Origin of the sequence: Salmonella sp. SAL04213 (assembly GCF_046550535.1) — a bacterium.
GTDB classification, from domain to species: domain Bacteria; phylum Pseudomonadota; class Gammaproteobacteria; order Enterobacterales; family Enterobacteriaceae; genus Salmonella; species Salmonella enterica.
Map to the genome: position 1 here is coordinate 1 of NZ_JBGDXS010000003.1, position 112,046 is coordinate 112,046.

114 protein-coding genes, 2 tRNA genes and 1 pseudogene (1 of these 117 running past the window's edge) are annotated in these 112,046 nt (G+C 53.2%); 69 read left to right on the forward strand and 48 right to left on the reverse strand.

The window, feature by feature from the left end:
* The first annotated feature begins 111 nt into the window (after positions 1-111).
* Positions 112-187: transfer RNA gene (locus ACLJPQ_RS09440), tRNA-Gly, on the forward strand.
* Positions 188-456: 269 nt separating this feature from the next.
* Here the strand turns inward: ACLJPQ_RS09440 and queG are convergent.
* Positions 457-1,596 (reverse strand): tRNA epoxyqueuosine(34) reductase QueG, encoded by a 1,140-nt coding sequence (gene queG / locus ACLJPQ_RS09445; RefSeq protein WP_001670426.1) that lies wholly within the window; start codon positions 1,594-1,596, stop codon positions 457-459.
* Here queG and nnr point away from each other — a divergent pair.
* The 22 genes and pseudogenes from nnr to ACLJPQ_RS09555 all read left to right on the forward strand — a co-directional run bounded on the left by nnr (position 1,595) and on the right by ACLJPQ_RS09555 (position 23,657).
* Entirely contained in the window at positions 1,595-3,142 is a 1,548-nt protein-coding gene (gene nnr / locus ACLJPQ_RS09450; protein WP_076736124.1) for a bifunctional ADP-dependent NAD(P)H-hydrate dehydratase/NAD(P)H-hydrate epimerase, read from the forward strand. The genes queG and nnr overlap by 2 nt on opposite strands.
* Entirely contained in the window at positions 3,114-3,575 is a 462-nt protein-coding gene (tsaE, locus tag ACLJPQ_RS09455) for a tRNA (adenosine(37)-N6)-threonylcarbamoyltransferase complex ATPase subunit type 1 TsaE (RefSeq protein WP_000981984.1), read from the forward strand. Before nnr ends, tsaE begins: the two co-directional genes overlap by 29 nt.
* Before the next feature lie 16 nt (positions 3,576-3,591).
* The gene (amiB, locus tag ACLJPQ_RS09460; protein WP_000640348.1) at positions 3,592-4,911 is read left to right on the forward strand and encodes an N-acetylmuramoyl-L-alanine amidase AmiB; all 1,320 of its coding nucleotides are present in this window, start codon (positions 3,592-3,594) and stop codon (positions 4,909-4,911) included.
* A gap of 9 nt (positions 4,912-4,920) precedes the next feature.
* A complete protein-coding gene (gene mutL / locus ACLJPQ_RS09465) occupies positions 4,921-6,777 on the forward strand; it encodes a DNA mismatch repair endonuclease MutL (protein WP_052894884.1) in 1,857 nt (618 codons plus the stop codon).
* Positions 6,770-7,720 carry a tRNA (adenosine(37)-N6)-dimethylallyltransferase MiaA gene (miaA, locus tag ACLJPQ_RS09470; RefSeq protein WP_001000734.1) on the forward strand — a complete coding sequence of 317 codons (951 nt, stop codon included), beginning with the start codon at positions 6,770-6,772 and terminating at the stop codon, positions 7,718-7,720. The genes mutL and miaA overlap by 8 nt, the downstream gene beginning before the upstream one ends.
* An 82-nt stretch (positions 7,721-7,802) precedes the next feature.
* Positions 7,803-8,111 carry an RNA chaperone Hfq gene (gene hfq / locus ACLJPQ_RS09475; RefSeq protein ID WP_001051875.1) on the forward strand — a complete coding sequence of 103 codons (309 nt, stop codon included), beginning with the start codon at positions 7,803-7,805 and terminating at the stop codon, positions 8,109-8,111.
* A 71-nt stretch (positions 8,112-8,182) separates the two neighbouring features.
* Positions 8,183-9,463 carry a ribosome rescue GTPase HflX gene (hflX, locus tag ACLJPQ_RS09480; RefSeq protein WP_000460338.1) on the forward strand — a complete coding sequence of 427 codons (1,281 nt, stop codon included), beginning with the start codon at positions 8,183-8,185 and terminating at the stop codon, positions 9,461-9,463.
* Positions 9,464-9,677: 214 nt separating this feature from the next.
* Positions 9,678-10,937 (forward strand): FtsH protease activity modulator HflK, encoded by a 1,260-nt coding sequence (gene hflK, locus ACLJPQ_RS09485; protein ID WP_000312505.1) that lies wholly within the window; start codon positions 9,678-9,680, stop codon positions 10,935-10,937.
* Between the two features lie 2 nt (positions 10,938-10,939).
* Entirely contained in the window at positions 10,940-11,944 is a 1,005-nt protein-coding gene (gene hflC, locus ACLJPQ_RS09490) for a protease modulator HflC (RefSeq protein ID WP_001232417.1), read from the forward strand.
* A gap of 78 nt (positions 11,945-12,022) precedes the next feature.
* Positions 12,023-12,220 (forward strand): DUF2065 domain-containing protein, encoded by a 198-nt coding sequence (locus ACLJPQ_RS09495; RefSeq protein WP_001089290.1) that lies wholly within the window; start codon positions 12,023-12,025, stop codon positions 12,218-12,220.
* A gap of 102 nt (positions 12,221-12,322) precedes the next feature.
* Positions 12,323-13,621 carry an adenylosuccinate synthase gene (gene purA / locus ACLJPQ_RS09500; RefSeq protein WP_000527972.1) on the forward strand — a complete coding sequence of 433 codons (1,299 nt, stop codon included), beginning with the start codon at positions 12,323-12,325 and terminating at the stop codon, positions 13,619-13,621.
* A gap of 219 nt (positions 13,622-13,840) precedes the next feature.
* Positions 13,841-14,266 (forward strand): nitric oxide-sensing transcriptional repressor NsrR, encoded by a 426-nt coding sequence (gene nsrR / locus ACLJPQ_RS09505; RefSeq protein WP_001177632.1) that lies wholly within the window; start codon positions 13,841-13,843, stop codon positions 14,264-14,266.
* A 37-nt stretch (positions 14,267-14,303) separates the two neighbouring features.
* A complete protein-coding gene (gene rnr, locus ACLJPQ_RS09510; RefSeq protein ID WP_000076357.1) occupies positions 14,304-16,742 on the forward strand; it encodes a ribonuclease R in 2,439 nt (812 codons plus the stop codon).
* 90 nt (positions 16,743-16,832) lie between these two features.
* The gene (gene rlmB, locus ACLJPQ_RS09515) at positions 16,833-17,564 is read left to right on the forward strand and encodes a 23S rRNA (guanosine(2251)-2'-O)-methyltransferase RlmB (RefSeq protein WP_001293277.1); all 732 of its coding nucleotides are present in this window, start codon (positions 16,833-16,835) and stop codon (positions 17,562-17,564) included.
* 131 nt (positions 17,565-17,695) lie between these two features.
* Positions 17,696-18,100 carry a YjfI family protein gene (locus tag ACLJPQ_RS09520; RefSeq protein ID WP_000312613.1) on the forward strand — a complete coding sequence of 135 codons (405 nt, stop codon included), beginning with the start codon at positions 17,696-17,698 and terminating at the stop codon, positions 18,098-18,100.
* A gap of 14 nt (positions 18,101-18,114) precedes the next feature.
* The gene (locus tag ACLJPQ_RS09525; protein ID WP_000511974.1) at positions 18,115-18,813 is read left to right on the forward strand and encodes a PspA/IM30 family protein; all 699 of its coding nucleotides are present in this window, start codon (positions 18,115-18,117) and stop codon (positions 18,811-18,813) included.
* Positions 18,813-18,914, forward strand: a pseudogene (locus ACLJPQ_RS09530) (hypothetical protein); the annotation flags it as partial. The gene ACLJPQ_RS09525 and the pseudogene ACLJPQ_RS09530, both read left to right, overlap by 1 nt.
* 122 nt (positions 18,915-19,036) lie before the next feature.
* Complete coding sequence (locus ACLJPQ_RS09535) at positions 19,037-19,720, forward strand: YjfK family protein (RefSeq protein ID WP_076736128.1); 684 nt, start codon at positions 19,037-19,039, stop codon at positions 19,718-19,720.
* Between the two features lie 17 nt (positions 19,721-19,737).
* The gene (locus tag ACLJPQ_RS09540) at positions 19,738-20,136 is read left to right on the forward strand and encodes a DUF350 domain-containing protein (protein ID WP_000547738.1); all 399 of its coding nucleotides are present in this window, start codon (positions 19,738-19,740) and stop codon (positions 20,134-20,136) included.
* Between the two features lie 9 nt (positions 20,137-20,145).
* On the forward strand, positions 20,146-20,784 hold the full coding sequence (locus tag ACLJPQ_RS09545; RefSeq protein WP_080184874.1) for a DUF1190 domain-containing protein: 639 nt from the start codon (positions 20,146-20,148) through the stop codon (positions 20,782-20,784).
* 2 nt (positions 20,785-20,786) lie between these two features.
* Positions 20,787-21,950 carry a glutathionylspermidine synthase family protein gene (locus tag ACLJPQ_RS09550; RefSeq protein ID WP_000943942.1) on the forward strand — a complete coding sequence of 388 codons (1,164 nt, stop codon included), beginning with the start codon at positions 20,787-20,789 and terminating at the stop codon, positions 21,948-21,950.
* 84 nt (positions 21,951-22,034) lie between these two features.
* The gene (locus ACLJPQ_RS09555) at positions 22,035-23,657 is read left to right on the forward strand and encodes an isovaleryl-CoA dehydrogenase (protein ID WP_000118964.1); all 1,623 of its coding nucleotides are present in this window, start codon (positions 22,035-22,037) and stop codon (positions 23,655-23,657) included.
* Between the two features lie 44 nt (positions 23,658-23,701).
* Here the strand turns inward: ACLJPQ_RS09555 and yjfN are convergent, their stop codons facing one another.
* Together yjfN and bsmA are read right to left on the reverse strand one after the other, a co-directional pair.
* A complete protein-coding gene (yjfN, locus tag ACLJPQ_RS09560; protein WP_001518964.1) occupies positions 23,702-23,977 on the reverse strand; it encodes a DUF1471 family protease activator YjfN in 276 nt (91 codons plus the stop codon).
* Positions 23,978-24,107: 130 nt separating this feature from the next.
* Positions 24,108-24,437, reverse strand: coding sequence for a biofilm peroxide resistance protein BsmA (gene bsmA / locus ACLJPQ_RS09565; RefSeq protein WP_000586836.1), 330 nt, complete (start codon positions 24,435-24,437; stop codon positions 24,108-24,110).
* Between the two features lie 183 nt (positions 24,438-24,620).
* On the opposite strand from bsmA, the gene yjfP reads away from it, so the two are divergent.
* Positions 24,621-25,370 (forward strand): esterase, encoded by a 750-nt coding sequence (gene yjfP / locus ACLJPQ_RS09570; RefSeq protein WP_080184875.1) that lies wholly within the window; start codon positions 24,621-24,623, stop codon positions 25,368-25,370.
* Here yjfP and ulaR read toward each other — a convergent pair.
* Positions 25,367-26,122 (reverse strand): HTH-type transcriptional regulator UlaR, encoded by a 756-nt coding sequence (gene ulaR, locus ACLJPQ_RS09575; RefSeq protein WP_000133618.1) that lies wholly within the window; start codon positions 26,120-26,122, stop codon positions 25,367-25,369. The two genes, yjfP and ulaR, sit on opposite strands and share 4 nt — an antisense overlap.
* Positions 26,123-26,226: 104 nt before the next feature.
* On the reverse strand, positions 26,227-27,291 hold the full coding sequence (gene ulaG / locus ACLJPQ_RS09580; RefSeq protein WP_000049161.1) for an L-ascorbate 6-phosphate lactonase: 1,065 nt from the start codon (positions 27,289-27,291) through the stop codon (positions 26,227-26,229).
* A gap of 361 nt (positions 27,292-27,652) precedes the next feature.
* Here ulaG and ulaA point away from each other — a divergent pair, with 361 nt between their 5' ends.
* From ulaA to ACLJPQ_RS09610, 6 genes are read left to right on the forward strand one after another with little or no spacing between them, the layout of a single operon-like run.
* On the forward strand, positions 27,653-29,050 hold the full coding sequence (ulaA, locus tag ACLJPQ_RS09585) for a PTS ascorbate transporter subunit IIC (protein ID WP_000404873.1): 1,398 nt from the start codon (positions 27,653-27,655) through the stop codon (positions 29,048-29,050).
* 15 nt (positions 29,051-29,065) lie between these two features.
* Positions 29,066-29,371, forward strand: a complete 306-nt coding sequence (gene ulaB, locus ACLJPQ_RS09590) for a PTS ascorbate transporter subunit IIB (protein ID WP_000218358.1) — start codon at positions 29,066-29,068, stop codon at positions 29,369-29,371.
* Positions 29,372-29,380: 9 nt separating this feature from the next.
* Complete coding sequence (gene ulaC, locus ACLJPQ_RS09595) at positions 29,381-29,845, forward strand: PTS ascorbate transporter subunit IIA (RefSeq protein WP_000776533.1); 465 nt, start codon at positions 29,381-29,383, stop codon at positions 29,843-29,845.
* A gap of 13 nt (positions 29,846-29,858) precedes the next feature.
* A complete protein-coding gene (ulaD, locus tag ACLJPQ_RS09600) occupies positions 29,859-30,509 on the forward strand; it encodes a 3-keto-L-gulonate-6-phosphate decarboxylase UlaD (RefSeq protein ID WP_000056761.1) in 651 nt (216 codons plus the stop codon).
* Between the two features lie 9 nt (positions 30,510-30,518).
* Positions 30,519-31,373 carry an L-ribulose-5-phosphate 3-epimerase UlaE gene (ulaE, locus tag ACLJPQ_RS09605; RefSeq protein ID WP_000949530.1) on the forward strand — a complete coding sequence of 285 codons (855 nt, stop codon included), beginning with the start codon at positions 30,519-30,521 and terminating at the stop codon, positions 31,371-31,373.
* On the forward strand, positions 31,373-32,059 hold the full coding sequence (locus ACLJPQ_RS09610; protein ID WP_080151374.1) for an L-ribulose-5-phosphate 4-epimerase: 687 nt from the start codon (positions 31,373-31,375) through the stop codon (positions 32,057-32,059). Before ulaE ends, ACLJPQ_RS09610 begins: the two co-directional genes overlap by 1 nt.
* Positions 32,060-32,187: 128 nt before the next feature.
* Here ACLJPQ_RS09610 and yjfY read toward each other — a convergent pair whose 3' ends face one another.
* Positions 32,188-32,463 (reverse strand): DUF1471 family protein YjfY, encoded by a 276-nt coding sequence (yjfY, locus tag ACLJPQ_RS09615; protein WP_080184876.1) that lies wholly within the window; start codon positions 32,461-32,463, stop codon positions 32,188-32,190.
* A 193-nt stretch (positions 32,464-32,656) separates the two neighbouring features.
* On the opposite strand from yjfY, the gene ACLJPQ_RS09620 reads away from it, so the two are divergent.
* The 6 genes from ACLJPQ_RS09620 to ACLJPQ_RS09645 all read left to right on the forward strand — a co-directional run bounded on the left by ACLJPQ_RS09620 (position 32,657) and on the right by ACLJPQ_RS09645 (position 35,447).
* On the forward strand, positions 32,657-32,863 hold the full coding sequence (locus ACLJPQ_RS09620) for a hypothetical protein (RefSeq protein ID WP_023888446.1): 207 nt from the start codon (positions 32,657-32,659) through the stop codon (positions 32,861-32,863).
* A 70-nt stretch (positions 32,864-32,933) separates the two neighbouring features.
* Positions 32,934-33,329, forward strand: a complete 396-nt coding sequence (rpsF, locus tag ACLJPQ_RS09625; RefSeq protein WP_001216673.1) for a 30S ribosomal protein S6 — start codon at positions 32,934-32,936, stop codon at positions 33,327-33,329.
* 6 nt (positions 33,330-33,335) lie between these two features.
* The gene (gene priB, locus ACLJPQ_RS09630) at positions 33,336-33,650 is read left to right on the forward strand and encodes a primosomal replication protein N (RefSeq protein WP_001519453.1); all 315 of its coding nucleotides are present in this window, start codon (positions 33,336-33,338) and stop codon (positions 33,648-33,650) included.
* Between the two features lie 4 nt (positions 33,651-33,654).
* Positions 33,655-33,882 carry a 30S ribosomal protein S18 gene (gene rpsR / locus ACLJPQ_RS09635; RefSeq protein ID WP_000135199.1) on the forward strand — a complete coding sequence of 76 codons (228 nt, stop codon included), beginning with the start codon at positions 33,655-33,657 and terminating at the stop codon, positions 33,880-33,882.
* A gap of 41 nt (positions 33,883-33,923) precedes the next feature.
* A complete protein-coding gene (rplI, locus tag ACLJPQ_RS09640) occupies positions 33,924-34,373 on the forward strand; it encodes a 50S ribosomal protein L9 (protein ID WP_001196059.1) in 450 nt (149 codons plus the stop codon).
* A gap of 147 nt (positions 34,374-34,520) precedes the next feature.
* The gene (locus ACLJPQ_RS09645) at positions 34,521-35,447 is read left to right on the forward strand and encodes a DMT family transporter (protein WP_000381075.1); all 927 of its coding nucleotides are present in this window, start codon (positions 34,521-34,523) and stop codon (positions 35,445-35,447) included.
* A gap of 49 nt (positions 35,448-35,496) precedes the next feature.
* Here the strand turns inward: ACLJPQ_RS09645 and ACLJPQ_RS09650 are convergent, their stop codons facing one another.
* Positions 35,497-36,132, reverse strand: coding sequence for an OapA family protein (locus ACLJPQ_RS09650; RefSeq protein ID WP_001119448.1), 636 nt, complete (start codon positions 36,130-36,132; stop codon positions 35,497-35,499).
* 219 nt (positions 36,133-36,351) lie between these two features.
* Here ACLJPQ_RS09650 and fklB point away from each other — a divergent pair, with 219 nt between their 5' ends.
* Together fklB and cycA are read left to right on the forward strand one after the other, a co-directional pair.
* Positions 36,352-36,972, forward strand: coding sequence for an FKBP-type peptidyl-prolyl cis-trans isomerase (fklB, locus tag ACLJPQ_RS09655; RefSeq protein WP_000235161.1), 621 nt, complete (start codon positions 36,352-36,354; stop codon positions 36,970-36,972).
* 295 nt (positions 36,973-37,267) lie between these two features.
* A complete protein-coding gene (gene cycA / locus ACLJPQ_RS09660) occupies positions 37,268-38,677 on the forward strand; it encodes a D-serine/D-alanine/glycine transporter (protein ID WP_000228322.1) in 1,410 nt (469 codons plus the stop codon).
* A 111-nt stretch (positions 38,678-38,788) separates the two neighbouring features.
* Here the strand turns inward: cycA and ytfE are convergent, their stop codons facing one another.
* The 3 genes from ytfE to ACLJPQ_RS09675 all read right to left on the reverse strand — a co-directional run bounded on the left by ytfE (position 38,789) and on the right by ACLJPQ_RS09675 (position 41,448).
* Positions 38,789-39,451, reverse strand: coding sequence for an iron-sulfur cluster repair protein YtfE (ytfE, locus tag ACLJPQ_RS09665; RefSeq protein WP_000331471.1), 663 nt, complete (start codon positions 39,449-39,451; stop codon positions 38,789-38,791).
* A 102-nt stretch (positions 39,452-39,553) separates the two neighbouring features.
* Complete coding sequence (locus tag ACLJPQ_RS09670) at positions 39,554-40,519, reverse strand: DMT family transporter (protein WP_000623290.1); 966 nt, start codon at positions 40,517-40,519, stop codon at positions 39,554-39,556.
* An 80-nt stretch (positions 40,520-40,599) separates the two neighbouring features.
* A complete protein-coding gene (locus ACLJPQ_RS09675) occupies positions 40,600-41,448 on the reverse strand; it encodes an SDR family oxidoreductase (protein WP_023208870.1) in 849 nt (282 codons plus the stop codon).
* Positions 41,449-41,535: 87 nt separating this feature from the next.
* Here ACLJPQ_RS09675 and ACLJPQ_RS09680 point away from each other — a divergent pair, with 87 nt between their 5' ends.
* Positions 41,536-41,922, forward strand: coding sequence for a winged helix-turn-helix transcriptional regulator (locus ACLJPQ_RS09680; RefSeq protein ID WP_001201297.1), 387 nt, complete (start codon positions 41,536-41,538; stop codon positions 41,920-41,922).
* A gap of 57 nt (positions 41,923-41,979) precedes the next feature.
* On the opposite strand, the gene ACLJPQ_RS09685 is transcribed toward ACLJPQ_RS09680, so the two are convergent.
* On the reverse strand, positions 41,980-43,923 hold the full coding sequence (locus ACLJPQ_RS09685) for a bifunctional 2',3'-cyclic-nucleotide 2'-phosphodiesterase/3'-nucleotidase (protein ID WP_061423935.1): 1,944 nt from the start codon (positions 43,921-43,923) through the stop codon (positions 41,980-41,982).
* A 267-nt stretch (positions 43,924-44,190) separates the two neighbouring features.
* On the opposite strand from ACLJPQ_RS09685, the gene cysQ reads away from it, so the two are divergent.
* Complete coding sequence (cysQ, locus tag ACLJPQ_RS09690; RefSeq protein WP_000893398.1) at positions 44,191-44,931, forward strand: 3'(2'),5'-bisphosphate nucleotidase CysQ; 741 nt, start codon at positions 44,191-44,193, stop codon at positions 44,929-44,931.
* Here cysQ and ACLJPQ_RS09695 read toward each other — a convergent pair.
* Positions 44,921-45,478 (reverse strand): YtfJ family protein, encoded by a 558-nt coding sequence (locus tag ACLJPQ_RS09695; RefSeq protein WP_000175298.1) that lies wholly within the window; start codon positions 45,476-45,478, stop codon positions 44,921-44,923. The genes cysQ and ACLJPQ_RS09695 overlap by 11 nt on opposite strands.
* 326 nt (positions 45,479-45,804) lie before the next feature.
* Here ACLJPQ_RS09695 and ACLJPQ_RS09700 point away from each other — a divergent pair, with 326 nt between their 5' ends.
* The gene (locus ACLJPQ_RS09700) at positions 45,805-46,011 is read left to right on the forward strand and encodes a DUF1107 domain-containing protein (RefSeq protein ID WP_000689229.1); all 207 of its coding nucleotides are present in this window, start codon (positions 45,805-45,807) and stop codon (positions 46,009-46,011) included.
* A gap of 83 nt (positions 46,012-46,094) precedes the next feature.
* Here the strand turns inward: ACLJPQ_RS09700 and ACLJPQ_RS09705 are convergent, their stop codons facing one another.
* Together ACLJPQ_RS09705 and msrA are read right to left on the reverse strand one after the other, a co-directional pair.
* Positions 46,095-47,438, reverse strand: a complete 1,344-nt coding sequence (locus ACLJPQ_RS09705) for a hemolysin family protein (protein WP_000934972.1) — start codon at positions 47,436-47,438, stop codon at positions 46,095-46,097.
* A gap of 182 nt (positions 47,439-47,620) precedes the next feature.
* Positions 47,621-48,259 carry a peptide-methionine (S)-S-oxide reductase MsrA gene (gene msrA, locus ACLJPQ_RS09710; RefSeq protein ID WP_000051467.1) on the reverse strand — a complete coding sequence of 213 codons (639 nt, stop codon included), beginning with the start codon at positions 48,257-48,259 and terminating at the stop codon, positions 47,621-47,623.
* A 212-nt stretch (positions 48,260-48,471) separates the two neighbouring features.
* On the opposite strand from msrA, the gene tamA reads away from it, so the two are divergent.
* From tamA to ACLJPQ_RS09725, 3 genes are read left to right on the forward strand one after another with little or no spacing between them, the layout of a single operon-like run.
* Entirely contained in the window at positions 48,472-50,205 is a 1,734-nt protein-coding gene (gene tamA / locus ACLJPQ_RS09715; protein ID WP_080184878.1) for an autotransporter assembly complex protein TamA, read from the forward strand.
* Entirely contained in the window at positions 50,202-53,981 is a 3,780-nt protein-coding gene (tamB, locus tag ACLJPQ_RS09720) for an autotransporter assembly complex protein TamB (protein ID WP_000060822.1), read from the forward strand. The genes tamA and tamB overlap by 4 nt, the downstream gene beginning before the upstream one ends.
* A gap of 2 nt (positions 53,982-53,983) precedes the next feature.
* The gene (locus ACLJPQ_RS09725) at positions 53,984-54,328 is read left to right on the forward strand and encodes a gamma-glutamylcyclotransferase (RefSeq protein WP_001219167.1); all 345 of its coding nucleotides are present in this window, start codon (positions 53,984-53,986) and stop codon (positions 54,326-54,328) included.
* A gap of 53 nt (positions 54,329-54,381) precedes the next feature.
* On the opposite strand, the gene ACLJPQ_RS09730 is transcribed toward ACLJPQ_RS09725, so the two are convergent.
* The 4 genes from ACLJPQ_RS09730 to fbp form a co-directional block, all read right to left on the reverse strand.
* Positions 54,382-55,590, reverse strand: coding sequence for an MFS transporter (locus tag ACLJPQ_RS09730; protein ID WP_000203132.1), 1,209 nt, complete (start codon positions 55,588-55,590; stop codon positions 54,382-54,384).
* A complete protein-coding gene (locus ACLJPQ_RS09735; RefSeq protein ID WP_080184879.1) occupies positions 55,587-56,750 on the reverse strand; it encodes a metallo-dependent hydrolase in 1,164 nt (387 codons plus the stop codon). Before ACLJPQ_RS09735 ends, ACLJPQ_RS09730 begins: the two co-directional genes overlap by 4 nt.
* 409 nt (positions 56,751-57,159) lie before the next feature.
* Entirely contained in the window at positions 57,160-57,690 is a 531-nt protein-coding gene (ppa, locus tag ACLJPQ_RS09740; protein ID WP_000055079.1) for an inorganic diphosphatase, read from the reverse strand.
* A 226-nt stretch (positions 57,691-57,916) separates the two neighbouring features.
* Entirely contained in the window at positions 57,917-58,915 is a 999-nt protein-coding gene (fbp, locus tag ACLJPQ_RS09745) for a class 1 fructose-bisphosphatase (protein ID WP_000853764.1), read from the reverse strand.
* Between the two features lie 174 nt (positions 58,916-59,089).
* Between fbp and mpl the strand changes: the two genes are divergently transcribed.
* Positions 59,090-60,463 carry a UDP-N-acetylmuramate:L-alanyl-gamma-D-glutamyl-meso-diaminopimelate ligase gene (gene mpl / locus ACLJPQ_RS09750; RefSeq protein WP_001219832.1) on the forward strand — a complete coding sequence of 458 codons (1,374 nt, stop codon included), beginning with the start codon at positions 59,090-59,092 and terminating at the stop codon, positions 60,461-60,463.
* Positions 60,464-60,569: 106 nt separating this feature from the next.
* On the opposite strand, the gene yjgA is transcribed toward mpl, so the two are convergent.
* Positions 60,570-61,121 carry a ribosome biogenesis factor YjgA gene (gene yjgA / locus ACLJPQ_RS09755; protein WP_080184880.1) on the reverse strand — a complete coding sequence of 184 codons (552 nt, stop codon included), beginning with the start codon at positions 61,119-61,121 and terminating at the stop codon, positions 60,570-60,572.
* A 95-nt stretch (positions 61,122-61,216) separates the two neighbouring features.
* On the opposite strand from yjgA, the gene pmbA reads away from it, so the two are divergent.
* From pmbA to ACLJPQ_RS09810, 11 genes are all read left to right on the forward strand, one after another.
* Positions 61,217-62,569, forward strand: a complete 1,353-nt coding sequence (gene pmbA / locus ACLJPQ_RS09760; RefSeq protein WP_000852994.1) for a metalloprotease PmbA — start codon at positions 61,217-61,219, stop codon at positions 62,567-62,569.
* Between the two features lie 98 nt (positions 62,570-62,667).
* Positions 62,668-63,054 (forward strand): cytochrome b562, encoded by a 387-nt coding sequence (gene cybC / locus ACLJPQ_RS09765; protein WP_001232231.1) that lies wholly within the window; start codon positions 62,668-62,670, stop codon positions 63,052-63,054.
* Positions 63,055-63,331: 277 nt separating this feature from the next.
* Positions 63,332-63,670, forward strand: a complete 339-nt coding sequence (locus ACLJPQ_RS09770; protein WP_001255104.1) for a glycine dehydrogenase — start codon at positions 63,332-63,334, stop codon at positions 63,668-63,670.
* A 10-nt stretch (positions 63,671-63,680) separates the two neighbouring features.
* Complete coding sequence (locus tag ACLJPQ_RS09775) at positions 63,681-64,043, forward strand: SFCGS family glycine-rich protein (RefSeq protein WP_000435389.1); 363 nt, start codon at positions 63,681-63,683, stop codon at positions 64,041-64,043.
* Complete coding sequence (locus tag ACLJPQ_RS09780; RefSeq protein WP_000975187.1) at positions 64,043-64,345, forward strand: DUF4312 family protein; 303 nt, start codon at positions 64,043-64,045, stop codon at positions 64,343-64,345. The genes ACLJPQ_RS09775 and ACLJPQ_RS09780 overlap by 1 nt, the downstream gene beginning before the upstream one ends.
* 22 nt (positions 64,346-64,367) lie before the next feature.
* Positions 64,368-65,144: a DUF4311 domain-containing protein gene (locus ACLJPQ_RS09785; protein ID WP_000478578.1), complete on the forward strand. Its 777-nt coding sequence runs from the start codon at positions 64,368-64,370 to the stop codon at positions 65,142-65,144.
* 11 nt (positions 65,145-65,155) lie between these two features.
* On the forward strand, positions 65,156-65,800 hold the full coding sequence (locus tag ACLJPQ_RS09790; protein ID WP_000392127.1) for a DUF4310 family protein: 645 nt from the start codon (positions 65,156-65,158) through the stop codon (positions 65,798-65,800).
* 58 nt (positions 65,801-65,858) lie between these two features.
* Positions 65,859-66,992 carry an amidohydrolase/deacetylase family metallohydrolase gene (locus ACLJPQ_RS09795; RefSeq protein WP_080184881.1) on the forward strand — a complete coding sequence of 378 codons (1,134 nt, stop codon included), beginning with the start codon at positions 65,859-65,861 and terminating at the stop codon, positions 66,990-66,992.
* Positions 66,976-68,094: a DgaE family pyridoxal phosphate-dependent ammonia lyase gene (locus ACLJPQ_RS09800; protein ID WP_001139177.1), complete on the forward strand. Its 1,119-nt coding sequence runs from the start codon at positions 66,976-66,978 to the stop codon at positions 68,092-68,094. The genes ACLJPQ_RS09795 and ACLJPQ_RS09800 overlap by 17 nt, the downstream gene beginning before the upstream one ends.
* Positions 68,091-68,831 carry a 2-dehydro-3-deoxy-phosphogluconate aldolase gene (dagF, locus tag ACLJPQ_RS09805; protein ID WP_080184882.1) on the forward strand — a complete coding sequence of 247 codons (741 nt, stop codon included), beginning with the start codon at positions 68,091-68,093 and terminating at the stop codon, positions 68,829-68,831. Before ACLJPQ_RS09800 ends, dagF begins: the two co-directional genes overlap by 4 nt.
* Positions 68,832-68,847: 16 nt before the next feature.
* Positions 68,848-70,761: a BglG family transcription antiterminator gene (locus ACLJPQ_RS09810; protein ID WP_064013343.1), complete on the forward strand. Its 1,914-nt coding sequence runs from the start codon at positions 68,848-68,850 to the stop codon at positions 70,759-70,761.
* Between the two features lie 60 nt (positions 70,762-70,821).
* Here ACLJPQ_RS09810 and ACLJPQ_RS09815 read toward each other — a convergent pair whose 3' ends face one another.
* From ACLJPQ_RS09815 to treR, 7 genes are all read right to left on the reverse strand, one after another.
* Complete coding sequence (locus ACLJPQ_RS09815) at positions 70,822-71,238, reverse strand: type II toxin-antitoxin system VapC family toxin (RefSeq protein WP_000048134.1); 417 nt, start codon at positions 71,236-71,238, stop codon at positions 70,822-70,824.
* Positions 71,235-71,465 carry a type II toxin-antitoxin system VapB family antitoxin gene (gene vapB, locus ACLJPQ_RS09820; protein ID WP_001261294.1) on the reverse strand — a complete coding sequence of 77 codons (231 nt, stop codon included), beginning with the start codon at positions 71,463-71,465 and terminating at the stop codon, positions 71,235-71,237. The genes ACLJPQ_RS09815 and vapB overlap by 4 nt, the downstream gene beginning before the upstream one ends.
* A gap of 166 nt (positions 71,466-71,631) precedes the next feature.
* Positions 71,632-72,096, reverse strand: a complete 465-nt coding sequence (gene nrdG, locus ACLJPQ_RS09825; RefSeq protein WP_023232257.1) for an anaerobic ribonucleoside-triphosphate reductase-activating protein — start codon at positions 72,094-72,096, stop codon at positions 71,632-71,634.
* A gap of 120 nt (positions 72,097-72,216) precedes the next feature.
* Positions 72,217-74,355, reverse strand: a complete 2,139-nt coding sequence (nrdD, locus tag ACLJPQ_RS09830; protein WP_023181353.1) for an anaerobic ribonucleoside-triphosphate reductase — start codon at positions 74,353-74,355, stop codon at positions 72,217-72,219.
* Between the two features lie 408 nt (positions 74,356-74,763).
* A complete protein-coding gene (gene treC, locus ACLJPQ_RS09835; RefSeq protein ID WP_023233270.1) occupies positions 74,764-76,416 on the reverse strand; it encodes an alpha,alpha-phosphotrehalase in 1,653 nt (550 codons plus the stop codon).
* Positions 76,417-76,465: 49 nt separating this feature from the next.
* Complete coding sequence (treB, locus tag ACLJPQ_RS09840) at positions 76,466-77,884, reverse strand: PTS trehalose transporter subunit IIBC (protein ID WP_080184883.1); 1,419 nt, start codon at positions 77,882-77,884, stop codon at positions 76,466-76,468.
* 137 nt (positions 77,885-78,021) lie between these two features.
* The gene (gene treR, locus ACLJPQ_RS09845; protein ID WP_001181297.1) at positions 78,022-78,969 is read right to left on the reverse strand and encodes a trehalose operon repressor TreR; all 948 of its coding nucleotides are present in this window, start codon (positions 78,967-78,969) and stop codon (positions 78,022-78,024) included.
* A 189-nt stretch (positions 78,970-79,158) separates the two neighbouring features.
* On the opposite strand from treR, the gene mgtL reads away from it, so the two are divergent.
* Entirely contained in the window at positions 79,159-79,212 is a 54-nt protein-coding gene (gene mgtL, locus ACLJPQ_RS09850; RefSeq protein WP_099374030.1) for a mgtA regulatory leader peptide MgtL, read from the forward strand.
* Between the two features lie 140 nt (positions 79,213-79,352).
* A complete protein-coding gene (gene mgtA / locus ACLJPQ_RS09855) occupies positions 79,353-82,061 on the forward strand; it encodes a magnesium-translocating P-type ATPase (RefSeq protein ID WP_080184884.1) in 2,709 nt (902 codons plus the stop codon).
* Between the two features lie 115 nt (positions 82,062-82,176).
* Here the strand turns inward: mgtA and ACLJPQ_RS09860 are convergent, their stop codons facing one another.
* The 5 genes from ACLJPQ_RS09860 to pyrL all read right to left on the reverse strand — a co-directional run bounded on the left by ACLJPQ_RS09860 (position 82,177) and on the right by pyrL (position 84,707).
* A complete protein-coding gene (locus tag ACLJPQ_RS09860; protein ID WP_080184885.1) occupies positions 82,177-82,623 on the reverse strand; it encodes a transposase in 447 nt (148 codons plus the stop codon).
* A gap of 74 nt (positions 82,624-82,697) precedes the next feature.
* A complete protein-coding gene (gene ridA / locus ACLJPQ_RS09865; RefSeq protein ID WP_000047544.1) occupies positions 82,698-83,084 on the reverse strand; it encodes a 2-iminobutanoate/2-iminopropanoate deaminase in 387 nt (128 codons plus the stop codon).
* A 76-nt stretch (positions 83,085-83,160) separates the two neighbouring features.
* Positions 83,161-83,622 (reverse strand): aspartate carbamoyltransferase regulatory subunit, encoded by a 462-nt coding sequence (gene pyrI / locus ACLJPQ_RS09870; protein ID WP_000148567.1) that lies wholly within the window; start codon positions 83,620-83,622, stop codon positions 83,161-83,163.
* 12 nt (positions 83,623-83,634) lie between these two features.
* On the reverse strand, positions 83,635-84,570 hold the full coding sequence (pyrB, locus tag ACLJPQ_RS09875) for an aspartate carbamoyltransferase (RefSeq protein WP_000013055.1): 936 nt from the start codon (positions 84,568-84,570) through the stop codon (positions 83,635-83,637).
* 35 nt (positions 84,571-84,605) lie between these two features.
* Positions 84,606-84,707, reverse strand: a complete 102-nt coding sequence (gene pyrL, locus ACLJPQ_RS09880; protein WP_000249504.1) for a pyr operon leader peptide — start codon at positions 84,705-84,707, stop codon at positions 84,606-84,608.
* Here pyrL and ACLJPQ_RS09885 point away from each other — a divergent pair.
* Positions 84,687-84,827, forward strand: a complete 141-nt coding sequence (locus ACLJPQ_RS09885; RefSeq protein ID WP_001518160.1) for a hypothetical protein — start codon at positions 84,687-84,689, stop codon at positions 84,825-84,827. The two genes, pyrL and ACLJPQ_RS09885, sit on opposite strands and share 21 nt — an antisense overlap.
* Here ACLJPQ_RS09885 and ACLJPQ_RS09890 read toward each other — a convergent pair.
* The 5 genes from ACLJPQ_RS09890 to arcA form a co-directional block, all read right to left on the reverse strand.
* Positions 84,797-85,285, reverse strand: a complete 489-nt coding sequence (locus ACLJPQ_RS09890; protein WP_000666051.1) for an arginine repressor — start codon at positions 85,283-85,285, stop codon at positions 84,797-84,799. The two genes, ACLJPQ_RS09885 and ACLJPQ_RS09890, sit on opposite strands and share 31 nt — an antisense overlap.
* A gap of 186 nt (positions 85,286-85,471) precedes the next feature.
* On the reverse strand, positions 85,472-86,875 hold the full coding sequence (locus ACLJPQ_RS09895; RefSeq protein WP_000514435.1) for a YfcC family protein: 1,404 nt from the start codon (positions 86,873-86,875) through the stop codon (positions 85,472-85,474).
* A 55-nt stretch (positions 86,876-86,930) separates the two neighbouring features.
* Positions 86,931-87,935, reverse strand: coding sequence for an ornithine carbamoyltransferase (gene argF, locus ACLJPQ_RS09900; RefSeq protein WP_000237035.1), 1,005 nt, complete (start codon positions 87,933-87,935; stop codon positions 86,931-86,933).
* A 111-nt stretch (positions 87,936-88,046) separates the two neighbouring features.
* Entirely contained in the window at positions 88,047-88,979 is a 933-nt protein-coding gene (gene arcC / locus ACLJPQ_RS09905; RefSeq protein ID WP_080184886.1) for a carbamate kinase, read from the reverse strand.
* A gap of 10 nt (positions 88,980-88,989) precedes the next feature.
* Entirely contained in the window at positions 88,990-90,210 is a 1,221-nt protein-coding gene (gene arcA, locus ACLJPQ_RS09910) for an arginine deiminase (RefSeq protein WP_000410846.1), read from the reverse strand.
* Between the two features lie 675 nt (positions 90,211-90,885).
* Here arcA and ACLJPQ_RS09915 point away from each other — a divergent pair.
* Complete coding sequence (locus tag ACLJPQ_RS09915; protein WP_000635207.1) at positions 90,886-91,338, forward strand: YhcH/YjgK/YiaL family protein; 453 nt, start codon at positions 90,886-90,888, stop codon at positions 91,336-91,338.
* Between the two features lie 73 nt (positions 91,339-91,411).
* Here ACLJPQ_RS09915 and argF (ACLJPQ_RS09920) read toward each other — a convergent pair whose 3' ends face one another.
* Positions 91,412-92,416 (reverse strand): ornithine carbamoyltransferase, encoded by a 1,005-nt coding sequence (gene argF / locus ACLJPQ_RS09920; RefSeq protein ID WP_000103041.1) that lies wholly within the window; start codon positions 92,414-92,416, stop codon positions 91,412-91,414.
* Entirely contained in the window at positions 92,386-92,565 is a 180-nt protein-coding gene (argL, locus tag ACLJPQ_RS09925) for a putative translational regulatory protein ArgL (protein WP_371045364.1), read from the reverse strand. Before argL ends, argF (ACLJPQ_RS09920) begins: the two co-directional genes overlap by 31 nt.
* Positions 92,566-92,581: 16 nt before the next feature.
* Here argL and rraB point away from each other — a divergent pair, with 16 nt between their 5' ends.
* Together rraB and miaE are read left to right on the forward strand one after the other, a co-directional pair.
* Positions 92,582-92,998 (forward strand): ribonuclease E inhibitor RraB, encoded by a 417-nt coding sequence (rraB, locus tag ACLJPQ_RS09930; protein ID WP_000002940.1) that lies wholly within the window; start codon positions 92,582-92,584, stop codon positions 92,996-92,998.
* Positions 92,999-93,009: 11 nt separating this feature from the next.
* Positions 93,010-93,822 (forward strand): tRNA isopentenyl-2-thiomethyl-A-37 hydroxylase MiaE, encoded by an 813-nt coding sequence (gene miaE, locus ACLJPQ_RS09935; protein WP_000218459.1) that lies wholly within the window; start codon positions 93,010-93,012, stop codon positions 93,820-93,822.
* Positions 93,823-94,055: 233 nt separating this feature from the next.
* On the opposite strand, the gene ACLJPQ_RS09940 is transcribed toward miaE, so the two are convergent.
* Positions 94,056-94,544, reverse strand: a complete 489-nt coding sequence (locus ACLJPQ_RS09940; RefSeq protein ID WP_000826193.1) for a DUF3617 domain-containing protein — start codon at positions 94,542-94,544, stop codon at positions 94,056-94,058.
* 106 nt (positions 94,545-94,650) lie between these two features.
* A complete protein-coding gene (locus ACLJPQ_RS09945) occupies positions 94,651-95,154 on the reverse strand; it encodes a GNAT family N-acetyltransferase (protein WP_001519079.1) in 504 nt (167 codons plus the stop codon).
* A 194-nt stretch (positions 95,155-95,348) separates the two neighbouring features.
* Between ACLJPQ_RS09945 and ACLJPQ_RS09950 the strand changes: the two genes are divergently transcribed.
* Positions 95,349-96,536 (forward strand): YjgN family protein, encoded by a 1,188-nt coding sequence (locus tag ACLJPQ_RS09950; protein WP_001066975.1) that lies wholly within the window; start codon positions 95,349-95,351, stop codon positions 96,534-96,536.
* A gap of 141 nt (positions 96,537-96,677) precedes the next feature.
* On the opposite strand, the gene ACLJPQ_RS09955 is transcribed toward ACLJPQ_RS09950, so the two are convergent.
* The 3 genes from ACLJPQ_RS09955 to pepA form a co-directional block, all read right to left on the reverse strand.
* Positions 96,678-99,533, reverse strand: coding sequence for a valine--tRNA ligase (locus ACLJPQ_RS09955; RefSeq protein WP_080184887.1), 2,856 nt, complete (start codon positions 99,531-99,533; stop codon positions 96,678-96,680).
* Positions 99,533-99,976, reverse strand: coding sequence for a DNA polymerase III subunit chi (holC, locus tag ACLJPQ_RS09960; RefSeq protein WP_001523689.1), 444 nt, complete (start codon positions 99,974-99,976; stop codon positions 99,533-99,535). The genes ACLJPQ_RS09955 and holC overlap by 1 nt, the downstream gene beginning before the upstream one ends.
* 136 nt (positions 99,977-100,112) lie before the next feature.
* Positions 100,113-101,624 carry a leucyl aminopeptidase gene (pepA, locus tag ACLJPQ_RS09965; RefSeq protein ID WP_000397158.1) on the reverse strand — a complete coding sequence of 504 codons (1,512 nt, stop codon included), beginning with the start codon at positions 101,622-101,624 and terminating at the stop codon, positions 100,113-100,115.
* Positions 101,625-101,904: 280 nt separating this feature from the next.
* Between pepA and ACLJPQ_RS09970 the strand changes: the two genes are divergently transcribed.
* From ACLJPQ_RS09970 to lptG, 3 genes are all read left to right on the forward strand, one after another.
* Positions 101,905-101,955, forward strand: coding sequence for a hypothetical protein (locus ACLJPQ_RS09970; RefSeq protein ID WP_212724070.1), 51 nt, complete (start codon positions 101,905-101,907; stop codon positions 101,953-101,955).
* A gap of 63 nt (positions 101,956-102,018) precedes the next feature.
* The gene (gene lptF, locus ACLJPQ_RS09975) at positions 102,019-103,119 is read left to right on the forward strand and encodes an LPS export ABC transporter permease LptF (RefSeq protein WP_000584132.1); all 1,101 of its coding nucleotides are present in this window, start codon (positions 102,019-102,021) and stop codon (positions 103,117-103,119) included.
* Positions 103,119-104,201, forward strand: a complete 1,083-nt coding sequence (gene lptG, locus ACLJPQ_RS09980; RefSeq protein ID WP_001182242.1) for an LPS export ABC transporter permease LptG — start codon at positions 103,119-103,121, stop codon at positions 104,199-104,201. The genes lptF and lptG overlap by 1 nt, the downstream gene beginning before the upstream one ends.
* 216 nt (positions 104,202-104,417) lie before the next feature.
* Here lptG and ACLJPQ_RS09985 read toward each other — a convergent pair whose 3' ends face one another.
* The 4 genes from ACLJPQ_RS09985 to idnD form a co-directional block, all read right to left on the reverse strand.
* Positions 104,418-105,416: a LacI family DNA-binding transcriptional regulator gene (locus ACLJPQ_RS09985; RefSeq protein WP_001244065.1), complete on the reverse strand. Its 999-nt coding sequence runs from the start codon at positions 105,414-105,416 to the stop codon at positions 104,418-104,420.
* Positions 105,417-105,479: 63 nt separating this feature from the next.
* Positions 105,480-106,799, reverse strand: a complete 1,320-nt coding sequence (gene idnT / locus ACLJPQ_RS09990) for a gnt-II system L-idonate transporter (RefSeq protein WP_001128356.1) — start codon at positions 106,797-106,799, stop codon at positions 105,480-105,482.
* 61 nt (positions 106,800-106,860) lie between these two features.
* Entirely contained in the window at positions 106,861-107,625 is a 765-nt protein-coding gene (gene idnO / locus ACLJPQ_RS09995) for a gluconate 5-dehydrogenase (RefSeq protein WP_000998688.1), read from the reverse strand.
* 24 nt (positions 107,626-107,649) lie between these two features.
* The gene (idnD, locus tag ACLJPQ_RS10000) at positions 107,650-108,681 is read right to left on the reverse strand and encodes an L-idonate 5-dehydrogenase (protein WP_080184888.1); all 1,032 of its coding nucleotides are present in this window, start codon (positions 108,679-108,681) and stop codon (positions 107,650-107,652) included.
* A gap of 216 nt (positions 108,682-108,897) precedes the next feature.
* Between idnD and idnK the strand changes: the two genes are divergently transcribed.
* The gene (idnK, locus tag ACLJPQ_RS10005) at positions 108,898-109,428 is read left to right on the forward strand and encodes a gluconokinase (protein ID WP_000896756.1); all 531 of its coding nucleotides are present in this window, start codon (positions 108,898-108,900) and stop codon (positions 109,426-109,428) included.
* A gap of 27 nt (positions 109,429-109,455) precedes the next feature.
* Here the strand turns inward: idnK and ACLJPQ_RS10010 are convergent, their stop codons facing one another.
* Positions 109,456-110,475: an NAD(P)-dependent alcohol dehydrogenase gene (locus ACLJPQ_RS10010; RefSeq protein ID WP_000152568.1), complete on the reverse strand. Its 1,020-nt coding sequence runs from the start codon at positions 110,473-110,475 to the stop codon at positions 109,456-109,458.
* A 222-nt stretch (positions 110,476-110,697) separates the two neighbouring features.
* On the opposite strand from ACLJPQ_RS10010, the gene ACLJPQ_RS10015 reads away from it, so the two are divergent.
* Positions 110,698-110,782 (forward strand) — tRNA-Leu (locus ACLJPQ_RS10015).
* A gap of 163 nt (positions 110,783-110,945) precedes the next feature.
* Positions 110,946-112,046, forward strand: partial view of a tyrosine-type recombinase/integrase gene (locus ACLJPQ_RS10020; RefSeq protein WP_000772675.1) — the 5' portion only. 150 nt of this gene lie beyond the right edge of the window; 1,101 of the gene's 1,251 nt are visible here — the first part of the coding sequence; the start codon lies at positions 110,946-110,948; its stop codon lies beyond the right edge, outside the window.

Consider the following 112,046-nt stretch of genomic DNA (forward strand, 5'->3'; position numbering starts at 1 on the left):
CGGGAATAGCTCAGTTGGTAGAGCACGACCTTGCCAAGGTCGGGGTCGCGAGTTCGAGTCTCGTTTCCCGCTCCAAATTTGAAAGTGCTTGTTAAGCACAGACGCACCCAAGCGGGAATAGCTCAGTTGGTAGAGCACGACCTTGCCAAGGTCGGGGTCGCGAGTTCGAGTCTCGTTTCCCGCTCCAATTCTTATCTACAGTAAAATTATCCACAACGAATATCGCGTTGGGTCACGTTTTGTTCCGCTTTCGTCAGATCCTTGTAAACAGACTTATCCACAGGTTGGCCCATTACTCCTGGAATGCAAAAAATCATACCTGACGCGTAGAATTTCTATAATTTACTGAAAAATATAGAAAAAATAAGATTTCAAAACGTTAGCGTTATTGACTATTCCTTTTTTCCCTCTTGAATCGCAATGTGTTTTTATTTTTATACACAGCCTGTGAATAATTCAGGCATCGCGCACCAGCCCTTTTTCAATCACCCTGACCAGACGCTGTTTTTTCGGTAGCTGCACTTCAATGATGCAGGCGTTGCGCTTTTCAATTTGTTGCGCAATCGCCCATTCGATATGCTCATCGAGAAGTGGATGCTCACCCTTGCGGCTTTCCAGCGCCGTAATGACGGCATTACTCCACGGCGCATTCCCCAGCGCGACGGCAACATTGCGCAGCCAGCGTAAATGGCCAATGCGCCGAATCGCAGAACCTTCAGTGACTTTCAGAAACTGCGCTTCGCTCCAGCTAAACAACTCAAGCAAATCTGGGTTATGCAGCGCCTTGCGTGGGCTAAAATCTGCTTCGTCGGTCAACTGAGAGTAACGATTCCATGGACAGATAAGCTGGCAGTCATCGCAGCCGTAAATACGGTTGCCTATCAGTGGGCGAAATGCTTCCGGAATAGCGCCTTCCAGCTCAATGGTGAGATAAGAAATACAGCGCCGCGCGTCCACCGTATACGGTTCGACAATCGCCCCGGTCGGGCAAATGGTCATACAGGCGACGCATTTGCCGCAACCTTCCTCGACCGGCTGGTCGACCGGCAGCGGTAAATCAATCAGCAGTTCCCCCAGGAAAAAGAATGAGCCTGCCTCCCGATTAAGGATAAGTGAGTGCTTACCCGTCCAGCCAAGTCCGGCTTTTTCCGCTAATGGGCGTTCAAGAATAGGCGCAGAGTCGACAAACGGTCTAAAATTCAGCGAACCGCAGTACTGCTGGATCTGCTCGCCCAGTTTTTTAAGGCGGCTGCGTAATAGCTTGTGATAATCACGCCCCAGCGCATATCGGCTAACGTAGCCCAGCGTGGGATCCTTCAACGTACTGGCAAACGCGGCGTTGGCGGGCAAATAGTTCATGCGCACGCTGATGACACGTAGCGTACCGGGTAAGAGCTCATGAGGCCGGGCGCGCATCATACCGTGGCGCGCCATCCATGCCATCTCGCCGTGGTATTGTTTGTCCAGCCACGCCTGCAGCGCAGGTTCGGATGCGCGCAGATCGGTATCAGTAATACCGACCTGCTGAAAGCCCAGCTCCAGCCCCCACTGCTTAATATTTTGCGCTAACTGATTGAGATCGAGGGGCTTTGACATGATGGACCATAACATGAAGAAAAACCCTGTAAGTATACCACACTCCATTTGGCCCGCCGATGACATCAAACGGCTGGAACGCGATGCGGCGGATGCCTTCGGACTCACACTCTATGAATTGATGCTGCGCGCTGGCGACGCGGCATTTCGGGTAGCCCGTGACAGTTATCCTGACACCCGACACTGGCTGGTGTTGTGTGGTCATGGCAACAACGGCGGCGATGGTTACGTCGTGGCGCGACTAGCGCAAGCGGCGGGCATTAGCGTAACGTTGCTGGCGCAGGAGAGCGACAAACCGTTGCCTGAAGAAGCGGCGCAGGCGCGCGATGCCTGGCTGAATGCCGGCGGCATTATCCATGCTGCCGATATTATCTGGCCGGAAGCGACGGATCTGATTATCGACGCGCTGCTTGGCACCGGCATAGCCCAGGCACCGCGCGACCCGGTAGCCGGTCTGATTGAACAGGCGAACGCCCATCCTGCGCCGGTTGTCGCCGTCGATATCCCGTCAGGCCTGCTGGCGCAAACGGGCGCCACGCCTGGCGCGGTGATAAGCGCCGCGCATACGGTCACGTTTATCGCCCTGAAACCAGGCCTGCTGACCGGCAAAGCACGTGACGTTACCGGCATATTGCATTATGACGCGTTGGGACTGGAAGGCTGGCTGGCGAGCCAGACGCCGCCGCTCCGGCGTTTTGACGCGACGCAGTTGGGGCAATGGCTAACGCCGCGTCGACCGACCTCGCATAAGGGCGATCATGGTCGTCTGGCGATTATTGGCGGCGACCAGGGAACAGCGGGCGCAATTCGGATGGCTGGCGAGGCGGCGCTGCGTACGGGGGCTGGGTTGGTCAGAGTTCTGACTCGCGGTGAAAACATCGCGCCGTTGCTGACGGCCCGCCCGGAACTGATGGTACATGAACTCACGCCTCAGTCGCTGGAAGAGAGCCTGACCTGGGCTGACGTTGTGGTGATCGGCCCGGGGCTTGGGCAGCAGGAATGGGGCAAAAAAGCCTTACAGAAAGTAGAAAACGTCCGTAAACCTATGCTGTGGGATGCGGATGCGTTGAACCTACTGGCAATCAATCCTGATAAACGTCACAATCGCGTGATTACGCCGCATCCGGGAGAGGCTGCCCGCCTGTTAGGATGTTCTGTGGCAGAAATTGAAAGTGATCGCTTACTTTCAGCACAGCGTCTGGTAAAACGGTACGGAGGCGTGGTCGTGTTAAAAGGCGCAGGAACGATTATTGCCGCTGAACACCACCCTCTGGCTATCATTGACGCTGGTAATGCAGGGATGGCGAGCGGCGGGATGGGCGATGTCCTGTCCGGCATCATCGGCGCATTGCTCGGACAGAAGTTTACCCCGTATGATGCGGTATGTGTGGGATGTGTGGCTCACGGCGCGGCGGCGGACTTACTGGCAGCGCGTTATGGCGCTCGCGGCATGTTGGCGACCGATCTTTTTACTACGCTGCGGCGTATTGTTAACCCTGATGTGATTGACGTAAACCATGATGAATCGAGTAATTCCGCTACCTGACGAACAGGCGACGCTAGACCTGGGACAACGGGTAGCCAACGCCTGTGATGGCGCGACCGTTATTTATCTGTATGGCGATTTAGGTGCCGGTAAAACGACGTTTAGCCGGGGATTTTTACAGGCGTTAGGCCATAACGGTAATGTAAAAAGCCCCACCTATACGCTGGTAGAGCCTTATGCGCTTGATAACATGATGGTATATCACTTCGACTTATACCGTCTTGCGGACCCGGAGGAGCTGGAGTTTATGGGCATTCGCGATTATTTCGCCAACGACGCCATTTGTCTGGTGGAGTGGCCGCAACAAGGTAAAGGCGTTCTCCCCGACCCGGACGTCGAAATCCATATTGATTACCAGGCGCAGGGGCGTGAGGCTCGCGTAAGCGCGGTATCCTCATCGGGTCATTCGTTACTGGCGCGTTTAGCCGATTAGCTATAAAGGTGGCGGGATGATTTATCGCATCAAAAATGCCGTAATAGCAGCCTTAATCCTGCTGTGCGCGCACGCGGGCGCCGCCAGTCTCTCTGATATTCAGGTGTCCAACGGCGAGCAGCAGGCGCGCATTACGCTGAGTTTTATCGGCGAGCCGGAATATGCTTACTCACAGGACGGTAAACGTACCGTGGCGCTGGATATCAGGCAGACCGGCGTGATTCAGGGGCTGCCGCTTCAGTTTAGCGGTAACAATCTGGTGAAAACGATCCGTGCCGGAACGCCGAAAGATGCGCAATCTTTACGGTTGCTTGTCGATCTGACGGAAAATGGTAAAACCGAGGCGGTGAAGCGGCAAAACGGCGGCAACTATACGGTCATTTTCACCATTAATGCCGATGTTCCGCCGCCGCCACCGCCTGTCGTCGCGAAACGGGTTGAAAGCGCGCCCCGTCCGACGGAGCCTGCCCGTAATCCGTTTAAATCTTCTGATGATCGCCTGACCGGCGTAACCAGCAGCAATACCGTTACGCGGCCTGCGGCGCGCGCGTCGGCAGGCGCTGGCGATAAAGTGGTGATTGCTATTGATGCCGGACATGGAGGTCAGGACCCCGGTGCGATAGGCCCGGGCGGTACGCGCGAGAAAAATGTCACCATCGCCATCGCGCGTAAGTTACGCACATTGCTGAATAACGATCCGATGTTTAAAGGCGTGCTGACGCGTGACGGCGACTATTTTATTTCGGTGATGGGGCGGTCTGATGTGGCGCGTAAGCAAAACGCCAACTTCCTTGTCTCTATTCATGCGGATGCCGCGCCAAATCGCGACGCCACCGGCGCCTCCGTCTGGGTATTGTCCAATCGTCGCGCGAACAGCGAAATGGCAAACTGGCTTGAGCAGCATGAGAAGCAATCCGAACTGTTAGGCGGCGCTGGCGATGTGCTGGCGAACAGTCAGTCAGACCCTTACCTGAGCCAGGCGGTACTGGATTTGCAATTCGGTCATTCGCAGCGGGTAGGGTATGATGTGGCGACGAACGTACTAAGCCAACTCGACGGCGTGGGGTCGCTGCATAAACGCCGCCCGGAACACGCTAGCCTGGGAGTGTTGCGTTCGCCGGATATCCCGTCCATTTTGGTGGAGACGGGCTTTATCAGTAATCACGGCGAAGAGCGATTGCTGGCGAGCGACCGCTATCAGCAGCAGATTGCTGACGCTATATACCGGGGGTTGCGTAAGTACTTTGCAGCGCATCCGATCCAGTCTGCGCCGCAGGGCGGCCCAGGCCAGACGGCCAGTACCAACCAGCCTGGCGCCATAACCGCCGCGAATTAAGGAGATTTCATGCCGATTCAGGTTCTGCCGCCGCAGCTCGCGAACCAAATCGCCGCTGGCGAAGTGGTGGAACGCCCTGCGTCGGTTGTTAAAGAGCTGGTAGAGAATAGTCTGGATGCAGGCGCTACCCGCGTTGATATCGACATCGAGCGTGGCGGCGCGAAGCTTATTCGTATTCGCGACAATGGCTGCGGCATTAAAAAAGAGGAGCTGGCGCTGGCGCTGGCCCGTCATGCCACCAGTAAAATCGCCTCGCTTGACGATCTGGAAGCGATTATCAGTCTGGGATTTCGCGGCGAAGCGCTGGCGAGTATCAGTTCGGTCTCGCGTTTGACGCTAACGTCGCGCACGGCGGAGCAGGCGGAAGCCTGGCAGGCGTATGCGGAAGGGCGTGACATGGACGTGACGGTAAAACCCGCCGCGCACCCGGTCGGCACCACCCTGGAAGTTCTGGATCTCTTTTACAATACGCCCGCCCGGCGCAAATTCATGCGTACCGAAAAAACGGAATTTAATCATATCGATGAGATCATCCGTCGTATTGCATTGGCCCGTTTTGACGTCACGCTTAACCTGTCGCACAACGGCAAATTGGTACGGCAGTATCGCGCTGTCGCAAAGGACGGGCAAAAAGAGCGCCGGTTAGGCGCCATCTGCGGCACGCCGTTTCTCGAACAGGCACTGGCGATCGAGTGGCAGCATGGCGATCTGACCCTGCGCGGCTGGGTCGCCGATCCGAATCACACCACCACGGCGTTAACGGAGATCCAGTACTGCTATGTGAATGGCCGCATGATGCGCGACCGCTTGATCAACCATGCCATTCGCCAGGCCTGTGAAGATAAGCTGGGCGCGGACCAACAGCCTGCGTTTGTGTTGTATCTGGAGATTGACCCGCATCAGGTGGATGTCAATGTTCATCCCGCCAAGCACGAAGTGCGTTTTCATCAATCCCGGCTGGTGCACGACTTCATCTATCAAGGGGTGCTGAGCGTTCTGCAACAGCAGACGGAAACGACGCTGCCGCTGGAGGATATTGCGCCAGCGCCGCGGCATGTCCCGGAAAACCGTATCGCCGCCGGGCGCAACCATTTTGCTGTACCCGCCGAGCCAACTGCGGCGCGCGAGCCCGCGACACCGCGTTATTCCGGCGGCGCATCGGGCGGCAACGGCGGGCGTCAGTCCGCAGGTGGTTGGCCGCACGCGCAGCCAGGTTATCAGAAGCAGCAGGGCGAGGTTTATCGCGCGCTTTTACAGACGCCGACGACGAGCCCCGCGCCGGAGCCGGTTGCGCCTGCGCTTGACGGACATAGCCAGAGTTTTGGTCGCGTACTGACGATAGTCGGCGGTGACTGCGCGTTGCTGGAACACGCGGGGACTATCCAGCTCTTGTCGCTGCCGGTTGCGGAGCGTTGGCTGCGTCAGGCGCAGCTTACACCGGGTCAAAGTCCGGTTTGCGCGCAGCCGTTGCTGATTCCGCTGCGTTTAAAAGTGAGCGCCGATGAAAAAGCCGCGCTGCAAAAAGCCCAATCTTTGTTGGGAGAATTGGGTATTGAATTTCAGTCGGATGCGCAGCATGTGACCATTCGGGCGGTGCCTTTACCCTTACGACAACAAAATTTACAAATCTTGATTCCTGAACTGATAGGCTACCTGGCGCAGCAGACCACATTTGCAACAGTCAATATTGCACAATGGATAGCGCGTAATGTGCAGAGCGAACATCCGCAGTGGTCGATGGCGCAGGCCATATCGCTGCTGGCGGATGTTGAGCGGCTATGTCCGCAGCTGGTAAAAGCGCCGCCGGGTGGCCTGTTACAACCTGTTGATTTACATTCGGCGATGAACGCCCTGAAGCATGAATGATGTAAGCAAGGCGAGCCTGCCTAAGGCGATATTTTTGATGGGGCCGACGGCCTCCGGCAAAACGGCGCTGGCGATAGAACTGCGTAAAGTTTTGCCAGTAGAGTTGATAAGCGTTGATTCCGCCCTCATTTATCGGGGAATGGATATTGGCACGGCTAAGCCGAATGCCGATGAGCTGAAAGCGGCGCCGCATCGACTGTTGGATATACGCGACCCGTCGCAGGCGTATTCGGCGGCGGATTTTCGCCGCGACGCGTTAGCGCAAATGGCGGAGATCACCGCTGCGGGGCGTATCCCGCTGTTAGTGGGCGGTACCATGCTGTATTTTAAGGCATTGCTGGAAGGGTTATCGCCGCTGCCTTCAGCAGATCCGGAAGTCAGATCCCGGATAGAGCAGCAAGCAGCGGAGCTTGGATGGGAGGCGTTGCATCAGCAACTTCAGGAGATAGATCCGGTTGCCGCCGCGCGAATTCATCCAAATGATCCGCAAAGACTTTCCCGGGCACTGGAAGTTTTTTTCATTTCGGGTAAAACTTTAACGGAGCTAACGCAAACGTCAGGAGACGCGCTACCGTACCAGGTGCATCAGTTCGCTATCGCCCCGGCGAGCCGTGAACTGCTCCATCAGCGCATTGAACTGCGTTTTCATCAGATGTTGGCTTCAGGTTTTGAAGCAGAAGTCCGGGCGCTTTTTGCCCGAGGAGATTTGCATACGGACTTGCCTTCCATCCGTTGTGTGGGATACCGCCAGATGTGGTCATACATTGAGGGCGAAATCTCATATGATGAAATGGTTTATAGAGGTGTTTGCGCCACGAGACAGTTGGCGAAGCGCCAGATGACCTGGTTGCGCGGTTGGGAAGGGGTGCGCTGGCTTGACAGTGAGAATCCCGATCGGGCGCGAAAAGAAGTATTACAGGTTGTTGGTGCTATCGCAGACTGAATGTGTACAATTGAGACGTATCGTGCGCAATTTTTCAGAATCGAAAGGTTCAAAGTACAAATAAGCATATAAGGAAAAGAGAATGGCTAAGGGGCAATCTTTACAAGATCCGTTCCTGAACGCATTGCGTCGGGAACGTGTTCCAGTTTCTATTTATTTGGTGAATGGTATTAAGCTGCAAGGTCAAATCGAGTCCTTTGATCAGTTCGTGATCCTGTTGAAGAACACGGTCAGCCAGATGGTTTATAAGCACGCGATTTCTACTGTTGTCCCGTCTCGCCCGGTTTCCCATCACAGCAACAATGCCGGTGGCGGCGCCAGCAATAACTACCATCACGGTAGCAACGCGCAGGGTTCTACTGCGCAACAGGACAGCGAAGAGACTGAATAAGTTCACGCGCTGTTTATCCATGTCGGGGGCGTCGGATAATCGCCCCCGCTGGTTATTAAGAGGGTTTACGCTTGTTTGACCGTTATGATGCCGGTGAGCAGGCGGTACTGGTACACATCTATTTTTCGCAAGACAAAGATATGGAAGACCTCCAGGAGTTTGAATCTCTGGTCTCTTCCGCCGGTGTCGAAGCAATGCAGGTGATTACCGGTAGCCGTAAAGCACCGCACCCGAAGTACTTTGTAGGTGAAGGTAAGGCAGTTGAAATTGCGGAAGCCGTGAAAGCGACTGGCGCAGCGGTCGTATTGTTTGATCATGCATTGAGTCCAGCCCAGGAGCGAAACCTGGAGCGTTTGTGCGAGTGCCGGGTTATCGATCGCACCGGTCTTATCTTAGATATTTTTGCCCAACGTGCGCGTACCCATGAAGGTAAGTTGCAGGTTGAGCTGGCGCAGCTACGCCATCTGGCTACGCGTCTGGTGCGTGGCTGGACCCACCTTGAACGTCAGAAAGGCGGGATTGGTTTGCGCGGTCCGGGTGAAACCCAGCTCGAAACCGACCGTCGTTTACTGCGTAATCGCATTGTGCAGATTCAGTCGCGCCTGGAGAAAGTTGAGAAGCAACGTGAGCAGGGGCGGCAGTCGCGCATCAAGGCCGACGTTCCGACGGTATCGCTGGTGGGCTATACCAACGCCGGAAAATCCACCCTTTTTAATCAGATCACTGAAGCGCGGGTCTATGCGGCAGATCAGCTATTTGCGACGCTGGACCCGACGTTACGTCGTATTGATGTAGCGGATGTCGGTGAAACCGTTCTGGCGGATACGGTAGGCTTTATCCGCCATTTACCGCACGATCTGGTGGCTGCCTTTAAAGCTACCCTGCAAGAGACGCGTCAGGCGACGCTGCTGCTGCATGTGGTCGATGCGGCGGATGTTCGCGTGCAGGAAAACATCGAGGCGGTAAACACCGTTCTTGAAGAGATTGACGCTCACGAAATCCCCACCTTAATGGTGATGAACAAAATCGATATGCTGGACGACTTTGAACCGCGTATCGACAGAGATGAAGAGAATAAACCCATCCGCGTTTGGCTTTCAGCGCAAAGCGGCGTGGGGATACCACAGCTTTTTCAGGCTTTGACGGAGCGTCTTTCCGGCGAGGTGGCGCAGCATACGCTGCGTTTGCCGCCGCAGGAAGGGCGTCTGAGAAGCCGGTTTTATCAGCTTCAGGCAATAGAAAAAGAGTGGATGGAGGAAGACGGTAGCGTCAGTCTGCAGGTACGAATGCCGATTGTCGACTGGCGTCGCCTCTGTAAACAAGAACCGGCGTTGATCGAATACGTGATCTAGACGCGAAGTCATTCAGGTCGTATTGAAGCGGTAGCTGAGAGAATTTCAGGAGCTCACAACTAAGTGACCTGGGGTAAAAAAGCCGCCACTCAGGACGCAGCCTGAAAGATGATGTCTGTAACGGCGGTTCGTCTGAAGCATGGAGTAATTTCGCCTTATCCTCTGAGGTCGAAAGACAACGGGGATCACCGCATAACAAATATGGAGCACAAACATGGCGTGGAATCAGCCCGGTAATAACGGACAGGACCGCGACCCGTGGGGAAGCAGCAAACCTGGCAGCAACTCTGGGGGAAATGGAAACAAAGGTGGCCGCGATCAGGGACCTCCCGATCTGGATGATATCTTCCGTAAGCTGAGTAAAAAACTCGGTGGTTTTGGGGGCGGTAAAGGCACCGGTTCCGGCGGCGGTAGCTCATCGCAAGGCCCGCGTCCGCAACTGGGAGGCCGTATTGTCGCCATCGCCGCGGCGGCAGTAGTCATTATCTGGGCGGCCAGCGGTTTTTATACCATTAAAGAAGCCGAGCGTGGCGTTGTGACGCGTTTTGGTAAATTCAGCCATCTGGTAGAGCCAGGTCTGAACTGGAAGCCGACATTTATTGACGACGTCACGCCGGTGAACGTCGAAGCGGTGCGCGAACTGGCGGCGTCAGGCGTGATGCTGACGTCTGATGAAAACGTCGTGCGCGTTGAAATGAACGTGCAATACCGCGTCACCGATCCGCAGAAATATCTGTTTAGCGTGACCAGCCCGGACGATAGCCTACGTCAGGCCACCGACAGCGCGCTGCGTGGCGTCATTGGTAAATACACAATGGATCGCATCCTGACCGAAGGCCGTACCGTTATTCGTAGCGATACCCAACGCGAGCTGGAAGAGACTATCAAACCGTACAACATGGGGATTACCCTGCTGGACGTGAACTTCCAGGCTGCGCGCCCGCCGGAAGAGGTGAAAGCCGCCTTTGACGACGCGATTGCCGCACGTGAAAACGAGCAGCAGTACATTCGTGAAGCGGAAGCGTATACCAACGAAGTTCAGCCGCGCGCCAACGGTCAGGCGCAGCGTATTCTGGAAGAGGCACGCGCCTATAAAACCCAGACTATCCTGGAAGCGCAGGGTGAAGTCGCCCGGTTTGCGAAGATTTTGCCGGAATATAAAGCCGCGCCGCAGATTACACGCGAGCGTCTGTATATTGAAACGATGGAAAAAGTGCTGAGCCATACCCGTAAAGTACTGGTTAACGACAAGAGCGGTAATTTAATGGTGCTGCCGTTAGATCAGATGCTGAAAGGCGGGAATGCGCCGGCGGCAAAGAGCGACAATAGCGCCAGCAACCTGCTGCGCCTGCCGCCGTCCACAAAGTCTAACGCCAGCGGAGCAAGCAACACGTCGTCCTCAAATCAGGGCGATATTATGGACCAACGCCGCGCGAATGCGCAGCGTAACGACTACCAGCGTCAGGGGGAATAACGATGCGTAAGTCAGTTATTGCGATTATCATCATCGTGCTGGTAGTGCTCTACATGTCCGTCTTTGTGGTCAAAGAGGGCGAGCGCGGCATTACGCTGCGTTTTGGTAAAGTTCTGCGTGACGATGAGAACAAACCGCTGGTTTACGCGCCGGGTCTGCACTTTAAGATCCCGTTTATTGAATCAGTGAAAATGCTTGATGCGCGTATCCAGACGATGGATAACCAGGCCGATCGCTTTGTGACTAAAGAGAAGAAAGACCTGATTGTCGACTCCTACATCAAATGGCGTATCAGCGACTTTAGCCGTTACTATCTGGCGACCGGCGGCGGCGATATTTCGCAAGCCGAAGTGCTGTTAAAACGTAAATTCTCGGACCGTTTGCGTTCTGAGATTGGTCGCCTGGACGTAAAAGACATCGTGACCGATTCTCGTGGTCGTCTGACTCTGGAAGTGCGCGACGCGCTGAACTCCGGTTCAGCCGGTACCGATGATGAAGTAGCGACCCCGGCGGCGGATGACGCGATTGCCGAAGCGGCGGAACGCGTCACGGCGGAAACCAAAGGTAAAGTACCGGTCATCAACCCGAACAGTATGGCGGCGTTGGGTATCGAAGTGGTCGATGTGCGTATTAAGCAGATCAACCTGCCGACCGAGGTTTCTGAGGCGATTTACAACCGTATGCGCGCCGAGCGTGAAGCGGTCGCGCGTCGTCATCGTTCACAAGGTCAGGAAGAAGCGGAAAAACTGCGTGCGGCTGCTGACTATGAGGTGACGAAAACTCTGGCGGAAGCCGAGCGTCAGGGGCGTATCATGCGTGGTGAAGGTGATGCTGAAGCCGCGAAGCTGTTTGCCGACGCGTTCAGTCAGGACCCTGATTTCTACGCGTTCATTCGTAGTCTGCGCGCTTACGAGAAGAGCTTCGAAGGTAATCAGGACGTGATGGTATTGAGCCCGGACAGCGATTTCTTCCGCTACATGAAGACACCGAGTTCGACGACACGCTAAAATAGCGTCAGCGGTTTTAGACCAGCAAAACCACCGCATCCAAAGGATGCCGGTGGTTTTCTTTTATAAGGGCGATAAATGAATTCAACAATCTGGTTGGCGCTTGCTCTGGTATTAGTCCTCGAAGGGCTGGGACCGATGCTGTATCCCGGCGCATGGAAAAAAATGGTTTCGGCACTGGCGCAACTGCCGGAAAATGTTTTACGACGTTTTGGCGGCGGACTTGTGGTTGCGGGAGTTGTGGTCTACTACATGTTGAGGAAAACGATTGGCTGAGCAAAAAGTGGTCGGATTTGCCGCAGATTGAGTGCAAAAAGTGCTGTATATCTGAAAAAGCGATGGTAGAATCCATTTTTAAGCAAACGGTGATTTTGAAAAATGGGTAACAACGTCGTCGTACTGGGCACCCAATGGGGTGACGAAGGTAAAGGAAAGATCGTCGATCTTCTGACTGAACGGGCTAAATATGTTGTACGCTACCAGGGCGGTCACAACGCAGGCCATACTCTCGTAATCAACGGTGAAAAAACCGTTCTCCATCTTATTCCATCAGGTATTCTTCGCGAGAATGTAACCAGCATCATCGGTAACGGTGTTGTGCTGTCTCCGAGCGCGCTGATGAAAGAGATGAAAGAACTGGAAGACCGTGGCATCCCCGTTCGTGAGCGTCTGCTGCTGTCTGAAGCCTGTCCGCTGATCCTTGATTATCACGTTGCGCTGGATAACGCGCGTGAGAAAGCGCGTGGCGCGAAAGCGATCGGCACCACCGGTCGTGGAATCGGGCCTGCTTATGAAGATAAAGTGGCACGTCGCGGTCTGCGTGTTGGTGACCTTTTCGACAAAGAAACCTTCGCTGAAAAACTGAAAGAAGTGATGGAATATCACAACTTCCAGTTGGTTAACTACTACAAAGCTGAAGCGGTTGATTACCAGAAAGTTCTGGATGATACGATGGCTGTTGCCGACATCCTGACTTCTATGGTTGTTGACGTTTCGGACCTGCTCGACCAGGCGCGTCAGCGTGGCGATTTCGTCATGTTTGAAGGTGCGCAGGGTACCCTGCTGGATATCGACCACGGTACTTATCCGTACGTAACTTCTTCTAACACCACTGCAGGTGGCGTGGCGACCGGTTCCGGCCTGGGCCCGCGTTATGTTGATTACGTTCTGGGTATCCTCAAAGCTTACTCCACTCGCGTAGGTGCGGGTCCGTTCCCGACCGAACTGTTTGATGAAACCGGCGAGTTCCTCTGCAAGCAGGGTAACGAATATGGCGCTACTACCGGCCGTCGTCGTCGTACCGGCTGGCTGGACACCGTTGCCGTTCGTCGTGCGGTACAGCTGAACTCCCTGTCTGGCTTCTGCCTGACCAAACTGGACGTGCTGGATGGCCTGAAAGAGGTGAAACTCTGCGTGGCTTACCGTATGCCGGATGGTCGCGAAGTGACTACCACTCCGCTGGCAGCTGACGACTGGAAAGGTGTAGAGCCGATTTACGAAACCATGCCGGGCTGGTCTGAATCCACCTTCGGCGTGAAAGATCGTAGCGGCCTGCCGCAGGCGGCGCTGAACTACATCAAACGTATCGAAGAACTGACCGGCGTGCCGATTGATATTATTTCTACCGGCCCCGATCGTACTGAGACGATGATTCTGCGCGATCCGTTCGACGCGTAATTGATGGATGATGCCCGGTAACGCTACGCTTACCGGGTCTATGATGAGTACGCATTTGTTAGCCGGATAAGATGCTTTGCATCACCCTTCGGCTCAAATGCGTCATTGTTCCCCGCTTTTTTCCTTCCTGAACCGAAATAAATTAGCAGCCTGACAGGTGGCTGGTTTATCATCAATACAGATAAGTTATATCCCGTTTTCCCTTTTCCTGAGGTTGATGTGCAGTTAACGAGTTTCACCGATTACGGCTTACGTGCGCTAATCTATATGGCGTCGTTACCAGATGGACGAATGACCAGCATTTCTGAGGTGACAGAAGTCTACGGCGTGTCCCGTAATCATATGGTCAAAATTATCAATCAGCTTAGCCGGGCGGGCTTTGTCACCGCCGTTCGGGGAAAAAATGGCGGTATCCGCCTGGGTAAACCGGCTAATACTATTTGTATTGGCGATGTGGTGCGTGAGCTGGAACCCTTATCACTGGTCAACTGTAGCAGCGAATTTTGCCACATCACCCCTGCCTGTCGTCTGAAACAGGCGCTTTCTAAGGCCGTGCAGAGTTTTCTCAAGGAGCTGGATAACTACACGCTTGCCGATTTGGTTGAAGAGAATCAACCGCTTTATAAATTATTACTGGTGGAGTGAAGTAAACTTCATTAGAGATGACAATGGAGGAACCTCAATGTCACAAGATCCTTTCCAGGAACGCGAAGCAGAAAAATACGCGAATCCTATCCCGAGCCGGGAATTTATCCTCGAACATTTAACGAAACGTGAAAAACCGGCCAGTCGCGAAGAACTGGCCGTAGAACTGAATATTGAAGGCGAAGAGCAGCTTGAAGCCTTGCGTCGCCGCCTGCGCGCGATGGAGCGCGACGGACAACTGGTCTTTACCCGCCGCCAGTGCTATGCGCTGCCGGAACGCCTCGACCTGCTGAAAGGCACCGTGATCGGTCATCGTGACGGTTACGGTTTCTTACGTGTCGAAGGTCGCAAAGACGATCTGTATCTTTCCAGCGAGCAGATGAAAACCTGTATTCATGGCGATCAGGTGCTGGCGCAGCCGCTGGGCGCCGATCGTAAAGGTCGCCGCGAAGCGCGTATCGTCCGTGTACTGGTACCGAAAACCAGTCAGATAGTCGGGCGTTATTTCACCGATGCGGGCGTCGGCTTTGTAGTGCCGGACGACAGCCGTCTCAGCTTCGACATTCTTATCCCGCCAGAAGACGTCATGGGCGCGCGGATGGGGTTCGTGGTCGTGGTTGAACTGACCCAACGTCCAACTCGCCGTACTAAAGCGGTAGGGAAAATCGTCGAAGTGCTGGGCGACAATATGGGCACCGGTATGGCGGTTGATATGGCGCTGCGTACCCATGAAATACCTTACATCTGGCCGCAGGCGGTAGAGCAGCAGGTCGCCGGGCTGAAAGAAGAGGTGCCGGAAGAGGCGAAAGTCGGTCGTGTCGATCTGCGCGATTTGCCGCTGGTCACGATTGATGGCGAAGATGCCCGTGACTTTGACGACGCGGTTTACTGTGAGAAAAAACGCGGCGGCGGCTGGCGTTTGTGGGTCGCTATTGCTGACGTGAGCTATTATGTACGGCCGCCAACGCCGTTGGATCGCGAGGCGCGCAATCGCGGCACGTCGGTTTACTTCCCGTCACAGGTTGTCCCAATGTTGCCGGAGGTGCTCTCCAACGGCCTGTGTTCGCTAAACCCGCAGGTTGACAGGCTGTGTATGGTCTGTGAAATGACCATCTCGGCGAAAGGTCGGCTGACCGGCTACAAATTCTATGAAGCGGTGATGAGCTCCCATGCGCGTCTGACCTATACCAAAGTCTGGCATATGCTGCAGGGCGATCAGGATCTGCGTGAACAATATGCGCCGCTGGTGAAGCATATTGAAGAGCTGCACAACCTCTACAAAGTGCTGGATAAAGCGCGTGAAGAGCGCGGGGGGATCTCGTTTGAGAGCGAAGAGGCGAAGTTTATCTTTAACGCCGAACGTCGCATTGAGCGTATCGAACAGACCCAGCGTAATGACGCGCATAAGCTTATCGAAGAGTGCATGATCATGGCGAATATCTCGGCGGCGCGCTTTGTCGAAAAAGCTAAAGAGCCGGCGCTATTCCGTATTCATGATAAACCCACCACCGAAGCGATCACCTCATTCCGCTCCGTACTGGCGGAGCTGGGGTTGGAGCTGCCGGGCGGAAACAAACCGGAACCGCGCGATTATGCCGAACTGCTTGAATCGATTGCCGACCGGCCGGACGCCGAAATGCTGCAAACTATGCTGCTGCGTTCAATGAAGCAGGCGATTTACGATCCGGAAAACCGCGGGCACTTTGGCCTGGCGTTGCAGTCTTATGCGCACTTTACCTCGCCGATTCGCCGCTATCCGGATCTTTCTTTGCACCGCGCCATTAAGTACCTGCTGGCGAAAGAGCAAGGGAACAAGGGCAACACCACAGAAACGGGCGGTTATCACTACTCGATGGAAGAGATGTTGCAGCTCGGTCAGCACTGTTCGATGGCGGAACGCCGCGCTGATGAAGCGACGCGTGATGTCTCCGACTGGCTGAAATGTGACTTTATGCTGGATCAGGTAGGCAACGTCTTTAAGGGCGTGATTGCCAGCGTCACCGGTTTCGGCTTCTTTGTCCGTCTTGATGAACTGTTTATCGATGGGCTGGTACACGTTTCCTCACTGGATAACGATTACTATCGCTTCGATCAGGTAGGGCAACGTCTGATTGGCGAGTCCGGCGGGCAGACATATCGCCTGGGCGACCGGGTCGAGGTACGCGTCGAAGCGGTGAATATGGACGAACGGAAAATTGACTTTAGCTTGATCTCCAGCGAGCGCGCACCGCGTAACGTCGGCAAAACGGCGCGTGAAAAAGCGAAAAAAGGTGAAAGTAAAAACGCCGGTAAACGTCGTCAGGTAGGTAAAAAAGTTAACTTCGAGCCTGATAGCGCCTTCCGCGGCGAGAAAAAAGCGAAGCCGAAAGCAGCGAAAAAAGACGCGAGAAAAGCAAAAAAGCCATCGGCTAAAACGCAGAAAATAGCCGCAGCGACCAAAGCGAAGCGTGCGGCGAAGAAAAAAGCGGCAGAGTGAGCAATACCCTCTTCAAACAGAAGAGGGTGAATTATCTGTAGGCCGGGCAAGCGTAGCGCCCCCGGCAAAACGTAAACAACGAGTACATTAATGAGCGAAATGATTTACGGCATCCACGCAGTGCAGGCCCTGCTGGAGCGCGCCCCTGAACGTTTTCAGGAAGTCTTTATTTTAAAAGGCCGTGAAGATAAACGTCTGTTGCCGCTGATTCACGCCCTTGAGTCCCAGGGCGTGGTTATCCAGCTGGCAAACCGCCAATATCTCGACGAGAAAAGCGACGGTGCCGTGCATCAGGGTATTATCGCTCGCGTGAAACCAGGCCGGCAGTATCAGGAAAACGATCTGCCGGATCTGATCGCATTACACGAACGCCCCTTTTTGTTGATCCTCGATGGCGTCACCGATCCGCATAATCTTGGCGCCTGTCTGCGCAGCGCCGATGCCGCTGGCGTACATGCGGTAATCGTGCCGAAAGACCGCTCCGCGCAACTTAACGCGACGGCGAAGAAAGTCGCCTGCGGCGCAGCGGAAAGCGTGCCGTTGATCCGCGTCACCAACCTGGCGCGCACGATGCGCATGTTGCAGGAAGAGAATATCTGGATTGTCGGGACGGCGGGCGAGGCTGACCATACGCTGTATCAGAGCAAAATGCCTGGCCGCATGGCGCTGGTCATGGGCGCAGAAGGTGAAGGTATGCGTCGTTTGACCCGTGAGCACTGCGATGAGCTGATCAGCATTCCTATGGCTGGTAGCGTGTCGTCGCTGAATGTCTCTGTGGCGACCGGGATTTGTCTGTTTGAAGCCGTTCGCCAGCGAACCTGACGTTAATAGTATTTTTTAAGAAAAAACCATCCGATTATGGATGGTTTTTTTTTATCTCTGGCTGGTAATATAAAAAGAAAAACCTACCCTGTAATTTCTTTTATTTATAAAAATGAGATAGAGATAAAAATATGGCATGGACTCCACGGACGCTGGCGGATGCATTAAACAGCATCGCCGAATTAGATATTGATATAGAAAATAATGAATCTTCATTAATAATAAAAATGAATGATTATGGCGATTTACCACTGGCGGTTTTATTTACCTCGCAACAAATAGTTATCGAGACTTATATCTGTCCGGTAAATACGATTAGAGATACCGCGGAATTTAATCTTTTCTTACTGAGAAATCAGAAGGTTTTACCGCTGTCTTCGGTCGGTATTACCCAGGTAAAACAGGAGGAATATTATGTCGCTTTTGGCGCGCTGTCGTTAAATTCGTCGCTTGCCGACGTGACGCTGGAAATCACCACGCTTGTAGAAAATGCGTTGGATATCGCTGAAATAACACAAGTCTATTCACAGGAATAATACAGGCGGCTTACATGGGAATTTTAAAAAGTTTGTTCACGTTAGGTAAATCATTCGTTGCTCAGGCAGAAGACGCCATTGATGAAGCGCAGGGTGTACGTATGCTGGAGCAGCATATTCGCGACGCAAAAGCCGAGCTGGATAAAGCGGGTAAATCCAGAGTGGATTTATTGGCGCGGGTGAAGTTAAGCCATGACAAGCTGAATGATTTACGTGAGCGTAAAGCCAGCCTTGAAACACGGGCGTTGGCGGCAATGAGTAAGAATGTCGACGCCGCTTTACTCAACGAAGTGGCGGAAGAAATAGCCCGTCTGGAAAATGCCATTCTTGCCGAAGAACAGGTGCTGACTAATCTGGAAGCCTCTCGCGATGCGGTGGAGAAGGCCGTAACGGCGACAGGCCAGCGGATTGCGCAGTTTGAGCAGCAACTTGAAGTGGTTAAGGCGACAGAAGCCATGCAGCGCGCGCAGCAGGCGGTGACGACGTCGACCGTCGGAGCCGCGTCGAATGTGTCTACGGCGGCGGAGTCGCTTAAACGTTTACAAACGCGTCAGGCTGAACGCCAGGCCCGGCTGGATGCCGCCGCGCAGCTGGAAAAAGTCGCCGATGGACGCGACCTGGATGAAAAACTGGCGCAGGCCGGCATTGGCGCAACCAATAAAAGCAATGCTCAGGATGTGTTGGCGCGTTTACAGCGTCAACAAGGCGAATAATGCTCTTTACGTGGATTGTCAAAACCTGCCAGCGTCATTTGTCCAGACTGACCTGGCCCGCTTTGCTGGGCCTGTTTATCGGGCAGTATCTGCTTTGTTATCGGTAGCGCGAAAGCGCGCTACCGTGCTGGGCTTCGTCGCTTTCATACGAGACGGCACATGAATGCGCGATCTCAAATGGCATTATGCCCAACGACAATCGCATTCTGGCTGAAGAGGTCGCATGGCAAGAGATAGAGGTTCCCCTATGATGCAATTTTTTCAGCGTTTGCTCGGTAAAACAAGCGCGCCAGCGCCGATTCGCGGACCATTAGGATTACATCTTAACGCCGGTTTCACGCTGGATACGCTGGCATTCCGGCTACTGGAGTCGTCGTTGCTGGTGGAGCTACCGGGTGAAAAATACACTGTCGCGGCAGCGAGTCGCATAGATTTAGGCGGCGGCAGTCAGATTTTTCGCTACTACACCTCTGGCGATGAGTTTCTACAAATTAACACCACTGGCGGCACGGATGTTGACGACATTGATGACATCAAACTTTTTGTATATGAGGAAAGTTTCGGTATTAGCGAGGAACGTCACTGGCGTTCAGCCATTGCGCCAGCGGCAATAGGGCCGATGACGCTCAACTGGCAAGAACGGCGCTGGCTGCGTTTTTTTAACCATGAAGAGCCGGGCAATATTGAACCTGTCTACATGCTGGAAAAGGTTGAAAATCAGCAGGCAGAGAAATGGGACGTTCACAATTTTACGATGGGCTTCCAGCGCCAGGTGACGGATGACGCCTGGGAGTATCTTCTATTGAACGGGGAAGAATCATTTAACGAGCGCGGTGAGCCTGAATGGGTGTTTTCACGCGCCCTCGGCGTGGATATCCCGCTCACTTCACTGACGGTTATTGGTTAAGCACATACAGGGAAATTATGCATATACTGGACGCATTACTGGCTTTCTGCGCCTATTTTTTTATTGGCGCGGCAATGGTCATTGTATTTCTTTTTATTTACTCAAAGATAACGCCGCATAATGAATGGCAGCTGATAAAAAATAACAATACTGCGGCATCGCTGGCCTTTAGCGGTACGTTGCTGGGCTATGTCATCCCCTTATCCAGCGCGGCGATAAACTCGGTCAGTATCCCGGACTATTTTGCCTGGGGCGGCATTGCGCTGGTGATTCAACTGCTGATTTATGGTTGCGTAAGGTTATACATGCCTACGCTGAGCGAAAAAATTATTAATCACAACGTGGCGGCGGGGCTATTTATGGGAACCGCAGCGCTGGCTGGCGGTATTTTTAACGCTGCCTGTATGACATGGTAACGGAAGATCATGGCAAAAAAACGAAAATCCAGAAGCACATCCGGCGTAGGCCATTCGGCAAGAAGACGGATAGCCGAACCGGTCAATCCCTTTGAGCGGCAACGAAATCGCTACACGCCAAAATACCTGACGCTGGCGATTATGGGCGGAGCGGCCTTTTTTCTCCTGAAAGGGTACGGTGACGGCAGCAATAGTGACAACGACGGCGATGGGACGTTTTACGCCACGGTGAACGACTGTATTGACGATGGCAATAGCGCCAGCGTTTGCGCTGACGGCTGGAATAATGCGAAAACAGAATTTTACGCTAATGTGCCTAAGCAATTGACGCAGGAGCGCTGTCAGTCGCAGTTTGGCGATTGCTACTTTGATATCACCGAGCGGAGCTGGGTTCCGGTATTAAGCGGCTTTTTACTCAGCCGCGCGATTCGCCAGAACCGTGATGAACAATACATCTATAGCAGCGGCGGTTCATCTTACGTCTCCCGTCCCGTCTGGCGCACCACATCCGGCGATTATGCGTGGCGCAGCGGCACAGGGAAAAGCGATACCGTGACCAGCCCTGGTTATATCACACGGAAAGCGTCCACCGTCTCCCGCGGCGGCTATGGCCGTTCTTCCAGCGCCCGCGGGCACTGGGGAGGCTAACCATGCTACGACATAACGTACCGGTACGCCGGGATCTGGATAAGATCGCATGCGATCACGGTTTTGACTTTCATGTTATCGATAACGAAATTTACTGGGATGAAAGCCGGGCCTACCGTTTTACATTACGGCAAATTGAAGAACAGATCGAAAAACCGACCGCAGAGCTTCATCAGATGTGTCTGGAGATTGTCGAGCGGGCCGTCCGGGATGAGCAGATCATGCAGCAGCTGGCGATCCCGCCATTGTACTGGGATGTCATCGCCGAAAGTTGGCGCAGCCGCGATCCTTCGCTTTACGGGCGGATGGATTTCGTCTGGTGCGGCAAAGATCCGGTTAAATTGCTGGAATACAATGCGGATACGCCGACGTCGCTCTATGAGTCCTCCTACTTTCAATGGCTATGGCTGGAGGATGCCCGTCGTAGCGGCGCCATCCCGCGTGATGCCGATCAATACAACGCGATACAGGAGCGGCTGATCGCCCGCTTCAGCGAGCTGTACAGTCGGGAACCGCTCTACTTTTGCTGTTGTGAAGATACCGACGAAGATCGCACGACGGTGCTGTACCTTCAGGATTGCGCGCAGCAGGCGGGCCAGGAAACGCGATTTATCTATATTGAAGAACTGGGGCTTGGCGTAGGCGGCGTGCTGACCGATCTGGACGATAACGTGATTCGCCGCGCCTTTAAGCTCTACCCGCTGGAATGGATGATGCGCGACGACAACGGCCCGCTGTTGCGAAAACGGCGTGAGCAATGGATTGAGCCATTGTGGAAAAGTATTCTGAGTAACAAAGGGCTGTTGCCGTTATTGTGGCGCTTTTTCCCTGGCCATCCGAATCTGCTGCCGGCCTGGTTTGAGGGCGAAAAATCGCTCGCAGCGCCAGGTGAAAGCAGCGTGCGGAAGCCGATTTATTCACGTGAAGGCGGCAACGTCACGATTTTCGACGAGCGGCAAAATGTTATCGATCATGCCGACGGCGACTACGCTGACGAGCCGATGATTTACCAGGCGTTTCAGCCTTTGCCGCGCTTTGGCGATAGCTATACGCTGATTGGCAGTTGGATCATTGACGATGAAGCCTCCGGAATGGGGATTCGCGAGGACAATACGCTGATTACCAAAGACACTTCCCGTTTCGTCCCACATTATATTGCCGGTTAATCATACTTTTGTGATCTTGCTCCGGCGTCAATGGCGCAGTCATGACCATACTTGACTTCAGCGCCATTGAAGGAGGGAGACACCATGTCCTGGCAAACACATACCGTTTTTAATCAACCAGCTCCGCTCAATAACAGCAACTTATTCCTGTCTGATGGCGCGCTGTGTGAAGCGGTTTCCCGGGAAGGCGCGGGATGGGATAGCGATCTTCTCGCCAGTATTGGCCAACAACTGGGAACGGCGGAATCACTGGAACTGGGTCGTCTGGCGAACGCGCATCCTCCTGAGTTGCTGCGTTACGATCCCCAGGGACAGCGTCTGGATGACGTTCGCTTTCACCCCGCCTGGCACCTGTTGATGCAGGGGCTTTGCGCTAATCGGGTACATAACCTGGCCTGGGAGGAAGAGGCAAGGGCGGGAAGTTTTGTCGCCCGGGCGGCGCGTTTTGTATTACATGCTCAGGTAGAAGCGGGAACACTCTGTCCTGTCACGATGACCTTTGCCGCGACGCCGTTGCTATTGCAGATGCTTCCCGCCACTTTCCATGACTGGCTGGCGCCGCTGCGCAGCGATCGCTACGATTCGCATTTGCTGCCGGGCGGGCAAAAACGGGGCCTGCTCATCGGCATGGGAATGACGGAAAAGCAGGGCGGATCTGACGTACTCAGTAATACGACCCACGCGGAGCGGCTGGCGGATGATTCATATCGGCTGGTGGGACATAAATGGTTTTTCTCTGTGCCGCAAAGTGATGCGCACCTCGTGCTGGCGCAGGCAAAAGGAGGACTATCCTGTTTCTTTGTGCCGCGTTTCCTGCCAGACGGGCAACGAAACTCTGTTCGTCTTGAGCGCCTGAAAGATAAACTCGGTAATCGATCTAATGCCAGCGCCGAAGTCGAGTTTCAGGATGCCGTCGGCTGGCGGCTGGGAGAAGAGGGCGAAGGGATTCGGCATATCTTAAAGATGGGCGGTATGACGCGTCTTGATTGCGCGCTCGGGAGTCATGGCTTAATGCGGCGCGCATTTTCAGTCGCGATTTACCATGCTCATCAGCGTCAGGCTTTTGGTAAGCCGCTGATCGAACAACCGTTGATGCGACAAACCTTAAGTCGTATGGCGCTATGCCTGGAGGGGCAGACGGCGCTTTTGTTTCGGCTGGCGCGCGCCTGGGAGCAACGTCGCGAGGCGAAAGAGGCATTATGGGCGCGATTATTCACGCCAGCGGCGAAATTCGCCATCTGTAAGCAGGGAATCCCTTTTGTGGCTGAGGCGATGGAGGTTCTCGGCGGGATGGGGTATTGCGAAGAGAGCGAACTCCCTCGCCTGTACCGTGAAATGCCGGTGAACAGTATCTGGGAAGGTTCCGGCAATATCATGTGTCTGGATGTACTGCGGGTGCTGACAAAACAACACGGCGTCTATGACGTATTGAGTGAAGCTTTTGCGGAAGTCAAAGGTCAGGATCGCCATTACGACCGCGCGGTACGTCAGCTACAGCAACGTTTACGCAAACCGGACGAAGCAATGGGCAGAGAGATTACGCAGCAGCTTTTCTTGCTGGGATGCGGAGCGGAAATGCTGCGTCATGCCTCGCCGCCGCTGGCGCAAGCGTGGTGTCAGATGATGCTGGATACACGCGGCGAAATGCCGCTGCCTGCCCAGGTGCAAAATGATTTACTGTTAAGGGCGACCGGGGGACTGCGGTAACGTTTGGCCTGTAGTACATGCCATCCGGCGCGAGCCACGCGGCATCAGGCATAGAGTATCGCCTGTACGCGCCAGTTATCCGACTGTTGTTCTTCATACATTTGAATAATTCTGTACCAGGACGCACCCTGTTCATCGGCTTTCAGGGCGATAATCCGCTCCACATCCTGTGGGTTTCCTGCAACATTACTGACCGAGATCAGGCCGATTTCATTCAGACCCGTTACGCAGTCAGCACTGGCGAATTCGGCAGACTGTGCCGTCGTACTCACCAGTCCGGCAGAAAGCAGCAGTGAGGATAAGGCAAGTTCTTGTTTCATCGTCAGCTCCTTATTACATACCCCGCATTTAACAGGACGCTCCATCACGGTAAACCTGTTTGTTTATTGTGCACAGGTAAACGCATAGGGACGCAAAGCAATGTAAAACTGACTAAAAATCAATCTACTGTTATTGACGATACAAAATGGCTTGTGAATACCACTGGCCGGTTACAACCGTTTCATCAACCATTAAGATAACGTAATAATCGGCTTTCGCAGCGACGGCTTTCGCTCTGATTTCATCTATTGCATCATCCGGGGAGCCCCGAACCAGCGCGCTTACGGTCCCCATCCGCTGTAGTCCTTGCGTTTGATCGCGACGGATTTCCTGCGGGTGATCGGCGACAGGCGGTGCAGGTTGCGGCGTACCCTGCAGCACGCTACATGCGCTTAATAACAGCGCTGCTATCAATGAAGCAAACCGACGCATAACTCTATCTCGTTTCCTGATAATCATAGTGTAATGCCTTATTGATTTCCCTTTAGGGGGAATGTTCCCGAAGTGTTACCTGTCACGCGATTTTCGAATGAAAACGTTGCGAAAGCGTAACCCAGTTCTCAAACATTATGAATTATTGCGCTATCCATAAACTTGCGTTAAGTATTTCTCCGTGGCATACCGGATAAAAAGGAGAGAATAATGATAGCGATTGAAACACGACAATTAGCCGGAGGCGTCGTACTACATGCCTTCCCGGAAGGGAAACGCGCCGTGCCGCTTCCCTGTGTGGTGTTCTATCATGGCTTCACCTCCTCCAGCCTGGTTTATAGTTATTTTGCCGTTGCCCTGGCACAGGCAGGATTCCGGGTAATCATGCCGGATGCGCCGGAGCATGGCGCTCGCTTCGGCGGCGACTCACAGGGACGGATACACCGATTCTGGCAGATTCTGCACCAAAACATGCAGGAATTTACGACGTTACGTGCGGCGATTCAGGCGGAAAACTGGCTACTTGACGGGCGGTTGGCGGTGGGCGGCGCATCCATGGGCGGTATGACGGCGCTGGGCATTATGACGCGTCACCGAGAGGTAAAATGCGGGGCCAGTTTAATGGGGTCGGGCTATTTTACCGGGCTTGCCCGGACGCTTTTCCCGCCGTTATCCCCGCAGAACCCGGCACAGCAGGCGGAATTCGACAATATCATCGCGCCGCTACGTGAATGGGAAGTCACACACCAGTTAGAGCGACTGGCCGACAGGCCGCTTCTGTTGTGGCATGGTCAGGAGGATGACGTGGTGCCTGCTATCGAAACCTTCCGGCTCCAGCAGGCACTCGCCGGGGCGAAGCTGGATAAGCATGTGACCTGTTTATGGGCCGCAGGCGTGCGGCATCGCATTACGCCAGAAGCGTTGTCGGCGACGGTAGCGTTTTTCCGACAGCATCTTTAAACGCGGAGTATGCTTACACCCTGGGCTTCAAGCTGTTGCAAAACCTGCGGATTGGCATTTTTGCCGGTAATCAGCATAGCGATCTGATCGGCGCGGCTGAACAGCATTCCCGCGCGCTCGCCAATTTTACTGCTATCGACCAGCGCGACCAGTTTCCCGACGACGCTGAGCATTTTTTGTTCCGCCATGGCGGTTAGCATATCGGTCTTGTACAGGCCATCCGCGGTTAAGCCCTTTCCGCTGGTAAACATCCAGTGGCCCGCATAGAGACTGTTTTCACTTCCCTGCGGGCTCAGGGTAATCGACTGGCTTTTATTATACTGACCACCCATGATAATCACGCTGTCATGCTCTTGATCGATCAGATAATTCGCCAGCGGCAGATAGTTGGTAATGATCTGTACCGGCTTCCCGCACATTTCACGCCCCAGCAGGAAAGCGGTGGAACCGCAGTTAATCACTACGCTTTCACCCGGGTTTACCAGCTGCGACGCCGCTTTCGCGATGCGTACTTTTTCATCGTGGTTTTGCGCCTGGTGCAGATTCATCGGCGTCCAGCGGGGCCGCTGTTGGGTAATGGCCTCTGCGCCGTTGCGCACTTTTTTAAGTTTCCCGCTTTCGTCGAGCTTGTTGATGTCGCGGCGCGCTGTCGCCGGGGAGATCCCCAGACGCTCAATCACGTTTTCGACGGTAACAAAGCCCAACTGTGCCAGCATATCCAGCAGTATTTGATGTCTTTGTGCTTCAGTCATGAGCTATTCCGATACAAATTGATTTGAAAAGATGATATTTGAAATAGCCTGGAAATACTAAAGTAAATGGAAAAAATGCCGGGTAATCCCGGCATGATATCGACTCACAGGAAGGATTTGAACGGTAGATCGGGTTCAATGGTAAAGCAATCGTCAAACCCACGCGGATAGTGGTATTCGAAATTGTCTTTATCCAGCGGCCAGGTAAACTTGCCGCCAACCTGCCAGATAAACGGTTTAAAACCATACTTCAGGCGATCTTTCTTCATTTCCCATAGCACGCGGATCTCCTGCGGATCGGCCTGGAAGTTCGACCAGATATCGTGATGGAACGGGATCACCACTTTGGTATTCAGCGATTCCGCCATGCGTAGAATATCCGCGCTGGTCATTTTGTCCGTAATACCGCGCGGGTTTTCACCGTAAGAACCGAGCGCGACATCAATTTGATGTTCGTTGCCGTGTTTCGCGTAGTAGTTGGAATAGTGAGAATCGCCGCTGTGATAGAGATTGCCGCCCGGCGTTTTAAACAGATAGTTAACCGCGCGTACATCCATGCCGTCCGGCAGTACGCCAGCAGCTTTCTGATCGGCGGGCAGGGTGATTAATGCGGTGCGGTCAAAGGCATCAAGCGCGTGAATTTCAATATCTTTCACTTTCACGACATCGCCCGGTTTTACCACGATGCAGCGTTCTTTCGGCACGCCCCAGCCAACCCACAAATCCACGCAGGTCTGCGGGCCGATAAACGGAACATCATCGGCGCAATTCTGCATTACGGCAGCCGCGACATTGACGTCAATGTGATCGTTATGGTCGTGGGTCGCCAGTACGGCGTCAATCTGACGGATAGCGAAAGGATCGAGAACAAACGGCGTGGTGCGCAGGTTAGGCTGTAATTTTTTGACGCCAGCCATACGCTGCATCTGATGGCCGGTTTTCATCAACGGATTACCGTGGCTCTGTTTACCGGTACCGCACCAGAAATCGACGCATACGTTAGTGCCGCCTTCAGATTTTAGCCAGATACCGGTACAGCCCAGCCACCACATAGCGAACGTACCCGGCGCGACCTGCTCTTGCTCAATCTCTTCGTTCAGCCAGCTTCCCCACTCCGGAAACGTGCTCAGAATCCATGATTCACGCGTGATGCTTTGTACTTTACTCATCGCATTTACCTTCATGTTTGTTCAAAATAGTTCAAAACGTGATTTGTTTTGATTAATCCTGACACTATTTTCTCAAGAAGGCAATGGGCTATTTTTTGACTTTTGGGTAGGGGATAACGCAGTCAGGAGAAAATTTAATCTTGCCTGGCGTCATGGGGATGTATCCATCTTTATGATTTTACTTATTTAATGAAAAAATGAGTTACCTATAAGTAAACCATGTATTAAGTGCGCTAATTATTTGCGCGCTACGTCACATTTAATCAAATTCAATCTTGTTGTGATTACTTTTGAAAATTACAGTGAAGGGACATTATCCTGAGCGCCTGTGACTCAGCAACCTCGTCTACCGGAGATCGTTATGGAGATCCTCTACAACATCTTTACCATTTTCTTTAATCAGGTAATGACCAATGCCCCGCTATTACTGGGTATTGTGACCTGCCTGGGCTATATCCTGCTGCGTAAAAGCGTCAGCGTGATCATCAAAGGGACGATCAAAACCATCATTGGCTTCATGCTGCTACAGGCCGGGTCCGGCATTCTGACCAGCACCTTTAAACCGGTGGTGGCGAAAATGTCTGAGGTCTACGGCATCAACGGCGCGATTTCCGATACCTATGCTTCGATGATGGCAACGATCGAACGGATGGGTGATGCGTATAGCTGGGTAGGCTACGCGGTGTTGCTCGCGCTGGCGCTGAATATTTGTTACGTCTTGTTGCGACGCATTACCGGTATTCGCACCATCATGTTGACCGGGCACATCATGTTCCAGCAGGCGGGGCTGATTGCGGTCTCTTTCTATATCTTCGGCTATTCCATGTGGACCACCATTATCTGCACGGCGATACTGGTTTCCCTGTACTGGGGGATTACCTCCAACATGATGTACAAGCCGACTCAGGAAGTGACGGACGGCTGCGGTTTCTCCATCGGTCACCAGCAGCAGTTTGCTTCCTGGATTGCCTATAAAGTCGCGCCGTTCCTGGGCAAAAAAGAGGAAAGCGTTGAAGACCTCAAACTGCCAGGCTGGCTGAACATTTTCCATGACAACATCGTCTCCACGGCGATTGTAATGACCATCTTCTTTGGTGCCATTCTGCTCTCTTTTGGTATCGATACCGTACAGGCGATGGCGGGTAAAACCCACTGGACAATCTATATCCTGCAAACCGGTTTCTCCTTTGCGGTGGCGATCTTCATCATCACTCAGGGCGTGCGTATGTTTGTCGCCGAACTCTCTGAGGCCTTTAACGGTATCTCCCAGCGTCTGATTCCGGGCGCAGTACTGGCGATTGACTGCGCCGCTATTTATAGCTTCGCGCCGAACGCGGTGGTCTGGGGCTTTATGTGGGGCACCATCGGCCAGCTGATTGCGGTTGGCATCCTGGTTGCCTGCGGCTCCTCGATCCTGATTATTCCTGGCTTTATCCCGATGTTCTTCTCTAACGCCACTATCGGCGTGTTCGCTAACCACTTCGGCGGCTGGCGTGCGGCGCTGAAGATTTGTCTGGTGATGGGGATGATCGAAATCTTTGGTTGCGTCTGGGCGGTGAAACTCACGGGGATGAGCGCCTGGATGGGTATGGCGGACTGGTCGATTCTGGCACCGCCGATGATGCAGGGCTTCTTCTCCCTCGGTATCGCCTTTATGGCCGTCATCATTGTAATTGCACTGGCTTATATGTTCTTCGCTGGCCGCGCACTGCGCGCAGAAGAAGATGCAGAAAAACAACTGGCAGAACAGTCTGCTTAATAAGGAGTTTTGATTATGACCGTACGTATTCTGGCTGTGTGTGGCAACGGACAGGGCAGTTCCATGATCATGAAAATGAAAGTGGACCAGTTTTTAACCCAATCAAACATTGACCACACGGTAAATAGCTGCGCGGTTGGCGAGTACAAAAGCGAGTTGAGCGGCGCGGATATCATCATCGCTTCTACCCATATTGCGGGCGAAATCAGCGTGACCGGCAACAAATATGTGGTTGGCGTGCGTAACATGCTCTCTCCTGCTGACTTCGGCCCGAAACTGCTGGAAGTGATCAAAGAACATTTCCCGCAAGACGTGAAGTAAGGACGCAACATGAAATTACGTGATTCACTGGCGGAGAATAATTCTATCCGCCTGCAGGCTGAAGCGAATACCTGGCAGGAAGCCGTCAAGATCGGCGTCGATTTACTGGTGGCTGCCGACGTGGTGGAGCCGCGCTATTACCAGGCGATTCTGGATGGCGTTGAGCAGTTTGGCCCCTATTTTGTGATTGCCCCCGGCCTGGCGATGCCGCATGGCCGCCCGGAAGAAGGGGTGAAGAAAACCGGTTTTTCTCTGGTGACCCTGAAAAAGCCGCTGGAGTTCAACCACGAAGATAACGACCCGGTCGATATTCTGATCACCATGGCGGCAGTAGACGCCAATACCCACCAGGAAGTGGGCATCATGCAGATCGTCAACCTGTTTGAAGACGAAGCCAATTTTGACCGTTTACGCGCCTGCCGCACCGAGCAGGAAGTCCTGGATCTCATTGACCGCACCAACGCGGCAGCTTAAGAAGGAATTGAACATGTCATTACCAATGTTGCAGGTCGCGCTGGACAACCAGACTATGGATAGCGCCTATGAAACCACTCGCCTGATTGCCGAAGAAGTCGACATTATCGAAGTGGGCACCATTCTGTGCGTGGGCGAAGGCGTGCGTGCCGTTCGCGACCTGAAAGCGCTCTATCCGCACAAAATCGTGCTGGCGGACGCCAAAATTGCCGATGCCGGTAAAATCCTCTCCCGTATGTGTTTCGAAGCTAACGCGGACTGGGTGACCGTGATTTGCTGTGCGGATATCAACACCGCAAAAGGCGCGCTGGATGTGGCGAAAGAGTTCAACGGCGACGTGCAGATCGAACTGACCGGTTACTGGACCTGGGAACAGGCGCAGCAGTGGCGCGACGCGGGCATTCAGCAAGTGGTTTATCACCGCAGCCGCGATGCGCAGGCGGCAGGCGTGGCGTGGGGCGAGGCGGATATTACCGCGATTAAACGGCTGTCCGATATGGGCTTTAAAGTGACCGTGACCGGCGGGCTGGCGCTGGAAGACCTGCCGCTGTTCAAAGGCATTCCGATCCATGTCTTTATCGCGGGGCGCAGCATTCGCGATGCCGAATCGCCGGTAGAAGCCGCACGGCAGTTCAAACGCTCCATTGCCCAACTGTGGGGCTAAGGAGCGGCTATGCTGTCGAAACAAATTCCGCTCGGCATCTATGAAAAAGCGCTCCCTGCCGGGGAGTGCTGGCTGGAGCGCCTGCGGCTGGCGAAAACGCTGGGTTTTGACTTTGTTGAAATGTCGGTGGACGAGACCGACGCCCGACTGGCGCGGCTCGACTGGAGTCGCGAGCAGCGCCTGGCGCTGGTGAGCGCGGTTGCTGAAACCGGCGTGCGCGTGCCGTCCATGTGTCTGAGCGCGCATCGTCGTTTTCCGCTCGGTAGCGAAGATGACGCGGTACGGGCGCAGGGGCTGGAGATTATGCGTAAAGCGATTCAGTTTGCGCAGGACGTCGGGATTCGCGTCATTCAACTGGCGGGGTACGACGTTTACTATCAGCAGGCCAATGACGAAACGCGTTGCCGCTTCCGCGATGGGTTAAAAGAGAGCGTTGATATGGCCAGCCGCGCCCAGGTGACGCTGGCGATGGAGATCATGGATTATCCATTGATGAATTCCATCAGTAAAGCGCTGGGCTATGCTCACTACCTCAATAACCCGTGGTTCCAGCTCTATCCGGATATCGGCAATCTGTCTGCCTGGGATAACGACGTACAGATGGAGCTACAGGCGGGAATCGGGCATATCGTCGCGGTACACGTCAAAGATACTAAACCCGGCGTGTTCAAAAATGTGCCGTTTGGCGAAGGCGTTGTCGATTTCGAACGCTGCTTCGAAACGCTCAAACAGAGTGGCTATTGCGGGCCCTATCTGATTGAGATGTGGAGCGAAACAGCAGAGAACCCGGCGGCAGAGGTAGCGAAAGCGCGTGACTGGGTGAAAGCGCGCATGGCCAGCGCCGGTCTGGTGGAGGCAGCCTAATGCAAAAGCTCAAGCAGCAGGTATTTGACGCTAACATGGATTTGCCCCGTTATGGACTGGTGACGTTTACCTGGGGCAACGTCAGCGCTATCGATCGCGAACGCGGATTGGTGGTGATTAAGCCAAGCGGTGTCGCCTATGAAACCATGAAGGTAGATGACATGGTGGTGGTGGATATGGATGGCAAAGTGGTGGAGGGACGTTATCGTCCTTCTTCCGATACCGCTACCCATCTGGCGCTGTATCAACGCTATCCGTCGCTTGGCGGCGTCGTTCATACCCACTCCACCCACGCCACGGCATGGGCGCAAGCGGGGATGGCTATTCCGGCGCTCGGTACCACGCACGCGGACTATTTCTTTGGCGATATTCCTTGTACCAGAGCGTTAAGCGAAGAAGAAGTGCAGGGCGAGTACGAGCTGAACACCGGTAAGGTGATCATCGAAACGCTGGGCGAGGTGGAACCGCTGCATACGCCAGGTATTGTCGTGTATCAACATGGGCCATTCGCCTGGGGGAAAGATGCGCACGATGCGGTACATAACGCGGTGGTCATGGAGGAAGTGGCGCGAATGGCGTGGATTGCGCGCGGTATTAACCCGGCGCTGAATCCCATCGACGGTTATCTGATGAACAAGCACTTCATGCGTAAGCATGGCCCGAATGCGTATTATGGGCAGAAGTGAAGTATGAGCTCCGGAATGTGAATATTATCGGGATGTCACAGGTCTAATTCCGGAGCCATCTTTCCGCGAAAAAAGCCCCCTGTTCAGGGGGCAAATCAACTATGGCTTTTTCGTTGGTTTTCCTGATGCTAGCGATAAATATTCGCGCTGGCGTGTATATTGCCGTTGCTACCCGGTTCCCGGATAAGTATGACGTGATAATACATTGCGTTTCGCACGTCGGCCTCTTCATTCAGCGCCAGATTGGCTTCACTTTCCGTGGCGAAGTTATGGTTGATGTAGATCACGCCTAAGCTGCGCACATCATCCATATTTCTGGCCTGGCGATTATTTAACTCGATGGCTGCCGTTGCCGTTATGCCAGGCAAAAGCGCAGCCAGAAATAACATTATCCGGGTTCGCATAGAGTACCTCCTCAGCAGCGCGGTCTGGTTGGCGATATCCCCCTTTAGTGAATCGCTTCTGGTTTAATTTTAACCATAACCCGCCGCAGAGATGGCGACCTTTTCTGATGCTGTTGTTCAAAAAATTATCGTATTGTCGTTTTTTACCTGATTAACAACCCATTGATGTATGCCGCTATGTTTAAGAAACCCTGTGTGGCAAAAAAGTGCGCTGACCACAGTGTCAATTTCTCTGCCGCAACAGGCCGTTTATAGTGGCGCGCGATATAACGTTAATATCTCAGCAGCAAAATGCGACGGGACAGGCGTTACGTTCGGCACGATAAATAATTGTACAATCACCTTGAGTTTGCCCGCAGGCGCCAGTATTATAACGCGTCATTTTTCAGCCGACCTTTAACACGTTCCTTGCCTCCATGGGCCGCGGCTGACCCAGACAGGAGGCTGAATAATCCGTAAGGAGCAATTCGATGCGTCATTACGAAATCGTTTTTATGGTCCATCCTGACCAGAGCGAACAGGTTCCGGGCATGATCGAGCGTTACTCTGCTGCCATCACTGGCGCAGAAGGCAAGATCCACCGTCTGGAAGACTGGGGCCGCCGTCAGCTGGCTTACCCGATCAACAAACTGCACAAAGCGCACTACGTTCTGATGAACGTTGAAGCGCCGCAGGAAGTGATCGATGAGCTGGAAACTACCTTCCGCTTCAACGATGCCGTTATCCGCAGCATGGTTATGCGTACTAAGCACGCTGTTACCGAAGCCTCTCCGATGGTTAAAGCGAAAGACGAGCGCCGTGAGCGTCGCGATGATTTCGCTAACGAAACCGCAGATGATGCTGAAGCTGGGGATTCTGAAGAGTAATTTCTGATGACCAACCGTCTGGCGTTGTCCGGCACCGTGTGCAGGGCCCCCCTTCGAAAGGTCAGTCCATCAGGAATTCCGCATTGCCAGTTCGTGCTTGAGCATCGTTCTGTGCAAGAGGAAGCCGGCTTTCACCGGCAGGCGTGGTGCCAAATGCCCGTTATTGTTAGCGGACACGAAAACCAGGCCATTACTCACAGTATAACGGTCGGCAGCCGCATAACCGTTCAGGGGTTTATTTCTTGCCACAAGGCAAAGAACGGTCTGAGCAAAATGGTTCTGCATGCCGAGCAGATTGAATTGATAGATTCTGGAGACTAGCCATATGGCACGTTATTTCCGTCGTCGCAAGTTCTGCCGTTTCACCGCGGAAGGCGTTCAAGAGATCGACTATAAAGATATCGCTACGCTGAAAAACTACATCACCGAAAGCGGTAAGATTGTCCCAAGCCGTATCACCGGTACCCGTGCAAAATACCAGCGTCAGCTGGCTCGCGCTATCAAACGCGCTCGCTACCTGTCTCTGCTGCCGTACACTGATCGCCATCAGTAATCGGTCACGGTCCATTAATACGACTTTGAGAGGATAAGGTAATGCAAGTTATTCTGCTTGATAAAGTAGCAAACCTGGGTAGCCTGGGTGATCAGGTTAACGTTAAAGCGGGCTATGCTCGTAACTTCCTGGTACCAAAGGGTAAAGCTGTTCCGGCTACCAAGAAAAACGTTGAATACTTCGAAGCACGTCGCGCTGAACTGGAAGCTAAACTGGCTGACGTTCTGGCTGCTGCAAATGCACGCGCAGAGAAAATCAACGCCCTGGAAACCGTTACTATCGCGTCTAAAGCAGGCGACGAAGGTAAACTGTTCGGTTCCATCGGTACTCGCGACATCGCTGACGCTGTGACTGCGGCTGGCGTTGACGTGGCTAAGAGCGAAGTTCGTCTGCCGAACGGCGTTCTGCGTACCACTGGCGAACACGAAGTGAACTTCCAGGTTCACAGCGAAGTATTCGCAAAAGTTATCATCAACGTGGTTGCTGAGTAATCAGGCATTCTCGTTTTTGCTAGCAACGAAACGTCGGCCCAGCGCCGACGTTTTGCTTTTTTAACCCCATCGCTTTTCGACTGGCTATCTCCCCCTCTTTTCGCGATAATCAAAAATAAAACATTATTTTAATTTCTTGGTGAAAGAATGGATACCCAACGCCAGGCCTCCCCGTTTGCCCGCAAAAACGTCGTTTATGTGTGTGCCGCATTTTGTTGCCTGCTATGGGGCAGCGCTTATCCAGCCATCAAAAGCGGTTATGACCTCTTTCAGATAGCCACCGACGATATCCCTTCTAAAATTGTTTTTGCTGGTTATCGTTTTTTGTTTGCGGGTGGGTTGCTGCTACTGTTCGCGCTGCTTCAGCGTAAACCGATTGGTCGGTTTCGTCCGCGCCAGTTTGCTCAGTTGACGTTACTGGGGCTGACCCAGACGTCGCTGCAATATCTCTTTTTCTATATCGGCCTTGCGTTCACCTCCGGCGTGAAAGGCTCAATCATGAACGCGACAGGCACATTCTTCAGCGTATTGCTGGCGCACTTTATTTATCAGAACGACCGATTGAGCTACAACAAAACGCTCGGCTGTATTCTGGGCTTTGCGGGCGTCATGGTGGTGAACGTCAGCAATGGCCTGGATTTCAGCTTTAATCTGCCGGGAGAAGGCTCCGTGGTGCTGGCGGCGTTTATTCTTTCTGCGGCCACGTTGTATGGCAAACGTCTCTCGCAGACGGTCGATCCGATGGTCATGACTGGCTATCAATTGGGGATTGGCGGTCTGGTACTGGTCATTGGCGGTTACGTTTTTGGCGGTACGCTGACGATACATGGCTTCTCGTCGGTGGCGATTTTAGTCTACCTGACGCTGCTCTCGTCGGTCGCTTTTGCGCTATGGAGCATTTTACTCAAATATAATCGCGTGGGGATGATTGCGCCGTTTAACTTTCTGATCCCGGTTTCTGGCGCGGCTCTTTCGGCTATTTTTCTCGGCGAGAATATATTGGAGTGGAAATACATGATTGCGCTGGTGCTGGTGTGTTCGGGGATTTGGTGGGTGAATAAGGTGAAGCGGTAATGCTTCACCTGAACGAATAGGGTACAGGCGGGATAAGGCGTAGCCGGCGTTACTGTGCGCGAATAAAACTGCCGTCAGGCTGACGCGTAAACAGCACCTGTTGACCGTTATCGCCATCTATCGTTAAACCTGTCACCACCCCGCTGGCATTCTGGCGAATTTTAATCATTTGACCATTTTTGAGGTTACTCAGCGGCTTGCCAGCACCTTCTACCTGCGCCATTGCATAAACGTCTGTCGGGGGCAGTCCGTGGTCACGGAACAGTTGCGCCAGAGTTTTACCAGACTCTACCCGGTACGAGCGCCACTGTTGACCGATGCCGCTATCCTGCTGGAAAGGCTGCGTTTGCGGCTGGTTTTGTTCTTCCGGCTGGCCTTCCTGGATAGGTTCCGGCGCAACGGGTGCCACCTGATCCGGATCGTTTTGCGGCGCGACCAGCTGCGCCTGAAGCTGGGCCTCCGTCGGCGGCTGTGATTGCGATTGCAGATCCAATTGCGCTTCCCGCGTGACGACAGGCGAGTCGCTGGTCTCGCTGGCGGGCAGCAGGAAGCCGATCACCAGCACGATAGCGGCAATGATAATGCCACGACGATGCATAGGCGGCAGCGGCTCCATGATGCGAAAATTATCCGGCGCGTGCCAGATTTTCGCCAGGGTTGGTTTTAATTCAAAGCGCCCGGGCATGGTTTACCTCCTGCTCCGCATCTCGTTCCTTAATCATAGAGTATAGATGGCTAACGCTATGATACTGGTAGTGCTATCCGCTTTCGTGACATCAATACGGATAATCTATTGTTTCTTTTTCCCTGCGATTTGTCATCCTCCCTGAGACAAAGTTTTACCAGAAGAAGCGTGGCTGTTATGCTGCCCGCTACTTTTTTGATATCCGATGAAGGAAAAATAATGGCCACCCCGACTTTTGACACTATTGAAGCGCAAGCGAGCTACGGCATTGGTTTGCAGGTAGGGCAGCAGCTCAGCGAATCCGGTCTTGAAGGGCTGTTGCCTGAAGCGCTGGTTGCAGGCATTGCTGATGCGCTGGAAGGTAAACACCCGGCGGTTCCTGTTGATGTGGTGCATCGTGCGCTGCGTGAAATTCATGAGCGTGCGGACGCGGTGCGTCGTGAGCGTTTCAAAGCGATGGCGGCCGAAGGCGTGAAATACCTGGAAGAAAACCGCGAAAAAGACGGTGTGAACAGTACTGAATCTGGTTTACAGTTCCGCGTTCTGACGCAGGGCGAAGGCGCGATTCCGGCGCGTACCGACCGCGTACGCGTGCATTACACCGGTAAGCTTATTGATGGCACCGTATTTGACAGCTCCGTCGCGCGCGGCGAACCGGCTGAATTCCCGGTAAATGGCGTGATCGCCGGCTGGATTGAAGCGCTGACTCTGATGCCGGTAGGTTCCAAATGGGAACTGACTATCCCACAGGAGCTGGCCTATGGCGAGCGTGGGGCCGGGGCCTCTATTCCGCCATTCAGCACCCTGGTGTTTGAGGTGGAACTGCTGGAAATTCTGTAAGCGCCCCGGGTTTGCCGGATGATGGCGTAAACGCCTTATCCGGCAACCCTGACTTCAGCAGATGCCAATATTTTATTTTGCAAATGGCGTCGTTACGTGTATTTTTGTGAGCTAATTCGCATTATCAAAGTGATATAACACTCATTTTAAACATAAAATTAACATTGTATTTGAATCTTAGTATTCATCCCGCCGATTCTTACCTAATATCGATGAGTCCTGATAACAGGATCGTCGTATCATAGACCAAAGGCCGTAGAGCCCGCACAACACAGACAGGTACAGGAAGAAAAACATGGTAGATCAGGTAAAAGTCGCAGCCGACGAACAGGCTCCGGCTGAACAGTCGCTACGGCGCAATCTTACAAACCGTCATATACAGCTTATCGCTATTGGCGGCGCTATTGGTACCGGTCTGTTTATGGGATCGGGTAAAACGATCAGTCTCGCCGGACCGTCGATCATTTTTGTGTATATGATCATCGGTTTTATGCTTTTTTTCGTGATGCGCGCCATGGGGGAATTGCTGCTCTCGAATCTGGAATATAAATCGTTTAGCGATTTTGCTTCCGACCTGCTTGGCCCCTGGGCGGGATATTTCACCGGCTGGACGTACTGGTTTTGCTGGGTAGTGACCGGTATGGCTGACGTGGTGGCGATTACCGCCTACGCGCAGTTCTGGTTTCCCGGCCTTTCCGATTGGGTCGCCTCGCTGGCGGTAGTGATCCTGCTGCTAAGCCTCAACCTCGCCACCGTTAAAATGTTTGGTGAAATGGAATTTTGGTTTGCTATGGTCAAAATCGTCGCCATTGTGGCGTTGATTGTGGTCGGGCTGGTGATGATTGCGATGCACTTTAAATCGCCGACCGGCGTTGAAGCCTCTTTCGCGCATCTGTGGAATGACGGCGGCTGGTTCCCGAAAGGTATTAGCGGGTTCTTTGCTGGTTTCCAGATTGCGGTGTTCGCCTTCGTGGGCATTGAGCTGGTCGGTACTACCGCCGCAGAAACTAAAGATCCGGAAAAATCGCTGCCGCGCGCGATTAACTCAATACCGATCCGTATCATCATGTTCTACGTCTTTGCGCTGATTGTCATTATGTCGGTGACGCCGTGGAGTTCCGTGGTGCCGGATAAGAGCCCGTTCGTTGAGCTGTTTGTACTGGTGGGTCTGCCTGCCGCCGCGAGCGTGATCAACTTTGTTGTGCTGACCTCGGCGGCGTCTTCCGCCAACAGCGGCGTCTTCTCGACCAGCCGTATGCTGTTTGGCCTGGCGCAAGAAGGCGTGGCGCCAAAAGCGTTCGCTAAGCTATCGAAACGCGCGGTACCGGCGAAAGGCCTGACCTTCTCCTGTATCTGCCTGCTGGGCGGCGTGGTTATGCTGATGGTCAACCCGAGCGTGATTGGCGCATTCACCATGATCACTACGGTTTCGGCTATCCTGTTTATGTTTGTCTGGACCATCATTCTGTGTTCATACCTGGTGTACCGCAAAAAGCGTCCCCACCTGCATGAAAAATCCATCTATAAGATGCCGCTCGGTAAGCTGATGTGCTGGGTCTGTATGGCGTTCTTTGCGTTCGTGCTGGTATTACTGACGCTGGAAGACGATACGCGCCAGGCGCTGATCGTGACGCCGCTGTGGTTTATCGCGTTGGGTCTGGGCTGGCTGTTGATAGGTAAGAAACGGATGGCGGGAATGCGTTAATTGTTTTGCCCGGTGGCGCTGGCGCTTACCGGGCTTACAGCGTAGCGTTGATTTGGAGGCCGGATAAGGCGCAGTTTACAGCCGCCATCCGGCAAAATGCCCGGCTGGCGATTATTCCCCGGCCAGCGCGCGTGGGAACAGCACGTTATTCTCCAGGCTGATGTGCTCCATCAGATCATCAATCATCTCATTAATGCCGTTATACATCGCTTTCCAGGTGGTACACGCTTCTGGCGGCGGCGTTACATTTTGGGTGACGTGTTTGATGACGTCTACCAGCTCTCCCGCCTCGTCATGCTCGCTTTCCATTACGCTTATCGGGCCCGTTGCCTGGCGACCCATACCCTGTTTGATCATGGGGAACAGGATCTGTTCTTCTTTCATCATATGGCTGGAAAGCTCTTCATGCAGCGCGGTGAGATATTTTGTCAGGCCGCGTGGGACGTTTGGCTTATCCGCGTGGACGCGTTCCACTTTGGTTGCCTGCAGGATAAGCTCCGGCAGTTGCTCGCGGTGTCGGTCATGATAGCGCACAACGATATGGTCAATAATGTCCGCCAGCGGAACGGCGCGCCAGTCTTTTTCGATGGGCTGTTCAGCCAATTGCGCCAGTTGCGCTTCAATGATGTCAATATCGACGTCGTGACGCGCGGCGGCGCGCGCCAGCGTCTGTTTTCCGCCGCAGCAGTAATCCATATCGTACTGGCGAAACAGCGCCGATGCGCGGGGAATAGAGAGCGCCAGTTCGCCTAAAGGTTGATCGCGATAAGCCATAGCCGTTACCTCATTTGCAATAATATAAGTTGTATTTTAAATGCATCTTTAAGGCGAGGCTATAACTCTTTCGGGGTGCGTATAATTTAAGCGAGTATGAAATTAGCGTTCCGTGACCGGAACGACGGTCGCTTTTTCCGGTTTCGCTCTCACGGCAATGACCACGCCCGCCACCAGGAGCGCAATGCCGCTTAACGTCAGGAATGGCGGGATTTCCTGGCGCAGAATGAAGGTATAGAGCAGTCCCGCCAGCGTCTCAAAAACAATCAGCGGCCCTAAAATAACGGTTGGCAATTTTTGGCTGGCGATATTCCAGCACAGCGCGCCCACCCAGGAACACAGCACCGCGATGGCGATCATCAGACCGATAAACAGCGCGGGATGCGGGCCAAAGGGCAGGGTAAACAGCGGTTTCTGGATACTCAGCCACAGACAGACCGCCGCATAGCCGATTAACGAGACCGGCAGCGTAACCAGCGCCTGCGCCGTTGCCCACATCATGGGATGTTTGTCGGGATTTTCCCGCAGCCAGCGGGCGTTGCGCAGCGCATACCATGCCCAGCACGCTACGGAAATCAGCGCCAGCACAATGCCTGAACCATAGCGCCAGCCGCTAACATCGGACAATCCCTGGCTAAGTTCAGCAATATTGACGCACAGCAGGCCAAAACCGATAAGCGCCAGCGCGGGCGCTAAACGCCGCCAGGATAACCTGCCGTCTCGTTGGCTATAGAGAACGTTAGCGAAAAGCGGAATGACGACCGGCAATGTCCCGATGATCATCGTCGACACCGGCGCGCCGGTTCGCTGAATAGCGCTGGCGAGGCAGGCGTAATAGATTACATTGCCCATCAGAGTCAGCGACAGGGCGGTGGACCAATCTTTGCGCGTCAACTGGCGTAACCGCGTGCGGCCTAACCAGGCAATTGGCAGGGCAATCAGCCCCAGCGCCAGATAGCGTCCCATTGACTGTAAGAGGGCCGGGTAATCCGGCACGATTAACGGGCCGACGAAAATCAATCCCCACATTAGCCCTGCCAGCAGGGCGTATAGCACGCCGCTAATCATCAGATTCTCCTCATAAACCGTTCCGTCATTATCAGAGAAGGTCTATGAGGATGCCACATAAATTAACTAAATTTTAACACTTACAGTACGGAGCGAAGGCTTTCTGTGAGCGTCGTCGTCGGGCGACCGATGAGTTTACGCAGCGTATGGCTGTCATCAAACAGGCCGCCTTTCGCCGCGCCAGCGTCAGAATTGGCCAACATATCCGCCAGTCCGTCAGGCAGGCCTGCGCCTTTCAGCGCGGCGGCAAAATCGACTTCGCTCAGGTTCTGGTAGACGATTTTTTTTCCGCTCTGATGAGTAAGTTCATCCGCCAACTGGCTTAATGTCCAGGCGCCATCACCCGCCAGCTCGTAGACATTCCCGGCGTGACCCTCTTCACGGATGACGCGCGCGGCGGCGGCGGCATAGTCAGCGCGCATTGCGGAGGCGATTTTCCCTTCTCCCGCCGCGCCAATAAAGACGCCATGTTTCAGCGCGGCAGGGACGCTCGCCAGGTAGTTTTCCGTATACCAGCCGTTACGTAATAGCGTGTGAGGAATACCTGACTCAGCCAGCATCTTTTCCGTTTCAATATGTTCATCGGCGAGCGCCAGCGGCGATTTATCCGCATGTAGCAGGCTGGTATAGGCGATGAATTTCACCTTCGCGGCAATGGCGGCCTGAATAACGTTGCGGTGCTGCGCGGTGCGTTGTCCCACTTCGCTGGATGATATAAGCAGCAGTTTATCAACGCCCTGTAAGGCGGTGGTCAGCGCGGCTTCGTTAGCGTAATCCGCCTGGCGAACGGCAATCCCGCGCTGACTGAGCGGGGCGGCTTTTTTCGGGTTACGGACGATCGCGACGAGGTGGCTGGCGGGCGTCGTTTTTAGCAGGTTTTCAATAACGTGTTGGCCCAGTTGGCCCGTTGCGCCAGTGATAGCAATCATGGTGAACTCCTCAGTGTTGGTCTTGTGTTTTATTACGCTACCACCTAAACTTACTTTTAGTAAGTACGTACAAAAAGGTAAGTATCAATGCGCGCTCATACACTTTCCCGGCAGTTGCGTGAAGGCAATCTCTTTGCTGAACAGTGCCCGTCCCGTGAGGTGTTAAAACATGTCACCAGTCGCTGGGGCGTACTGATTCTGGTCGCGTTACGCGACGGTACACACCGTTTTAGCGACCTGCGCCGCAAGATGGGAGGCGTGAGTGAAAAGATGCTGGCGCAGTCGTTACAGGCGCTTGAACAGGACGGATTTCTTAACCGGGTGTCATATCCAGTTGTTCCGCCGCATGTGGAGTACAGCCTGACGCCGCTTGGCGAGCAGGTGAGCGATAAAGTCGCCGCGCTGGCGGACTGGATAGAACTGAATTTGCCGCAGGTATTGGCGCAGCGGGAGCGTTTATCAGATGGCGGCTAGCGCTTTATTCGGCCTGCCAGTCAGGCCGAATAAACGCAGCGCCATACGGGACTCACGTTACTTGCTCAAATCCACCTGATAAATGGCAAAACCGATATCATCGACGGCAACCTTCTTCATCGGATACTGTCCTTTCGCTTTAATGAAGGCAGCGGCTTTATCGCCTGGCGATGTTTCAAAGCGGATATCCAGCGCCGTATCGCTGTGGATTGGCGCCAGACGCCAGTTATTATCCGCCGCCGGATGGATTTCGCCCGCGCGTTTTGACTCTGCGCCAATCCATGCCGCCAGCACGGCGCGATTTTCATCCGGAGACGCAAAGGCGATATGGCTGTCGCCCGTGCCGGCAAACTTGCCGCCGTAAGCGCGATAGTTATTCGTGGCGACCAGGAACGTAGCGTTCGGGTCGACAGGCTTACCGTTAAAGGTCAGGTTTTTAATACGTTCCGCCTGCGGATTCACCATCTGGCATTCGCCATCATAGCGGGCGGGCTGTGACACATCGATTTGATAATTCACGCCGTCAATGACATCGAAATTATAGGTGCGAAAGCCATCCCAATTGATCAACGATTGCGGTTTGTTGCTGTGAATATCAATCTGATTAAACTGTCCGGCAGAACATTCCAGCCACTCTTTTACCTCTTTGCCGCTGGCTTTCACCACCACCAGCGTATTCGGATAGAGATAAAGATCGGCGGCGTTACGGAAGGTCAACTGGCCTTTTTCCACCTCGACAAAACTGGCAGGATCGTTCTTACGCCCGCCAACTTTAAACGGCGCGGCGGCGGACAGCACCGGCAGTTTCGCCAGATCCGGATCGCCCTGAATAAAGTGTTCCACATACGCTTTTTGCGCGTTATTCACCACCTGTACGGTAGGATCGTCCTGCACCAGAGCAAGATAACTGTACATGTTATCGGCGGATTTACCGATGGGCTTGCTGACAAACTCGCGGGTGGCCTCGTGATCGGCTTTCAGAATACCGACCAGCTTACTGTCTTCCGCCGCCAGCGACTTTTTAGCTGCGGCGTCGTAAATAGGCCGCGCTTCCGCTTTCGCCTGCGTAACCTGCCATTTGCCGCTGTCGTTATTGAGCACCAGATCGACCACTCCCAGATGGTCGCCCCACATGCCAGGCATTACCGCAGGAATGCCGTTAAGCGTACCTTTGGCGATATCCGCGCCTTTGATGTCGGCAAAATCTTTACCGGGGAAGACGGCGTGAGCGTGGCCAAACATAATCGCGTCGACGCCGGGAACTTCGCTGAGGTAATAAACCGAGTTTTCCGCCATGCTGTGGTACGGATCGGCAGAAAGGCCTGAGTGAGCAATGACTACCACGATATCAGCGCCTTTCTCGCGCATTTCGGGCACATATTTCCGGGCGGTTTCCGTAATGTCATTGACGGTAACTTTGCCGCTCAGGTTCGCTTTATCCCAAATCATGATTTGCGGCGGAACAAAGCCGATATAGCCGATTTTCAGAGTTTGCGGGTTGCCGTCTTTATCAATAACGCTCGTCTCTTTAATCAGATAAGGCGTAAAGAGCGGCTTTTGGGTTTTAACGTCGATAATATTGGCGTTAACATAAGGGAATTTCGCGCCGGCCAGCGCGTTATGCAGATAGTCCAGACCATAATTAAACTCATGGTTGCCGAGGTTTCCAACCGCGTAATCCAGAGTGTTGAGCGCTTTATAGACCGGGTGAACATCACCGTCTTTGAGCCCTTTTGCCGCCATATAATCGCCCAGAGGGCTCCCCTGAATCAGGTCGCCGTTATCCACCAGCACGCTGTTTTTGACTTCATTTCGGGCGGCATGAATCAAACTTGCGGTACGTACCAATCCGAATTTTTCGGTTGCGGTATCCTTGTAATAATCGAAATCCATCATGTTGCTATGTAAATCAGTAGTTTCCATGATACGGAGATCGACGGTGGCCGCATTCACGCTGGCGGCGATCAGCGTAGCCAGAAGCGTTGCACTAAACTTAATCATCAGAGGCACCTTTTAAGAACGCAATAGAAAAGCCGGATAGTGAAAAATAGCGATGATAAACAGTGAAACCCGATATCGTTCCGACCGTCGCCAGAAGAAGGCGAAACCGCCCCATCCGGCCGATTTTTTGCGAGTGTTCACAGAAGGGTGAATCATGCCATGAAAGGTATTATCAAAACCGCTGACGGTATCACAGTTGGCGGAACCCTTAACGATCGGGTATAAGTAAAACAACGAGTTAACGCCCCTGTCATAAAGAGGTGGAGAATGTTAGAACAAGTATGCCAGCTTGCACGGAACGCGGGCGATGCCATTATGCAGGTTTATGATGGAGCCAAACCGATGGAGTACGCCCGCAAGCAGGACGATTCTCCAGTCACTGCGGCGGATATCGCCGCACATACCGTGATTCTCGAAGGGTTACGCACGCTCACGCCGGATATTCCGGTGCTTTCAGAAGAAGATCCGCCTGCCTGGGAAGTGCGCCAGCACTGGCAGCGCTACTGGCTGGTCGATCCGCTCGACGGCACCAAGGAGTTCATCAAGCGCAATGGCGAATTCACGGTCAATATCGCGCTGATTGAGCAGGGCAAGCCGGTGTTGGGCGTTGTCTATGCGCCGGTGCTGAAAGTGATGTACTACGCGGCGGAAGGTAAGGCCTGGAAAGAGGAGTGCGGGGTGCGTAAGCAGATTCAGGTCCGGGATGCCCGCCCGCCGCTGGTGGTGATTAGCCGTTCGCATACGGATGATGAACTCACCGAATATCTCCAACAGCTTGGCGAACATCAGACAACCTCTATTGGTTCCTCGCTGAAATTCTGTCTTGTGGCGGAAGGCCAGGCGCAGCTTTACCCCAGATTTGGGCCGACCAGCGTCTGGGACACTGCCGCAGGTCATGCCATTGCCGTTGCAGCCGGGGCGCACGTTCACGACTGGCAGGGAAAAACGCTGGACTATACCCCTCGTGAGTCGTTCCTTAACCCCGGCTTCCGGGTGACTATTTACTGAGGAGCTTATGCAGCAGGTCGACCACCTGCTGTACCTCTTGCTGGGTTAACGCGCCATCTTTCACCCATTGAACCCGACCGTCTTTGTCAAGCACGATGACGGCGGACCCCTCTTCTTTTAATTGCCAGGCGTTACGCGCCACGCCATTGCTGTCGACAATAAATTGCGACCACGGGTAGAGCTTTTTATTACTTTCTATACTGCTACGCACGAACATACCGGAGCCAGGGATCGCATCATCGGTGTTCACAATTGTGGTCGTCTGGTATCTGTCATGCGGGAGCTTGGCTGATTTAATCGCTTCAATCAGCGTGGCGTTTTTTTCCTTCGCTGACGTTCGACCCGCAATGTGCAGCAGGACGCGCACTTTTCCCGCCAGCTGCGCGCTATTCCAGTTTTTATAACTAAACTCATCTTTATTCAACGTCAGTTCGCCACGGTCGGCAATGCCTACCGGCGGCACCCGTTGGTTAACTTCAAGTTTATGCGCACAAGCCATTATGGGGAGTAGCAGACACGACATCGCCAGAATTTTACGTAGGGTCATGGTCATTCCTTCTTTATTTTTTTGCAGGTGATCCGACCACTTTGGGCCGATAGTTAATCATATGTGCGATTGATGCTTTTTCCCGCAAAGGGGATGCCAGTTTGCGGGCGGGCGCACACTTCCTGTGAAAAATGAAGGCATATACTGAGAAAAATGAGCTGATGTTTAGATAATTCTGAATAACTGTAATCAAAAGGTAAATATACTTATGCACACTGGAAACGACGTAGATATGGTCTATAGTCATATGGCATTAAAATTTGCGCCTTAAAACTGTTGGGCCGATTGTGGCACCGCAAGGGCGTAATACTCTGCAGGAGACAACAATGAAAATTTTCCAACGCTACAACCCGCTACAGGTGGCGAAGTACGTGAAGATCCTGTTCCGTGGACGGTTATATATCAAGGATGTTGGCGCTTTTGAGTTCGATAAGGGGAAGATTCTTATCCCAAAAGTGAGGGACAAGCAGCACTTGTCTGTGATGTCTGAAGTTAACCGTCAGGTTATGCGTCTGCAAACTGAGATGGCGTAACCAAAAGTGCTATGCAGTAGGTTAAAAAAGTAAAAAAAACGGCTCCTGAATCAGGAGCCGTTGATGTTTCTGGCAAACGGATTTCAGGCCGCGCTGTCTTCTTTGTCTTTTGCATCGGGCAGTTTCGGTGCCGGTACGTTGCTTTTATTGTCGAGACGCGTCACCAGCAACTGATCGATACGGTAGTTGTCGATATCCACCACTTCAAATTTGTAGCCGGAAAACTTCACCGAATCAGTACGTTTTGGGATCTTGCGCAGCATAAACATCATAAAGCCGCCAATGGTTTCATAGTTGCCGGATTGCGGAAACTCATCGATATCCAGCACGCGCATGACGTCGTCAATCGGCGTGCCGCCGTCAACCAGCCAGGAATTTTCATCGCGCGCCACAATTTGCTCTTCCAGTCCCTGGCCGACCAGGTCACCCATTAGCGTGGTCATCACATCGTTCAGCGTAATGATACCGACGACCAGCGCGTATTCATTCATAATGACCGCGAAATCCTCACCCGCCGTTTTGAAACTTTCCAGCGCCTCAGAAAGGGTCAGCGTATCCGGCACAATCAAGGTATTGCGAATTTGCACGCCGCTATTCAGCGCCATACTTTGGTTCGCCAGCACGCGATTCAGCAGATCTTTGGAGTCTACATAGCCGATGATGTGGTCGATATCTTCATTACACACCAAAAATTTTGAGTGCGGATGTTCGGCGACCTTTTTCTTCAGGCTTTGTTCGTCTTCGTGTAGATCAAACCAGATGATACTTTCGCGCGACGTCATAGAAGACGGTACGGTGCGGGATTCAAGTTCAAACACATTTTCAATCAGTTCGTGCTCTTGCTTGCGCAAGACGCCCGCCAGCGCGCCGGCTTCCACCACTGCGTAAATATCATCAGAAGTAATGTCGTCTTTCCGCACCATTGGAATTTTGAACAGGCGGAAGATGTTGTTTGCCATGCCGTTAAACAGCCACACCAGCGGGCGAAAAACGAACAGGCAGAAGCGCATCGGGTTGATGATACGCAAAGCCACAGCTTCTGGCGCAATCATACCGATGCGTTTCGGGGTTAAATCCGCGAACAGGATAAACAGCCCCGTCACCAGCGAGAAAGAGAGAATAAAGCTCAGCTGCTCGGAGAGTTCTGGCGACATATAGTGCGAGAAAAGGGCGGAAAAGGCGGGCGAAAATGCCGCATCGCCGACGATACCGCCAAGAATAGCGACGGCGTTCAGGCCAATTTGCACAACGGTGAAAAACATGCCGGGATTTTCCTGCATTTTCAATACGCGTTGTGCGTTGATACTGCCTTCATCAGCTAATAATTTAAGTTTAATCTTACGTGATGCGGCAAGCGAGATCTCGGAGATGGAGAAGAACGCACTTACAGCGATCAGGCAGAATATAATGAATATACTGTTTAACATATCTTATCCGGCGAAACGCCAGATCCTCGGAAGGGAAGTTTATAAATCCGTGTGGTAACGTTTAATGAAAACCGGCTCGTAGCAGTGAGCCGATAAGTTCAGGGCTAGTATAGCGTAAGCTACTGTAAAGTCGCCAGAGGGTTCATTTTCAACTCCGACAAGTTCCCCCTACGCCAGCGTCGTCACGCGTCAGGCGGCAGGCAAACGCCGATCCCGCCAATCCCGCAGTAACCGTATGGATTTTTGTGCAGATACTGTTGGTGTTCATCTTCGGCGTAGTAAAACGGCGTCGCATGGGCGATTTCCGTGGTAATAGGGCGATGGTCTCCGGCGGCGGCCATTGCCGACTGAAAGCGCTCGCGACTGGCGTGAGCGGCGGCATTCTGCTCCGGCGTTAAGGGATAAATCGCAGAACGGTATTGCGTACCGTGATCGTTACCCTGTTGCATCCCCTGCGTCGGATCGTGATTTTCCCAGAAGGTCTGTAAAAGCTGCTCATAACGGATAACGGCAGGATCGTACACTATCCGTACCGCTTCGGCATGACCGGTCTGCCCGGAGCAGACTTCCCGGTAGGTTGGATTAGGCGTGTAACCGCCTGCATACCCTGCCGCGGTGCTATATACGCCGGGCAATTGCCAGAATAAACGTTCTACGCCCCAGAAACAGCCCATAGCGAAGTAGGCGATCTCCATCCCGGCAGGGACATTGGTCATAGAGTGTTCATTTACCGCATGCAGAGTGGCGATCGGCATCGGGGTGTTGCGTCCTGGTAACGCATCTGCTTGAGTAACAAGATGTTTTTTATCAAATAAACTCATGAGCTATTCTCCCGAAAGCGTTAATTGGCGTTAAGGTTGTAACGAGACGCATCTTTGCACACAATAACAACATTAATGTATCTGGATTTAACCATAAGAAATATTTGGGCAGTCGTCTGCTTTTCAATCGCAATTGTTGATTTTATGTTAAGCCGCGGAGCGGTAGTGTGATTTTTTCCAGGGGTGGGAATAGGGGATATTCAGGAGAAAATGTGCCACATATCCGTCAGTTATGTTGGGTTAGCTTACTGTGCCTGAGCAGTTCTGCGGTAGCCGCAAATGTTCGTCTGAAAGTCGAAGGGCTATCCGGAGAGCTGGAAAAAAACGTTCGCGCACAGCTCTCTACGATTCAGAGCGATGAGGTGACGCCGGATCGGCGCTTTCGCGCCCGAGTTGATGATGCGATTCGCGAAGGGCTTAAAGCGTTAGGCTATTACGAACCCACTATCAAATTCGACTTGCTTCCACCGCCTGCGAAAGGACGGCAGGTATTAATCGCCAGGGTTACGCCCGGCCAGCCGGTGTTGATTGGCGGTACAGAAGTCATTTTACGCGGCGGCGCGCATACGGACAAAGATTATCTGGCCTTACTGAAAACGCGTCCGGCAATCGGCACGGTGCTGAACCAGGGAGACTATGACAATTTTAAAAAGTCGTTAACCAGCGTGTCGCTACGTAAAGGCTATTTCGACAGCGAATTCGTTAAAAGTCAGTTGGGAATTGCTCTGGGCCGTCATCAGGCGTTTTGGGATATTGATTATGATAGCGGTGAGCGCTATCGCTTCGGACCTGTCACCTTCGAAGGTTCGCAGATTCGTGATGAATATTTACAAAATCTGTTGCCGTTTAAAGAGGGCGATGAGTACGAGTCGAAAGATTTGGCGGAACTAAACCGCCGACTTTCCGCTACCGGATGGTTTAATTCTGTCGTGGTGGCGCCGGAATTTGAGAAATCGCGTAAAACAAAAATTCTGCCGTTAAAAGGCGTGGTATCGCCGCGAACCGAAAATACGATTGAAACCGGGGTGGGGTACTCCACCGACGTCGGGCCGCGCGTGAAAGCGTCGTGGAAAAAACCGTGGATGAACTCTTACGGTCATAGTCTGACCACCAGCACCAGTATATCTGCGCCGGAACAGGTGCTGGATTTTAGTTATAAAATGCCGCTGCTGAAAAACCCGCTGGAGCAATACTATCTGGTACAGGGCGGTTTTAAACGTACCGATTTGAATGATACGGAGCAGGACTCGACCACGCTTGCCGTGTCGCGTTACTGGGACCTTTCCAGCGGTTGGCAGCGGGCGATTAACCTGCGCTGGAGTTTCGACCACTTTACCCAGGGGAACGTCACCAATACCACCATGCTGTTCTACCCGGGCGTGATGATCAGCCGAACCCGCTCGCGAGGGGGACTGATGCCAACCTGGGGCGATTCGCAGCGCTATTCAGTAGACTATTCGAATACGGCCTGGGGCTCCGACGTGGATTTCTCCGTGCTGCAGGCGCAAAACGTCTGGATTCGGACTTTGTACGATCGCCACCGTTTTGTGATGCGCGCCAATTTGGGCTGGATAGAAACCGGTGATTTCGACAAAGTTCCGCCGGATTTACGTTTCTTCGCCGGGGGCGACCGCAGTATTCGCGGCTATAAATACAAATCTATTTCGCCTAAAGATAGCGACGGCAATCTTAAAGGCGCCTCAAAACTGGCAACCGGATCGCTGGAGTACCAGTATAACGTCACCGGCAAATGGTGGGGGGCGGTGTTTGTCGATAGCGGCGAGGCGGTGAGTGATATTCGCCGTAGCGATTTCAAAACCGGGACCGGGGTCGGCGTGCGCTGGGCGTCGCCGGTTGGGCCTGTCAAACTCGATTTTGCCGTACCGGTCGGCGACAAAGACGAACACGGTTTACAGTTTTATATCGGTCTGGGGCCTGAATTATGAGTTTATGGAAGAAAATAAGCCTCGGCGTGTTGATTTTCATTGTGGTGTTACTGGCGAGCGTTGCGTTTCTGGTCGGGACGACGACGGGGCTGCATCTGGTATTCAGTGCGGCGAACCGCTGGGTGCCGGGGCTGGAGATTGGGCAGGTCACCGGCGGCTGGCGGGACTTATCGTTAAAAAATATCCGCTATGAGCAGCCGGGCGTTGCGGTGAATGCGGGCGAAATTCATCTGGCCGTCGGGCTTGATTGCCTGTGGCGCAGTAGCCTGTGCGTCAATGATCTGGCGCTAAAAGACATTAATGTCGCTATCGACAGCAAAAAAATGCCACCCTCCGAACCGGCGCAAGAAGAGGAAGAAAGCGGACCGCTGAACCTCTCCACCCCCTGGCCCATCACGCTGTCGCGCGTGGCGTTGAATAACATCAATATCAAGATTGATGACACTACCGTTTCGGTGCTGGATTTTACCTCCGGGCTGGCATGGCAGGAGAAAAACCTGACCCTGAAACCGACGCGGCTTCAGGGATTGCTGATCGCGCTGCCGAAGGTCGCTGACGTGGCGCAGGAAGAGGTGGTTGAACCCAAAATCGAGAAACCTCAACCGGATGAAAAGCCGCTTGGCGAAACGCTAAAAGATCTGTTTGCAAAACCAGTAATGCCGGAGATGACCGATGTTCACCTGCCGCTCAATCTGAATATCGAGTCATTTCGCGGCGAGCAGCTACGCATCACCGGCGATACCGATCTGACGGTGCGCACGATGCTGCTTAAAGTCAGCAGTATCGACGGTAATATGAAGCTGGATACTCTGGATATCGACGCCAACCAGGGCACGGTGAAAGCCTCCGGTACGGCGCAGCTCGCCAATAACTGGCCGGTTGATATTACGCTCAACAGTACGCTGAATATCGATCCGCTAAAGGGTGAAAAGATAAAACTCAAGGTCGGCGGCGCGTTACGCGAACAACTGGAGGTCGGGGTGAACCTTTCCGGGCCGATGGATGTCGCGCTTCGCGCCCAGACGCGGCTGGCGGAGGCCGGTTTACCGCTCAATCTTGAAGTCGTCAGCCAACGCATTGCCTGGCCATTGACGGGTGATACCCAGTTTCAGGCTGACGATCTGAAGCTCAAACTGAGCGGTAAGATGACCGACTATACGTTGTCGATGCGAACCGCCGTGAAAGGACAAGATATTCCGCCGGCGACCATTACGCTGGATGCTAAAGGGAATGAGCGGCAGATTAATCTCGATAAACTCACCGTCGCCGCTCTGGAGGGAAAAACCGAACTGAAAGCGCTGGTGGACTGGCAGCAGGCGATTAGCTGGCGTGGCGAACTGACGCTGAATGGCATCAATACCGCTAAAGAGATCCCGGACTGGCCCGCGAAGCTTAACGGCGTCATGAAAACCAAAGGCAGCCTCTACGGCGGCACCTGGCAGATGGATGTCCCGGAGCTCAAGCTGACCGGCAATGTGAAGCAGAACAGCGTTAACGTCAACGGGACGCTAAAGGGCAACAGCTACATGCAGTGGACGATCCCGGGGCTGCACCTTGCGCTGGGCCCAAACAGCGCCGATATAAAAGGCGAGCTTGGCGTTAAGGAGCTGAATCTTGACGCCGCCATCGATGCGCCAGGGCTGGATAATGCGCTGCCAGGACTGGGCGGCATGGCAAAAGGAATCGTTAAAGTCCGCGGTACGGTAGAAGCGCCGCAGCTGTTGGCGGATATCACCGCCCGCGGCCTGCGCTGGCAGGAGCTGTCTGTCGCCCAGGCGCGCATTGAGGGCGATATTAAATCCACCGATCAGATAGCGGGCCATCTCAACGTTCGCGTAGAGCGGATTTCGCAACCCGACGTTAACATCAATCTGGTGACGCTTGACGCCAAAGGCAGCGAGAAGCAGCATCAGCTACAGCTCCGTGTTCAGGGAGAACCGGTATCCGGTCAACTCTCCCTGACAGGCAGTTTTGATCGCGAGGCGGCGCGCTGGAAAGGGACGTTAAGCGACACCCGTTTCCAGACGCCAGTGGGGCCATGGTCGTTGACCCGCGCGATTGCGCTGGACTACCGTAATAAAGAACAGAAAATCAGTATCGGGCCGCATTGTTGGCTGAACCCGAACGCCGAGCTGTGCATCCCGCAAACCATTGATGCGGGCGCCGCAGGACGGGCGGTGGTCAATCTCAACCGCTTTGATCTGGCGATGCTGAAGCCATTTATGCCTGATACCACTCAGGCCAGCGGGATCTTTAGCGGGAAAGCGGACGTGTCGTGGGACACCACCCAGGAGGGATTACCGCAGGGGAAGGTCACGCTTTCCGGTCGTAATGTGAAGGTCACGCAGACCGTCAATGACGCGCCATTACCGGTCGCGTTTGAGACGCTGAACCTCAGCGCCGATCTGCACAATAATCGCGCCGAGCTGGGATGGCTGATTCGCCTGACGAACAATGGTCAATTCGATGGCCAGGTGCAGGTAACCGATCCTCAGGGGCGGCGCAATCTCGGCGGTAACGTCAACATGCGCAATCTCAATCTGGCGATGGTCAACCCTGTCTTTTCGCGCGGCGAAAAAGCGGCGGGAATGTTAAACGCCAGGCTACGTCTGGGCGGCGATGTGCAAAGCCCGCAGTTGTTTGGTCAGTTGCAGCTTAGCGCGCTGGATATTGACGGTAATTTTATGCCGTTTGAGATGCAGCCGAGCCAGCTCACCATGAACTTTAGCGGGACGCGTTCGACACTCGCCGGTATCGTGCGAACACAACAAGGGCAAATTAACCTGAACGGTAACGCCGACTGGAGTCAGATTGACAACTGGCGCGCGCGGGTGACGGCGAAAGGCAGCCGGGTGCGGATTACCGTTCCGCCGATGGTGCGCCTGGATGTCTCGCCGGATGTGGTCTTTGACGCGACGCCTTCGCTGTTCACGTTGGATGGGCGTGTGGACGTTCCGTGGGCACGAATTGTGGTGCACGACCTGCCGGAGAGCGCGGTCGGCGTCTCCAGCGATGTGGTTATGCTCAACAATGACTTGCAACCAGAAACGCCGCAGACAGCGTCTATTCCCATCAACAGTAATCTGACGGTCCACGTCGGCAACAACGTGCGCATCGACGCCTTCGGGCTTAAAGCGCGTTTGACCGGCGATTTGAAAGTCGCGCAGGATAAGCAGGGGCTGGGGCTGAATGGTCAAATCAATATTCCTGACGGCCGATTCCGCGCCTACGGCCAGGACCTGCTTGTCCGTAAAGGCGAGCTGCTGTTCTCCGGCCCGCCGGATCAGCCGCTGCTCAATATCGAAGCGATCCGTAACCCTGACGCCACCGAAGACGATGTCATTGCGGGCGTGCGCGTCACAGGCACTGCTGATGAACCCAAAGCGGAAATCTTCTCCGATCCGGCGATGCCGCAGGCTGAAGCGCTTTCTTATCTGCTGCGTGGGCAGGGGTTGGACAGCAATCAGAGTGATAGCGCAGCAATGACTTCCATGCTTATTGGCCTGGGGGTTGCGCAAAGTGGTCAGGTTGTGGGTAAAATCGGAGAGACATTCGGTGTAAGTAATCTGGCGCTGGACACGCAAGGGGTGGGCGATTCGTCCCAGGTTGTGGTCAGCGGCTATGTACTGCCGGGTCTACAGGTGAAGTATGGTGTAGGGATATTTGACTCTCTGGCGACGCTCACGTTACGTTATCGCCTGATGCCTAAGCTATATCTGGAAGCAGTGTCTGGCGTAGATCAGGCACTTGATTTGCTCTATCAGTTTGAGTTTTAGCAATGCGAATATTTGTCTATGGCAGTTTACGACAGAAACAAGGCAACAGTCACTGGATGACCAATGCCCAATTGCTTGGCGATTACCGTATCGATAACTACCAGTTGTATAGTCTGGGCCACTATCCAGGCGCAGTTCCGGGAAACGGAGCGGTATACGGTGAAGTTTATCGAATTGATAACGCCACGCTGGCCGAACTTGATGCTTTGCGCACCAGGGGCGGTGAATACGCACGCCAGTTAATCCAGACGCCTTACGGCAGCGCATGGATGTATGTATATCAACGTCCTGTTGATGGGTTAACTCTGATTGAAAGCGGTGACTGGTTAGACAGAAACCAGCCCTGAACTGAACACGCCACCCTCGGGTGGCGTTGTTTTTTACATTCTGGCTGATGGCGCTAGCGCCGGGCACGATGAGCTCTTATTCTGCCGTAGATCAATAATGACGCGCCGCCCAGGATAACAATGCATCCGAGAACCATAAATCCCTGCATATAGCTGCCGGTTGTCCGGTAAAAATAGCCGACCATTAGGCCTGCCAGCGTACCGCCGCCGCCGGCGCCGATGCCATTAATAATACCGGAGGCTGGGCCAATCGCATGGGGTTTAACGTTCGACTGGATAATCGACCAGATGTTGGGGGTAAAGCTGGCGGCATAATAACCCATCGCCAGGGTAATGAGCGTGATTTTAAAGCCCGGCGCATCGACAAATGGCAGGAGAAATAACATCACGCCGGGGATTAGTAGGCCCAGTGAAGCAATAAGTACACGCTTTTGTGTCTTATCACTGATCCATGAGATAGGGATTGCCAGTATAACCGCAGTCAGATAAGGCAGAGAACTGACCAATGCTTTACTGAATCCGGTATAGCCGAGAGAATTGACAACCATGGGGATCCATAACGTAATTCCCCAGAATAACATCCCTTGAGTGATGTAGGTAAAAATAAGGAGTAGGAAGGGGGTTCCGCCCAGCGATTCCAGGGTAAGTTTAGTTTTCTCTGTTGGCGCCGGCGCACGATAATAAGGCGCTTCTTCCTGTTTTTTCAGCATTGTTATATAAAGTGGAACCACAACAACAATGCCGATCACACCAGTGATAATAAAAACATTTCGCCAACCGAAGGCAGCATCCAGCGGAGACAAAATCATAAATCCCAGGCCTAATGCCAGGAACTGTCCATAATACTGGATAATGCTGTTCGCCTGCGTCCGTTCTTTGTCTGAAAACCAGTCGCTGGCGAAGCGGGACTGCTGCGGCCAATAAATGCCTTCGGTAATGCCAAGCACCAGCCGACAAATCAAAATAACGTACACTGACGAGGTAAATCCGACAAAAACGGTCGCAATCGACCAGATTAGCACCATCAGAATGACTATTTTTTTCGGATCGTATCGCTGGGTAAATACGCCGCCAAAAATATTTGAAAAGGCATAGCCAATAAGAAATATGGTTAATACAATGCTGGCCGTTGCGCCATCAATATTCAGGTCGTGTGTAATCGTAGGTAACGTAACGGAAAGATTAGAACGGTCAAGATAAGCAACAAAAAGGCCGAACATTAATGTCGCGCCGATCCGTAGCCATTTTTGCATTGAGGTCATTTTTCAACTCCGTTTGGCCGCGCGCCAAAATCAATTTGACGAAATAATATCTCACCGGATTTTATGGTCATTTGTGGTACCAGCACATGCGTCCCCGTGAGCGTTTCACCATGAATATCGGCAAATTCAACATGCCTGTTTTTTAATTTAAAGATGGCGATATCGGCAAATGCCCCAGGGGCCAGCGTACCAATTTCTGCTGCCATGCCCAATAAAACTGCTGGGGTATGGGTACAGGCGTTAATGACATCGGTAAGCGCGACGCCGAGTGCTAAATATTTCGATAAAACCCATGGTAAGGCGTAAACAGGCCAGGCGAGTTTAGTGATGGTTGAGAGATCGCTACTGATGATATCCGGAAGAAAGCCATTGGCGATGGCCCGGCGTGCCGTGTTCATCGAAAAATGGCTGCGACCATTGGCGGCATCAAATATAACGCCTCTTTCCCTTGCCTGACGGACTTCGGCTAAGACAGCGCCTTCATCAGTAAGAATGGTGCTACCTTTGCCGTGAAACGCATGAGCGATAATATCGCCGCGGCGTAGCAAGGAGACAAGTTCTTTCATGGGAACGACGGGATGAGTCGAGTGTATTGCCACGGGGCACCTTAAATCGTTGGCAATACGAAGGGATTCAGTCAGCGGTTTTAATCCATATTCAGCAATGTCCTCAGTCTGAACCTTGAGTTTTAATCCCTGAAGAACGTTGCGATACTGGCGAAACAGCGCGTGGATCTTATTTTCATCAATATTGTCAGGATCATAATTTTCTTGTGACCAGGTTTGGCCCGGCGGCGACACGGTCAGAAACGCTTTGATTCGAACTTTGCTGGCGCAAATCACCGTTCGGTAGAAGGCATCAAAGTTTGCCGTACCGGCAGAACCTGCATCCACGACGGTGGTGACGCCATTCGGCGGCATGTACATATCAGGCCTGACGCCGCCTTCCGTCGCGTCATAAAAAACATGCGCGTGATAATCGATAAGACCGGGAGTGACGATCATGCCGTCGGCATGGATAATCCGGGTCTCCGAAGTTACAGGATATTTATCGGCATCAACGATAATATCGTTAATGATGCGTAAATTGTTAATCTCATTAATATTACGAGCGGGATCGATGATATGTCCACCGGTAATTAATATATCATTTTTCATCATAATCTCTTAAAATAGTAAATAATTGTGGCAGCCCTTAAAAATATATTAAAAAGTGTGTTTTGAGCGGATATTATGTTGGATTAAAAATACGGTTATTGGTAGGGAGAGCTTAGGATACCTTATTAAAAAGGTAATCGGGCCTATGCACTAAATAAGAATTTGGCGCTTGCTAATATTTAGGGCGTAAGTCCAGAGGAGTCTGCGGGCATTCACAAAACAATTATTATCTTAAGCTTTTTAGAGAAAATGTGAGCGTATTCAACCCTTTTTAATAAAAAATAAGGTAGAGTTTTATTCATTCCGTGAATGTTAAACTAATAATGATAAAAATTGTGTTCTATTCATTAGCCAATAAAAAGGCCCTCATTACTATGAGAGCCTTTATCTTGACGATTATGTAAAAGCGAACTTATTTCTTCGCTGCGCGCTCGAAGGAGGCAACGATTTCCGCTTTAGCCGCTTCGGCGTTGTCCCAACCGTCAACTTTCACCCATTTGCCTTTTTCGAGATCTTTATAATGCTCGAAGAAATGAGTGATCTGCGCTTTCAGCAGTTCCGGCAGATCGTTCACATCTTTAATGTGATCGTACTCTTTGCTCAGTTTGGTGTGCGGTACGGCAACCAGTTTCGCATCTTCACCGGATTCGTCGGTCATTTTCAGTACGCCAACCGGACGGCAACGGATGACGGCGCCTGGCTGCAGCGGGTACGGCGTCGGGACCAGAACGTCTACCGGGTCGCCGTCCAGAGACAGGGTATGGTTGATGTAACCGTAGTTGCACGGATAGAACATCGCGGTGGACATGAAGCGGTCAACGAACAGCGCGCCGCTCTCTTTGTCAACTTCGTATTTGATCGGATCTGCGTTAGCCGGGATCTCGATAACGACGTAGATATCTTCCGGCAGTTCTTTACCCGCCGGGACGTTGAGTAAGCTCATGTCTGTTTCCTTTGAATTTATGACAAACAAGTGGCGAGTATTATAGCCAACTCACGCCGAAAGTCTTCGCTTGTTTTCGTTTCCGCCTCATCTGGCGCGTCGTTGCGGAGCATAAACGACAAAGGTTAAGAACCGGAAAAATCACGGGCCTGATAAGGCAACGCCGCCATCGGACATGTTATTGCCCAATGGCGGCTTCATGCGTTATTCCGCATGGTGGTAAAGATTACGCGTCCGGGTATTCGCGGATAAAGCGTTCCACATCGTCAACCATATGGCGGTTGCCGACGAAGAACGAGCGGCGCTGGTGCAGGCTTTCCGGAATGATATCCAGAATACGTTCTTTACCATCGCTTGCTTTGCCGCCGGCCTGTTCCGCGAGAAACGCCATCGGGTTGCACTCATACAGCAGACGCAGTTTTCCCTGCGGATGGCTGGCGGTGCTGGGGTAGAGATAGATGCCGCCTTTCAGCAGGTTGCGGTGGAAATCGGCCACCAGAGAGCCAATGTAACGTGAGGTATAAGGGCGACTTGTTGAACTATCCTCTTCCTGGCAGAATTTGATGTACTTCTTCACGCCATTCGGGAACTTAATGTAGTTGCCTTCGTTAATGGAGTAGGTTTTACCCTTTTCCGGGAAACGCATACGTTCCTGGCACAGACAGAACACGCCCAACGACGGATCGTAGGTGAAAGCGTGTACGCCGCAGCCGGTGGTGTAAACCAGCATGGTGGACGAGCCATACACGACATATCCCGCAGCGACCTGTTTGTTGCCGGGTTGCAGGAAATCTTCTTCGGTGACCGGCGTGCCGACAGGCGTCACGCGGCGATAAATCGAGAAAATCGTACCGACAGAGACGTTAACGTCGATGTTAGAAGAGCCATCCAGAGGGTCCATCAGCACCACATATTTCGCGTGTTCGCAGCCTTCAAAGACGACAATTTCGTCCTCTTCTTCCGATGCGATGCCCGCTACAATATCGCGCGCTTTTAGTGCAGCTTTCAGTTTCTCGTTCGCGAACAGATCGAGTTTCTGCTGAACCTCGCCCTGTACGTTCTCAGCACCGCTGGCACCCAGGATATCGACCAGACCGGCCTTGTTGATATCGCGGTGGATGATCTTGGCGCCCAATTTTATTGCCGACAGCAAAGCAGTGAGCTCACCGGTAGCCTGAGAGAACTCGTGCTGCTTTTCGACAATAAATTCACCTAACGTTTTCATAACACTTTCCCTGCAATTGATTGGAGTAAAGCGACCGTAACAATCTTAACAAACATTTCAGATGATGCGCTCAGGTGAATCGCGCCAGCAAAGTACAGATTTACCTGAAATGCGTTTCTCACTTGCCAGACATGTGCGTAAAATGGCTCGCAGATAAAAAAAGGATAGTGACGTATGCGCATTCATATTTTGGGAATTTGTGGCACTTTCATGGGGGGGCTGGCGATGCTGGCTCGCTCGCTTGGTCATGAAGTAACGGGTTCGGACGCCAATGTGTATCCGCCGATGAGTACCTTACTTGAGAAGCAAGGCATTGATCTGATCCAGGGTTATGACGCCAGTCAGCTCGATCCGCAGCCGGATCTGGTGATTATCGGCAATGCGATGACGCGCGGGAATCCGTGCGTGGAAGCGGTGCTGGAAAAAAACATTCCCTTTATGTCTGGTCCACAGTGGCTGCATGACTTTGTGTTGCGCGACCGCTGGGTACTGGCGGTCGCCGGTACCCACGGCAAAACCACGACCGCAGGCATGGCGACCTGGATACTGGAAGCGTGCGGGTACAAACCGGGCTTCGTGATTGGCGGCGTACCGGGCAACTTTGAGGTTTCCGCGCGCCTGGGCGAGAGCCCGTTCTTTGTTATCGAAGCGGATGAGTACGACTGCGCGTTCTTTGATAAACGTTCTAAATTTGTGCATTACTGCCCGCGTACGCTGATCCTCAACAACCTTGAGTTTGATCATGCCGACATCTTCGACGATCTGAAAGCGATCCAGAAGCAGTTCCACCACCTGGTGCGCATCGTGCCGGGGCAGGGGCGCATCATCTGGCCGGAAAACGACATCAACCTGAAACAGACCATGGCGCTGGGCTGCTGGAGCGAGCAGGAGCTGGTGGGCGAGCAGGGACACTGGCAGGCGAAGAAGCTGACTACGGATGCTTCCGAGTGGGAAGTGTGGCTGGACGGCGAAAAAGTCGGCGATGTGAAATGGGGCCTGGTCGGCGAACATAACATGCACAACGGTCTGATGGCGATTGCCGCCGCGCGCCACGTGGGCGTCGCGCCCGCAGAAGCGGCCAGTGCGCTGGGGTCATTTATTAACGCCCGCCGCCGTCTGGAGCTACGCGGTGAAGCGAACGGCGTGACGGTGTATGACGATTTTGCTCACCATCCGACGGCAATTCTGGCCACGCTGGCGGCGCTGCGCGGTAAAGTGGGCGGCACCGCGCGCATTATCGCAGTACTGGAGCCGCGCTCTAACACGATGAAGATGGGGTTATGCAAGGATGACCTGGCGCCGTCGTTAGGGCGTGCGGATGAAGTGTTCCTGCTGCAGCCGCCGCATATTCCGTGGCAAGTGGCGGAAGTCGCTGAAGCCTGCGTACAGCCTGCTCACTGGAGTGGCGATGTCGATACGCTGGCGGAAATGGTGGTGAAAACCGCACAGCCTGGCGATCACATCCTGGTGATGAGCAACGGCGGTTTCGGCGGCATCCATCAGAAATTGCTGGATGGGCTGGCGAAAAAAGCACTGGTTGTGGAGTAAAAAATGCCCGGTGGCGCTGCGCTTACCGGGCCTACAATACGTACATTCCCGTAGGCCGGATAAGGCGCCAGCGCCGCCATCCGGCAGACGCTATCAACGTGTAAAATTACCCTTCGTTTTCCGCCAGCTCGCGCAGATACTGGAAGATCTGACGCGCTGATTTCGGCGGTTTGTTGCCTTCTTTCTCTTTCTTCGCATTGCGGATCAATGAACGAAGCTGTTGACGATCGGCGTGCGGCCACAGGGCCAGTACTTCGGCTACCGCGTCATCGCCTTCGACGATCAGACGATCGCGCAGATGCTCAAGCTTGTGAAACAGCACCACCTGCTGATTATGGCGGTTCTTCAGCTTGTCCAGCGCCTGGCGAATAGGTTCAACGTCGCGTTGGCGCAGCATTTTTCCGATAAGCTGCAACTGGCGGCGGCGTCCTTCCATTTTGATTCGCTGGGCCAGTTCAATGGCGTCGCGCAGATCGGCGTCCAGCGGGATCTTATCCAGCGCGTTTTTCCCCAGATCCACCAGTTCCGCGCCCAGGCGTTTTAATTCCTCGGCATCGCGTTTAATTTCACTTTTACTGACCCAGATAATTTCTTCGTCTTCGTCTTCGATGTCATCACCGGGAACGTCGTCGAGCCAGTCTTCGGGCTGCTTTGTCATGTCAGGCTCCTTAAAAAAAGAGGCTAATGTTACCAGTTAAGATGCGCACTGAAAAACGGTTCTCTGTTAGACTTCAGAGAAACTCTCTCTACATTATGGCATTTGCAATGAAAGTAATCTCACAAGTTGAAGCGCAGCGTAAGATTCTGGAAGAAGCAGTTTCGACAGCGCTGGAGTTAGCCTCAGGCAAATCGGATGGGGCGGAAGTCGCCGTCAGCAAGACCACCGGCATTAGCGTCAGCACCCGTTATGGTGAAGTAGAGAATGTCGAATTTAATAGCGACGGCGCGCTGGGCATTACGGTGTATCACCAGAACCGCAAAGGCAGCGCCTCTTCGACGGATTTAAGCCCGCAGGCGATTGCCCGTACCGTGCAGGCCGCGCTGGATATCGCGCGTTACACGTCGCCGGACCCGTGCGCAGGCGTGGCGGACAAAGAACTGCTGGCGTTTGACGCGCCGGATCTGGACTTGTTCCACCCGGCAGAGGTTACGCCAGACGAAGCCATTGAACTGGCCGCGCGTGCGGAACAGGCTTCTCTAAAGGCGGATAAACGCATCACCAATACCGAAGGCGGGAGCTTTAACAGCCATTACGGCATTAAAGTGTTCGGCAACAGCCACGGCATGTTGCAGGGATATTGCTCTACGCGCCATTCGCTCTCAAGCTGCGTCATCGCCGAAGAGAACGGCGATATGGAGCGTGATTACGCTTACACCATCGGTCGGGCAATGGCGGATCTGCAAGCGCCGGAATGGGTCGGGGCCGAGTGCGCGCGTCGTACCTTATCCCGCCTGTCGCCGCGTAAGCTTTCCACCATGAAAGCGCCGGTCATTTTCGCCAATGAAGTGGCGACAGGGCTATTTGGTCATCTGGTCGGGGCGATTGCCGGCGGCGCGGTATACCGTAAATCCACTTTTCTGCTCGACTCGCTGGGCAAACAAATTCTGCCGGAATGGTTAACCATCGAAGAACACCCGCATCTGCTAAAAGGGCTGGCGTCTTCACCGTTCGACAGCGAAGGCGTGCGTACAGAGCGCCGGGACATTGTGAAGGATGGCGTACTGACGCAATGGTTGCTGACCAACTATTCCGCCCGCAAACTGGGGCTGAAAAGTACCGGTCATGCCGGCGGCATTCATAACTGGCGTATCGCCGGGCAGGGGCTGAACTTTGAGCAGTTGCTAAAAGAGATGGGCACCGGCCTGGTGGTGACGGAACTGATGGGCCAGGGCGTCAGCGGTATTACCGGCGACTACTCCCGCGGCGCTGCGGGATTCTGGGTTGAAAATGGTGAAATCCAGTACCCGGTAAGTGAAATTACCATTGCCGGTAATTTAAAAGAGATGTGGCGTAATATTGTCACCGTGGGTGATGATATTGAAACGCGCAGTAATATACAGTGCGGTTCGGTATTGTTACCGGAGATGAAAATCGCCGGACAATAATACCCGTCATACTTCAGGCTGCAGGCGCGTTGGCTGCCTGCAACTCGAATTATTCAGGGTATTACACTTATCGTTAATAATAAAAAAGGAAGTGAGCAATGCGTAAAAGCCTGTTAGCTATTCTTGCTGTGTCATCGCTGGTATTCGGTTCGGCTGTTTTTGCTGCCGATCTTGAAGATAATATGGATATTCTCAATGATAACCTGAAAGTTGTTGAGAAAACGGATAGTGCCCCTGAACTGAAAGCGGCATTAACCAAAATGCGCGCGGCCGCGCTGGATGCTCAAAAAGCTACGCCGCCAAAGCTGGAAGATAAAGCGCCGGATAGCCCGGAAATGAAGGATTTTCGTCACGGTTTTGACATTCTGGTCGGCCAAATTGATGGCGCGCTGAAGCTGGCGAACGAAGGTAACGTTAAAGAAGCGAAAGCGGCGGCGGAAGCGCTAAAAACCACCCGCAATACGTATCATAAAAAGTATCGTTAATCTTTGTGGGATGGCGGCTTCGCTTTATCCGCAGGTCGCCATCCGGCAAACTGTAATACCCATCACACTTTCTCACTTTATACGACAACGTTATTGTTTCGCCATTTCCTCTTTATGCCGCGATAGATCTCACACTTTCCCGGCGATAATTCATTAATGCCGCCTTTTCTGTGGCGCAGATCACCTATCCCACTCGCGTTTCCACTTCGAGGTGGAAAATAACTCGCTACAAACTTTTAACCCTTACCGCTAGTTTTATCTCATTGCCATTAACGGGGTGAGACGCGTGGATAACGGAGCAGTAAAACACGATGCTGGTGAGCGAATTAACGAACTGGCTGAACAGGTGTTAACGCAGGTGGATAGCCTGCTGGGGCGGCATCACATTGTCCCCAATGCGGTACAGACGCAAATGCTGACCTCGCACGTTCGCGCGATGGCGCACCGGTCAATTACCGGCGAGCCTTTACCGGAAGTCGATGCCAGCTTGTTTGATGAAATCTCAGCCGAATCAATGGCGCTCGCCCGCGAAATCGTGGCGGCGTTTGGCAACCTTCCTGACGAAGAAGCCTGGCTATTATCGGTACATTTTGAAGTCGCGAAAGACAACCTCTAAGGAGCAAAAAATGGAACAGATTACCGTCGTGATTGGCGATCGCCTGGGTAAAGGCCAGAAAGTAGCGGCAGGCGTGGAAAAAGCGGGCGGTCGCGCGGTCGTCGTACCGGGCGTCGCGGCAGACATGAAGCTGGGCGATGTGATGAAAGCGGAAAACGCCACCTTCGGCATTTCATTTTGCGGCAGCGGCGGCGCGGGCGCTATCACCGCGCAAAACAAGCATGGCTACAAAGCCAAATATGGAATGCGGTCAGTGGATGAAGGCGTCACCGCTATTAATGAAGGCTGCAACGTGTTGGGTTTCGGCTTTATGGATAAAGAAGAGCTCGGCGAGCGCCTGGTGCAGGCGTGGCAAAAGAAATACGGCGCCTGATGATGAAAGAGCAATTCACCACCACGGTGAGAGTAAAAGGCAAGGGCGACGCCAAAGCACGCGCCTTTGCCGATGCGCTGAACCATGTTCAGTCGGCGGTGATGAGAGAGTCGCCGTATATCTTACTGCGTATTGAGCCACAGGATGTGCGGATTGTTCAGGCGCATGAGTCGGTGCGTAAAGAGGCCTTTCTGTTTTTCTTTTTGCGCCGGGAACGACGCACTTACAGCGTGGAGCTGGATGTGACCGTCAACGTGACCGCCATCAATCTCGACAGGGTGGATTTCGTCGCGAAACGCTGATTTTTATTAAAAAGGCATAGTTATGTTCCTGATAATACTAATTAAATCGCTCATTATCGGCGCGCTGGTCGGCGTAGGGGTGGGCGCTGGGGCTGCACGCATGTTTCACGCGCCAACCACGCAGGGGATGGGCGCGTTCCGTACGTTGGGCGAACTCAACTCCTGTGAAGGCGACCCGGCATCTCACTTCTCCTTTGGGCTGGGTTTCTTCTTTAACGCCTGGGCGTCGTCTGTGGCGGCCGGATCGTTCACCCAGGATGTCGATCACCGCATCATCCCTAACTGGGGCGCGGCGGCGCTAATGATCAAAAACCGTAACGTCGGCGAGACGCTGCACGACCCGAAAAAAATGGCGATCGCCTGCGCCGTCATCGGCATGATTGTCGTAACGTTCCTTAACCTGACCGCCTCATCCGTGCCAGAAGCGCTACAGGTGACGGCGGTTAAGGTGCTGGTACCGGCGGCAAACCTGCTGGTCAACATCGTCATGCCTGTGATCTTCTGGTTAGCGGCGATCGACGCTGGTAAAAAATCGGGCTTCTGGGCCACCGTTTTCGGCGGCGCGGCGCAGCTCATCATGGGGAACGCCGTACCGGGGCTGGTGCTGGGTATTTTGATCGGTAAAGGCGTAGAAGAGAGCGGCTGGAACCATGTCACCAAAGTGATGATGGTCGCCATCGTTTTGCTGTTTGTGTTGAGCGGCTTCTTCCGCGGCTTCGACATGAAAATGATCGAGTCTTTCAACATGACGGTACCGAACTGGCTTGAACTGATCCACAACTCGCTCAGCGGCAAATAACGGAGGCCACAATGGAAGAGAATAAAGGTTTTTGGTATGCCGACTGGTCGTTCCCGATCTTTGTTGGCCTGCTCTCCTCCGGCGTTTTCGCCGGGACGCATATGTACTATCTGTACGGTATCGGCGCATTTAACGAAGTTGCTTTTGTGGCGATGTTGAAAGCGGGGATGGATACCGGCGTCTACGGCGCGGTCGCCGCTTTCGGCGCCAGCTTTTTATTTGCCCGCATTATCGAAGGTTCGCTGGTCGGAATTCTGGATATCGGCGGGGCAATTCAGACCGGCGTGGGCTTAGGGGTTCCGGCGTTACTGCTGGGAGCCGGCTTTGTCTTCCCGGTGGCGAACTTTATCGCTTCGCTGATAACCGGTCTGGTGATTGGCCTGGCGATTGGCTACATCATTATTCTGGCGCGTAAGTTCACCATCAATCAGAGCGACTCCACGTACGGGGCGGACGTCATGATGGGGGCCGGTAACACTTCAGGCCGTTTTCTGGGGCCGTTGATTATCCTCAGCGCCATGACGGCATCGATTCCTATTGGTCTGGGCTCTCTGGTGGGTGCGCTGCTGTTTTATATCTGGCAGAAGCCGATTACCGGCGGCGCGATTTTAGGCGCGATGATCCTCGGTTCCATCTTCCCGATTGCGATTAGCTAACTGTTGATTTGTAGGCCGGATAAGGCGGTTGCGCCGCCATCCGGCAAAGGAGAGAACGATGTTTGATTTACTCCTGCGCCATGCGCGTCTGGTCGATGACACGCTGACTAATATTGCCCTGCAAGATGGCAAAATCGCGGCGTTGGGTGACGTTGATGGTCCGGCGGTGAAAACCATTGACCTGCGCGGCGAGTGTTACGTTAGTGCGGGTTGGATTGATTCTCACGTTCACTGCTACCCAAAATCGCCGATTTACCATGACGAACCGGACAGCGTGGGTATTGCCACTGGCGTTACCACAGTGGTGGATGCAGGCAGCACTGGCGCAGATGATATTGATGATTTTTACACCCTGACCCGTGATGCGGCCACCGACGTTTATGCGCTATTAAATATTTCACGCGTTGGGCTTATTGCCCAAAACGAGCTGGCTAACATGGCCAATATTGACGCCGATGCGGTCCGGCAGGCGGTAAAACGCCATCCGGATTTTATCGTCGGCCTCAAGGCGCGGATGAGCAGCAGCGTGGTAGGCGTTAACGGCATCACGCCGCTGGAACGCGCTAAAGCCATGCAGCAAGAAAACGGCAACCTGCCGCTGATGGTACATATTGGCAATAACCCGCCGGATCTGGACGAAATAGCGGAGCGTCTGACGGCGGGCGATATCATTACCCACTGTTACAACGGTAAGCCGAACCGTATTCTGACGCCGGAAGGCGAGCTGCGCGCCTCGGTGACACGAGCGCTGGCGCGCGGCGTGCGTCTAGACGTTGGACATGGTACCGCCAGTCTGAGCTTTGCGATGGCGAAACGCGCCATTAGCCTGGGGATTTTACCGCATACCATCAGTTCTGATATCTACTGCCGTAACCGCATCAATGGCCCGGTGCATTCGCTGGCTAATGTGATGTCGAAATTCCTCGCCATCGGCATGTCGCTGCCGCAGGTCATTGCGTGCGTGACGGCCAATGCCGCCGATAGCCTGAATCTGAAAACCAAAGGTCGTCTTCAGCCGGGTCTGGATGCCGACCTGACCCTCTTTACGCTTAAACGCCAGCCCACCGTGTTGGTAGACGCGGAAAACGACAGCTTACAGACTGAAGAATTGCTGACGCCGCTTGCCGCGATACGCGCAGGCAAGGGCTATATGACCGAACAAGGGAGCGCGGAACATGCCTTCGATTTTTGAGAAGTATCAATTAAAACAGGTGATTAACGCCTCCGGACGTATGACGGCGCTCGGCGTCTCTACGCCGCGCCCGGAAGTGATAGACGCGGCGATGGCCGGAATGAATCAGTATTTCGAGATGAAAGATCTGGTGAATAAAACCGGCGAGTACATTGCGAAATTGCTGGAGGTGGAAGGGGCGACGGTAGTCTCCTGCGCCAGTGCGGGCCTTGCCCAGTCGGTTGCCGCGGTCCTGGTTCAGGACAGTGACTGGCTGCTGGAAAACCTGCACGTTACACCGATTGAAAATAACGAAATCGTCCTGCCAAAGGGCCACAACGTCAACTTTGGCGCGCCGGTGGGAACGATGGTGGCGCTGGGCGGCGGCAAACTGGTGGAAGCCGGTTACGCCAACGAATGTTCCGCCGCGCAGTTGGCGGCGGCCATTACGCCGCGCACGGCGGCTATTCTCTATATCAAATCTCACCACTGCGTGCAGAAAAGTATGCTCAGCGTGGAGCAGGCTGCGGTGGTGGCGCGCACGCATAATCTCCCGCTGATTGTGGACGCGGCGGCGGAAGAAGATTTGCAGTGCTACTACCGCGTGGGCGCAGATCTCGTTATCTATAGCGGCGCGAAAGCGATTGAAGGGCCGACCAGCGGGCTGGTGATTGGCAAAACGCAGTATGTTGAGTGGGTAAAACGTCAGTCAGCGGGCATTGGCCGGGCGATGAAGGTCGGCAAAGAAGGAATTGTTGGCCTGACCTGCGCCATTGAATTGTACCTGCGGGCGCAAAAAGAGAGCGGCGCGGAGATGGTAGAAAAAATGGCGCCCTTTATCGACACGTTGAACACGTTTAACGGCGTCAGCGCCCGCGTGGTGTGGGACAGCGCCGGACGCGACATCGCGCGCACGGAAATTAAGTTTGATGAAGCCGTTACCGGCATCGCCACTGGCGACCTGGTCGACGCACTGAAGCAAGGGGAATACGCGATTTACTTTCGCGGATACAAAGCCAACGAAGGGATTATTGAAGCGGATGTCCGCAGCGTCGATCGCGCGCAGTTAGCGATTGTGGCGCGTCGTATTGGTGAGGTGATTAATCAGGAGAAAAAAGCATGAAACTGACCCCTAACTTTTACCGCGATCGCGTTTGCCTGAACGTACTGGCCGGTTCGAAAGATAACGCCCGGGAAATCTACGCGGCGGCGGAAGGTCATGTGCTGGTTGGCGTGCTCTCCAAAAACTATCCGGATGTGGTAAGCGCAGTCGCGGATATGCGTGAATATGCGGCGCTTATCGACAATGCGCTCTCCGTCGGACTGGGGGCAGGCGATCCTAACCAGTCGGCGATGGTGAGCGAAATCTCGCGTCAGGTACAGCCGCAGCATGTCAACCAGGTGTTTACCGGCGTAGGGGCCAGCCGGGCGCTGCTGAGGCAAAATGAGACGGTGGTGAACGGTCTTGTCTCGCCGACCGGCACGCCGGGACTGGTGAAAATTTCCACCGGCCCGCTAAGCAGCCGCGCGCCGGACGGCATCGTACCCATAGAAACGGCGATTGCGCTACTCAAAGACATGGGCGGCAGCTCCGTTAAATACTTTCCGATGGGAGGGCTCACCTGTCGCGACGAGTATAAAGCGGTGGCTGACGCCTGCGCCCGCCATGATTTCTGGCTGGAACCGACGGGCGGTATCGATCTGGAAAACTTCGCCGAGATTCTGCACATCGCCCTTGATGCAGGTGTAAGCAAAATCATTCCTCACATTTATAGTTCGATTATTGATAAGGTGAGCGGCAACACCCGTGCGGACGATGTGCGTCAGTTACTCGCTATCGTCCGGTCGCGTGTCGGCTAATCATGAGGAGAGAGACGTGCGATTCCCCAACCAACGTTTAGCGCAGCTATTTGCGATGCTGCAAAACGAGACGCTGCCGCAGGACGAGCTGGCGCAGCGGTTGTCGGTCTCCACGCGTACTGTTCGGGCGGATATCGCCGCGCTGAACATGCTGCTGACGCCGCATGGCGCGCAATTTACTCTCAGCCGCGGCAACGGGTATCAGCTCAAAATTGATGATCCGGCACGTTATCAATCCCTGCAAACGCAGCAATCTCCCGCCCTGGCGCGCGGTCCGCGCACCAGCCAGGAGCGGATACACTATTTGCTGGCGCGTTTTTTAACCTCCGCCTTCTCGCTGAAGCTGGAGGATTTGGCAGATGAATGGTTTGTCAGCCGTGCGACGCTGCAGAACGACATGGCGGACGTGCGCGAGCATTTGCAGCGTTATCATCTGACGCTGGAAACGCGTCCGCGTCATGGCATGAAATTGTTTGGCGGAGAGATGGCGATTCGCGCCTGTCTGACCGACCTTTTATGGACGCTGGCGCAGCAGGAGCCCTCCCATCCGTTAATTGTTAGTACCACGCTGAACACCGAGGTGTCTCAACGGCTGCAGTCTCTTTTGCCGGATATTTTCTCTCATTGTCAAATCCGCCTGACCGATGAGGGCGAGCTGTTTCTGCGTTTGTACTGCGCGGTGGCGGTACGGCGTATTCGCGAGGGGTATCCGTTATCGGAATGCGTGGCAGAGGAGGTCGATGAAAAAGTGCGCCATGCGGCGCATGAGATTGCGGAGCTACTACAACAGCTTGCCGACAAGCCGCTGTCGGAGCCGGAAGTAAGCTGGCTGAAGGTGCATATTGCCGCCCGCCAGGTACAGGAGATTGCCCCCAGCGCCATTAATGCCGATGATGAAGAGGCGCTGGTGCGCTATATCCTCAATTTTATTAATACCCAGTACAACTATAACCTGTTGAATGATAAACAGCTTCACGCGGACTTGCTGACCCACATCAAAACGATGATCACCCGCGTGCGCTACCAGATCATGATCCCCAACCCACTACTGGAAAATATTAAGCAGCACTATCCGATGGCGTGGGATATGACGTTGGCGGCGATATCGAGTTGGGGGAAATACACGCCGTATACCATTAGCGAAAACGAAATCGGTTTTCTGGTGCTGCATATTGGCGTTGGGCTGGAACGTAGTTACAACATTGGCTACCAGCGGCAGCCACAGGTACTGCTGGTGTGCGATGCTGGTAATGCGATGGTGCGGATGATTGAAGCGGTACTGGCGCGGAAATACCCGCAGATTGAGATTGCCCGCACTCTGACGCTACGCGACTATGAGGCGCGGGACAGCATTGTGGAGGATTTTGTGATTTCCACAGCGCGGATCGGCGAAAAAGATAAACCGGTCATTATGATCGCCCCCTTTCCTACCGACTATCAATTGGAGCAGATCGGTAAGCTGGTGCTGGTGGACAGAACCCGTCCGTGGATGCTGGATAAATATTTCGATGCCTCGCATTTTCGCATTGTGGAAGGGGAAATAGATCAACAGACGCTGTTTAAAACGCTGTGCGATCAGTTGCACGAGGAAGGCTTTGTTGATGCGGCGTTTCTCGATTCGGTTATTGAACGTGAAGCTATCGTCAGTACGTTATTAGGCGACGGGATTGCCTTGCCACACGCGCTGGGGCTGCTGGCGAAGAAAACGGTGGTTTATACGGTGCTCGCGCCGCAGGGGATTGCCTGGGGTGATGAAACGGCGCACGTTATTTTTTTACTCGCCATCAGCAAAAGTGAATATGAAGAGGCGATGGCCATCTACGATATTTTCGTCACTTTCCTGCGCGAACGCGCCATGACGCGCCTCTGCGCATGTCAGAATTTTACGCAATTTAAAACGGTCGCGATGGAGTGTGTGAGTCGTTTTTGACACTTTCCCGTCACGTCATTGTTAAGAAGATTTATGTACTTGTCGGTATGCCAGCACGGGTTATTTTACCCAATCTTCGTACTGCAAACCCGGTACCCGCTCAAACTCCCTCACGTTATTAGTGACCAGTATCGCACCGGACGCAATGGCATGGCCGGCGATAGCCGCATCGTTTGATCCAATCGGCGTACCGGCGGCGGCCAGTACGGCACGGATCTCTGTGGTGGCATCCACTGCCGCCCGGTCCCAGGCCAGCACGGCATCCAGGCGACTACAGAATGCATCAACCAGTTGGGCATGGCGCGGCGAGGCCTTTTTGCCCGTACAGCCAAAACGCATTTCGGCGTAGGTAATCGCCGACACCACAATACGATGGCGGCGCAGCACTGCCTGCTCAAGGCGTTTCAGCACAGCTTCCGGCTGTTCGCGCATAATGAAAGAACAGATGCAGGTATCCAGCATGTAGGTTTTACTCATAGTTCAAAGCGTCCCTCATCGCTGATGATGTCTTCGCGTTCCGTCAGAAAGTCTGGGCTGGCTTTTTCCTCATGACGGAATGATCCCCAGGAAGGGCGGGCGGGGCGCAGTATAATCGTGTCGCCTTCGCGGAAGATTTCAAGTTCGTTGACGCCGTCAAAATCCAGATCGCGTGGAAGGCGGATCGCGCGGTTATTGCCATTTTTAAATACAGATACGGTTCGCATGGTCGTCTCCTGCCCTTGTGGGCGTGATGTTATAGGCCAGTGTCGGAGTTAATTATATGCCTGTGCGTGACATATGTATAGGCATATGCATATACCTGTAAGCAGGAGGCGAAAGAAGGGCGTAAAAGTAGCGGACGAGTAACGGTTTTGACCCAATATCCCCGCATCAACGCAAATGATGCACTACCTGGTTGCTGCTACCGCGCCAGATAAGCGCCGGGTCTTTCAGATCCTGCACAAATTTGCCATCGACCAGCACGTTGATGAGATTGACCACCTGCATTTGCGCGGCGTTGAGTTCATCAAGCTTGTAGCCAGTCCACACCCAGATATCTTTCCCCGGGCACTCTGCGCGGATGCGTTGTACCAGTGCCAGGATATCCGGTACGTTTTGCGGATGCAGCGGATCGCCGCCCGACAGCGAGATCCCCTGACGGTGAATGCGCGTGTCGTTCAGATCGGCAATGATCTTATCTTCCACCTCTTTGGTAAACGGCTGGCCGGAATTGAGCCGCCAGGTGCTTTTGTTATAGCAGCCAGGGCATTCGTGCACGCACCCTGACACAAACAGGGTGCAGCGGGTGCCGGGGCCGTTAACGATGTCTACGGGATAGTATTGATGGTAGCGCATAGCGGGTGTCCAGAAAGCATGTAGGCCGGATAAGGTGCTTGCACCGCATCCGGCAACATTGTGATGCCTGATGACGACGCGATTGCGTCTTATCAGGCCTACGGTCTTTGCAAACGGAAATTAACCGATCTGCCCATTGCCTAAATGCTTCACGCGGCGCTTCACTTCTTCCTGCTTACCGGCGTTAAACGGACGCGCGTCCGGGCTGCCTAAATAACCGCACACGCGGCGGGTGACCGAGACGCGCGCGGCATCGTGGTTGCCGCATTTCGGGCAGGTGAAACCTTTACTGGTACATTCGAACTCGCCGGTAAAGCCGCACTCGTAGCATTCATCGATCGGCGTGTTGGTGCCGTAATACGGTACATGCTGATAGCTGTAATCCCAGACATCTTCCAGCGCTTTCAGGTTGTGCTGAATGTTCGGGTATTCGCCGTAACAAATGAAACCCCCGTTCGCCAGCGGCGGATACGGCGCTTCGAAATCGATTTTGTCGTACGGGTTGACCTTCTTCTCCACGTCGAGGTGGAAGCTGTTGGTGTAGTAACCTTTATCGGTTACGCCCGGCACCACGCCGAACTCGGCGGTATCCAGACGGCAGAAGCGGTCACAGAGGTTTTCACTTGGCGTGCTGTACAGACTAAAGCCGTAGCCGGTCTCGTCTTTCCACTGATCCACGGCCTGGCGCAGACGCTCCACAATTGCAATGCCTTTAGCGCGAAGCTGCTCGCTGTCGTACAGGTGTTCGCCGCCGAACAGCGCGTTAATGGTTTCATGGATACCAATGTAGCCCAGAGAGATGGACGCACGACCATTTTTAAAGATTTCAGACACGTCATCGTCCGCTTTCAGCCGCACGCCGCAGGCGCCTTCCATATACAGGATAGGCGCGACGCGGGCTTTCACGCCTTCAAGGCGGGCGATACGGGTCATCAGCGCCTTCCGCGCCAGCGCCAGACGTTCATCCAGCAGTCTCCAGAATGCGGTTTCGTCGCCTTTTGCTTCCAGCGCGATGCGCGGCAGGTTAAGGCTAATCACGCCCAGGTTGTTACGACCGTCGTGGATCTGCTCGCCGTTTTCGTTCTCCCACACGCCGAGGAAGCTGCGGCAGCCCATTGGCGTTTTGAACGAACCGGTGACTTTGACCACCTGATCGTAGTTGAGGATGTCCGGATACATGCGCTTGCTCGCGCACTCCAGCGCCAGTTGTTTAATGTCGTAGTTCGGATCGCCAAACTTGTGGTTCAAACCGTCGCGGATAGCGAAGACCAGTTTCGGGAACACGGCGGTTTTGCGATTTTTACCCAGACCGGCGATACGGTTACGCAAAATAGACGCCTGGATCAGACGCGACTCCCAACTGGTGCCGAGGCCAAAACCAAAGGTCACGAAAGGCGTCTGGCCGTTAGCGGTGTGCAGCGTGTTAACTTCGTATTCCAGCGACTGGAAGGCGTCGTAGCACTCTTTTTCGGTGCGAGAACGCGCATACCCTTCGGCATCCGGGATCTGCCACTCATCGGCGGTTTTGCGGTGCTTGTTGTAGCTTTCGGTGACAAACGGCGCCAGCACTTCGTCGATACGGTTAATGGTGGTGCCACCATAAATATGGCTGGCGACCTGCGCGATAATCTGCGCGGTAACGGCAGTGGCGGTAGAGATAGATTTTGGCGGTTCGATCTCGGCGTTGCCCATCTTAAAGCCCTGGGTCAACATGCCTTTCAGGTCGATCAACATACAGTTGAACATCGGGAAGAACGGCGAATAGTCGAGATCGTGATAGTGGATATCGCCGCGCTCATGCGCTTGTACTACGTCACGCGGCAACAGGTGCTGGCGGGCATAGTGTTTGGCGACAATCCCGGCCAGCAAATCGCGCTGGGTGGGAATGACTTTACTGTCTTTGTTGGCGTTTTCATTGAGCAACGCGGAGTTAGTTTGCTCTACCAGGCCGCGAATTTCCTGGTTCAGACGACCACGCTTTTCACGCTGAATGTCGCGATCGTGACGGTATTCGATGTAGGCGCGGGCAAGCTGTTTGTACGGGCCGGACATCAGTTGGTTTTCAACCGCAGTCTGGATCTCGTTAATATCCACCTGACTGCGCGCGTTCATTTGGCTGCTAACGACTTCTGCGACGGTGGCACAGTAATCTGCGTCATCGACTCCCGCTGCTTTAGCTGCACGTAGAATGGCTTCCTTAATGCGCTCTGATTTGAATGGCACTTTACAGCCATCTCGTTTCATCACATGCGGTGTCATGATCACTCCATATTTGTAAGAACAGGTTATCCACAGAGGCCGGGGAAGCCATAACAGGTTTATTCATCTCTTTTCCAATGACTTCCCGCAATCCTGACCCAGGTTATCCACAATTCACCTTGTGTCGAGTGAACAGGTGTTGTAGCAATTGTAGTCAATTAATACAACATATTGGGTCGGCGTGCATTTTAAAGTCTATATGTAGTGATTTGCATCAAGGATGTTTGCAATTTTATTGATGTAGAACAAGGTAAAAATCAGAGCGTACAGATGGCGGGCGCTGTAGCGTTTGTAAAAGATAGCAAGAAAAATCTGATTAATTATTCAACAAAAACAGTTAGTAACCTGGAGCAACGCCACAGCCCGTGTCAATAGGTTTGTGGCGTTTATCCGTATAAGGACGTCGCGTTAGCGTTGTAACCACCAGATGGCTTCAAATGGGCGGAGCGTCATCGCCGCTGGCTGGCTGGCGACCTCGCCATAATTGTGCAGTAGCGCCTGCCACTGTCCTTTGATATGCGGCGGATGCCACTCCTGACACTGGTCGCTCAGATTGGCGACGACCAGCAGGGTTTGCCCCTGCCACTGGCGGCGATAACACCATACTGATGGGCTATCCAAGAGGAGATCCTGATAATCGCCCCAGATCAGTACAGGCTGGGTTTTACGTAGCGCAATCAGCTTTTGATAGGTGTAAAACACTGAGTTTTTATCGCGTAATGCCGCCGCGACGTTAACCTCCGTATAGTTATCGCACAGGCTTATCCACGGCTCGCCCTGGGTGAAACCGGCGTTTTTACCGTGGTCCCACTGCATCGGCGTGCGGCTGTTGTCGCGGGATTTACTGGCCAGGATAGCCAGTAGTTCGTCGGGGTCGCGTCCGGCGGCGCGTAGCGCGGCAAACATGTTATGGCTTTCCACGTCGCGATAATCGGTGATGCGGGTAAAGTGTGGGTTGGTCATGCCGATTTCTTCGCCCTGATAGATATAAGGCGTCCCTTGCATACCGTGCAGCGCCATCGCCAACATTTTCGCGGCTGGAACCCGGTATTCACCCTCGTCGCCAAAGCGGGAAACGATGCGCGGCTGATCGTGATTACACCAGAATAACGCGTTCCAGGCGACGTTATGCATTCCCTGTTGCCAGTGGCGGAACAACGCTTTCAGCGCCACATAATCAGGTTTTGCCAGCGTCCACTTTTCGCCATTGGGGTAATCCACCTTCAGATGATGAAAATTGAAGGTCATCGAGAGTTCGTCGCCGCTAAGCGCGGCATATTGCTGGCAGTTTTCCAGCGTGGTAGAGGACATTTCGCCTACCGTCATCAGATTACGCGGTGTAAAAACGTCACGGTTCATTTCGCGTAAAAACGTATGCGCGCGCGGCCCGTCGGTATAAAAGCGGCGTCCGTCGCCCGTCGGATCGTCAGGAAAATCCTGATCTTTGGCGATCAGGTTCACCACGTCCAGACGCAGGCCATCCACGCCGCGATCGGCCCAGAATTCGCAGACCTTTTTCAGCTCGGCGCGCACGGCGGGGTTTTCCCAGTTCAGGTCGGCCTGTTCAGGCGCGAAAAGGTGTAAATAATATTGTTCGCTCTGGCTATGCCAGCGCCAGGCGCTGCCGCCAAATTTGGATTGCCAGTTATTCGGGCAGACATCCGGCGTGCCATCGCGCCAGATATAAAACTGACGGTATGGGCTCTCTTTGTTCAGCGCTTCGCGAAACCAGGCGTGCTGGGTAGAAGTATGGTTAAACACCATATCCAGGATGATGCGAATACCGCGTGCTTTCGCCTGCGCGACCAGCTCGTCAAAATCATCCAGCGTGCCGTAGGTCGGGTCGATAGCCGTATAATTTGCGACGTCATAACCGTTATCCACCTGTGGCGAGATATAAAACGGCGTGAGCCAGATGGCATCTACGCCGAGTCGCTGTAGATAGTCAAGGTGCTGCGTGACGCCGCGTAAATCGCCGGTGCCGCTGCCGGTCGTGTCCTGAAAACTTTTCGGGTAGATCTGATAAATAACGCCGTTTTGCCACCAGAGGGGAATAGTCATTGTAGTTTCCTGCAAGTGCGTTGGGACGCAACTGCGCCCCGAAGAAGAATTAGACAATTTGTAATGTGCCCTGACGATGCTTACGCTGATAGATAAAGGTGGTCAGAATCACCGGGATAACGATCGCGATAACCATCGCCATGCCGTACACCTGCCAGTAGCGCGGCGGTATAGACAGGATGCCCGGCAGGCCGCCCACGCCGATACCGTTGGCGATGACGCCGTTCAGACCGCAGAGCAGTCCCGCCAGACCAGAGCCGATCATCGCGCACAGCATCGGAAAACGATACTTCAGGTTGATACCGTACATCGCCGGTTCAGTTACCCCAAGGTAAGCGGAAATGGCGGCAGGAACGGAGATCTCGCGTTCATTGTGTTTACGGCTGGAGATGATGATGCCCACCACGGCGGAGGCCTGCGCGATATTCGACAGCGCAATCAGCGGCCAGACTGGCGTACCGCCCATGCTCTGGATCATCTGCATATCGATAGCGAGCGTTGTCTGGTGGACGCCGGTAATAACCAACGGGGCATACAGGAAGCCGAACAGCGCTGCGCCTATCGGGGCGAAACTGCCGGTCATCAGATAACGTACCGCAAAGGCCACGCCGTCGCCGATCATACGACCAAAGGGGCCAATAAAGGCGTGGGCGAGAAAGACGGCCAGTATCAACGAACACACCGGGACGACGACCAGGTAGAGATAATCCGGCACGATGCGTTTCAACCGCATTTCAATAAATCCAAGCGCCAGTCCTGTCAGTAGCGCCGGGATAACCTGCGCCTGGTAGCCTATTTTCTCAATACTAAATACGCCGAAGTTCCAGACGTCCGGCGTTTGCTGGCCCAGCAGATACGCATTCATCAACTGCGGCGACACCAGCGTCACGCCGAGCACGATACCAAGAATCGGCGTGCCGCCCATTTTTTTCACCGCCGACCAGCAGATCCCCACCGGCAGATAGAAAAAGATCGCTTCGCCGATCAACCATAAAAAATCATAAAGCGTTTTTAGCGCCGGATGCATCTGCGCCAGCGTTTGGCCGTTGCTCATCGGCACATCGCCGATCACGTTACGAAAGCCTAAGATCAAACCGCCGCTGATCAACGCCGGTAGTAGCGGAAAGAAGATCTCCGCAAAGTGGGAAATTAACTGCTCATGCCACTTCATGTTCTGGCGAGCGGCTTTTTTGGCCTGCTCTTTATCGGCATATGCTTTGCCGGTGGTCTCCAGCAGCGCGTTATAGTAATCGCCGACTTCGGTGCCGATCACCACCTGAAACTGCCCGGCGTTGGTGAAACAGCCTTTAACCATCGGTAATTGTTCGATCTCTTTTGGCCTGGCGTTCGCGGGCTGGTGGAGCACAAAGCGCAGGCGAGTAATGCAGTGGCTCACCGTGGCGATGTTGTCGCGCCCGCCGACCAGGTCAATCAGCCGGTCGATATCGGCTTGTTTTACTTTGCTCATCGTAAAGCCTCATGGCAGAGGAGGTATGTTATGGGTTGGCGCAAGAGTATCTCTTCAACGGTGGTTTAAAAATGGGAACGTTCCCGAAACGCAGCGACGATCACAAATTACTCGTGGTATTCCGTTTAATCAGTCACTCAGGCGAGGGTAGAAGGAATGACGATCCGGCGCGGATCGCAGCGGCCATTGATCTGTTCGATCAGCTGCGAAGCCGCCTGTCGTCCGGCTTCAGCATAGCCAGGATCGACAGTGACGATCTCCGGGTGCAGGAATTTTATCAGCGGCGTGTTCCCGACGCTTGCCAGTTGTAGCGTCTCAATACGTTGCTCCTGTAAATACTTACTGGCGCCCAACGCCAGCGTATCGGTGGCGCAGACTAACGCGGTGGTATCCGGCATGATGACACTTGCCGTATGTTCATAGCCCTGCTTCATGGCAAGACCGGGCAGGGCGGCGACGGGATGAAGTTTATGTTTTTTGCAAAACGCCAGGTATGCGTCATGCCGACGTTTGCCGGTGGTAATATCGCTATGGGGAACGCCCAGAAAGCTAATGTTGCGGTGTCCCTGCTCATACAGCCGCTGCATAAGGATATGAATCGCGCCCTCGTCGTCGTAACAGACGGAGGCAAAACCTTGCGCATCTCTTGCCAGCAGCACCAGCGAGGCTTTCCAGGGGGCGATCAACTCTTCTGTGATGCCGGTAAAGCCAAACAGCACCACGCCATCAATGTTACGTCGTCTGAGCATGCCCAGATGTTCCATTACCAGCGTCGGCGAGAACTGACTTTCCATCATAATAGGGTCGTAGCCCTGTTCATAAAACGCAGGCAGCATGGTCTGAACCGCGAGGTTTTCAGACAACGAATCAAGGCGAGTGACGATAATAGCGACCACTTTATCGCTTTGTCCCCGCATCGCGCGGGCGGAGCGGGACGGAGAGAAACCGTGTTGATTCATCACCGCTTCGACACGCTCGCGGGTACGTTCGCTTACGCCGCTTTCATTGTTAAGCACGCGGGAAACGGTTGATTTCCCTACGCCGCTCAGGCGGGCGATGTCTTTGATAGTGAGCCGGTTTTGCATCCTGTTTTCCCGTGGCGTGACGCTGATGGTGATAAAAAGAGTAACTTTACTCAAGCGAAGGGCAATGGGCAAAGTCTGGTTTATCGTTGGTTTAATTACGTAACGGTATGATACCGCCATAATTGCCACAAAACTTATGGATTTATGCGTATAATCCGCGGCGCAAATTATTTACTTACCGGAGGCGACATGGACCCTGAACCCACCCCTCTCCCGCGATGGAGAATTTTCCTTTTCCGGTAAGCCTGCCTCTGCTGTCTTACCGGTGTGTAAGACAGTGACACAATAACGTCCCTGTTTTTATTTAAACATTGCTCATCGGGCAAGGCTTTGCCGCGCCTGAAGAATTTTCTGCGCCTGACTTCGGCGCGGAGGGATTACCTATGCTAAAAACCATTACCCGCCAGCTTTTTGCCCGGCTTAATCGTCATTTGCCTTATCGTCTGGTTCACCGCGATCCGCTGCCCGGCGCGCAGACCGCGGTAAATGCGACTATCCCGCCTTCGCTGAGCGAGCGCTGTCTGAAAGTCGCGGCAATGGAGCGGGAGACTCTCTGGCGCGTTTTTGATACGCACCCGGAGGGATTAAACGCCGCCGAAGTGACGCGCGCGCGTGAAAAGCATGGCGAAAACCGCCTTCCGGCACAGAAACCCTCGCCGTGGTGGGTGCATCTGTGGGTATGTTATCGCAATCCTTTCAACATCTTACTCACGATTCTTGGCGGCATTTCTTATGCCACGGAGGATCTGTTTGCCGCAGGCGTTATCGCCCTGATGGTCGGTATCTCAACGCTGCTGAATTTTGTGCAGGAAGCGCGCTCGACGAAAGCGGCGGACGCGCTAAAAGCGATGGTGAGCAATACCGCTACCGTACTGCGGGTTATTAATGAAAATGGCGAAAACGCCTGGCTGGAATTACCCATCGATCAACTGGTGCCCGGCGATATTATTAAGCTGGCGGCGGGGGATATGATCCCGGCGGATTTACGGATTATCCAGGCGCGCGATCTGTTTGTCGCCCAGGCGTCGCTGACCGGCGAATCTCTGCCGGTCGAGAAAGTCGCCGCGACGCGTGAGCCCCGGCAAAATAACCCGCTTGAGTGCGACACGCTGTGCTTTATGGGGACGAACGTCGTGAGCGGAACGGCGCAGGCCGTGGTGATGGCGACCGGCGCCGACACCTGGTTTGGTCAATTGGCGGGGCGCGTGTCGGAACAAGATAACGAGCAGAACGCTTTCCAGAAAGGAATTAGCCGCGTCAGCATGTTGCTGATCCGTTTTATGCTGGTCATGGCGCCGGTAGTACTGATTATTAATGGTTACACGAAAGGTGACTGGTGGGAAGCGGCGCTATTTGCGCTCTCGGTCGCGGTAGGTCTCACCCCGGAAATGTTGCCGATGATCGTCACCTCCACCCTCGCGCGTGGGGCGGTGAAGCTCTCGAAACAGAAAGTTATCGTGAAGCACCTTGATGCAATTCAGAACTTCGGCGCGATGGATATTCTGTGCACCGATAAAACCGGCACACTGACGCAGGACAAAATTGTGCTGGAGAATCATACAGATATTTCTGGTAAGCCCAGCGAGCATGTACTGCATTGCGCCTGGCTGAACAGCCATTATCAGACCGGTCTAAAAAATTTACTGGATACGGCAGTCCTGGAGGGAGTAGACGAAACCGCCGCGCGTCAGCTCTCCGGACGCTGGCAGAAAATCGATGAGATTCCGTTTGATTTTGAGCGTCGCCGGATGTCGGTGGTGGTGGCCGAAGATTCGAGCGTGCATCAACTGGTCTGCAAAGGCGCGTTACAGGAGATCCTGAACGTGTGTACTCAGGTGCGCCACAACGGCGATATTGTGCCGCTGGACGACAATATGCTGCGCCGGGTGAAACGCGTTACCGACACGCTGAACCGTCAGGGGCTACGCGTGGTCGCCGTCGCGACCAAATACCTGCCTGCGCGTGAGGGCGATTACCAACGTATCGATGAGTCTGACCTCATTCTGGAAGGGTATATCGCTTTTCTCGATCCGCCGAAAGAGACCACCGCGCCGGCGTTGAAAGCGCTGAAGGCGAGCGGAATTACGGTGAAAATTCTCACCGGCGACAGCGAGCTGGTAGCGGCGAAAGTTTGCCATGAGGTTGGGCTGGATGTGGGCGATGTCGTTATTGGCAGTGATATTGAAGGGTTAAGCGACGACGCGCTGGCGGCGCTGGCCGACCGTACGACGTTGTTTGCGCGTCTGACGCCGATGCATAAAGAGCGCATCGTCACTTTACTCAAACGCGAGGGGCATGTGGTCGGTTTTATGGGCGACGGGATTAACGATGCTCCGGCGTTGCGGGCGGCGGATATTGGTATCTCGGTAGATGGCGCGGTGGACATCGCCCGTGAAGCGGCCGATATTATCCTGCTGGAAAAGAGCCTGATGGTGCTGGAAGAAGGCGTCATTGAAGGTCGTCGTACTTTTTCTAATATGTTGAAATATATCAAGATGACGGCCAGCTCAAATTTCGGTAACGTGTTTAGCGTGCTGGTAGCGAGCGCCTTTTTGCCGTTCCTGCCAATGCTGCCGCTGCACTTGCTGATTCAAAACCTGCTGTACGATGTATCCCAGGTGGCGATTCCGTTTGATAATGTCGATGAAGAACAAATTCAAAAGCCGCAGCGCTGGAATCCGGCGGATTTGGGGCGCTTTATGGTCTTTTTCGGTCCGATCAGCTCGATTTTCGACATTTTGACCTTTTGTCTGATGTGGTGGGTATTTCATGCGAATACGCCAGAAACGCAAACTTTGTTCCAGTCCGGCTGGTTTGTGGTGGGATTACTGTCGCAAACGCTGATTGTGCATATGATCCGTACCCGCCGTCTGCCGTTTATTCAAAGTCGCGCCGCCTGGCCGCTGATGGCGATGACGTTGTTGGTGATGGTGGTGGGAGTTTCGTTGCCGTTTTCGCCGCTGGCGTCTTACCTGCAGTTGCAGGCGCTGCCGTTAAGCTATTTCCCGTGGCTGATTGCCATTCTGGCGGGCTATATGACGTTAACCCAGTTGGTGAAAGGGTTTTACAGCCGACGTTATGGCTGGCAGTAAACACTTTCGTCGGGGATTCGCCAGCGTGCTTAATCCCCGATATCGCTAACCAGGCCAGATGCCCGTAAAGCTCGACAAGTTTTACGCGATCGGCTTTATCTTTAAATTTCTGGGCTTATTCAAGCAACTGTAGAATGCTATATGCAGGCATAAAAAAGAGGAATGTCCAGCTAAGTTTGTAAAATGTGTTCTCTGCCCCCAATCCGGAACGAGAGGAGGAGATGTCCCACCGCCGGATATGTTTTGCGGATATGCGACGAAAGCGGCGAATATAGCTAACGCAATAAACTAAGTAAGGAGGAATCGCTAAGGCGCCAGTGGGTTTAGGAAACATAAGGGTAAGCAATATGGCTGCGACAATGAAGCATAAAAAGACTATCGTCGCGGTAGATTCTATCTGTTTTAATTCCTGGCGTATGCTTTCAGCATGTTTCTCCTGCCAGCGACGGAGCGTGCTGTTGCTAAATCCATATTCTTCGCATAACGCCTTATTCGGTACGCCGTTTTTCGACTGTTGCAGAAAATCGGCGATTTGTTCCTCGGTAAAACGCGATCTTACCATTGCCGCCTCTCCATGGCTGTTGGTGCCCCGAACCGGGCAAACTTGCGCCGCCCGGCGGGGATGACGTCCGGCGCTTAGCGACGAACAGCGATCGCTTCAATCTCAATTTTCACGTCTTTCGGCAGACGGGCAACTTCCACGCAGGAACGCGCCGGGAAGGTGGCGTTGTGCTCGGTGAAGAAGGCTTCGTAGGTGGCGTTGACGGTCGCGAAATCGTTCAGGTCTTTCACGAATACGGTCGTTTTCACAATGTCGCCTACTTTCAGGCCAGCGGCTTCTACGATAGCTTTAACGTTTTCCAGCGACTGACGTGCCTGAGCGGATACGTCTTCCGCTACGGCACCGGTTTTCGGATCGACCGGAATCTGACCGGAAGTGATTACCATGCTACCCAGGTCAACGCCCTGTACGTATGGGCCGATTGCTGCTGGTGCATTTTCCGTCGCAATAGTTTTGCTCATGATTTCTCCTGAATTACAGCGGTAATAGAATGTCCCCGCTCATTATAGGGAGCCGGGATCTCATAACCAACCCAAATTAGTTGGCCAGCACCACATAATGCGAAAACTCTTTTTCACAGTATTTGCATTTGAGGGCGATATCATTGGCGCGTTTTTTCACTGCAAAGCTGGAGGATACCGGTTCCGCGTGGCTGATGCAGTTGCTGTTCGGGCAAACCAGCACATTATTAATACGCTCTGGCAGGCTGGGGCGTGATTTCCCGACTACGTCGTAGTTGTCGATGCGGTTAACGGTGGCCTGCGGCGCGTACAGAGCAAGTTGGTTAACCTGCTCATCGGTGAGGAAGGTGTTTTCTATTTTGATTAAGTCTTTACGCCCCATCTCGCCAGACGGGAGATTCAGACCGATAGTGATTCGCTGATCGGTCTCGGTCAATTTAAACAGACTCAGCAGTTTAAAGCCTACCTGCGCAGGGATATGGTCAATCACGGTGCCGCATTTAATGGCTTCAACCTGCAGTTTGTTATCGTGTGTCATCGCTTTTCTCCCTTACAGACTCAGTTCGCTATTCAGTACCAATGCCAGTAACGCCTGGCGAGCGAAAATACCGTTGCCCGCCTGTTGGAAGTACCAGGCGTGTGGCGTTTTATCCACATCCGTGGTGATTTCATCAATGCGCGGCAGCGGGTGCAGTACTTTCATATTTTCACGCGCGCCGTTCAGGTCGCTGGCGCGCAGAACAAACTGCGCCTTCACATTGGCGTACTCCGACGGGTCGAGACGCTCTTTCTGTACGCGAGTCATATAGAGGATGTCGACGTCGGCCATGACCTCTTCAATAGAACCATGCAGGCTCCAGGCCATCCCTTTTTCATCCAGCATATCCAGAATGTACTGCGGCATCGCCAGCGCGTCCGGCGCGATAAAATAAAAACGGTTGCCGCTAAATTTCGCCAGCGCCTGGGTTAGCGAATGCACGGTGCGGCCATATTTCAGATCGCCGACCATCGCGATATGCAGGTTATCCAGACGGCCCTGCGTTTCCTGGATGGTGAATAGATCCAACAGGGTCTGCGTCGGATGCTGGTTCGAACCGTCGCCCGCATTGAGCACCGGCACCTGACCGGAAAACTCCGTCGCCAGACGTGCCGCGCCTTCTTGCGGATGGCGCATCACAATCGCGTCCACGTAAGTGCTAATCACTGAGATCGTGTCGGCTAACGTTTCTCCTTTTTTCCCCAGCGACGTGTTGGCGCTGTCGGAGAAGCCCACTACGCTGGCGCCCAGGCGATGCATTGAAGTTTCAAACGACAGGCGGGTACGCGTGGAGGCTTCGAAAAAGCAGCTGGCGATCACTTTATGTTTCAATAGCTCCGGCTGCGGGTTGGCTTTTAATTTCGCCGCCGTCGCCAGTACCAGATTAAGATCGTCGCGGCTGAGGTCGTTTATGGAAATGATATGTTTTTGATATAGCGGGTTAGCCATGTTTATCTCCTGACGCCTGGGCAAAAAAAAGCCCCTCAATTGAGGGGCTTGGTATTGGTTTTCAACGGAAAGAAAAACGGCAGGCCTGCGTCCTTTTTCAGACGCGGTAAGACAGAATGTCGTACACACTGAACCATGCTTCCTCCCGGCAAATTGTCCGCGATTATACTCAGCTCTGTTTGGGGATCAAGCGATTAATGCATGATTTACTCATCGCAAACGGTTCTTATGAATTTAAATTCATTTTAAGCAAATAATTAATTTGTTTGTGTACCAGCGCCGTGCGCTGAACGACCCGTGGTGCGACCCAGACAATACTGCTACCGGCAACGACGCCGAGAATTTCCGGCAATGCGTGGTAATCCAGAATTCTCGCGACGGCGCGACCATAACCTGCCGCCGTATGGATAAGGATAAATTCGCTATTATGTTCAACGCTGACGACCATTTCAGCTATTGAACGTCCGGCATCCGGCGAAGGACGCCGCTGGGGATTTACGGAATAAATCTTTTGTCCCTTCGTATTTCTGATTTTTATTGCGCCCAGCAGCTTGAGCAGGCGCGAAACCGTAGACTGGCTGATACCTTCAAATCCCTCATTTTGTAAATCGCGGCGAATCTCCTCCTGGGACAGGTAACTTTTTTCACTAATCAGGCGCTGACAAACCGCCAGTTGCTGTTGTTCTTTGGCGGAGTAATCATCGTATTCCTTCATAAATGCACCTTATCTTTATTATTGATATCAACGGACTGGCGAAATTCATCACATTTGTCACATTGATTGCGGATCAATCGGGCGGTTTTGCAGGAAAATGAGAAGCCGATCAAAAAAGGTGACGGCGTGCCTGATGGCGCTGTGCTTATCAGTCCTGTCGGATAAGACGCGTCGCCATCTGGCTCGTTACATCATCGCTCCGATGCTCAGTACCGCCATATTCAGCAATGTCAGGATCAGCAACAGCGGCGCGACCCATTTCAGATAGCGGACATAGGGAACCCGCGCGATTGCCAGACCGCCCATGACCACGGCGGAGGTGGGAGTAACCAGATTCACAATCCCGGAGGCCGACTGGTAGGCGGTTACGACCAAATCCCGTTGTACGTGGGCAAAATCCGCTAACGGCGCCATAATGGGCATCGTCAATACGGCAAGACCGGAAGAGGAGGGCACCAGGAAGGAGAGCAATACTTCCAGCCAGTAGGTTACGTTTATGAAAATGGTGGTAGAGAGGCCGGAAACCAGACTTTCCGCGCTGTGCAAAATGGTGTGGGTAATCATACCGTTATCCATGACCACCACAATGCCGCGCGCGATACCAATAATTAGCGCCACGCCGAGCAAATCCCGCGCGCCGTCGATAAAGGTACTGGTGAACGCTTCCTCGCCCATCCGCGTTATCACGCCAACGATAATCGCCGCCGCCAGAAAGACGCCGGAGATTTCCGCCATCCACCAGCCGAGAACCGCCACGCCGTAAATCATCACCGCGAAAGAGGCGGCGAAGATCAGCAGCACCCATTTCCGGGTAGCCGTAAACTCCAGCAGTGTATTGGCGCGATTGCCGAGGAAATGGGCGCGATTTTCCTCCATTTTATCCGCCACGATAGAAAGCTCAGGATGGGCGCGGACTTTGCGCGCATAGCGCATTACCCAAAACACGCACAATACGTAGCCGACGATTAACAGCAGTACGCGCATCAGCATTCCCTGAGTAAAAGGGATGCCGGCGGCGTTGGCGGCAATGACCGTGGCGAAAGGGTTAATGGTCGAACCGAGCGTGCCTATCCCCGCGCCGAGCAGTACGGTTGCCGCCGCCACTAACGGATCGAAGCGGGCCGCCATCATAACCGGCACCAGCAGCGTGTAGAAGGGCAACGACTCCTCCGCCATGCCATAGATAGTGCCGCCTGCGGCGAACAGCGCCATCAGAATGGGGATCATCCACTCATCTTTGCCGTTGAGTTTGACTGTTACCCGTTCAATACCGGCATCAATCGCCCCCGTTTTATTCACCACCCCCAGAAAGCCGCCGATAATCAAGACAAACAGCGCGACGTCAATGGCGCCGGCGGTGTAGGTTTCGTGGTTATAGAGGCCGTCAATCGGCGCCAGTAAAACAGCGGTAATCCCTTGCGGATGCGCGTCCACGGGGGCATACGTTCCCGCCACCGGCACCTCTTTTCCCAGCGTGGCGTTCATCGCCATTTGGTATTTTCCCGCCGGCACAATCCAGGTCATCACCGCGACCAGGGCAATAAGAATAAACAGGATGGTATAAGCGGTGGGAAATTTAAATTTACCCATGATGTTCTCTCCTGATATCACGGATATGCGCCGCGAGAGCGCATATCCTGTGGGATTAATCGCCGAGCGTCGCCACCATGACCGCTTTGATGGTGTGCATCCGGTTTTCCGCTTCATCGAAGACTATCGAGCCTGCGGACTCGAACACCTCTTCCGTGACCTCCAGTCCTTTCAGGCCGTAAGCCATTTCGATTTCGCGTCCCACTTTGGTGTGCTCGTTATGGAAGGCGGGCAGGCAGTGCATAAACTTCACATCAGGATTACCGGTAGCGTTTACCACCTGCTGGTTGACCTGGTATGGCGTCATCAGACTGACGCGCTCCGCCCAGGCTTCTTTGGGTTCTCCCATCGAGACCCAGACGTCGGTATAGAGGAAATCCACGCCGTGAACGCCGTCTTCAACGCTCTCCGTTAAGGTGATACGAGCGCCGGTAACGCTGGCGATTTCCCGGCACTGCGCGACCAGCTCGGCATCAGGCCAGAAGGACTTTGGCGCTATCAGGCGGATATCCATGCCCATCTTCGCCGCGCCCACCATCAGCGAGTTGCCCATGTTGTTGCGCGCGTCGCCCAGGTAGGCGAAGCTCAGTTCCGGCAGCGTTTTACCCGGCGCGTGTTCCAGCATGGTCATTAGATCGGCCAGGATCTGTGTGGGGTGAAATTCATCGGTCAGGCCGTTCCAGACGGGAACGCCCGCGTATTCCCCCAGCTCTTCCACAATGTGTTGACCAAAACCGCGATATTCGATGCCGTCATACATCCGCCCCAGGACGCGAGCAGTATCTTTCATGGACTCTTTATGGCCGATCTGCGAGCCGCTTGGGCCGAGATAAGTCACCTGCGCGCCCTGGTCGAAAGCGGCGACTTCAAACGCGCATCGGGTGCGGGTAGAGGTTTTTTCAAAAATCAGCGCGATGTTTTTGCCGATCAGTGTTTGCTTTTCGCATCCGGCTTTTTTTGCGGCTTTCAGCTCAATAGCCAGATCGATGAGGTGTTGGATTTCCGCCGGGGTGTAGTCAAGCAGCTTCAAAAAGTTACGATTTTTCAGTGAAATAACCATTACAATATCCTTGTTAAAATGAATTGCCTGATGGCGCTGCGCTTATCCGGCCCACGGTTATGCGCGCTCTGTAGGCCGAATAAGGCGGAAGCCGCCATCCGGTAAAAAGCCTTATGCGTCAACGTCGGCGGTTTCACACCGAATCAAAGTGCCTTTCTCGCCCGCGAGAATGGCTTGCCCATCCGCCAGCGAGCCGATTCCGGCAATGCCGCGGCAATGGCTGACAAACCCAGCGCAGGCGGTCACTTTCGGGCCCATCGAACCGGCGTCGAACTGCATTTCACGAAGCAGCTCCGGCGTAACCTGCGCCAGCGGGCGTTGGGTGGGCTTGCCCCAGTCGAGATACACCGCGTCGGCATCGGTCAGAATGAGCAGCGCGTCGGCGTGAATTTGGCTGGCAAGCAGGGCGGCGGACAGATCTTTGTCGATCACCGCCTCGATACCGTGGTAGCCATCGGCTTTTTCCACGACCGGCACACCGCCGCCGCCGTTACAGATAACCAGGTGATCGCGGCTAATCAGCGCGCGGATGGCATCGTTTTCCACAATGCGTTTCGGCTGCGGGGAGGGCACAACGCGGCGGAAGGCGTTACCGTCGGCTTTGAATACCCAGCCCTTTTCTGCCTGTAACGCACGGGCCTGCGCTTCGTCGTAAATCGGTCCGATATATTTGGTTGGATTGAGGAATGCCGGGTCGTTGGCATCGACTTCGACCTGGGTGAGCAGGACGCTGATTTCGCGCTCCGGCAGATGATTCTTCAGCGCCTGTTGCAGCATGTAGCCAATCATGCCCTGGCTTTCCGCACCGAGAATATCGAGCGGGTAGGGCGTAACGTTAGCGTAGGCGCTATTTTGTAGCGCCAGCAGTCCTACCTGTGGGCCGTTGCCGTGCACTAACACCACGCGCCATTGCCGCGTAAGCTGGGCGATGGTTCTGGCCGCCAGTTCGATATTTTTACGCTGAATATCAGCCTCCAGCGGTTCGCCGCGTTTGAGCAGCGCATTGCCGCCCAGCGCGACGACCAGTGTGCGTTTGTTTTCCATAACGTCTCCTTTAAATACCATCGCGTTCCAGTGGACAGCTCATGCACCGTGCGCCCCCGCGCCCGCGACCCAGTTCATCGCCGGGAATGGGAAGGACGGTAATGCCGGCTTTGTCGTATTTTTCGTTGGTCCAGATGTTGCGCTCATAGCCCACTACCACGCCTGGACGCAGGGTGAGCACGTTATTGGCGTCATTCCACTGTTCGCGCTCAGCTTCAAATGCGTCGCCGCCAGTGGTGATTAAGCGCACCTGATCGATGCCAAGCGCTGTTTCAAGAGCATGAACCAGCGTGCTCTCCTGGGTTCGTTTCAGACCGCCGCGTCCGTCTGGCGTCAGCGTCCAGCACTGAACGTCCGGGCGAACGACTTCCGGATAGACGGAGAAGGTGTCGATATCAATGTGGGTCATGACGGTGTCAAGGTGCATACAGGAGCGATGTTTTGGCAGTTCAACGGCAATGACGCGTTCCGCCTGACGATGTTTAAACAATGCCTGCGCCAGGAACTCGACACCCTGCGGCGTAGTACGTTCAGACATACCGATCAACACCGCGCCGCGGCCAATCACCAGCACATCGCCGCCCTCTAAAGTGGCGTGGTCGTAATTAATGTCCTCGTCGCCGAAATATTTAATGAAATCACCGCCTGCGAATTGAGGATGCCAGCGATAAATAGCACGTAAATTATTCGTTTCACGTTGGCGTGCAGGTTTCGCCATGGGGTTAATTGAGACGCCGTTATATATCCAGCAGGACGTGTCACGGGTAAATAGGTGATTCGGTAATGGCTTCATAATAAAGTCATTAATATCGTGAGTATCGACCACCATATTTTTTATGGAGGCGGGGATTTCGCCGTAAGTTAAACCGCCGCTTAAATGGCGAGCCAGTTCACGGTGCGGCATATCCGCCAGCCAGGCGCGAATATCTGCGGCAAAGGTGGGCCCAAGGCGATAATCGGAAATTTGCGTGTCCAGTAGCCAGGCTTTAGCGTCAGCCACATCCAGCGTTTGGGTGAGCAGGTCGGTTAACAGCAACACTTCTATCCCTTGCTGGCGCAGCGTGTTGGCAAAAATGTCATGCTCTTCGCCAGCGCGCTCTACGGATAATACATCGTCAAAAAGTAATTCCTGACAATTTGAAGGGGTAAGTCTTTTTAGGCTGAGATTGGGCCGATGCAACATTACGCTGCGTAATTGACCGATTTCAGAACCGACAAAATGCTTTTCCATCATTATACCTTTTACATAATTTCAAGAATAAAGAAGGAGTGGCTGCAAATATTTAGCGTGCTTGCAGTCGCGGCGTTTCAGTTAAATTCGGGAGCAATGATTGAATTTTATTTGGGTTGTTAATGTGATGAGATTCACATCAATCAAGGAGTGCTATTTTTCTTACTTAATATATGAGCCGGGTCAGAGAAATTCAAAAAACAATAAGGCATTAAATGAATTACTACGCAGCTATATGGTTTGTTATTTTTTTATTGTTAATTATTTGTTTGCTGTATTGAATGATGTTTAAATCTTAACCAATTGAAAATAAAGTGATTATTTTTAAGGGGTGCATAACTATGCGTGAGGGGGATTTTATTATCGGGGATATTTAAATAATTTAAAAATAACTATGGATAGAGAAGTCATTTATGCAGGGAGAGCGAATTGTGATCGCTAAAACGTTTTTATGTTAACACCTTTAATATCAAAGCGTTGTTAGTGGTGGCAATTTGGCGCCGCTGGGGTTTATGCATAGGTGCTGCATAAAGTTGGGCGAACTATTAACAATATATAAACACCGCTGGCGATAAACATGCGCTGGCGCAAAATCGATGAGAGTAAGGGTAGTATGGCAGCCATTTTTCTCGTATAAAGAGAAAAATAAAACGCTGTTTTAACTAAGGGGATGCGATGATTGTTGGCAATATTGAACATCTGGAGGCCTGGCTGCCGACGGCGTTACGGCAGGCGATTGAGCACGTCAATGCGCATGTCACGGCAACGACCGCGCCAGGTAAGTATGACATTGACGGCGACAGGCTGTTTTATATGATTTCTGAAAATATGACGGAGCCGGGCGAATCGCGCAGCGCAGAGTATCACGCCCGTTATCTTGATATTCAGATTGTGCTACAAGGTCAGGAAGGGATGGCATTCAGTACCCGGCCTGCGGGAACGCCGCACACGGACTGGCTGGCGGATAAAGACATTGCATTTTTACCGACGAGCGTCGACGAGAAAACCGTCGTCCTGAACGAAGGCGACTTTGTGGTGTTTTATCCCGGCGAAGTGCATAAGCCCCTGTGCGCGGTGGGAGAACCGGCGCGGGTACGTAAAGCGGTTGTGAAAATGCTGATGGCGTAATATTTTGTGCCGGATGGCGGCGCCTGCACGTTGCGATCTTGTAGGCCAACCGCCATCCGGCATCATCACGACATTATTTAGACAGCGTCGCTACCATTACTGCTTTGATGGTATGCATGCGGTTTTCCGCTTCATCAAAGACAATGCTGGCCGCAGACTCAAAAACCTCGTCGGTCACCTCCATCCCGCCATGTAAACCGTACTCTTCGGCCATTTTTTTGCCGAGCGTGGTTTCGTCATCATGGAACGCAGGCAGACAATGCAGGAACTTAACCTGCGGATTGCCGGTTAAGGCCATCATCTGGCTGTTGACCTGATAATCACGCAGCAGGGCAATACGCTCCGCCCATTTCTCTTTGGGTTCGCCCATAGAGACCCAAACATCGGTATAGATAAAATCCGCGCCTTTTACGCCCGAGGCGATATCTTCGGTCAGGGTGATGGCGCCACCGTTCTTTTTCGCCATGGCGCTGCACTCCGCCACTAACGCGGCTTGCGGCCAGCAGGCTTTTGGCGCGACCAGACGGAGATCCAATCCCGTTAACGCGGCGGCTTCCAGCATGGAGTTACCCATGTTATTACGCGCGTCTCCGGCATAGACCAACGTCATCTCGTTAAAGGCTTTACCCGGCAGATGTTCCTGCATGGTGAGCAGATCCGCCAGTAATTGCGTTGGGTGATACTCATCGGTTAAACCGTTCCATACCGGCACACCGGAATATTCAGCCAGCGTTTCGACGATCTCCTGGCCATATCCTCGATACTGAATACCGTCAAACATCCGGCCCAGGACGCGGGCAGTATCTTTGATGGACTCTTTATGGCCGATCTGGCTCCCGCTGGAACCCAGGTACGTCACGCGCGCCCCCTGATCGTATGCGGCAACTTCGAAAGAGCATCGTGTCCGGGTCGAGTCTTTTTCGAAGATGAGCGCAATATTCTTACCCACCAGCTTTTGTTCTTCTTTACCGTTTTTCTTATCGGCTTTCAGTTTGGCGGCAAGCTGCAACAGAGCAGTGAGCTCGCTGGCGGTGAAATCAAGTAACTTTAAAAAAGGTTTTTGGTAAAACGTAGACATACTTCCCTCACATGGCTTAGGCCTCTCATTGAATTAAAATTCACTTTATATGGATGATTATTCATTTGCAACCCTGTTTGATAAAACTTTTCTCGATAAGGTGGAGGCAACGTCGGCGGTATGTGACAATAAGAGTATCGGCAGGACATCTATGAGGAACGAGCTATGGCAAACCCGGAATTACTGGAAGAGCAGCGTGAAGAAACGCGGTTAATTATTGAAGAGTTACTTGAGGACGGCAGCGATCCGGATGCGCTGTACACTATCGAGCATCACCTTTCCGCTGACGATTTCGAAACGTTGGAAAAAGCCGCGGTAGAAGCCTTTAAACTCGGCTATGAAGTGACGGAGCCGGAAGAGCTGGAAGTGGAAGAGGGCGATACGGTTATTTGTTGCGACATCCTCAGCGAGTGCGCGTTGAACGCCGAACTCATCGACGCTCAGGTTGAGCAACTGATGAACCTGGCGGAAAAATATGATGTTGAATACGACGGCTGGGGAACCTATTTCGAAGACCCTAATGGCGAAGAGGGTGATGACGACGATTATGTCGATGAAGATGACGACGGCGTGCGTCACTAAAGCTGCATAGTATGACGGTACGGCAGCGTCTGCTGTCGTATTTTTTTAACAGGTTACGTATGAATTACCCGCAAATACTCTCTCCGGTGCTTAATTTCCTGCATTGCCCGACGCCGCAGGCGTGGATTGTCCAGGCCCGCGATCCGCAAAATCTTCCTCTTCTGCTTACCGATCACCTGATCTGCGAACTGAAGGCTGCGCAAACCGCGTTGCTGTTGGTGCGTAAATATGTCGCCGATAAATCGGGCGCCGACGCGCTGCTCTCCTGGCTGCAACCTTACGAGGCGTTCGCGTTTCGTCAGGGGCCGGAGCCGGATTTTGTTGCCCTGCATAAACAGATTAGCAAAAGCGCCATGCCGCAAACTGATGACCCCTGGGGACGTCAGCTTATCGACCGTATGGTGTTATTGATTAAAGAGGAGTTGCACCATTTTTGGCAGGTACGCGAGGTCATGCAGGCCAGAAACATTCCTTATGTGAAAATCACCGCCAGCCGCTACGCGAAAGGAATGTTGAAAGCGGTACGCACGCACGAACCGCTCACCTTAATTGATAAGCTGATTTGCGGGGCGTATATCGAAGCCCGCTCCTGCGAACGTTTTGCCGCTCTGGCGCCCTGGCTGGATGAGGATTTACAGACGTTTTATCTCTCGCTTCTGCGCTCCGAAGCGCGGCATTATCAGGATTACCTGGCGCTGGCGCAGCAGATTTCCGCCGAGGACATTTCTGCGCGCGTGCGCTATTTTGGCGAGGTGGAAGCTGACCTTATCTTGTCGCCAGACCGCGAGTTTCGTTTTCATAGCGGCGTGCCAGCCGCCGGATAAAGGGTAAAATTAAAGATTAGCGTTTTTATCTTTTACGCTGTTGCCACCTGCGTGGTCATCCGCCCGGCATCAAACTGCTGGCGAGCAGGAAAAGTCATTTTCATGATATTCTGTCCTGAGTAAAGCCTGCCCTGAGGCAGGCAAAAAGAACTCACTCAGTGTTATATTCCCGAAAGGTGACCGTGAACAATGCCCTTTTTGCATCATCACTACGGGTTCTTGTGTTGAAATACTTACTGTTTCACGCCTTTTGACGCTTCAGAGCAGGTCTTGCCAACAAAGGTTTGTTTAATTTTGTTGATGGAGGTTGTTTTATTACCTCCTGCATCGACATCCGATTTCATGGTCATCGCAAATTCTGTATCGCTTATTTTCGTCGTTTCTACAATAGAGTGCGATTTGACATCAGGATTATTACAGACAGTCTCATTGATCAGTTTGGTATCCGTACTTTCTACAAATGTTGTCGTGCAACCGCCTGCACTGGTAGAAAAACCCTTCACCATTTTTTTAGAATCTTCAGACATTTTAGGGGTATAACACATAAGCGTCGCTATGCCCGAATTTTTTTCATCCATTAATACTTCTTTTGTATCTGGATTGATGGTGCGCATTTCTATATTTTCCATTTTCCATTCGCCGGGCTGTATATCTAGTGCATATACATTAGAGATACTAATAAACATAGCGGGGAAAACAATTGCTGATAATAGGCGTTTCATTTATAACTTCCTTGAATAATAAGTGATTCCCGGATAACAGGATGTTTCCGGGATTACTTATATCAGCAAAAATAATACCTGGCGAGGATAAATAAACGCCTGGTTTTCAGAGATCCTTTAACATCCTCACTTCGCAATCGACATGTCCGGTGCAGCCGAGCGGTTCGCTAATATGTTCAAATCCTAAACGTTCGTATAGCGCAATCGCCTCGCGTAAAAAAGCCGTTGTTTCCAGATAGCAGCGTTTAAAACCCTGTTCACGGGCATGATCCAGAGCCATCAGCGCCAGCTTTTTCGCCAGCCCCTGACCACGAATCACCGGTAAAAAATACATTTTTTGCAGTTCACAAATGTCTGGTTCGCTACAGGATAACGGCGCCACGCCGCCGCCGCCCACCACACAACCGTTTTGCTCTACCACCCAGTAGGCCGCGCCCGGTTGGCTATAAACCTGATACAGTTCATCCAGATTGGGGTCGGCAACGGTATAACCTTTATCGGCGGTAAGTCCGTATTCCGCTGAAACCTGACGGATGACACGGGCAATAGCGGCATTGTCGGCGGTAGTGATTCGGCGCACCGTGAGCGTTGGCGAGGCGACATTATTCATAATATGGCTCAATTTTTAAAATTTATTTATAGATTACTTTAATACCACCGTCTTGAGTTACGCGCAAGGAGATCCTGAATCAGACAAAATAAAAGGCGGAAAAATTAAACAAAAATAGTATCGTAGTCAAATCAGTAACAATTTACTGGTTTTTATTATTAATTCTAATAGATTGTAATTCAGGGATATGATTCATGAATAACGTTATCAGTAGTAAAGATAACCATAATCACACGTTGGTGTTTACAGGCAAGGGCGGAAAGTATTTTGTTATTTGCCTTGTGAATTTCTTGTTGACGTGTATCACGTTGGGAATCTATGCGCCGTGGGCGATGGTGAAATGTCGACGTTATATTTATACTAATATGACGCTAAACAATCAGCCTTTTGCTTACAAAGCCACGGGCGGCGCATTATTTATTAGTGTGTTGTTAGTTTTTATTATTTATATTGTTAGCCTCTCTCTTATTGAACACGGTCATCCCGGTCTCGGTTTTACGCTATTCGGCTTATTAATTGCGATTATTCCTTTTATGGCGGTGAAAGGATTACAGTATCAGGCGATGATGACTTCGCTTAATGGCGTACATTTTGGATTCCAGTGTTCCATGCGGCGCGCATGGTGGTACATGTTCGCTCTCCCGGTACTCCTGATGGTGGCGCTTTATATTGTTCTTTACATTATCTCACTGGTAACCATCGCCGTCGGCGGTTTAGTGTTCAATATCGTTTTTCTCGGTTTGCTGGCTATTATTGGGATAGGGGTCATTAACGGTATTACCTACAGCAAATGGATGACCTTGTTTGGCAATGGCGCAAACTTTGGCATTCATCGTTTCTCGATTCAGGTTAATGTTAAAACGTGCATCAGAGGGTGCGTGTTGGCAATGTTGACCCTTTTCCCTTTTGCTGTCGTGATTGGTTATCTAATCGCGCCGGTGTTCACCGACATGATTCTTTTGAGTATGATGGGGAATGCGCAGGCAGGAGGGGCGCTTATTCTGCAATATTATGGCCAGATAATGGCATGTTATTTCCTCTATTTTCTCGCGATTATTGTGGTAACCAGTTACTTATATGTGGCGTTACGCAACCTGTTTTTAAACAATTTGTCACTGGCGAACGATTCGATTCGTTTTCATTCCTCTGTCACTGCACACGGTATGCTGTGGCGGTTACTGGTGGTGTTTGTGATTTCCGGCGTGACCTTAGGGCTGGCTTATCCGTGGTTGAAAATTTGGCTGGTGAGCTGGCTGGCGCAGAATACACAGGTCCAGGGCGATCTGGATTCGCTTGAGTTAACCAATGATGAGAAGCCGCTGGAAAACAGCCCGCTAATGTGGATTTCTCGTGGCATTATGCCTTACTTCCCGTTTATCTGATGTAAAAAGGCCGACGTTTACGTCGGCCCATAATTCATGTTGTCGGATGGCGGCGTGAATGCCTTATCCGGCCTACCGATCGCGCCATGTCAATAAGCGAACGTGTAGGCCTGGTAAGCGAAGCGCCATCAGGCTTTCAGATTACAGCGCGCTAATAACCGCCTGCTGCTCAATCAGCTTCGCTTTGGCTTCTGCATAACCTTCCAGCTTCTCACGCTCTTTGGCAATCACCGCTTCCGGCGCACGGGCGACGAAACCTTCGTTGGACAGTTTGCCTTCGATACGGGCAATCTCGCCTTCGATTTTCGCCACTTCTTTTGCCAGACGCGCCAGCTCATCGTCTTTGTTGATGAGGCCTGCCATCGGGATCAGCAGTTCGGCGCCGTCGATGATTTTGGTCACGGAAACCGGGCCTTTGTCATCGGCTGGCAGCACGGTGATGCTTTCCAGACGCGCCAGGGTTTGCAGGAAGCTACGGTTGTCGTTAACACGACGAACGGCTTCTTCACTACAGCCGCGCAGCAGCAGTTCCAGCGGTTTGCCCGGGGCGATGTTCATTTCCGCACGAATGTTACGTACTGCGACGATCGCCTGCTTCAGCCACTCGGTATCGGCCAACGCGGCTTCATCCACCTGTGCGGCGTTATATTCCGGGAACGGCTGTAGCATGATGGTGTCGGCGGTAATACCGCAAATGACCTTCACGCGCTGCCAGATGGTTTCGGTGATGAACGGAATGATCGGGTGCGCCAGACGCAGCAAACCTTCCAGCACGGTGACCAGCGTATGGCGGGTGCCGCGCAGTTCGGCTTCGGTGCCACCGTTCATTACCGGCTTGGTCAGCTCCAGATACCAGTCGCAAAACTGGTTCCAGGTGAATTCATACAGAATGCCCGCGGCGATATCGAAGCGGAAGCTGTCCAGCGCGTCGCGGTAGGCTTTAACGGTCTGGTTGAATTCCGCCAGGATCCAGCGGTCCGCCAGCGACAGCGTCATTTCGCCGCCGTTGAAGCCGCAATCCTGCTCTTCGGTGTTCATCAGCACAAAGCGGCTGGCGTTCCATAGCTTGTTACAGAAGTTACGATAACCTTCCAGACGCTTCATATCCCAGTTGATATCGCGGCCGGTCGAGGCTAGCGCCGCCAGGGTAAAGCGCAGGGCGTCGGTGCCGTGCGGCTCGATGCCATTCGGGAACTGCTTCTCGGTACGCTTGCGAATTTTCTCCGCCATCTGCGGCTGCATCATGTTGCCGGTGCGTTTTTCCAGCAGTTCCGGCAGGGAGATGCCGTCCACCATATCCAGCGGGTCGATAACGTTACCCTTGGATTTGGACATCTTCTGGCCTTCGTCGTCGCGAATCAGACCGGTCATGTAGACAGTATGGAACGGCACCTGCGGCTTGCCGTTTTCATCTTTGATGAAGTGCATGGTCATCATGATCATGCGGGCAATCCAGAAGAAGATGATATCGAAGCCGGACACCATCACGCTGGTGGGGTGGAACTGACGCAGCGCGTCGGTGTTTTCCGGCCAGCCGAGGGTGGAGAAAGTCCACAGCGCGGAAGAGAACCAGGTATCAAGAACGTCTTCGTCCTGACGAAGCTGAATGTCGGCGCCGAGGTTATTTTCCTGACGCACTTCGTCTTCGGTACGGCCAACGTAGACGTTGCCGTCGTTGTCATACCATGCCGGGATACGGTGACCCCACCACAACTGACGAGAGATACACCAGTCCTGGATATCACGCATCCAGGAGAAGTACATGTTTTCGTACTGCTTCGGCACGAACTGAATGTCGCCGTTTTCAACCGCTTCCACCGCCGGTTTCGCCAGCACGTCAGCACGGACGTACCACTGGTCGGTCAGCATCGGTTCGATAACCACGCCGCCACGGTCGCCGTAAGGGACGGTCAGATCGTGCGGTTTAATTTCTTCCAGCAGGCCCAGCGCGTCGACGGCAGCGACGATGGCCTTACGGGCAGCAAAGCGTTCCAGCTTCTGGAACTCAGCCGGAATCTCGCTGGAGTAAACGTCAGACTCTTCACCTTTGGTATCGAACACTTCCGCGCTTTCGCGGATGTCGCCGTCAAAGGTCAGGATGTTGATCATCGGCAGGGCATGACGTTTCCCGACCTCATAGTCGTTAAAGTCGTGCGCCGGGGTGATCTTCACGCAGCCGGTGCCTTTTTCCATATCGGCATGTTCGTCGCCAACGATTGGAATGCGGCGGTTAACCAGCGGCAGAATAACGAATTTGCCAATCAGATCTTTATAACGCGGATCTTCCGGGTTCACGGCCACGCCGGTATCGCCCAGTACGGTTTCCGGACGGGTGGTGGCGACGACCAGGTAATCTTTACCGTCTGCGGTTTTCGCGCCGTCGGCCAGCGGATAGCGGATGTGCCACATCGAGCCTTTGGACTCGCGGTTTTCCACTTCCAGGTCAGAGATGGCGGTGCGCAGTTTCGGGTCCCAGTTCACCAGGCGTTTGCCACGGTAAATCAGGTCTTCTTTGTACAGGCGAACAAAGACTTCTTTCACGGCATTGGAAAGGCCTTCGTCCATGGTGAAGCGCTCGCGCTCCCAGTCAACGGAGTTGCCGAGACGGCGCATTTGGCGGGTAATGGTGCCGCCGGATTCCGCTTTCCACTGCCAGATTTTGTCGATAAACGCATCGCGGCCGTAGTCGTGACGGGTTTTACCTTCTTCAGCGGCAATCTTGCGCTCAACCACCATCTGGGTCGCGATCCCGGCGTGGTCGGTGCCGACCTGCCACAGGGTGTTTTTACCCTGCATACGCTGGTAACGGATCATGGTATCCATGATGGTTTGCTGGAAAGCATGTCCCATATGCAAACTGCCGGTGACGTTCGGCGGCGGGATCATGATGCAGAAGGACTCTTTGCTTTCGTCGCCGTTAGGCTTGAAATAGCCCTGCTTTTCCCAGTGCTCGTAAAGCGGCTGTTCGATATCTTGGGGGTTATATGTCTTTTCCATTATTTCCAGGTTGCCGTATTCAGGTTAAAACCAGCCACGCGGTAGGCTTTGTAGCGTTCGCGCGCCAGTTGTTTCAAAGTTTCTTCGTAAGGGACGAAGTCTACCACTTCTGTGAAAGCGGTGGCAAAATCTGCAAAGCTTGTACGCAGGCTGATTAAAATATCGCGCGGGCTGCTGTTGCGTTTTTGCGGCCAGGCGATTTCAACCGGCGCGCCGCCGCGTGGGCCTTCGCCTGCCAGATTGTGCGGGACAAAACTTTCCGCCGGTCTTGCCCACAGCGCTTCATCCAGCCGAATGGCCTGCTTCTCATCTTCGCAGGCGATCAGCACGCGCTTGCCGGCGCGCCAACGTTCTGCGGCAATTTCACACACCAGTTGTTCAACGGCGCTTAAACCGTTGACGGTGGTGTCATTGTCCAGAAGATAGAACGTCGCATTCTTCATATATGAGGCTTCTTGTGGTGGATTTAAATGCGTTGCCATGATGCCTCCCGTAGGCCGGATAAGCGCAGCGCCATCCGGCAAAACGCCTGATGGCGGCGCTAATACGCCTTATCAGGCCTACGGGGTAATCTCAAACTTACTCTTCGCCGTTAAAGCCCGCACGATTGAGCAGGAACTGCGACAGCAGCGCTACCGGACGACCCGTCGCGCCTTTCGCTTTGCCGGATCGCCAGGCGGTGCCGGCGATATCCAGGTGCGCCCAGTTATACTTACGGGTAAAGCGCGACAGGAAGCAGCCTGCGGTGATAGCGCCGCCAGGACGACCACCAATATTCGCCATATCCGCAAAGTTGGACTCCAGTTGTTCCTGGAACTCATCGCCCAGCGGCAGACGCCACGCGCGGTCGCCCGCTTGCTCGGACGCGCCGATCAGTTCATGCGCCAGCGGGTTATGGTTCGACATCAGACCGGTAATGTGATGGCCCAGCGCAATCACGCAGGCGCCGGTTAGCGTCGCGACGTCAATGACGGCTTCCGGTTCGAAGCGCTCAACGTAGGTCAGCACGTCGCACAGTACCAGACGGCCTTCAGCATCGGTATTCAGCACTTCAACCGTCTGACCGGACATGGTGGTCAGTACGTCGCCCGGACGATACGCGCGTCCGCCCGGCATGTTTTCACAGCCCGCCAGTACGCCGATAACGTTAATCGGTAGCTGAAGCTCGGCGACCATACGCATCACGCCGTAAACCGCCGCCGCGCCGCACATGTCGTACTTCATCTCGTCCATCCCTTCAGATGGCTTGATGGAGATGCCGCCGGAGTCGAAGGTCAGGCCTTTACCCACCAGCACGATCGGGCGTGCGTCTTCGGACGGATTGCCCTTGTACTCAATCACCGACATCAGCGATTCATTCTGCGAACCGTGGCCGACCGCCAGATAAGCGTTCATACCCAGTTCGCGCATTTGCTGTTCGCCGATTACGCGGGTGATGACATTTTTGCTGTAGCTGTCAGCCAACTGGCGCGCCTGTGACGCCAGGTAGGCGGCGTTACAGATATTGGGCGGCATGTTGCCGAGATCTTTCGCTGCCTTAATCCCGGCGGCGATGGCCAGACCGTGCTGAATGGCGCGTTCGCCGCTGGTGAGCTCACGGCGGGTCGGCACATTAAAGACCATCTTACGTAGCGGGCGGCGCGGCTCGCTCTTGTTGGTCTTGAGTTGATCAAAGCTATAAAGCGTCTCTTTGGCCGTTTCGACGGCCTGACGCACTTTCCAGTAGTTGTTGCGACCTTTGACGTGCAGCTCGGTCAGGAAGCAGACGGCTTCCATCGAACCGGTATCATTCAGAGTATTTATCGTTTTCTGAATAACCTGCTTATACTGACGTTCATCAAGCTCGCGCTCTTTGCCGCAACCAATGAGGAGGATTCGCTCGGAAAGAACGTTAGGAACATGGTGCAGCAACAGAGTCTGCCCCGGTTTTCCTTCCAGTTCGCCGCGACGCAGCAATGCGCTGATGTATCCGTCGCTAATTTTGTCGAGCTGTTCTGCAATCGGAGAAAGGCGACGCGGTTCAAAGACGCCCACGACAATGCAGGCACTCCGCTGTTTCTCCGGGCTACCGCTTTTTACACTGAACTCCATGCACTATGCTCCTGAATCTTAAAGACAACAGTGGTGGCTACAGCTATACTCGTCGTCTTTCAAGTTGCAGATGCGTTGGCTGCGCCTGCTCACCCCTGTCGCTTACCTGATGTAAGCTCCGGGGCTCCACAGTCTTGCCGCCTGCCTGCAACTCGAAATCCATTAGAGTATAGAAATTGAAAGCTTTCGTAACTCATATCCGCTGTTGCGGTGACTTCGTGTTAATCTTAACGTTATTACGGCATTGGCACGTCAGAACAAGTTCTGAGAGGTGAATCCGCTGAGTATAATGATCTTAGCGATGATTTCGACGACTCAAGAGAATAAATGACGTTTAAGCCATGAAACAAGCTAAATTCCAGCAAAAAAATGGGTTTTTACGGGCGTATTTAAAGTGATAATCATAAGATATCTGGTGCGGGAGACGCTCAAAAGCCAGCTGGCGATACTCTTCATCTTACTTTTGATCTTCTTTTGTCAAAAGTTAGTGAGGATTCTCGGCGCGGCGGTTGACGGCGATATTCCCGCAAATCTGGTGCTCTCGCTTCTGGGGCTGGGCGTACCGGAAATGGCGCAGCTCATCCTGCCTTTAAGCCTGTTCCTGGGGCTACTGATGACGCTGGGCAAACTGTATACCGAAAGTGAAATTACGGTCATGCACGCCTGTGGGTTGAGCAAAGCCGTGCTGGTAAAGGCCGCCATGGTACTGGCGTTATTTACCGGTATCCTTGCGGCGGTTAATGTGATGTGGGCCGGCCCCTGGTCGTCAAAACACCAGGATGAAGTGCTGGCGGAGGCGAAAGCGAACCCCGGTATGGCGGCGTTGGCGCAGGGGCAATTCCAGCAGGCGACTAACGGCAGCTCGGTGCTGTTTATCGAAAGCGTTGATGGCAGCGACTTCCACGATGTTTTCCTGGCGCAGATTCGCCCTAAGGGCAATGCTCGTCCTTCTGTAGTCGTGGCCGATTCCGGACACCTTACTCAGTTGCGCGATGGTTCCCAGGTTGTCACCTTAAACAAAGGGACGCGTTTTGAAGGAACGGCGTTGCTACGCGATTTTCGCATCACCGACTTCCAGAACTATCAGGCGATTATTGGCCATCAGGCCGTGGCGCTGGACCCGAACGATACCGACCAGATGGACATGCGCACGTTGTGGAATACCGACAACGATCGCGCTCGCGCCGAGCTGCACTGGCGTATCACGTTAGTCTTTACCGTATTTATGATGGCGCTGATGGTCGTGCCGCTCAGCGTGGTGAATCCACGTCAGGGGCGCGTCTTGTCTATGTTGCCCGCCATGCTGCTTTATCTGCTGTTCTTCCTGATCCAGACCTCCATTAAATCGAATGGCGGTAAAGGCAAACTGGACCCGGTTATCTGGATGTGGGCGGTCAACCTGATCTATCTGGCGTTGGCGATTGGTTTAAACCTGTGGGATACGGTGCCGGTCCGCCGCCTGCGTGCCCGTTTTCTGCGTAAAGGAGCGGTATAATGCAGCCATTTGGTGTACTTGACCGCTATATCGGTAAAACCATTTTTACCACCATCATGATGACGTTGTTCATGCTGGTGTCGCTCTCCGGGATCATCAAGTTTGTCGATCAGCTGAAAAAAGCGGGGCAGGGTAACTACGACGCGCTGGGCGCGGGTATGTACACCCTGCTCAGCGTACCTAAGGATATCCAGATCTTCTTTCCTATGGCGGCGCTGCTTGGCGCGCTGCTGGGACTGGGGATGCTGGCGCAGCGTAGCGAACTGGTGGTGATGCAGGCATCGGGTTTCACCCGTATGCAGGTGGCGCTGTCGGTGATGAAAACGGCTATCCCCCTGGTGCTGTTAACCATGGCGATCGGCGAATGGGTCGCCCCGCAGGGCGAGCAGATGGCGCGTAACTATCGTGCGCAGGCGATGTATGGCGGTTCGCTGCTTTCCACCCAGCAAGGTCTGTGGGCGAAAGACGGGAATAACTTTGTCTATATTGAACGGGTGAAGGGCGACGAGGAGCTGGCCGGCATTAGTATTTACGCTTTCAACGATCAGCGTCGTTTGCAGTCGGTGCGTTACGCCGCTTCGGCAAAATTCGATCCGGAGCATAAGGTCTGGCGTTTGTCGCAGGTGGATGAGTCCGATCTGCAAAACCCGAAACAGATCACCGGTTCGCAGACGGTGAGCGGCACCTGGAAAACGAATCTGACGCCGGATAAGTTAGGCGTGGTGGCGCTGGACCCGGATGCGCTTTCCATCAGTGGTCTGCATAACTACGTTAAATATCTGAAGTCGAGCGGACAGGACGCCGGACGTTATCAGCTCAATATGTGGAGTAAAATCTTCCAGCCGCTCTCCGTGGCGGTGATGATGCTGATGGCGCTGTCGTTTATCTTTGGCCCGCTGCGTAGTGTGCCGATGGGCGTGCGCGTGGTAACGGGGATTAGCTTCGGCTTCGTCTTCTACGTCCTCGACCAGATTTTTGGCCCGCTGACGCTGGTATACGGCATTCCGCCGATTGTCGGCGCGCTGCTGCCGAGCGCGTCTTTCTTCCTGATTAGCCTGTGGCTAATGCTGCGTAAGTCGTAATCACAGGCCGCCATCCGGCAATGCAGTAAAGCGCAGTGCCTGATGGCGCTGCGCTTATCAGGCCTACTATGACCCGTAGGCCTGATAAGTCCTTTCCGCCGCCATCCGGCAGACCACCTGGTATTCCTCGAATGATGTAGTGCGTAACCTGACGCGTGGCGCTTTTGGCTACCCGTTAAGCTCAGGCAAGCTGCGGGAAAAAGTAGATCAAAAAATTTATAACGTGCTGCCGTGATAAATCTGATAACCCAAATCAATCGTATTATGGTTGAGATCGTTATTTTTAATTTTGTTGAGCAACATCTGCGCGGCTCTGCGCCCGATCTCAAAACGAGGGGTAATTACGCTGGCGAGGCTCGGTATCATTTGCCTGCCCATCTCCAGACCGTGGAAGCCGGCGATGGAGATCTGCTCCGGTACGGCCAGTTGACGCTCGCGGCACCACAGTAGAGCGCCCATTGCGATATCGTCGTTAGTACAAAAAACGCCATCCACGTCCGGGTGCGCAGTAAGCGCATCACGCATTAGCTGTATCCCCAGATGGATAGAGGAGATAGCGCGGGGATTGATGCGCAACGGCGCCAGCCCCCGGCGCGTCATCGCATCGCAGTAGCCGTGATAACGCTGCTCATCACGGATATCGTCTTTTGAACCCAGATAGAGGATTTTACGCCGCTGGCGTTTATCCAGCATGGTGCTGACCATATCAAAGGCGGCCTGACGGTTATCAAACCCCACCTCCATATCTAAGCGATCGCCCTGGATGTCCATAAGTTCTACAATCGGAAGGGTTGCTGAGCGCAGGAATTTGACGGTTCTGAGGGTATGATATTTTTCTGAAAGAATAATGCCGTCGATATTGTAGGACAATAAATTGATAACGGACTCTTCTTCCGAATCGCGATTGTAATTGTAATTCGCAATGAGAGTTTGGTAGTTATGACCCGACGTTACGGATTCAATCCCGGCAAGAATGTCGGCAAACAACTGGTTCTGAAAAGAGGGGATCAGCACGCCCAGAGTGTAACTTTGCGCGTTTAACAGCATAGCTGGCGCGCGATTTGGTATGTAGTTAATTTCCTCCATGATCTGCGCAATACGCTCGCCGGTTTCCCTGGCGACTTTTTTCGGCGAGCGGATGTAACGGCTCACCGTCATTTTTGTCACGCCAGCAAGCGTAGCGATATCCTGCAAAGAAATTCTGTGATTCCTCATGTTTTCTCCAGTACCGGGGGCGGGAACGTCGCCCCCATGGTTAATTGGGCTGCGGATGATGAATTAATGCAGAACCGCATTCAGCGCCAGTACGCCCAGCAACCCCATGACAGAAATCAATGTTTCCATAACGGTCCAGGTGCGTAGGGTTTCCCCGACGCTAAGATTAAAATACCCTTTAAACAGCCAAAAACCGGGATCGTTAACATGTGATGCAATAACGCTTCCCGCGCCTGTCGCCAGTACCATTAACGCCGGATCGGCGTGGGTTACGTTAATAATCGGCAATACGACGCCCGCTGTGGTTATCGCGGCCACGGTCGCGGAACCTAACGCAATACGCAGCACGGCGGCTACCGTCCAGCACATTAATAACGGAGATAGCGAGGTGCCGGTCATTAATTGCGAGATATATTGGCCCACGCCGCTATCCACCAGCACTTGCTTAAACGCGCCGCCGCCCGCGATGATAAAAACAATCATCGCAATAGCGCCAATGGACTCGCCGACGATATCCATCACCTGCTCAACCGTACGTCCATTGCGTCGGCCCAGCGTAAAAATGGCGATGATAATGGCAATAAACAACGCCACTGCTGGATTACCGATAAATTCGAAGAAAACCCGCACGGCATTCGTTTTTGGCAGCGTGATTTCACATACCGCTGCGATGGCCATCAGAATGACCGGGATCACGGCGGCAAAAATACTGTTCCAGAATGACGGCATCTCCTCTTCACTGAATAGGTGAGGATTAAATAATCCTTCAGGCGGCGCTTTCTCAAAGCGCGCCAGCAATTTTGAAAACAGCGGGCCGGCAACAATCACGGTCGGTATGGTAATGATTAACCCATACAGCAGGGTCGTACCGAGATTTGCCTCAAAAATTGTCGCAATAGCGGTAGGGCCGGGATGCGGCGGCAGGAAGCAGTGCGTAACGGATAAGGCGGCGACCATTGGAACCCCGACATACAGCAATGGCAGTCCCGATGAAGCCACAATCGTAAAAACGAGCGGCAACAGCAGTACGAATCCGACTTCAAAAAACATTGCCAGGCCGACGATAAGCCCGGTGATCACCAGCGCCCATTGCACGCGTTTTTTGCCGAACGTATTAATGAGCGTCGTCGCAATGCGCTGCGCGGCGCCGGTATCGGAAATTAATCTTCCCAGCATCGCGCCAAAACCGAGGATCATGGCGAGTCCGCCCAGAGTACCGCCAATTCCGTTTTGTATGGAGTGCAGGACGTCTTGCGCGCCCATCCCTTCGGCAAATCCTACCACGGCGGCAACCAGAACAAGGGCGATAAAGCCGTTAACTTTAAAGCCAATCATTAAAACCAACAGCAGCGCAACGCCTGCCGCAATAATTATTAATGGCATATTCGTCTCTCTTATTAGCGCCAAAATAGCAGCGCTTACGCGCTGCGTCGTATTTCCCTGGTCAGACGGCAACCAGCATACCGCCATCGACAAACAGCAGATGTCCGTTAACAAAGTCGGAGGCTTTTGACGAGAGAAACACCGCTGCGCCAATAAGCTCCTGGGGATCGCCCCAGCGTGCGGCAGGCGTACGTTTGCATAGCCAGGAGGTGAAGGCTTCATCTTCAACCAGCGCTTTGGTCATCTCCGTTTTGAAGTATCCCGGCGCAATACCGTTGACCTGGATATTATGACGCGCCAGCTCCACGCACATGCCGCGAGTCAGCATCTTCACGGCACCCTTCGACGCGGCGTATGGCGTAATCGTGTCGCGGCCCAGCTCGCTTTGCATCGAACAGATGTTGATCACTTTTCCTGCCTGACGCGCCACCATACGGCGCGTAACGGCCTGAGAGACGAGAAAAACCGCGGTCTGATTTACGGCGATGACATCATTCCACTCCTGTTCGGGAAACTCAGTAAACGGATGACGGCGCTGGATACCGGCGTTATTTATCAGGACGTCAATGACGCCGATATCTTTTTCGATATGTTCAACCGCAGCTTCAATATCCTGTTTATGGGTGACATTAAAGGGAGCGGCAATAGCCTTTATCCCTTCTTGCTGAAGTTTCGTCACGGCTGTTTCGGCACGCTCCGGGGTAATATCGTTAACAATAATGCGCGCGCCATAGCGACCAAGACCGGTTGCCAGCAAATAACCAATTCCCTGAGCGGCTCCGGTGATAAGGATATTTTTACCTGCCAGTGAAAAAAGATCGTTCATGATAGTGTCCCTTATTTTACTTTCTCAGAAAACGAGCTGAACTTTTGCCGCCTGTGTTTTGTCTCCGGCAAAGATCAGCGCCGCTTCCAGGTCGGTAAATGGATATTCCGCGCTCAGTAACGGCAACGGATTGATAACGCGGTTGGCAAGCCAGGAAACCGCAGTATTAAATTCGGTAGTAAAGCGGAAAGAGCCTTTCAGCGAGATCTCTTTGCTTATTAGCATCATCATCGGGAAGTTGGGGACTGCGCCGCCCATGCCAACCTGCACCATCACGCCTTTGGCCCGTGTGACTTCCAGACACGTTGAGATAGAGGAAGGATGCCCAGAGACTTCAAAACTGATATCGAAATACCCTTTTTCTGCTTTCCAGTCATCGAGAGAATCATGCTGTGGGTTCACCAGCGTATCCGCGCCCATCTGCCGGGCCAGCGAGAGAGAACGGGCGCTGATATCGGCACATACCACTTCCGCCGCGCCCAGCGTTTTTACCGCGCTAACAATCAGACAGCCGATAGGGCCAACGCCGGAGATAAAGACGCGTTTGCCCTGCAGATCGCCCGCCTCATGAGCCGCATGAATGGCAACCGCCAGCGGCTCGGCAAAGGCCATGGCTTTTTCGTCCGCCTGTTCCGGCCAGGGAATGCACTGAGCGGTATCGACAGCTTTAAATCGGGTAAAACCGCCATCGACATGCGGAAAATACATGGCGCTGCCAAAGAAACGCATTTCAGTACAGTGGTTTTCTTCATGCTGCAGACAGTATTTGCAATGACCGCAAGGCTTCGATGGATTAATCGCTACCGGTTGTCCTTCACGTAATAAATCTGAGTCGCTATGAACGATTTTGCCAATCACTTCATGACCTAAAATCATTGGCGCTTTTACTGTAAAATTGCCGACTTTGCCTTCCTGATAATAATGTAAGTCAGACCCACAAATGCCGCCTCGGGTAATTTGTACGAGTGTTCCTTTATTATTCCATTCAATATTTTGTTCCGTAACGGCAACAGCACGCTTACCCGCAACAACGCAGGATTGAGTTTTTACTTCCATAAATTCCTCACTGGTCAGGTAGTTACCCTGAACGCATTTAAGCGGTTTTATTTGTCACTATTTGTGACTTATGTCACGCTGGAAAATTGTTACACTACAATGTTACGCATAACGTGATGTGTCTTAGAGTTCTTCTCTATGGAAATTAAAAAACGTGAAATTGTCGAACGTAGAGGCGTAATATTGTGGTGTGGAATATGACTCAGAGGTATTTAAATGGCCGGGGAAAGCTATATTTTAATGGGCGTTTCAGGTAGTGGTAAGTCTTTAATAGGCAGCAAAATTGCAACATTATTTTCTGCGAAGTTTATTGACGGCGATGATCTCCATCCGGCGAAAAACATTGATAAAATGTCTCAGGGAATACCGTTAACTGATGAAGACCGTTTACCCTGGCTGGAACGATTAAATGACGCTTCATACAGTCTTTATAAAAAAAATGAGACGGGATTTATTGTCTGCTCGTCATTAAAAAAACAGTACCGCGATATTTTACGTAAGAGCAGCCCTAACGTACATTTCCTGTGGCTGGATGGCGATTACGCTACTATTCTGCAGCGAATGCAGCGTCGTGCCGGGCATTTTATGCCGCCAGACCTGCTGCAAAGTCAGTTTGACGCGCTGGAGCGACCCTGTGCCGATGAACATGATATTGCGCGTATCGATGTTAATCATGACATCGAGCACGTGACGGAGCAGTGCCGACTGGCTGTACAGGCTTTTCGTCAGGCACTCAGCGCTTCCTGATCATTGTCAAAGCGCTGAGTCAGGCGGTCAGAAGTCAGCTTTTAGCACTACACGATAGCGGGCTTTGCCGTCGCGAACGTGCTGAATAGCTTCGTTGATTTGTGACATTGCGAACAGTTCCGTGGTGGGTGCGACTTTGCTGCGTCCGGCGAATTTCATCAGCTTGCGAAGTTCATATGGCGTTCCGGTTGCCGAGCCTGAGATACTGCGATCGCCGGCAATTAATGTAAACGCCGGTACGGGCAGCGGCTTCAATACCGCCCCAACGGTATGGAAGTTGCCGCCATACGTCAGCGCTTCGAAGTAGGGCTGCCAGTCGAGATCGACGTTGACCGTGTTGATAATGAGATCGAACTGACCCGCCAGTGCTTTTAACGCTTCCGGATCGCGGCTATTCACCACGTTATTGGCCCCCATCGCCAGCACTTCCTGCTCTTTCGATGGATTTGAGCTGAACGCGGTGACTTCGCAGCCCATTGCATGTAACAGCTTTATGGCGATATGCCCCAGCCCGCCGATACCGATGACGCCAACGCGGCTGGTAGCAGTAATATGGTGCATCAATAGCGGTTTAAAGACCGTAATGCCGCCACATAACAGCGGGCCTGCGGACGCCATATCTATATTCTCCGGAAGAGGAATTACCCACTGCCAGCCTGCGCGAAGCTTCTCGGCAAAACCGCCACGATTGAGGATAGTGGGCACTGCGCCTTCCTGGCAGTTAATTTGATTGCCGCTGATACAGGCATCGCAGTGTCCGCAGCTGCGCGCCGTCCAGCCGATTCCAACGCGCTGGCCGACTTTTAGCCCCTTATTCTGTGCCGCGCTGCCGAGCGCGGCCACCCGACCGATGACCTCATGTCCGGCAACCAGAGGGTATTGAGAGAACCCCCATTCATTGTCGATCATCGACAGATCGGAATGGCAGATCCCGCAGTAGTCGACCCGTACCTCGACATCTTCCGGTTGGAGTTCTCCCGCGTCATATTCATAGAGTTCGAGCTCGCCGCCCGCCTCTTTGGCGGCGTAGCTTTTTATTATCGTCATTGTGTTTCCCTTAATGTGGTGTTGAACTGAAAAGTGTAGAGCATGGAGGCAAGGGACGCCCGGCGTTAATCTGCTGGAGAAGGCGGGAAGTAGCCTGATTATTCTATTTAATACTCAACGCTGCTGAAATTTTCAGCACTTAGCGAAACAGGTGTATGCTCGTGCTTGCATGGCGGCGTATGACAGGTATAATCCACAACGTTTTCCGCATACCTCTTCAGTGCCGAAGTGGCGAAATCGGTAGACGCAGTTGATTCAAAATCAACCGTAGAAATACGTGCCGGTTCGAGTCCGGCCTTCGGCACCATTAGTACTTCCAAGACCATCCGAGAAAGTCCAAATATCCCTTTAAAATCAATGCTTTCAGCGATTTTTACGTCCTGCGTCTTCCGAGGTTGTCCGTTGAAATCAGGATATCATTGGGGGCATAATTGGGGGCATCTTAACTTCGATTAGAAATGTGCCCCCAAATGAAGCTCAATGCCAGACAGGTCGAGACCGCAAAGCCAAAAGACAAAACCTACAAAATGGCCGATGGTGGTGGTTTGTATCTTGAGGTTTCGGCCAAAGGTTCCAAATACTGGCGTATGAAATACAGACGTCCCTCTGACAAAAAAGAGGATCGTCTCGCTTTTGGTGTTTGGCCTACTGTGACGCTTGCTCAGGCAAGAGCAAAACGCGATGAAGCTAAAAAGCTTTTAGTACAGGGCATAGACCCAAAAGTCGTACAAAAAGAAGCTCAGGCCGAGAATTCGGGGGCATATACTTTTGAAACTATCGCCCGAGAATGGCATGCCAGTAACAAGCGCTGGAGTGAAGACCATCGATCGCGCGTTCTTCGCTATCTTGAGCTTTATATCTTCCCTCATATCGGTTCGTCCGACATTCGGCAGCTTAAAACCAGCCACCTGTTAGCCCCGATTAAAAAAGTTGATGCCAGTGGCAAACACGATGTCGCTCAGCGCCTGCAACAGCGCGTCACAGCCATTATGCGTTATGCCGTACAGAACGATTACATCGACTCAAATCCAGCCAGCGATATGGCCGGTGCGCTATCGACAACCAAAGCGCGACATTACCCTGCTTTACCTTCTAGCCGGTTCCCTGAGTTTCTTGCACGTCTTGCTGCATATCGTGGCCGTGTAATGACACGGATTGCAGTCGAGCTTTCCTTACTAACTTTTGTTCGTTCCAGTGAGTTGCGTTTCGCTCGCTGGGATGAATTCGACTTCGATAAATCTCTTTGGCGTATACCGGCAAAACGAGAAGAAATTAAAGGTGTCCGTTATTCGTACCGTGGGATGAAGATGAAAGAGGAGCATATCGTTCCGCTTAGTCGACAGGCGATGATTTTGTTAGAGCAGCTTAAGCAGATTAGTGGTGATAAAGAGCTGCTGTTTCCGGGAGATCACGACGCAACTAAAGTTATGAGTGAAAACACGGTGAATAGTGCTTTGCGGGCTATGGGTTATGACACTAAAACTGAAGTATGTGGTCACGGTTTCAGAACAATGGCGCGAGGTGCTTTAGGTGAGTCAGGTTTATGGAGCGATGATGCGATTGAGCGCCAG

Excerpts from the sequence above, each read along its gene's own strand:
- nnr (WP_076736124.1), top strand. The coding sequence starts at position 1,595 with ATGATGGACCATAACATGAAGAAAAACCCTGTAAGTATACCACACTCC.
- queG (WP_001670426.1), bottom strand. The coding sequence starts at position 1,596 with ATGTCAAAGCCCCTCGATCTCAATCAGTTAGCGCAAAATATTAAGCAG.
- tsaE (WP_000981984.1), top strand. The coding sequence starts at position 3,114 with ATGATGAATCGAGTAATTCCGCTACCTGACGAACAGGCGACGCTAGAC.
- amiB (WP_000640348.1), top strand. The coding sequence starts at position 3,592 with ATGATTTATCGCATCAAAAATGCCGTAATAGCAGCCTTAATCCTGCTG.
- mutL (WP_052894884.1), top strand. The coding sequence starts at position 4,921 with ATGCCGATTCAGGTTCTGCCGCCGCAGCTCGCGAACCAAATCGCCGCT.
- miaA (WP_001000734.1), top strand. The coding sequence starts at position 6,770 with ATGAATGATGTAAGCAAGGCGAGCCTGCCTAAGGCGATATTTTTGATG.
- hfq (WP_001051875.1), top strand. The coding sequence starts at position 7,803 with ATGGCTAAGGGGCAATCTTTACAAGATCCGTTCCTGAACGCATTGCGT.
- hflK (WP_000312505.1), top strand. The coding sequence starts at position 9,678 with ATGGCGTGGAATCAGCCCGGTAATAACGGACAGGACCGCGACCCGTGG.
- hflC (WP_001232417.1), top strand. The coding sequence starts at position 10,940 with ATGCGTAAGTCAGTTATTGCGATTATCATCATCGTGCTGGTAGTGCTC.
- ACLJPQ_RS09495 (WP_001089290.1), top strand. The coding sequence starts at position 12,023 with ATGAATTCAACAATCTGGTTGGCGCTTGCTCTGGTATTAGTCCTCGAA.
- purA (WP_000527972.1), top strand. The coding sequence starts at position 12,323 with ATGGGTAACAACGTCGTCGTACTGGGCACCCAATGGGGTGACGAAGGT.
- rnr (WP_000076357.1), top strand. The coding sequence starts at position 14,304 with ATGTCACAAGATCCTTTCCAGGAACGCGAAGCAGAAAAATACGCGAAT.
- rlmB (WP_001293277.1), top strand. The coding sequence starts at position 16,833 with ATGAGCGAAATGATTTACGGCATCCACGCAGTGCAGGCCCTGCTGGAG.
- ACLJPQ_RS09520 (WP_000312613.1), top strand. The coding sequence starts at position 17,696 with ATGGCATGGACTCCACGGACGCTGGCGGATGCATTAAACAGCATCGCC.
- ACLJPQ_RS09525 (WP_000511974.1), top strand. The coding sequence starts at position 18,115 with ATGGGAATTTTAAAAAGTTTGTTCACGTTAGGTAAATCATTCGTTGCT.
- ACLJPQ_RS09535 (WP_076736128.1), top strand. The coding sequence starts at position 19,037 with ATGGCAAGAGATAGAGGTTCCCCTATGATGCAATTTTTTCAGCGTTTG.
- ACLJPQ_RS09540 (WP_000547738.1), top strand. The coding sequence starts at position 19,738 with ATGCATATACTGGACGCATTACTGGCTTTCTGCGCCTATTTTTTTATT.
- ACLJPQ_RS09545 (WP_080184874.1), top strand. The coding sequence starts at position 20,146 with ATGGCAAAAAAACGAAAATCCAGAAGCACATCCGGCGTAGGCCATTCG.
- ACLJPQ_RS09550 (WP_000943942.1), top strand. The coding sequence starts at position 20,787 with ATGCTACGACATAACGTACCGGTACGCCGGGATCTGGATAAGATCGCA.
- ACLJPQ_RS09555 (WP_000118964.1), top strand. The coding sequence starts at position 22,035 with ATGTCCTGGCAAACACATACCGTTTTTAATCAACCAGCTCCGCTCAAT.
- yjfN (WP_001518964.1), bottom strand. The coding sequence starts at position 23,977 with ATGAAACAAGAACTTGCCTTATCCTCACTGCTGCTTTCTGCCGGACTG.
- bsmA (WP_000586836.1), bottom strand. The coding sequence starts at position 24,437 with ATGATTATCAGGAAACGAGATAGAGTTATGCGTCGGTTTGCTTCATTG.
- yjfP (WP_080184875.1), top strand. The coding sequence starts at position 24,621 with ATGATAGCGATTGAAACACGACAATTAGCCGGAGGCGTCGTACTACAT.
- ulaR (WP_000133618.1), bottom strand. The coding sequence starts at position 26,122 with ATGACTGAAGCACAAAGACATCAAATACTGCTGGATATGCTGGCACAG.
- ulaG (WP_000049161.1), bottom strand. The coding sequence starts at position 27,291 with ATGAGTAAAGTACAAAGCATCACGCGTGAATCATGGATTCTGAGCACG.
- ulaA (WP_000404873.1), top strand. The coding sequence starts at position 27,653 with ATGGAGATCCTCTACAACATCTTTACCATTTTCTTTAATCAGGTAATG.
- ulaB (WP_000218358.1), top strand. The coding sequence starts at position 29,066 with ATGACCGTACGTATTCTGGCTGTGTGTGGCAACGGACAGGGCAGTTCC.
- ulaC (WP_000776533.1), top strand. The coding sequence starts at position 29,381 with ATGAAATTACGTGATTCACTGGCGGAGAATAATTCTATCCGCCTGCAG.
- ulaD (WP_000056761.1), top strand. The coding sequence starts at position 29,859 with ATGTCATTACCAATGTTGCAGGTCGCGCTGGACAACCAGACTATGGAT.
- ulaE (WP_000949530.1), top strand. The coding sequence starts at position 30,519 with ATGCTGTCGAAACAAATTCCGCTCGGCATCTATGAAAAAGCGCTCCCT.
- ACLJPQ_RS09610 (WP_080151374.1), top strand. The coding sequence starts at position 31,373 with ATGCAAAAGCTCAAGCAGCAGGTATTTGACGCTAACATGGATTTGCCC.
- yjfY (WP_080184876.1), bottom strand. The coding sequence starts at position 32,463 with ATGCGAACCCGGATAATGTTATTTCTGGCTGCGCTTTTGCCTGGCATA.
- rpsF (WP_001216673.1), top strand. The coding sequence starts at position 32,934 with ATGCGTCATTACGAAATCGTTTTTATGGTCCATCCTGACCAGAGCGAA.
- priB (WP_001519453.1), top strand. The coding sequence starts at position 33,336 with ATGACCAACCGTCTGGCGTTGTCCGGCACCGTGTGCAGGGCCCCCCTT.
- rpsR (WP_000135199.1), top strand. The coding sequence starts at position 33,655 with ATGGCACGTTATTTCCGTCGTCGCAAGTTCTGCCGTTTCACCGCGGAA.
- rplI (WP_001196059.1), top strand. The coding sequence starts at position 33,924 with ATGCAAGTTATTCTGCTTGATAAAGTAGCAAACCTGGGTAGCCTGGGT.
- ACLJPQ_RS09645 (WP_000381075.1), top strand. The coding sequence starts at position 34,521 with ATGGATACCCAACGCCAGGCCTCCCCGTTTGCCCGCAAAAACGTCGTT.
- ACLJPQ_RS09650 (WP_001119448.1), bottom strand. The coding sequence starts at position 36,132 with ATGCCCGGGCGCTTTGAATTAAAACCAACCCTGGCGAAAATCTGGCAC.
- fklB (WP_000235161.1), top strand. The coding sequence starts at position 36,352 with ATGGCCACCCCGACTTTTGACACTATTGAAGCGCAAGCGAGCTACGGC.
- cycA (WP_000228322.1), top strand. The coding sequence starts at position 37,268 with ATGGTAGATCAGGTAAAAGTCGCAGCCGACGAACAGGCTCCGGCTGAA.
- ytfE (WP_000331471.1), bottom strand. The coding sequence starts at position 39,451 with ATGGCTTATCGCGATCAACCTTTAGGCGAACTGGCGCTCTCTATTCCC.
- ACLJPQ_RS09670 (WP_000623290.1), bottom strand. The coding sequence starts at position 40,519 with ATGATTAGCGGCGTGCTATACGCCCTGCTGGCAGGGCTAATGTGGGGA.
- ACLJPQ_RS09675 (WP_023208870.1), bottom strand. The coding sequence starts at position 41,448 with ATGATTGCTATCACTGGCGCAACGGGCCAACTGGGCCAACACGTTATT.
- ACLJPQ_RS09680 (WP_001201297.1), top strand. The coding sequence starts at position 41,536 with ATGCGCGCTCATACACTTTCCCGGCAGTTGCGTGAAGGCAATCTCTTT.
- ACLJPQ_RS09685 (WP_061423935.1), bottom strand. The coding sequence starts at position 43,923 with ATGATTAAGTTTAGTGCAACGCTTCTGGCTACGCTGATCGCCGCCAGC.
- cysQ (WP_000893398.1), top strand. The coding sequence starts at position 44,191 with ATGTTAGAACAAGTATGCCAGCTTGCACGGAACGCGGGCGATGCCATT.
- ACLJPQ_RS09695 (WP_000175298.1), bottom strand. The coding sequence starts at position 45,478 with ATGACCCTACGTAAAATTCTGGCGATGTCGTGTCTGCTACTCCCCATA.
- ACLJPQ_RS09700 (WP_000689229.1), top strand. The coding sequence starts at position 45,805 with ATGAAAATTTTCCAACGCTACAACCCGCTACAGGTGGCGAAGTACGTG.
- ACLJPQ_RS09705 (WP_000934972.1), bottom strand. The coding sequence starts at position 47,438 with ATGTTAAACAGTATATTCATTATATTCTGCCTGATCGCTGTAAGTGCG.
- msrA (WP_000051467.1), bottom strand. The coding sequence starts at position 48,259 with ATGAGTTTATTTGATAAAAAACATCTTGTTACTCAAGCAGATGCGTTA.
- tamB (WP_000060822.1), top strand. The coding sequence starts at position 50,202 with ATGAGTTTATGGAAGAAAATAAGCCTCGGCGTGTTGATTTTCATTGTG.
- ACLJPQ_RS09725 (WP_001219167.1), top strand. The coding sequence starts at position 53,984 with ATGCGAATATTTGTCTATGGCAGTTTACGACAGAAACAAGGCAACAGT.
- ACLJPQ_RS09730 (WP_000203132.1), bottom strand. The coding sequence starts at position 55,590 with ATGACCTCAATGCAAAAATGGCTACGGATCGGCGCGACATTAATGTTC.
- ACLJPQ_RS09735 (WP_080184879.1), bottom strand. The coding sequence starts at position 56,750 with ATGATGAAAAATGATATATTAATTACCGGTGGACATATCATCGATCCC.
- ppa (WP_000055079.1), bottom strand. The coding sequence starts at position 57,690 with ATGAGCTTACTCAACGTCCCGGCGGGTAAAGAACTGCCGGAAGATATC.
- fbp (WP_000853764.1), bottom strand. The coding sequence starts at position 58,915 with ATGAAAACGTTAGGTGAATTTATTGTCGAAAAGCAGCACGAGTTCTCT.
- mpl (WP_001219832.1), top strand. The coding sequence starts at position 59,090 with ATGCGCATTCATATTTTGGGAATTTGTGGCACTTTCATGGGGGGGCTG.
- yjgA (WP_080184880.1), bottom strand. The coding sequence starts at position 61,121 with ATGACAAAGCAGCCCGAAGACTGGCTCGACGACGTTCCCGGTGATGAC.
- pmbA (WP_000852994.1), top strand. The coding sequence starts at position 61,217 with ATGGCATTTGCAATGAAAGTAATCTCACAAGTTGAAGCGCAGCGTAAG.
- cybC (WP_001232231.1), top strand. The coding sequence starts at position 62,668 with ATGCGTAAAAGCCTGTTAGCTATTCTTGCTGTGTCATCGCTGGTATTC.
- ACLJPQ_RS09775 (WP_000435389.1), top strand. The coding sequence starts at position 63,681 with ATGGAACAGATTACCGTCGTGATTGGCGATCGCCTGGGTAAAGGCCAG.
- ACLJPQ_RS09780 (WP_000975187.1), top strand. The coding sequence starts at position 64,043 with ATGATGAAAGAGCAATTCACCACCACGGTGAGAGTAAAAGGCAAGGGC.
- ACLJPQ_RS09785 (WP_000478578.1), top strand. The coding sequence starts at position 64,368 with ATGTTCCTGATAATACTAATTAAATCGCTCATTATCGGCGCGCTGGTC.
- ACLJPQ_RS09790 (WP_000392127.1), top strand. The coding sequence starts at position 65,156 with ATGGAAGAGAATAAAGGTTTTTGGTATGCCGACTGGTCGTTCCCGATC.
- ACLJPQ_RS09795 (WP_080184881.1), top strand. The coding sequence starts at position 65,859 with ATGTTTGATTTACTCCTGCGCCATGCGCGTCTGGTCGATGACACGCTG.
- ACLJPQ_RS09800 (WP_001139177.1), top strand. The coding sequence starts at position 66,976 with ATGCCTTCGATTTTTGAGAAGTATCAATTAAAACAGGTGATTAACGCC.
- dagF (WP_080184882.1), top strand. The coding sequence starts at position 68,091 with ATGAAACTGACCCCTAACTTTTACCGCGATCGCGTTTGCCTGAACGTA.
- ACLJPQ_RS09815 (WP_000048134.1), bottom strand. The coding sequence starts at position 71,238 with ATGAGTAAAACCTACATGCTGGATACCTGCATCTGTTCTTTCATTATG.
- vapB (WP_001261294.1), bottom strand. The coding sequence starts at position 71,465 with ATGCGAACCGTATCTGTATTTAAAAATGGCAATAACCGCGCGATCCGC.
- nrdG (WP_023232257.1), bottom strand. The coding sequence starts at position 72,096 with ATGCGCTACCATCAATACTATCCCGTAGACATCGTTAACGGCCCCGGC.
- nrdD (WP_023181353.1), bottom strand. The coding sequence starts at position 74,355 with ATGACACCGCATGTGATGAAACGAGATGGCTGTAAAGTGCCATTCAAA.
- treC (WP_023233270.1), bottom strand. The coding sequence starts at position 76,416 with ATGACTATTCCCCTCTGGTGGCAAAACGGCGTTATTTATCAGATCTAC.
- treB (WP_080184883.1), bottom strand. The coding sequence starts at position 77,884 with ATGAGCAAAGTAAAACAAGCCGATATCGACCGGCTGATTGACCTGGTC.
- treR (WP_001181297.1), bottom strand. The coding sequence starts at position 78,969 with ATGCAAAACCGGCTCACTATCAAAGACATCGCCCGCCTGAGCGGCGTA.
- mgtA (WP_080184884.1), top strand. The coding sequence starts at position 79,353 with ATGCTAAAAACCATTACCCGCCAGCTTTTTGCCCGGCTTAATCGTCAT.
- ACLJPQ_RS09860 (WP_080184885.1), bottom strand. The coding sequence starts at position 82,623 with ATGGTAAGATCGCGTTTTACCGAGGAACAAATCGCCGATTTTCTGCAA.
- ridA (WP_000047544.1), bottom strand. The coding sequence starts at position 83,084 with ATGAGCAAAACTATTGCGACGGAAAATGCACCAGCAGCAATCGGCCCA.
- pyrI (WP_000148567.1), bottom strand. The coding sequence starts at position 83,622 with ATGACACACGATAACAAACTGCAGGTTGAAGCCATTAAATGCGGCACC.
- pyrB (WP_000013055.1), bottom strand. The coding sequence starts at position 84,570 with ATGGCTAACCCGCTATATCAAAAACATATCATTTCCATAAACGACCTC.
- ACLJPQ_RS09885 (WP_001518160.1), top strand. The coding sequence starts at position 84,687 with ATGTCGTACACACTGAACCATGCTTCCTCCCGGCAAATTGTCCGCGAT.
- pyrL (WP_000249504.1), bottom strand. The coding sequence starts at position 84,707 with ATGGTTCAGTGTGTACGACATTCTGTCTTACCGCGTCTGAAAAAGGAC.
- ACLJPQ_RS09890 (WP_000666051.1), bottom strand. The coding sequence starts at position 85,285 with ATGAAGGAATACGATGATTACTCCGCCAAAGAACAACAGCAACTGGCG.
- ACLJPQ_RS09895 (WP_000514435.1), bottom strand. The coding sequence starts at position 86,875 with ATGGGTAAATTTAAATTTCCCACCGCTTATACCATCCTGTTTATTCTT.
- argF (WP_000237035.1), bottom strand. The coding sequence starts at position 87,935 with ATGGTTATTTCACTGAAAAATCGTAACTTTTTGAAGCTGCTTGACTAC.
- arcC (WP_080184886.1), bottom strand. The coding sequence starts at position 88,979 with ATGGAAAACAAACGCACACTGGTCGTCGCGCTGGGCGGCAATGCGCTG.
- arcA (WP_000410846.1), bottom strand. The coding sequence starts at position 90,210 with ATGGAAAAGCATTTTGTCGGTTCTGAAATCGGTCAATTACGCAGCGTA.
- ACLJPQ_RS09915 (WP_000635207.1), top strand. The coding sequence starts at position 90,886 with ATGATTGTTGGCAATATTGAACATCTGGAGGCCTGGCTGCCGACGGCG.
- argF (WP_000103041.1), bottom strand. The coding sequence starts at position 92,416 with ATGTCTACGTTTTACCAAAAACCTTTTTTAAAGTTACTTGATTTCACC.
- argL (WP_371045364.1), bottom strand. The coding sequence starts at position 92,565 with ATGTCCTGCCGATACTCTTATTGTCACATACCGCCGACGTTGCCTCCA.
- rraB (WP_000002940.1), top strand. The coding sequence starts at position 92,582 with ATGGCAAACCCGGAATTACTGGAAGAGCAGCGTGAAGAAACGCGGTTA.
- miaE (WP_000218459.1), top strand. The coding sequence starts at position 93,010 with ATGACGGTACGGCAGCGTCTGCTGTCGTATTTTTTTAACAGGTTACGT.
- ACLJPQ_RS09940 (WP_000826193.1), bottom strand. The coding sequence starts at position 94,544 with ATGAAACGCCTATTATCAGCAATTGTTTTCCCCGCTATGTTTATTAGT.
- ACLJPQ_RS09945 (WP_001519079.1), bottom strand. The coding sequence starts at position 95,154 with ATGAATAATGTCGCCTCGCCAACGCTCACGGTGCGCCGAATCACTACC.
- ACLJPQ_RS09950 (WP_001066975.1), top strand. The coding sequence starts at position 95,349 with ATGAATAACGTTATCAGTAGTAAAGATAACCATAATCACACGTTGGTG.
- ACLJPQ_RS09955 (WP_080184887.1), bottom strand. The coding sequence starts at position 99,533 with ATGGAAAAGACATATAACCCCCAAGATATCGAACAGCCGCTTTACGAG.
- holC (WP_001523689.1), bottom strand. The coding sequence starts at position 99,976 with ATGAAGAATGCGACGTTCTATCTTCTGGACAATGACACCACCGTCAAC.
- pepA (WP_000397158.1), bottom strand. The coding sequence starts at position 101,624 with ATGGAGTTCAGTGTAAAAAGCGGTAGCCCGGAGAAACAGCGGAGTGCC.
- lptG (WP_001182242.1), top strand. The coding sequence starts at position 103,119 with ATGCAGCCATTTGGTGTACTTGACCGCTATATCGGTAAAACCATTTTT.
- ACLJPQ_RS09985 (WP_001244065.1), bottom strand. The coding sequence starts at position 105,416 with ATGAGGAATCACAGAATTTCTTTGCAGGATATCGCTACGCTTGCTGGC.
- idnT (WP_001128356.1), bottom strand. The coding sequence starts at position 106,799 with ATGCCATTAATAATTATTGCGGCAGGCGTTGCGCTGCTGTTGGTTTTA.
- idnO (WP_000998688.1), bottom strand. The coding sequence starts at position 107,625 with ATGAACGATCTTTTTTCACTGGCAGGTAAAAATATCCTTATCACCGGA.
- idnD (WP_080184888.1), bottom strand. The coding sequence starts at position 108,681 with ATGGAAGTAAAAACTCAATCCTGCGTTGTTGCGGGTAAGCGTGCTGTT.
- idnK (WP_000896756.1), top strand. The coding sequence starts at position 108,898 with ATGGCCGGGGAAAGCTATATTTTAATGGGCGTTTCAGGTAGTGGTAAG.
- ACLJPQ_RS10010 (WP_000152568.1), bottom strand. The coding sequence starts at position 110,475 with ATGACGATAATAAAAAGCTACGCCGCCAAAGAGGCGGGCGGCGAGCTC.